The sequence below is a fragment of the Legionella pneumophila subsp. pneumophila str. Philadelphia 1 genome (genome assembly GCF_000008485.1).
Taxonomy (GTDB): Bacteria; Pseudomonadota; Gammaproteobacteria; order Legionellales; family Legionellaceae; genus Legionella; species Legionella pneumophila.
Map to the genome: position 1 here is coordinate 1,417,402 of NC_002942.5, position 115,343 is coordinate 1,532,744.

Below are 115,343 nucleotides of genomic sequence, written 5' to 3' on the forward strand. Positions count from 1 at the left end.
TAAGACGGACAAAATCATTAAAACTTGGTATTGCCTGTAGTATTTTATCCGTTGCTTTGGTTGGCTGAATAGATACCTCTTGATTCCCTCGAAAGCCCATAAATCTGTCTTTCTTTATTACATCGTTTGCCCAATGCCTAGCTAAGCCGTGACACATACCACTCTTTAAACCCATGCCTGGAAGCATTGCCTGACTGCAATGGAGAACAATCCGACCACCTAGTTCACGACATTTTTCTTGATGCCGATAGGCCTGCAAATTTGTACCATGCTGAACTATGGTTTTCTGTAACTCCTTCGTTCTCGCAGCAGTTGTAGTGCATCCAATCGATAAATATTTTAACGCACGAGCTAAGGGCTCCTGTCCATCAATTATGGCTATCATTCGTTGCTTTTCAATTTCTCCTTCCAATTGAAGCAAGGATACGTCTTGTAACAAGTTTGGAGTAACCACTGGATTTGGAATATGAGATACTTTTAATTTCATCAACAAAATCAATTGGTTAAATTGTTGAGAATATTTATCTTTATAATATGAGGATTCCAATTCTTGCTCAATTAGATACAGGATTGATGGATTATCTTGTTCTAAAAGACCGTGAATTTTTTTAAGAAAAGGGTCTTTGCTATCAGCCTCGTGTAAAAATTGTAAAAACTCTTTCTTTAGATTTTGATAATTCTTTTCAAAATCCCCGTTTATACAACTCTCTATGAGTTTTAAATCACTCTCAATTTTTTGAATCATTTCATGCCGACGTTTATCTTTGTCTGGTGCCATCTCTGAATTTATTTTTTTCAATGAAGTAGATAATTGTTCGAGTTGCTCTTTCATGGTTTTTACTGCTAACTCAAATGTGCGTGGTTGATGAGCTTTATATTGAACATTTAAGAGTTTGTCAGAGTATTTATCAACAATCTCTTTCTGCTCAGGATTTAGTTTTACCAAGTCAGCTTCAATGACAGCCGCTAATGCATTTAGGATTTGAGGCATTTTAATTAAAATATAATCTATATATGTATATTATGGACTATATGCGTTAATTTTGACAGATTAAGGCTTACAGCAAGTTACCTCAAAAGAAATATTACTGAAAATAGGAAATTTTAGATTCATTGCCTAGTATTACCGAAAAAGAAAAATAAGAAGGGACAATTTTTATGGGGAAGTTATCAATCTGAGTTATGGTAAAAAGTTGTGTACGGTATTAATTGAACAAAAGAAAGGGTGGTGTAGTTATTATTAACTGATGAGAGTTATGATTTGATTATAGAGTTTATTTTGGTTTTGTTTTGATGGGCAAGTAAACTCTCACAATTAAGCCTGTACCAATTTTAGGTGAGTCAAGCACGACTCTTCCACCGTGAAGTTCGCAAATTTGCTGTACGATAGCCAAACCCAGACCGCTACCAGGGCTTTTGTTTCCTAATACTCTAAAAAATCTTTCAAAAACACGTTTTTGTAATTCAGGCGGGATTCCTGGGCCATTGTCACATACTTCGAGTATGATTTCGTTATTATGTTTTAATAATCGAACAATGACTCTTCCATTTTCCATGGAATATCGAATGGAATTATCAACCAGATTGCGTATTAATATTCCCAAAGCGGTTGGATTTCCATAAATTTTAGGCATTTTCTCATCAGTTTCAAATTCCAGTTCAATTTGTTTTTCAACTGCAGACGGAGCTAACATAGCTAATATTTCACGAGTTAATTTACTTAGATTGACTTCATCTTGCTCATGTAGTTCTGTTGCTTCTGGTACAAGTTTACTCATGGTTAGTAACTGCTGCACTATATGTGTACTTCGATTAACACTGGCAATTAATTTTTGTAAAGCCTGATTTTTTTCTTCTATATCATTGGAGTTCAAAGCCACTTGAGCTTGGGCTTTAAGTGCTGCAAGAGGTGTTCTCAACTCATGTGCTGCATCGGCAGCAAATCGTTTTTCACGCTCAAACCCTTCCTTGAGTCGAAAAAATAATTTATTTAATTCATCAATTACAGGTTTAATTTCTTCGGGAACTTCTTGTAAATCAACAGGTTCCAGGTGACTTGGTGCGCGGTTAGCAACCTCTTCTGCTACTCTATCCAGACTGTCTAGTCCTCTTCCAATAATGATCCATATCAATAGTCCTGATAATGGAAAAGTAAGCAACATAATATAGAGATCATCTTGGGCAATTCTGTGACCCAGCTCATTTCTGGTATCATAACGCTCTGCCAGTACAGTACGAATTCCTGCTTTGTCATTATAAGTTGTGAATACTCGCCAATCCTGGTTAGAAATTCTTTTATCGCTGAAGCCGTCTGTCTCTGCTGTTAATGGTATTTTAGGGGCAGTAGGTGAATGTAATAATAATTTACCTCCATTGGTCCATACCTGAAAATTAAATTTATCCAAATAATTTTCTTGAGGCTCATCATTTAAATATCTTTTTTGATAATAAGTATTAATTTTTTGGGGAATAGATTCCAGGGCATTTTGAATTTTTGCAAGAGGCCTTTGATGAAGATCATCCCCTAATAAGGCTTGATAGGATAGCGCGGAAATAGCCATCAATGTATCAAGGTGGTCTTGAATGTCTTTTTGATCAAGATAATAGTTACCAATAGCAGTTAATGTTGTAGTAATAGTAATTGCAAGAAGCAGATTAATTAATAAAAATTTTCGAATGGACGATTTCACGATAGAAGTACACTGTCATTTTTTTCAGCCATATATCCTACACCACGTATAGTGCGGATAAAGTTTGCGTTAAGTTTTTTACGTAAATTATGTATATGAACTTCGAGAGCATTACTGTCCACGTCTTCTTCCCAGCCATAAATACTCTGCATTAATTGTTCTCGAGATAAAACCTGGCCACTGTTTTCAAGTAATTTCTGCAATAGAGCAAATTCTCTTCTTGGAACATTGACGAGTACATCATCCACGAAGACAGAATGAGCAGCAGGATCGAGAGTAATATTTTTATATTGCAACACGGAATCAGCTCTGCCCTGAGAGCGCCTTACCAATGCTCTAATCCTTGCACTTAATTCGTTTAAATCAAAAGGCTTAATATGATAATCGTCAGCACCGCTATCTAAGCCTTTTACCCGATCTTCTATTGATTCTCGAGCTGTAAGAATAATCACAGGTGTGCTATTTCCATCATGTCTGATGTTTTGCAATAATGATAAACCGGATAATTTAGGTAATCCCAAGTCAAGAATAATTAATTCAAAAGACTCTGATTTGAGAGCCGCCCGAGCAGCTTCGCCATCTTTTAGCCAGTCAACAACATAACCAAATTGTGTCAGTCCGGCTTTTACTGCATCGCCAAGCAGTTCATCGTCTTCAACAAGTAATAATCTCATCGGTGCTCCTACTTTTTCTCTTATTACATGCTATATTTTTCTGCAGATACAGAGATATCACTATTGTTTTTCAAAGCTTTTTTCATCTGTGTGTTTTGTTAAATAAAAAGCTTGAATCAACACAAAAAGTAAAGTAAACCCAACACCACCAAATAATTTAAAATTAACCCATACATCAGTGTCATAATGATAGGCAACATATAAATTTAATGCCCCCATTACTATAAAAAATAATGTCCATGCTAAATTAAGTCGATACCAAATTTTTGTTGTTAAATTGATGTTTGCTTCCATCATTTTTTGTATTAGTGGCTTAGATCCTATATAACTTGAACCATAAAAGACAAGAGCAGATAACCAGTAGATTCCTGTAGGCTTCCATTTGATAAACCAAGGGTTTTGAAAGAATAACGTCGCTCCTCCCAAGACCATAATGATAGCCAGACTAAACAAATGCATTTTTTCATAATGCTGAAACTTTAATCTGTAAAACGCAACTTGAGTTAATGAAGCTACCATAGCAACAGCAGTAGCGGTATAAATGCCAAAAAATTTATAGACTATAAAAAATAAAACGATAGGAAAAAAATCGAATAGTAATTTCATATATTGTTTAATTTATCAATTAATTAATATCATTATAACACAAGTTTTAGAACTCACCTGCAAGCTTCATACCGTATTAACAAAATAATTTGCACAATTTACATACTTATCACAGATTTTTTATTTAATAATCTTTAAGCTTTTAGCGGCATGCAGTAGTCTTGGTGTTCCCTCAAAAGCATGCTTCTGTTTCAAACAGATGCATTAATCTATCTAGTTTATATCATGATAATGCACATAATCTAGCCAATTAATATTTTTTGTCCCAAGCGAAGGAGCATTGATTTTTTAAGTCCTGGATTTAAACTGATAATAGTATTCACTTTTGTTTGGTGCTTTTTGGCAATAACGCTCAAACTATCCCCTGATTTTACTATATACACAACAGGTTGCTTGACTCTTTTCCATATGATCAGCCGCTGGCCTTTACGTAATGGCGCGTTATTTGCCAATTTATTCCAGTTTTGTATCTCTTTAGCTGCAACCCCATAAGTTTTTTGAATTTTCTGATAACTATCATTATTTTGTACGATATGAATAATACGGACATTTTTCATAGGTGCCAGCTGTTTAGTAGCAGGTTTTTTTTCTTGTGGAGGTATTTTAGCTGCTACCGGGGAATTTTTGCTGCTCGGAATGAGTAGGGATTGATTAAGTTGAACTTTATTGCTGGTTAATTGGTTGAGTTGTTTTATCAAATTGACTGTTGTGTGATATCTCTTTGCAATAGCATCCAAGCTGTCACCTCTTTTTACTTGATGTTTAGTCCAGTTTACGCGCTTATCTTCGGGTATATTCGATAGATTCAAGTTAAATCTTTCGACTTTTTCAGCAGGTATTAGTAATTTAAATGGCTTATAAGGTGCAGTTGTCCATCGATTATAACCGGGATTTAGTTTAATCAACTCCTTATAACTGATGCCGGCGAGTTTAGCGGCATGATTTAAATCAATTTGACTACCAATATTGACCTCTTCAAAATAAGGAAGATAGGGAATATTGGGAAGTGATATTTTATACCGTTTTGGATTGTTAATAATTTCTGCCAGAGCTAATAAACGCGGGATATATACCTTGGTTTCTCTGGGAACTGGCAGATTCCAGAATTGCACCTTGCGCCCGTTACGTGCGGTTGATTTGAGCGCCCGTGAAATTGTTCCTTCTCCAGAGTCATAAGCGGCAATAGCTAAAATCCAGTTACCACTAAAATATTTATTTAGATAGACGAGGTAATTTAATGCGGCATCAGTTGAAGGGCCAATGCTACGTCTTCCATCAAACCACCAGTCTTGCTTTAATCCAAGATCGCTTCCAGTTCGAGGCATGAGTTGCCATATACCAGCAGCGCCTGCTCCTGAATAGGCAAAAGGATCATATGCACTTTCTATCATGGGGAGTAGCGCCAATTCTCCGGGCAGTTTTCTTTTCTTTATCTCACCTAATACGTGGTAAATGTAAGGTTCAGATTGGCTACTTACTTTGTTGATATAACTAGGATGAGAAATTAGCCATCTGATTTGTTCTTGCACTTCTGGGCGAGTTACTTCATGGCTTAAGCTAAATTCACTACGTAATACATCCCATACATCTGGAGCTGTGCCAGAAATTGCCGGGTTAGAAATACCAATAAAAATAAGGATGAATGATAAAAATCTTTTTATAATCAATAAATTACAATTCAATGGTCTTACCTGTTATTATAATTGGCTAATCAGTTTACTAAAAATTAATGAAGGATTAAACCCTTTTTGGTTTAATTGGGAGCAAATGGGTTTTTATTTAATCTTTTTGTTATATTATTTGAATGAGTTTTTTTGATTTCTCAATACTTTAAAAACGTCCAGAGAATCTGAAGAATTCGCACCATGCGAGAGAGCATATTGTTTTACTTGCTCTTTATCAGTGCGTAAAAAAGGATTAATTGATAATTCCAAGTCTATATTAGACGGGAGAGTACAAGATGATGGTTGTTTCAGAATTTGTTGCATGTAATTGATGACTGATGAATTGCAGGGCTCAACGGTATGTGCAAATTTTAAATTCTGGAAGGTGTATTCATGAGCACAAAAAACTTTAGTATTTCGCGGGAGTTTTTTAAATAAGAGCAGGGATTCATGCAATTCCTCTATAGTTCCATCAAACACTCTACCGCAACCAGCAGAAAATAGAGTATCTCCACAAAATAACCATCCTTGTTGTGGTTCATAATAACTGATATGGGTAGAAGTATGCCCTGGATTAAATAAAATATGAAAGTGAAGAGAGCCCACTTGAACAGATTGACCTTGTTTAATTGGGTGGGTTACATTATTGATTCGTTCATCTATGGGGCCATAGACCTTACAAGATGGCCATTGCTTGATTAGCGAGTCAACACCTCCTATATGATCATAGTGGTGGTGGGTTAATAATATCGTTCTTAGTGTCAGCTGGTTGGATTGGGCAAAGCGTATTATTGGTGCTGCTTCTCCTGGATCAACACAATCTAATACCCCAGCTATTTTATCAATAAAGGTCCAGATATAATTATCTGAAAAAGCCGAAATAGGCAGGATAGTCATAATTTATAACTCGTGACATAATTTTGAACCTGATTCAATCATATAAGAAGATGAGCCAGGGTTAAAATAAGTTGTTAATGTCTCTAAAACTAACTTGATTTCTGAAGGGAAAGTATAGGGAGGATTAATTATCCAAAGACCACAACCAGTCATTCCTTCATTAATGAGTGGATTCAAATGAAGCTCAATCCTTACCGATTTGGAACTAATTTCTCTCATTTTCCTCAAGAATTGTTCAGTCCATGCTTTATTGACAACAGGATACCAAACACAATATAAGCCGGTAGAAAATTTTGAGTAAGCATTTTTTATAGCGTATGGAATTTCTTTGTATTCTTCTTTTCTTTCATATGAGGGATCAATAAAAATTAACCCACGTTTTTCCGGTGGCGGCAAAAGGGCATTTAATTTTGAAACTCCATCCGTGTGGTTAACATAAACTTTTTTATTAAAATGAGGAAGTTTTAATAAGAAATTATATTCTGTTGGGTGTAATTCACATAAGTATAATCGGTCTTGAGAGCGCAGTTGATTGATTGCGAAATAGGGGGAACCAGGATAATAACTCAATGTTGAATTAAGATTTATTTGCTTGATTACACTAATATATTCAAGAAAAAGAGAGGGGAGATTCTCTCTATCGAGCCATACTGGATTAATTCCTTCCTTATATTCTTCTGTTTTTAAAGACTGCTTGTCTTTTAAATCATATATCCCTCGACCTGAATGGGTTTCAAGATAGAATAAGGGTTTATCTTTGTGGGTTAGATAAGCCAATAGTCGAGTTAGGGTGATGTGCTTGATGACATCAGCAAAATTTCCGGCATGATAGCCATGTTGATAACTGAGCATGAAAGAGGGCTTCAAAAGATATTTTCCAAATTATATCAAAATAATGGTTTATGCTGTAGCCGCATATTAGACTTCTTGCATAAGCGGTCTCTTTTATTTTACTCCCGCATCGTAAGCGTTTCTTCAACACTTATGTACTGCATGTAAACTCCGTATGCGCCATGTCCTGAAGCAAAATAATCAGGTTATGCAAGAGGCCTATTTTGCTTCCAGTTACTTTATTTCATAATTTATGCACTATACTTTTTTTGAGGGGAGTAAATTGGGAGACTAAGATGGGTTTACATGAAGAGTTTGAGGATCAATCATTTTCAGATTACAACTATGACGAAGAAATTGATGATCATATAGATGATTTAAATCAAAAAAAGAAAATCAGGCGTATGCTTGAGGATAGGCTTGAACGTAAGCGTCTAAAAGAAGAGTTCAAAGACGATTTTGATGAGCTAAGTGGTGAATTTGATTGGGATGAACTGGATAAATAACTTCATTCTCTTAATCTTGCTGCTGACATCATAGTATTTTCAAGCAAAGTGACAATAGTCATTGGGCCAACTCCCCCTGGAACAGGTGTGATCCAGGCTACTTTTTCGACTGCCTTCTTAAAATCAATATCACCCCTGATACTGCCATCGGGCAAACGATGCATTCCTACATCAATCACTACTTGATGCTCTCTGAGCCAGTCAGTGGCAATGACGTCCATCTTTCCAGTGGCTACTATTAGAAAATCAGCAATCTCAACAAACTTCTGTAATTGTTGGGTAAACTTGTGGCATATTGTTACGGTAGCACCAGCTAATAGTAACTCCAGACTCATTGGCCTTCCAACAATATTGGATGCCCCAATCACTACAGCATGTTTTCTTTTTACATTGAGCTCATAGTGATGTAATAAATTCATAATCCCCAAGGGAGTGCATGGTCTTAAAAACGGGTTTCGTTGAGCAAGTCGGCCTAAATTATAAGGATGAAATCCATCCACGTCTTTCTCGGGTTTTATGTATTCTATTATAGTTCTTTCGTTAATATGTTTGGGCAAAGGTAATTGGATTAAAATACCATCAATTTTATCCGATTGATTTAACTCATTGATCAGTTCAATTAATTTTTCCTGAGTTGTTTCGGCAGGCAAATCGTAAGAATGAGAGGTGATCCCTACTTCTTCACAAGCTTTTCTTTTATTACTGACATAAATCACTGATGCAGGGTCATTGCCAATTAAAACAACAGCAAGTCCAGGCGCCCTTTGCCCTTGCTCCACATGGTATAGTACTCTTTGCTTTAGTTCAGCTCTGCGAAGGGCAGAGATTTCTCTTCCATCGATTAGTGATGCAGGCATTTTCTTCTCGCAATTTTTATGGAGTACATTATGAATTACGGGTTATTCTAATGCAATATGATTCATATGCAACAAGGAAAATACACTTATTCTTGCAGTTTTCTTAAATAATTTTGCGCCAGTTGATAAGCTTGCGATAAATTGTGATGCACTTCAGGATGCATGTTCTGATCCTGAGCTTCCATTTCATTTTTGCAATCCAGAAGAAAATCTTGTAACAATTTGCATTTTTCCTTTTTGCTGATATCCATTAGAAATATTTCGATCACTTCATTTTCTCTATTCATCGCTATTCCAAATTTAATTTTACTAATCCTTAATATAATTATAGTTGAAGGTCTATTGAAGTTATGAATTTTCCTGGTTGGATTTTAAAAGGCCACAATTGATTTGCCTTGTTAAATTAGTTGAAATATGTGATGTAATTTTATACATCATCTTATGATTTTTAGGGAATAATTTCGTGTTTTCTTGAATAGACTAAAGGATAATGATACTTTTTACTTAGGTAATTAAATCATCAACATCTTGTATCACAGGTGCATGGAGCTCTGATTGAAAAAAACTGTTCTGCATGCGGCTATATTCTCATTGACTATGCCAATATCTCTTTATGCGCTTGGCTTAGGTGAAATGAAGGTACAGTCCTCATTGGATCAGCCTTTTTCAGCCGAAATCGAATTAATAGATGTAGGAGCAGATCCTCTTGCCAGTATCAAGGTGAGTCTGGCTGATCCGGAGCAATTTGAACAAATTGGACTTGAGCGAACTGCGGTCTTGTCTTTGTTACGGTTTCAGGTTGAGAGAAACCCAAAAGGTACTCCTGTTGTAAAAGTATCGTCTACAGAAAGAATGACAGAACCGTATATGGAAATTGTCGTCGATCTAACCTGGCCAAAAGGTCAATTATACAAGGCCTATACAGTATTATTAGACCCGCCAGGATATCAATTGGGAATTACCACCGCTCAAAGCAGGCCAGTTTATTACAAGAAGAAATCCGCAAGTTACAGTAATGAGCCTGGTGTTATTGAAAAGACTGTGATTACTACAGTGGAGCATGGCCCTGCATCAAGAAGTGACAGAAAAAAGAAAACGACTTATGGCCCAACTGTAACGAATGAAAACGTTTGGCAAATTGCTCAAAGATATAAAACTTCAAAATTGATTTTGCCTCAGGTTGTATTAGCAATAGTTGGCGCGAATCCCGAAGCATTTAAGGATGGAAATTTAAACGGTTTAAAAGTTGGCGTTCGGCTAGTTATTCCATCAACTGAAGAAATTGCAAAAGTACCTTCTGATTTGGCTATTGAAGAGGTGATGGCTCACGACAAAGCCTGGAATGAACATACATCTATTAATCATGTATTAGCTCCGCCATACATCAATAGTTCAATAGTGGATGTGACTCCAAAACAGACTAAAGCTTCTTCAATCCCGGTAATTCCAAAGTTTACTATTGGAGAAAACTCTAACATTCCGACACTTCAACAATTAGTCCCCGATAGCACTTCAGTTTCGATAGATACATCTACCCAACAGCAACCTGTACAAAACAACAATATAGTACAGACAACAGAACAAAATGAAAAAATTAAGGCAGAAATTTCAATTACAACAGCAGCAGTTGAATCAGTTCGGGAAGCAAATGCATTATTGATGGAACAATTACGAATTCTGCAAGAGCAAAATAAAAAATTGCAGGAAAAGCTGGATAAGCGTGAGAAAGAAATAGAGTTAATGCGTACGCAGGTTCAAACCATGTTGAAGGAGCGTAAAGCCATCGCGTCTCAAGTCAGTTCACTTCCCAATAATGAACAAGGGATGAACCTTTGGCCGTATATCATTTTATTGATATTTGCTGCAGGAGGAGCAGGATTTGTTTATTGGTACCTCAGACAACGCCAACACAGAGAGGATATTTCTCCTTACAAAACAGATTCTGATTCAAGTCCGAAGCCATTTATGCCTTTAGTTGAGCCATCGAAATACGAACCAGATACCCAGGCTGATGATAAGGAAACTTCCGTCCAGGAAAAAGTATCTGACAGTGAAAAAGAAACTGGAGTTGGTGTTTCTAAAGCGGATTGGACTGAGTATCAACCTAAAGAAATGGATAAAATCGAAAAAGCTGATGCAGTAGAATCTGAAACAGTTGAGGATGTGACATATCTTGGAAGTACAGAACAGTTAAGAGCAAAAGAATATACAGAATTAGAATCAGAAGTTCAGACTAAACCAGAGGCCCAGGCTGAGCCAGAAGTTCAGGCTGGAGAAAATCAAATTATGTTTGAGCCCGTTATGGAACCTGAGCAATTCGATGTTAACAGGGATGATGAGGTTGATAATTCTCAGTTAAGTGAAGATAAAACTCAGCAAACTGAAGGCCATCAAAGTTCTGAGATGATAGAGTTTGAGTCGGGTTTACATGAATTAATCAAAGATAAGCCCAAAACTAAAATAACAGAATCAACAGATGAAGGAGATGATAATGGAATAGATTTCATTCCTTTAACTATAAATGAGGCTGACAAAACATTAAAGCATGAACAAGAAATCGAGAAGTCAGACAAAAAGGAAGATAAAAAATCAGAAAAATTTTCTACAAAGGAAAATAAGTTAGATTTAGATAATTCAGACTTTGATATGAAAAACCTCGAATCCGAACCTGAAATAAGCCAGGAGGAAAAAGAAGCCCACATTTCAGAAATAACTGAATTTGACCAGAAATCTACTCAGGAAGAAAAAACAGAAAAAGGTATTTCTACATCTCAATCTGTTGATAAGGCGACATTCACCAAGTCATCCGGTGAAAACAATGAAACCTCCAGTCCATTAAAGAGTAAGAAGGCATTAGATACTTTGTTAGATTTGGCAAAAACCTATATTAGTATGGGCGATATAGAAACAGCAAGAAGTTCTCTTGAGGAAGTGATCGAGCATGGAAGTGCCAATCAAAAAGAGCAAGCCAGGCAGTTACTGGAACAATTAAAGTAACAAATAACACAAAAATTACGACCACCCAATCTCTTAATATTCGTCTTTGCTATTTAAAAGACAGGCTTATTAGTCATCAAATAAAATACTCCAATAAGGCTTAAGAATGCCGGCCAACCCAGAATAAACCAATAAAGAAAATATCGGTGATATTTCTCTGGTAAAGTAGTGTTATTTTTTACGGTCTCTATGGCTAGATCCCTCATTTTGATTTGCAGGCAGACGACAGGAAACCAACAACATGCCGCAACGACATATCCAAGAATTGATCCCAGTATCCATAAAGAAGTCCAAGAAAATCCAGCAAGGTAAATCATGGCAAACCCTGTGAGTGGTTGTAATATTCCAGATGTACCAGTGAATATCCAATCAGCAAAAACCACATATTTTGAAATGGCAGCAATAACAATCGGATTTTTTGTTCTATGGCCATAAATCATCACACTTGCTGTTCCTATACCTGTACCAAAAAGTATCGTTGAACTCAGCACGTGGATAAACTTTAAATAGAAATAGAGCATTATTTATCAGACTCCAAACCCAGACCTATTAAAATAGCTATTAACAAAGGAATGTTCTTGGCTATGGGAGCAAATGGATCTAACCAAAGGTAAGGCAGTTTGATGGTAATAATCACTGTATATACCAAAATGGTAATCAGTTGCAATATACTGGTCAATTTAAATCGATAATTAAACAACATGGCTATACCTAAAAGGCCATCCCATAAAGCTGAAGCATAAAATAAGAATAACTGCCATAAGGATGAAAAACCTATTTGAGCAAACAAAGTTAATGAGTCACTTTTAGGGTAAAAAAACAAACAACATAAGGCTGTCCAAATCCAGACAAAGGATATTCCGAGTCTTAGGGGAAGTTTAAGAAAGTATAATTGCGCATGCCAATGGTCTTGGACTGAACTCGGTTGACTATAGAGACCTTCTTCATAGTCTCTTGGAGTAAAGTTAACATAATTAGCAAATCGCTGTGTTTCTTCCTGAGTAGTAATGTTATCACTGGCAAGCATTTTATACGAAACAGTATTTATAGTTGAATAGGGGAGCAAATCGCCAAGTCGGGTCAATAGTCGAATAAATGTCAATGGAATATGTATTATTCTGGTTTTGGTGAACCCAAGCCAGGAACGCAGTTTTATTATTATTTCTTCTAGCGTGATTATTTTTTTGCTTACGGCATGCAAAATAATAGTTTCGGTTACAGGCGTACTCACCAATCGTACTATTGCTTGAGATAGGTCATTTAGAGAGATAGGTTGAAATTTTTGTGTCCCTTGCCCAGGTATAGCGGTAAAAAAAGGTGTTCCAGCAATCCCTCTGAATAGAGAAGACCCTCCATAAGAGCCTTTTCCATACACATAAGAGGGCCTTACTATAACTGACGGGATAGAGAGTGTCAGTAAGTAATCATCTATCGCTTTTTTACTCGTAGCATAACTCACATCAACTTTATCAATTCCCAAAGCAGATATTTGAATAATTTTTTTTACCCCAGAGTTTATACACGCATCAAAAAGTGCTTTTGGAGTTTCATAATGGACATTCCATATGATTCTCTCATCAGGATGGTATAAAATCCCTACACAATTAATAACCACATCAATCCCCTGCAATCTTTTTGACCAGATTTCAGGTTTTGTGTCATTGATAAAATCACAAAAGATAACTTGTGCCCCAGGAAAAATCCTTTGCGTGTGTTTGGTATTCCGTACACAACAAATGATTTCATGTCCAGCAATCAGCAGATCGGTAACAAACTGTGAAGCGATAAACCCAGATGCGCCTGTTACCAGAATTTTCATAAGGATCTCTTATTTTTGATTACAATTATAATAGAAATACTATAACGAATTTAACTCCTACTATTCAAATTTCCTCACCAGGATTAATTTTAATCAACACCAGTTTGGCATATTTAGGTTAAATGAAATAGTATGAGTTCATGCAAAATGATAAAACCCATACAGGCAAAGAGTTAATACTCTAAAAATTATAGACAAAACAAAGAGGGTGTTATAAATTGACCTTTTTATCAGGAAAATTGAATGCGTATTGCCTTAGTGGTTGAATACGATGGTAGCCAATATCACGGCTGGCAGGCTCAAACGGGTTTGCATACTATTCAACAAGCTGTTGAATTTGCATTATCAAAAGTTGCAGACAGTTCTATTTCTGTTGTCTGCGCAGGTAGAACAGATACTGGGGTCCATGCGACCAATCAGGTGATTCATTTTGATTGTGAGAAAGATCGCAGCATACGAGCCTGGATACATGGTGCTAATACCTTTTTACCTAAAGACATCTGCGTCAAATGGGGCAAGGAAATGCCAGAAAATTTTCATGCTCGTTATTCTGCTGTGAGTCGACGGTATCGCTATGTCATTTATAATGGAGCTATACGGCCTGGGTTATTACGCGGTAATGTGACATGGCAATATCGGCAACTGGATCATCGTTTGATGCAACAGGGTGGACAATGTCTTCTGGGGGAAAATGATTTTACTTCATTCCGCTCCGTCGAATGTCAATCTAATACACCAATGCGTAATATTCATCAATTGCAAGTTACAAGACATGGTGATTTGGTTGTTCTTGATATTACAGCGAATGCCTTTTTACATCATATGGTAAGAAATATAGCTGGTGTATTGATTGCTGTTGGCTCGGGAAAACACCCTGTTGGTTGGGTTAAAGATGTTTTAAATGCAAAGGATAGAAAATTAGGCGCTGAAACTGCACCGTCATATGGCCTATATTTAGTCCAGGTGACTTATCCCAAAGAATTTGGATTGTTGCAAAATAATCCTGGCCCTTTGTTTCTTTGGGAGAAATAATTGAATCCATCTCGTATAAGAATCAAAATGTGCGGAATGACACGTTCAGAAGATATTCAATACGCCATTGATTTAGGGGTGGACGCCATTGGCTTAATATTTTATCCCAAAAGTGTGCGTAATGTCTCACTGGAAAAAGCCAGAATAATAGTCAATAATATACCTCCATTTGTTGATATTGTTGCAGTTTTGGTAAACCCAGAACAATCTTTTGTTCAACTGATTATTAATGAAATTCCTGTGCAGTTATTGCAATTTCATGGTGAGGAATCTTCAGAGTTTTGCAGACAATTTAATAAGCCGTTTATCAAAGCAATTCATCCTAAGACAGCAATCCAAATCCAAAGTGCTGTTGATGAGTTTTTTGATGCGAGCGCTATATTGTTGGATACACCATCAGACAAGGAACGAGGAGGAACGGGATTAACTTTTGACTGGAATATAATTCCTGAAAATTTATCCAAGCCTTACATATTGGCAGGTGGTTTGAATGAATCTAACATTTTAGAGGCAATTACCATGTGTCATCCTTATGCAGTGGATGTGTGCAGTGGTATAGAAGCTTCACCCGGAGTAAAAGATCATTTAAAAATGAGCCGATTTATAAAGGCAATATGGGGATAGTATGATTAAAAAAGAGCTTCCAGATGAGTTTGGCCATTTTGGCCCATATGGCGGTATGTTTGTAGCCGATACATTAGTTCATGCTTTAAAACAATTAGAGCATGCCTATACCAAATATCGTAACGATCAGGATTTTCTGTCTGAGTTACACACAGAATTAAAAGATTATGTGGGGCGGCCCAATCCTCTATACCATGCCGTACACTTAAGCAAAAAGATAGGCGGTGCACAAATTTATCTCAAGCGTGAAGATTTAAATCATACCGGTGCTCATAAAATCAATAATACCATTGGACAAGCCTTACTCGCCAAACGTATGGGGAAAACTCGAGTGATCGCGGAAACAGGCGCGGGTCAACATGGCGTTGCAACTGCTACAGTTGCCGCTAAATTTGGGTTTCAATGCGTTGTGTACATGGGGTCAGAAGACATTAAGCGTCAATCCAGTAATGTTTATAGAATGAAATTGTTAGGTGCTGAAGTGGTGCCTGTCACTTCAGGATCAAAGACGTTGAAAGATGCTTTAAATGAAGCATTGAGAGATTGGGTGAGTCATGTCGACGACACGTTTTATATTATTGGTACTGTTGCAGGTCCCCATCCTTATCCTCAAATGGTAAGAGATTTTCAAGCGATTATTGGTGTTGAAGCTCGAGCTCAACATATGGAAAAAACAGGCCATTTGCCAGATGCTTTGGTAGCTTGTGTCGGAGGTGGATCCAATGCAATAGGCTTGTTTTATCCCTTTTTGAATGATCAGTCTGTCATGATTTATGGGGTTGAAGCAGGAGGGAAAGGCATAGAAACCGGTGAGCATTCGGCATCTCTGATTGCTGGAAAACCTGGTGTGTTACACGGTAATAGAACCTATTTATTGTGTGATGAGTATGGACAGGTGAAAGACACTCACTCAGTATCAGCCGGTCTGGATTATCCTGGAGTTGGGCCTGAACATGCTTATTTAAAAGATACTGGACGGGTCATTTATAAAGCAATAAATGATTCCGAGGCCATGGATGCGTTTCGCCTGTTAACTCATACGGAAGGAATTATTCCAGCATTAGAATCTAGCCACGCGGTAGCCTATGCCATACAATTGGCTAAAACCATGTCAAAAGAACAAAGCATCATAGTCAATCTATCTGGTCGTGGTGATAAAGATATGCATACAGTAGCTGCTATTGACGGTATAACAATTTAATTTTGATAAATTATTCAGGTACAACATGAACCGTATTGATAAGACTCTGGAAAAATTAAAAGCCAATAGAAAAAAAATGTTAAGTCCTTATATTACTGCAGGCGATCCATATCCTGAGTTAACAGTAAGTTTAATGCATCAATTGGTTAAATCAGGGGCAGATGTATTGGAGCTGGGAATACCCTTTTCTGACCCTATGGCAGAAGGTCCTGTTATCCAAAGAGCAATGGAACGAGCTTTGGCGCATTCAATTCATTGTGATGACGTATTGAATATGGTTAGGCAATTTCGCAAAACGGATACCGAAACGCCTGTGATTCTTATGGGATATTTAAATCCTATAGAACAATATGGCTATGATCTTTTTGCCCAGCAGGCAGTGGAGGCTGGGGTTGATGGAACAATATTAGTTGATTTGCCTCCTGAGGAAGCTGATGGAGTATCGCGAGTTTGGCAAAAACATGGTTTGTACAGTATTTATTTATGTTCGCCAACCACCTCAGCTGAAAGAATGAACTATATAAATCAGCATGCCAATGGTTATCTGTATTATGTTTCATTGAAGGGAGTGACAGGTTCTGACGCGCTTAAGTTGCCAGAATTAAAAGCTCAATATCTACAACGAAAGGCACAATCAAAATTACCGCTTATGGTTGGGTTTGGAATAAAAACTCCGGAAATGGCTGCACAAGTTGCTGAATTTGCTGATGGGGTCATTGTTGGGGCGGCACTGATAAATGAAATCATTGAAGCCTATGAGGCCAAGAAAGATCCGCTGCAAGCAAGCGGGGCTCTATTGAGTTCCATGAGGCAAGCTATCGATAATATTGGAAGTATGGTATGACAGAACAAACTGAAAAAAGAGCTCACTTTATTAGACAACTCATTATAGATGATTTGGCAAATGGAAAACATCAGGGAATCGTTACTCGTTTCCCTCCTGAACCAAATGGATATCTCCATGTTGGACATGCCAAATCTATTTGTCTTAATTTTGGTTTGGCAGAAGAGTTTAAGGGAAAATGCTTTTTACGTTTTGATGACACCAATCCAATTAAAGAAGAAGAAGAATATGTAAACGCGATCATTGATGATGTTCGTTGGTTGGGATTTGAATGGTGTGCCATGACGCATTCTTCGGATTACTATCATGAGCTGTATGAATTAGCCATTTATCTTATTAAGAAAGATATGGCTTATGTCGATAGCTTGAGTATGGAAGAAATTCGTGCTTTTCGCGGCACTCTACAAGAACCAGGGCGCGAAAGCCCTTATAGAAACAGAACAATTGAAGAGAATCTGGATTTGTTCGCTCGGATGAAAGCTGGTGAGTTTCCTGATGGAACTCATGTTTTGAGAGCAAAAATAGATATGAAATCAGGTAATTTAAATATGCGTGATCCGGTTTTATATCGTATACGCCACGCCCGGCACCAGCGTACAGGAGATGAATGGTGTATTTATCCCATGTATGATTATGCTCATCCTATTTCTGATGCCCTGGAAAAAATAACACATTCTTTATGTACGTTGGAATTCCAGGATCATAGACCTTTGTATGATTGGCTGGTTGATAATTTACCTTTGCCTGCCAAACCAGTACAAACCGAATTTGCCAGATTAAATTTATCCCATACTGTTACGAGCAAGAGAAAATTACGTGAATTGGTTGAAAAAAAAATCGTTACAGGATGGGATGACCCACGATTGCCCACATTACGCGGTATGCGCAAAAGGGGATACCCACCTGCTGCAATTCGGCAATTCTGTGAAATAATTGGCATATCAAGAAGTGATTCAGTGATTGATATGAGTTTACTTGAGGAATGTGTACGCGCTGAATTTAATAAAACTGCAAAACGGGCTCTCTGTGTTATGGATCCCTTAAAAGTTGTTATTGTAAATTATCCGGAAAATAAAGTAGAACAGCTTCAAGCAGCTTTCTACCCTCAAAATCCTGAGTCAGCGAGTAGGAATTTACCCTTTTCCCGTGAAATTTATATTGAAAAGTCTGATTTTATGGAAAATCCGCCTAATAAATATTTCCGGTTATCTCCTGGAGCTGAAGTACGCTTACGTCATGCCTATGTTATAAAGTGCCAGGAAGTTATCCGTAATGACCAAGGCGAAATAACAGAATTGCATTGCACTTATGATGAAAATACTCTTGGCAAAAATCCGGAGGATCGCAAGGTGAAGGGTGTCATTCATTGGGTGTCTTCATCACATGCCTATCCTGTCACTATTTATCAATACGACAGGTTATTTACAGATCCTAATCCTGCACGGGAAGAGGATTATTTTCAGTTTCTGAACCATAACTCTTTACAAACCCTCCAGGGATTTTGTGAACCGGCAATGGCTGAGCAGGCAGAAGGAGATGTGTTTCAATTTGAGCGTTTAGGTTATTATTGCGTCAATTCAGTGGCTGAGGGCTGTGTTCAAGCCTTTCATCGGGTAGTGGATTTGAAGGACACTTGGGGTAAAGTGAGTTGAGAGGCAGACATGTTACATTTATATAATTCTTTGACCAGAAAAAAAGAACCATTTGTTTCCTTAAAGCCCGGAACGATAGGTATGTATGTATGCGGAATTACTGTGTATGACCACTGCCACTTAGGGCATGCCCGTTCAATGGTTGCCTTTGATGTAATGGTTCGTTATCTGCGCTCACAAGGATTCGATGTAACTTATGTACGCAATATAACTGACATAGATGATAAAATCATCGCAAGAGCCTCGGAGAGAGGTGTATCTATTGATGAATTGACCGCACAATATATTGATGCAATGAATAATGATACTCATGCATTAAATATTTTGCCACCTGACCATGAGCCAAGGGCAACCGGGCACATTGAAACTATCATTCGCTTGATTCAACGTTTGCTTGAAAAAGGTAACGCGTATGTCAGTGAGAATGGCGATGTGTGCTATGAAGTAGATACCTTTCCCGAATATGGGAAATTATCGCATAAAGATATTGAAGGCTTGGTTTCGGGTTCTCGCGTAGAGATTGTAAAAGAGAAACGTTCACCGCTTGATTTTGTGCTATGGAAAAAAGCAAAACCGGGTGAACCCAGTTGGCCTTCACCGTGGGGGGAAGGGCGGCCTGGATGGCACATTGAGTGTTCAGCTATGGCTATGCATGAATTAGGTGAACAATTTGATATTCATGGAGGTGGATTGGATTTGCAATTCCCACATCATGAAAATGAAATTGCTCAAAGTGAAGCGGCTACGGGTAAACCTTTTGCTAATTATTGGCTGCATGTCGGAATGTTGCAGGTTAATGGCGAAAAAATGGCAAAATCAATAGGGAACTTTTACACTATTGCCGATGTTTTAAAAGAGCATCATCCGGAAGTCATCCGCTATTTTCTATTAAGTAGTCATTATCGCAGTCCTTTGAATTATTCAGAAGAAAATTTGTTAAATGCCAAAAAAGCCCTTATCAGGCTTTATCAAGCGGTTAAAGATGTTCCGCCACAAACCGAAGATAGTAAACTGGATGAGTATTGGCAAGTGCAATTTAATCAGGCAATGAATGATGATTTCAATACTCCTGTTGCATTATCGGTTCTTTTCCAATTGGCTCATGAGGTAAACAAAAGTAATTCACCTGCATTGGCTCATACCCTGAAAAACCTTGCTGGTATTCTTGGATTTTTACAAAAAGATCCCGAATCATTCTTGCAATCCGGTTTGGCAGAGGAAGAAAAATTGGTTATAGAACAACTCATTGCCGAGCGTCTTCAGGCGCGAGCGGAACGCAATTGGGCAAAGGCAGATCAGATTAGAGCTGATTTATTGAGCAAAGGCATAGAGCTGGAAGATGGTGCAACAGGAACAACATGGCGGAGGATTGCTGAATAATTGTTCCTTCTATGCGCTTCTCTTGAATCAGAATGGACTTCTATCTCATACTTAATATAGACTGCGATTACCTTTTCAGAAATTTTAAATCAGGTATATTGGCTACATTAATTGCTGTTTATTGACTGGATTGTTCATTAAGATAAATTCGAAATTACATTTGAATTGGTAATGAATATAAAAACATATCTAAGAAAAAATAATTTAACCTTACGATTTGTTGGATGGTTCTTTTTAATAAACTCATTCATATTTTGGCTTGTTGGCTTGGGGTATTTAAAGTCCATTTTATTAAATGCCTCCCTGTTTAAAAATTATATCGCTGATTATTCAAGCCTATCAGGAAAAATTCTCATTCTGGTTTTCTCAGTTTTAAATTATTTTACTTATATGATGTTTTTAGCTTTTGTCCCTGCAATACCAATCATAATAATGGCATTTTTTTTACCTTATAAACGAATAATTTGGATTATCAGTGTTGTTGCGGCTGCCACAAGTCTTATTTTTTTATTTGTTGATAGTCAAGTTTTTTCAATGTTTAAGTTTCATCTTAATAAAACAATATTATCGTTTATTTTTAATTCAGATTGGAGTGTCATTTTCACTTTTTCCAGATATGAACTGATTTTGTCTTTTTTTATGATTGTCTTTATACTCTTTCTGGAGTCTATTGTTGCCTGGTTGGTATGGAAAAAAATAGTTTTAAAAGAACGTTTGAAAATTGGTAAAACTATTTCATTATTTTGGCTTGGTGGGGCATTAATAAGTTATTTTATATTGCTCTTATCGATAGCTCAAAATAATAATTTATTTGCTCAGCAAATACCTAATTTGCCCCTTTATAATCAACTCATTGCTTATACTATCCCTGATAAAAACGCGGATGATATATTACGCCGCTACAGTGAGCACCATTTTACACAGCCTCTTTTCCCCAATTATCCATTGCATTATCCCTTACATCCCATGCAATGTAAGATGCCTGAAAAACCTTATAACATTATCCTTATAATGGTAGATTCACTTCGCTATGATTCCCTAAGGGCAAAATATATGCCGAATACGGCACAATTTGCAAAAAGAAGTTGGCAATTTTCTCAGCATATGAGTGCTGGAAATGCCACACAACCAGGATTGTTTTCTTTATTTTATTCGATTCCCAGTAATTACTCGACGGCAGTCCTGGAGCAAAAAAAATCACCAGTTTTAATTGATTTATTATTACAACATGGTTTTCAGACAAAAATTATTTGGTCTGGCTCTATGGCTCCACTGCCATTAGATCAGACTATTTATAAAAAAATTGCCAATCTCAATACCAATGGAGCGCCAATAGACGATACCGGAGACAAGGACAGATATTCCACCAAGGAAGCTATCCAATTTTTAACAGATCCTAAAACAAATAACCCATTCTTTCTTCACATTTTTTACAATGCGCCACATGACTATTGTAGATATCAAAGTTTTCCGCAGTTATACAAACCCGCAATAGAAGAATGTGTACGAATTGGAATGACAAATCATGTTGATCCAGTACCTTACTACAATCGTTATTTGAATGCAGTCACATTTATTGACCAGGAAATTTCGAAAGTATTAGGGGTTATCGAAAAAAAAGGTTATTTAAAAAACAGCATCATTATAATTACCTCTGATCATGGCCAAGAATTTAATGATAATCGTCAAAATTATTGGGGACATACCAGTAATTTTACCCCTATTCAACTACACGTTCCCTTGATTATTCATTGGCCAGGGGAGTTAGCTCGTCGTTTTAATTATCTCACCAGCAGCTATGATATTGTACCTACAATATTACAGCGTTTATTTGCTTGCAAAAATCCTGTTTCTGACTACAGCATCGGGTATAACTTGCTAATTGAGGGCAATCGAGCCTCATTTCTATTGGTAGGAAGTTATATTAATATGGGAATTTTTGAAGCAGATCGAGCCACAGCATTAGAAACCTCCGGAAGAATTACAATTACTGGTATGAAGGCAGAGCCTCTTGACGATGCGGTACCCAGAGTGGATGTTATTACCCAGGCATTGGATTTGATGCGCAAGTATTATGGGAAATAAAAGATTGTCTTTAAAAATAAATTGGCAATTAACCTTTTTATTCTCAATTTAGGCCATACAGCGGATATCTTTAAATTTCTAGGCAAAAATATGGCTATAATTATATATAATTTGCTTGGGAATTAAGTAATGGCAAACCAAACACGTGAAAATTTAATTAATAAGGCAAAGAACGGGTCCGAATCTATCGCTTTAATTTATTCTCCAATAGAACTTCATGAATATATTGTTGAAATTATTTCTAAAGATTCAGATCACTTTATCCATAAAGGAAAGGAAATATGTCATTTTAATTCGATTGATGAAGCGGTGTCTCGTGCTACCGAATTAGGGGCAAAAGAGTTTTTTCTTTGTGCAGATAATACATATGATGAATGTGGTTCTGCAAATTCTGTGCAACACTTTGATTATATACCTATTTATTCTAAATTTAAGCGCACTTGAGTTTGGCGCATCAATCTTGGTTGCGAGCTTTTTGCATTTCTTTTTCGGTTCAAACTCTATAAGCCGACGAATGACACTGGCTTTTCCTACTCTAAATTTTGTAGCCACCTCTTGGATGGTCAATTTTTTTTCTGCTCTTATTTTTAATACATGTTTGCAAAAAAACAAGGAATTCATAATTAATTATTATTAATAATCAATTGGTTATATGTTGGTTATAAAACATTAGGCAAACGCTCAATGAACCTCAAATACTATGTTATCTCTCAATACATAAAAACATGCTCTGGCTAACTTATTAGCCACTGTTTTAATCTGAGATTCCTTATACCTCGATTCAAATGGTGAGTGGCTCAGCGTACATTTAGAGCAACCGCTTTATATCAAAAAGCCTACCTTTCATAGTCTTTTGTCGCATTTACGACGATTTTCATCATTTTACTTTAATCATTGGTTCATAAAATAAAAACCAAATGATCATAAAGTGATCAATTTAGATAAGAATTGATATTGGAATTTTTTGAGGTTGTTTTGATTATGAAATCTATTGAATATTTTAGAAATGAATTAAATGAATTATTTAAGAGCAAAAAAAATGGTTATAAATTTAAACAAGAAGAAAAATCTCCGGAACAAAATACAGAGTCTGATGAGTATGTATTGTCTTTTGACACGCTTCCTGAGGAAGGGATAGATAGAGATAATAACACTTTTTATTATACGACCTCTGTAGATGAAATATGTTATGAAATTAAAACATCCTCAGGATGTTTACGTACGGGAAGCTTTCACTCCAATAATCACAATAATCTTGAGGAGCGGATTTTTCTTAATGCAGCTGAAAAAGGGTTTGTCGAAAATTTAGAAGTCTTAAAAAATCTAGCAACGATAGAAAGACTCATAAAAGAATTAGAAAAAAAAGGGACCGAACATGAAATTAAGAAATATAGCTCTGAGTTAAATGATGAAATTAGTTTATATAATGATAACTTACGAAAAATAAGCAACATATTCCCTGATATTGATAAGAAAATTCTAAAAAAATTAGAAATAAACAATAGCATTCTGCCTTTGCCTTGTCCATTTGATACACGAGCAGTACAAGTTGCTAGTCATGTTCCAAATCAAGAAGGCACTTATCGTCGTTCTCAGAGCTCTAACGAGTATCATCATACTAATAAGAGAGGTAATGTAATAACTTATAAAAATTTTAATGAGTTGAAAAATAATGACCCCAATTTAGGGGAGATTTTTTTAGGAACTGATAATAATTCATTATATGTGAAGTGTAAATTTAAAAAGTCAGAACCTGCTAAATTATTACCTATCAGTTTATATTCAGAGACAAAGAATAATATTATTAACAAATTGAATAGTAACAGAAAATTAACTAACAACGAATTATTAGCAATTATTTCTGCCATTCAAAGTAAAGATACTTTAATTTTAAAAAATCAATTAAACAAATTTGGCTGTAATGTGGAAGGTGTAATTGCAGGGAATGGAGAAGCTTATAACATAGGGGGAAATGCTACACGAGTAGATAAGATTATTGAATATCAAAGTAACGGTATTTCTTATAAAAGAGGAAATCAATTAACCCTTAAATTAAAAGATAGGGTATTGGAACATAAAACAAATGTGGTAGAAACCCTGGTTCGGCATTTAAAAGACGAAAATTTTAAGTGTCTAAAGGTTGATAGCAACCAACTTAAAGCCAAATATCCTTGTTTAATTGTTACCTTTAAATATGATGAGTATAGGAGTAAACCCGAAAATATCCCTGAAGGATACTCTGAGTTTGTTACCCATATGATGATTGCTCAGATTAATTTAAAATTAAAAGAAAAAAATCTGTCCCCATTGATAGATAGGCGACAAAGTTTTGGGTTTCTCACCCCGACATTAACCGATGTTCATACGGGTGTTAGATTATCACTTGGCCTTACACCAAATAAACAGTGGATAGAATGTGTTGAAGAAGGAATAAAACAGACAGATAAGTCCTTAGCAAAATTTACGTTGAAAGACAAAGATGATTTACTCAATCTATTTAGAGCTGGAGAGTTTTGTGGGGATGGGCATAAATACCTTTATGACTTATATAAAACAGGAGAAAAAACACAAGAAGAAGTAAACAAGTTTCTACAAGAATCAAAAGTGAAATCAGAATGTAAGGACATTTATTTTTCAACAAAAGACATAACGCGTATTGATAAAGATAAATTAAAAAAAGGCGTATTGAAAAGATTTTATTACTTTGATAGTAAAAATGGAGCAATTACTCTTTATGATAACCAGCACCAACATGGATCTTCTTTAAAAGTTAATGCAGATGTTATTCATTATTTTCTTTTAAAAAATTTTTCCTCTAAAGATTTGATAAAATTGACTGAAGTACAGGAGTGTTGGTTAAAGGAAGCAATTGATGATGCACAGAGGAATAATCCGTTTCAATATATTGACCGAAAATATCTATCTTTATATAGAAAGATCACTCGTCTTTACGCGCAAATACTTGGTGTTGAACAGAATCGTGGAGAAGAAAAGGATCTAGCTAAGTTAACGAGGGACTTGATTAATCTTCAAAATGGGGTTGTCACTTCATTATTGAAAACTATGCCCTTGATTACGGATGATACCAGTGATGATGAGCATGCCAATAAATATGCACAAAAAAATTTTTACTCACCAGCAGGTATGAGCGCTCTATTTGCGCCGCTTTATGCAGCAGCAAAAGTGTTTAGTTATAATAATGAGATGCCAATTTCTTATGGCAGTGACCCTTATGCATACTTTGAGTTATTATTATCTTGGAATAAAACCTTAGACGAGTCACAATTTGTGCGTTCTGAAGTTGTTAAAGAAAAACTTGAAAATCGCGCTTTTAAGATGCTATTAGAGAATTTTGCAAATGAGTCAAATAAAACTGGCTTGGTCAAAATGGGAAGATCTGAAGTAACGATCTGTTTTAAAAATATTTATACTGAAATTTATAGCAATCAAATTGAAAGAAAAAAACTTGATGTAGATTCAATTATTAATTCAAATTTAACAGCAATTAAAAATGCTTTGGAAATAAATACTGAAAACGATAGGGGGGCAATCCAATTTAATGAGGAAAAGCTTAGGTTAATATTAAAACAAGGAATAAATATTATCCAACAATCTTTTCCAAAGTATATGGAGCATGTAAATAGCCTGGAAAACAATCCTACAGTGTATTTTGCTGATAACAATCCTTGTGTTAACAAAGATCATCTGGAGGTAAGAACTGCCATAGAAGTTTTAAAAGATCTTTGCACTAAAGATCTTTGCCCAAAAGTGTTCGTCCTGGACACAACTTCTGCAACTGAAGCCCAAATAGAAGATTTTTTAAATGTGTTTAATCAACAAGATAAAATTCCAATTCTTGTGACTGCTGCAAGTATGGTTAAACACAGTGAATTTGGATTAGATTTATGGCAGGGAGGAATCAACAAAGCCTATTTGTCAGAAAAATCGGAGAAAAATGAAAATTCGCAAAATGAGTTTGCACGCTTTATAACGGAACTCAAAAATGTTACCAAAGGAACCGAACCAGGCTTTACACGATTCGCAAGACGACATGTTCGAGAAGCAATGAATAATATAAATGAGGCGATAAAAGATTCACAAGATAATAGTGAACCTCAAGATGCAACATGTAAAGATGATGTGCAAAACATACCAACTAACCCTATTTCTGAAGAAAGCAATAGGAAAGAAGAAGGACAGATAATTAATAGAGAGCTTGATGAATATGTGCCCCTACTTACAAAGAAAGGATTCTTTGCGGTACAAATTGAAAAGGTGCCAGAAAAAAATGTTAATCAAAATAATAAACAAAAATCTCTTGAGGAAGGAGAGCCGCCTTGCTGCACAATAATTTAACCTCAGCTCGACATATTTTTATAATGTGTAGTAGTTCAAACTTGATCTGACAGTTACCGGTTTTTCAAGTAGTTGTGTCAGATTAAGTTGAAACTCATTCAGTTAATGACAAAATTATCTTAATTTCACTAGCTGACAGCCTACAAGGGCGTTGTCTTTTGCGATTCGGTAATGGAAGTAAATAAGGCGACATTTCTTTAAACCATGCCTTGCAAAAATCATCAATATCACAGAATATTTCTACTGTCGCTGCTAACATCTTGTTTCCTTTCATAATTCAGAGGTGAGTTTTAAAGAAACAAAATGTATATAGTACCGATAATTTTTTCAATAATTCAATGACATAGACTTATTCTTATATCGAGGTGAGGTTAGTTAATGATTTATGGATGCTCGCTAAAGAAAGTGGACATTTGGGCAATCTAACCAATTCAGCTTGGATACCCCTGGCGCCCAAATTACGACTGATACGCAAATCAAGAGTTAGTTTAATCAGCTCTGAATTTAACTTCCCTGGAAATAAATGAGGCTTTTTGCTTTCATCATTTAATCCATCGATACCAGCCTTTAGATAGCGTCTGTACCACTTTCTCAGGTTAGGACGAGAAATACCACATTTACGGCAAACATATCCTGCATCTATAGTCTCAAGATATAGATTTACCTAAGTTAACCTAGCTTTAATTTGCTGTTTCATAAGGTGGGTAAATCTATCAATTAATTGAAACGATGTCTATGAATCACACAATTAAACATATTTTGTATAAGGTCACTGGTAATTACTAGGGTCTGTTGACAATTCACTCCTCCAGCCTACGTGACGCGGCTTGTCCGCGGCATCCAGACGATCTGATTAGCGGCAAATATCTTCGTATAGATCACGCCATTCTGAATTTAACTGTTCAATGGTGTTTATTTTCCATTGTCGAGGCCAGTTTTTGAAACGTTTTTCACGCCGTGCAGCCTCGATGTAGCTCTGATGGATTTCGTAATAAACTAGAATATGCACATTGTAAGTAGCAGTAAACGCCGGAACCACTTTCTGCTTGTGCTGCCAAACGCGTTTAATCAAATCAACCGTTGAACCGACGTATAATGTCCCATTACGCTTGCTCGCCATGATATAGACGTAAAATGACCTCATCCTGCTTCCTTGTTGATATTGGACTCACAGGAATGATAACACTGGATGGTGTGATTACATAGGCAGCCACATACAAGAGCAAGCGATTGCAATCATGGAGGCATAATTTCGTTTCAATTTGTCATATCGCGTGGCAATGGCGCGAAAATGTTTAAGACATGCAAACATGTTTTCCACCAGATGCCGATATTTGTACAAATACCAATCAATATCCTTATTACCGGTTTTGGAGTTACTTTTCCGTGGGATGTTTGGTATAGAACCCTTTTCCCTGATTTGTTCCCGAATGTCTTCACTATCATATCCTTTGTCAGCAATAACATAATCAGATTTGGGCAATTGTTCAATTAGCTCTGGCGCGGCTTTTGCATCATGTACCTTGCCCCCGGTTAGTTGAAATTCAATAGGTAACCCAAAGGCATCAACAGCCATATGAATTTTTGTTGTGTTACCTCCTCTGGACTTACCAATGGCTTCGCTTTCTGTACTACACGCGCCTGTGCTGTGTTGGTGAGCACGAACAATACTCCCGTCGATGAATTCCCATTCAAGATCGGGAGCGTGCACAAGTGCTTTAAAAATTTGCATTAATTTATCTTTGAATGACCAACGATTAAATTGTTGATAAATTGAATTCCAGCATCCAAATGCTGCTGGTAGGTCTCGCCAAGGGCAACCAACACGCATGTGATATAACATTCCCTCAACGATCATTCGCAGATTTGGCTTGTCATAAATCTTGTGCTGTAGCATGATTCCCTTCAGCTTTGACCATAGCTCATCACTAAGCATCAGTCTTGGCATTGCAAACTCATTTTATATCTGGGGTGAGAACCAGTATATTATGAGTTTGCTTCTACTTATCAATAGATTAACTGATTATTCAAACTCGGTGTTACCTTTACCATCGCCTGGATGCCGCGGACAAGCCGCGGCACGTAGGGTGGAGGAGTGAATTGTCAACAGGCCCTAGCAACTAGTTGGCTAATAACTTTTTCGCAGGACCGGTGTATCATCTTGTGGTTTAGATGATTCTAATTGATTTTTTGCATTTCTTTGCATTTCTTTGAAGAAAGATTCATAACCAGCGCAATCTTCTGACTGCACTAACCTGCCTTTACTGGCTTTAGCTAACTTCTCGCATTGGCTTATTACACTAGACAAATTCGTTGTAGCTACCTTTTGATAATAATTATCAATATCCAAGTTATTTATAACGTTTTCTACTACTTCACCAAACTCCTTTGCTCTGGGATCACCTGCTAAACCCGCATGATTATCCTCGCTTTGTTCGCCTAAATCATTTATGGATCGGATAAGTGTAGATTTATTCTTTGTATAAATAGGAGGGGTAGGATGAAAGAAACTAAAGCTTGTTGGGTTAACTGCCCTTTCGTGATCAATTGAAGTAAAAATTAGTTTATCTTGCTTATCTCTGACCACCATATTAGCAAGTTTTGTATCAGATTGTTTACCAAAAATATGATCAGTTATCAGTGTATCTCCTAATCCAATGACTTCTTTTTTCCTTAACTCGTCTATTCGTCCATTACGAACAAATTCCTCAACATCTTGAGTATGATCAAATTTTCGAGACAAGGTGTGGTATTGGAAGCCATTTTTTATTGGTGTTTGCATAATTAAACACTCAGGTTGATCTTCTCGAATTTTATGAAGGGCATTTGATACCATTAGTTCTTTTACTAAATCCCTACGAGAATGAGCTCCTTTTTTAACATAGATATTCCCAGTCTCTATATGCTGGACATAAGATGATGAGAGAGTTCCATGAATTGGCCTACCTATTTCTTTAAATTCGGATGAATTTTTAACAAGATCCTCGCAGTCTTTAATTTCTTCTTTAGATTTTATTTCGTGTTCTCTTTTTGTTTCATTCAGCAACACGTAAGATACGTATCCAGCCACAGCGGTAGCGGCGCCTCGTAATAATTTACTATACATTCGTTTATATCCTAAAATTGCAATCTGTATCACGCATTCGTGCATGACTGGGGCCTTTTGGAATAGCCATAGTAAGCTAGAGAGCCTAAGACTACAACCATCTAGCTTATTATATTGATCAGGGTAGATTTACTATTTATTTTTTCAAATCAAATTTTGACACAGTGTCTGCCGCCTCTTTCTGGATTTCCTTGAAATATTGCCGATAGGCGTTACAATTATTTTTACCTCCAAAAAACGTACTGTTTTGAGATAAAGAGCTGCATTTTTTATACACCGAATCTATATCGGCATTTGCAACTTTTTCATAAGCTGATTTAATTTTTTCTTGTTTTATTACTTTCGTGGCCACCTCTCCAAATTCTTTTGCTCGTTTATCACCAGCAAGACCCGAACGGTTATCATCACTAGGCTCGTATAGATCGGCAATACCGCTAACTAATTCATGAGCAGAAGTTGGATATCTCCTTTGTCCCGAATTAAATAAACTAAACGTGGGTAAATTAGCTCGCTCATGATCAATATTAGAAAAAACTAAGGTATCACCTTCATCTTTCACAAGCATATTCGCCAGTTTAGTATCTGACTGTTTGCCTAAAATATTATCCGCTATTAACGTATCTTCAAGACCAATCACCTTTTTCTCTAATAATTCATTTGTTCTTCCTGCTCGAACAAATTGCTCAACATCTTGTGTGTTTTCTTGTTTGCGAGATAAGATACTGACTGAACCATTATTAGTTTCTACTAGTTTACATTTTGGATGATTTGGATTGACCTTATTTAGAAAACTTGCCATCATAAATTCTTTTTCAGTTTCGGTTTGATTTTTTGTCTGTTTTTGAACGTACTCAAATCCTGTTTCTAGCTCTTTAACTATAGAAAGTTTATGTGATCCATGTTCTGGTGCTCCAGTAATTTCAAGTTCATCTTGAGCTTTAACAATATTATTAATTTCTTCTCTATTAATAATAGGAGACATCAGTTTAAAATATCGTGCAATGTAATCAATTTTTTGTTTCATAAGAACACCTCAAATTTTATATTTTATATTTAACCAATGATCAGTTGGCTTAATAAATAAACATTTTAAATTAAAAGAATTAAGGCTTTATTTGGAAGTTGTCGTATTTGTGCCAAAGACGTTAGACGAAGTTATTTTGGGCTTATTTAAGCCGCTAATGCATAGAATTGTTCAGAACGAATCATTCTTTTTGATAAAATATGTTGGTTTTTTCTCAACATATGATGCAGTGCAAGAAGCGGTTTCCCACTATTCTGATCGAGTAAGTCAGTCTTTGACAGCCATTTCCATATAAAGCGGAGCTTGTTGTCTTATCAGTTTTTTAGACAAGATATAATCTTGAAATGAGCACATATTTTTCAATTTCACTTCGAATAGCCTCAGAGAGGCTTGAGCCGTGTGCGGGGAAACTCGCATGCACGGTTCTTAGGAGAGTGGTGGCCGGTAACGGCCACTGCTTATCCGACCAACTCGCTGACAGATGATTGCTAATTTGAAAAATTACTTTTTGTGCTATTTTTATAAAATATTGTACAAAGAGAAATTAATATGAACAAAATACTGCTTTTTGTCTTTGGAAGTATAGGTTTGTCATTGAATATAGAGATTTCTGCTGCTAAAGGCATTGTGTGCAAAGACTACGATGGCAATCCAATGACAGTCAAACCAAAGACAATCACTATATTTAACAACTCTGAAGTTACGATTTATCCTGTTTTGGCAACCAGCAAAAATGCAGTAAATGAATGGATTCAAGGCTGTTTTCGTACCACAGAATCTTATCCAACAAACTATGTTTATAAACTGTATGTGAACGAGGGGACAGGAATAGTTCCAGGTTCCTCAGTAAAAATTACCTTGCCATTATATAGTCAATTAGCAAATGATCGTTACATCACTTGGTGGAATGGAGGGCGTATCGTTTTAGCTGATAAAAACGAAAGATTGAGAAATGAAAACGATCAGGCATTATCGACCCCTGAAGACGTTAGCTGTGATGGGACAAATACCGAGTGTAAATTAAGCGTATATTCTAGCGACGTTCAGTTTCCAGAAAATATATACGCGCAGTTATCAGAATATACTTTCGGCGACTCTATTATTCCACCCAAGCAGTCAACAAGAATATTAAAGCCAGAAAATGTAGGCTATAACATTTCCTACGTAGACCATGTTTATATGCCTGTTGCAATAGGGCCTAAAAATAATCCTTATATTGGATATAGCGGTTCAGTAATGTCCTTGCCTACATTTAGAAGCCATCTTAATTCGTTTCTAGAGACGAATTTAGGACATGGTTGGCCTGTTTATAATCTCAATGAATTAAAATTACCAGGAGGTTATAATGTTTTTGCACAAAGATCTGGCACATTACCTCCTGGGGACAATGTACCTGTCAAGCCAAATGATGGTTTTCCACCGGTATTAACAGTGTTAGCTTGTATTCAAGGGGATTGTACCGAGGAACAAAAGGCATCACTCCATTTTGGTGAGTCAGTTCAACGTATGCAGAATTTATGGGGTTCTTGTGTCAATTGGGATGAAGAAGACATCAGCAAATATATAACCCAAAAAGTGGACTGTCCACAAGACTTAAAAGGAAAGCTTAGTGCTGTACAGCAATTTTTTAAAAAAAACCATCAACAATATTTGCAGCTGTATGAACATGGGAAGTGCAATTTAACCCCCGGCATAGATCCTGTGCCATTTAATTACTGGGAAGCGATTAAGCACATATATGGTTGGGTTCCTTTTAACGAAGGGTGTGGTGCTGGCGCTAATCCATTGGCAGAGACAAATATCCCAGGATGGGATCATGCTGGGATTCAATCCATGTACATTCATGATTTACAGTATAACTACCAAAATAAACCAATACCTGAGTTATTATTCAATCCTTATGTCCAATTAATCCATGATAAAAATTATCTTTCCATGGATGCTTATGGGTTTTCTGTCGATGATGCTGTTGGCTTTATGAGTGAGCTAGGAGATGGATTGATTTTTACTGTTGGTGGGACTAAAGGTCTTGAAAATCAACAAGAGTTTAATTATGCCGATGGTTTTTCTGTGGCCATTGGTGTGCCATTATCTTTATTAGACCAAGTAAATACTCCTATGATTAAAAAGTATGGTGTATGTGTGTTCAATCAAGATGCCAATGACTTGAATTGCCAGGAAGTAAAGCAAAACGTTATTATGCCTACTAATAGCCAAATAGCGGGATTTAGAGTAGGTACGGTAGCTTCATATCCTATCAAGGTATTTTTCACTGATTTGAATGATAACCTGTATACCTTTGTCGTCAATACGAAGTTTGCCCCATGCTCTGCAGAAATGGATCCATCTCAATGTCCAACGAATAAGGCAGAAATTATCGATACAAAATCTTGTATTGTTACCAAGAGCAATGGAGAAAAGCATCCCAAGTCGAATAATTGGTGTCAAAATGCTAATCCAAACCAACAAAGAGAAAAGCAATTGACTAAGAATTTCATCAGTTTCCCACCGCCGGTAGATTATATGGAGTAGGTGCTGAATTATAATGCGACTTTAGAACTTTTTCTTAGGCTAATTACTTTGTTTAATTAAGCTGATAAATTAAATGATTAATATCTTGAAGATGTGGTGTGACTGTTTAAAAATTGCTAAAGTATGGGTAATTTAGTTTTGAGAGGTTACTCTTAAAATTTCTGCAAGTGACGTATCGCCACATAATACTCTTTTAAAACCATCTTCACGGATGCTTGGAGTGGTGGGTCGTAAATAATTTTCCATCGTTTGAATATTTTCATTACGATGAATCATTCCTCTCAGGGTTTCATCTACGATAATTAATTCATAAATTCCTGTTCTTCCCTTATAACCCAAGTGGTTGCAATAGTCGCATCCCTTGGGTTCAAAGACCTGAGATACATCAGCATCAGGTTTAAGGCCCATTAACTCCTTTTCTTCCTGTCTTAATTCATGGGGTGTTTTGCAATGAGAGCATAATTTCCTTACCAAACGTTGTGCAATGAGGCCGACTATACTGGATGACAATAAAAAAGACTCAACTCCCATATCATGCAGGCGAGTTAATGCTCCCAATGCGGTATTGGTATGAAGGGTTGATAGTACCAAATGCCCTGTTAAGCTGGCTTGAACAGCAATTTCAGCCGTTTCCAAATCACGGATTTCTCCTATCATGACAACATCCGGATCTTGACGTAATATAGCCCTTAATCCTTTGGCAAAAGTCATTTGAACTTTAGTATTAACCTGCGTTTGTCCTACACCAGGCAGGTCATATTCAATGGGATCTTCAATGGTTAAAATATTACGAGTCACCTGATTTAGTTCGGTGAGCATAGCATAGAGAGATGTTGTCTTGCCTGAACCTGTTGGGCCAGTGACTAAAATAATGCCATGAGGTTCAGCAATCATTTGTCGTACTGTTTTTAATGTATGTTCAGGCATACCCAAAAGATTTAAATCCAGTTGAGCAGCTTGTTTATCCAATATCCTTAAAACCACTCGCTCTCCATGGTTTGAGGGTAAAGTTGAGACCCTGACATCAATATTGTGTCCTCCTATACGCAATGAAATTCGACCATCTTGAGGAATTCTCTTTTCGGCGATATCCAATTTGGCCATCACCTTAACTCTGGAAATGACCAAAGGAGCGATAGCTCGTTGAATTTCAAGGACCTCTTGCAGAACACCATCAATTCGATTGCGCACCAATACTCTGTCTTCATAAGTTTCAATGTGTATATCAGATGCTTTTTGTTTAATCGCTTGGGTAAACAGAGCGTTTAGTAAGCGGATAATTGGGGCATCGTCTTGGTTTTCCAATAAGTCTTCACTGACTGGAAGTTGACTGGCCAACATGGATAAATCCATATCTTCTTCCATGCCTTCTGCGGCATCCAGTATTGAAGATTTAGATTGGTAAATATTGGCTAAATGTTGCTGAAAAGTGGATTCATCGACTTGTTTTAGATCAAGTTCGCATTGCAATAATCTTTTTATCTCAGCGAAAGCCTGCAGTGGTGTGTTAGGTAAATGATAGACAATAGCCAGATTTTCTTGTATTTCTCCCACAACAATTCCATTGCTTTTGGCAAAACTGTAAGGAATTTTAAGTGATTTTTCTTCATTTTCCATGATTTATTTGGTCATTTTTGATGAGTATTGGGGAGGAGTACTAAAAGGTACTGGTAGATTGCCTTGAGTTAATGGGGGCAACACTGTTTCATCATCTGTTTGTTCAAAAGCCTCTTGGGAGCGAATCCAATCCAGCTGATATTGACGGACATAATTGTATTTTTCGCCTGTGACATGCAAGTTATCTCTTTCGTTGCGTAATATGATAGGTTTAATAAATACCATGAGTACTCGCTTGTCTCTGTTACGAATATTACGTTGAAACAATCTGCCTATTCCAGGGATATCTCCTAAAATGGGTAATTTATTATTGTCATTTCCAATACTGTCCTGAATCAACCCCCCAAGTACTACAATATCACCACTTTCTACATGAACTGAAGTTACAATACTGCTTATATTAAAAGTGGGGGTTGTTGTGTTGTCTGTTGTAGCAGTTGCAGGATCCAAAGTATCATTCCCTTGATCAATCTGTAGTTGAATTCCTTGTCCGCGAGTAATTTGCGGCCTTACATAAAGGTGCAACGCAACGTTAACCCTGTCAAATGTTGTGAAAGGACTTGCTGTGGTAGTGCCTCCTGCATTATTGGGGTAGCTGGTTGTTGCTATTGAGACCTGTTTACCTATGAGTATTTTTGCTTGACGATTATCAAGGACTACTACGGAGGGAGTTGATAAAATATTTGCTCTTTGCTCTCTTGCCAAGGCATAAATTTGAGCCTGGAAATCGTCAATCCTGGTTTTACTGTTTATAATGGCAAAGCCTGGTCTGAAGTCCTTGGGATTGCCTGTTTGTTGATTTGATCCCCACTCTATTCCCAGATTGTTAACGTCCTTTTCATCCACTTCAGCAACGAGGGCCTCGATTAATAGTTGAGCAGGTTTTATATCTAGCTGAGAAATGACTGTTTTTAGAATACGAATAATTGAAGCAGGTGCATTAAGAATAATAGAGTTAGTGTTCGGTTCTCCTATTATCTGTACAGTAGGCTTGGTAGAGCCTTCATTTTGAGTACTTGCTGATGTCGTGTTTGCTGTCGCTCCTGAGGCATTCATAGGGGCAGAACTGGTCGAAGTGGAGCTTAATGAAGAGCTTTGCCCATCGGCAGAGGTATTGGCAAGACTGGAGGCAGGGTTGGTGCTGTCTAATGCGGGTCTTGTAATGGTTCCAATGGTTGTTCCTACATTTCCACTAAAATTGGCTTGGGCTATACCTGCCAGTATAGGGACTAAATCTTCAGCTCTTAAATAATTCAGGTAAACAACTTGTGTATTTGAATTGACTCCTGTTGAGCTGTCTTTATCCAGTTTCAATATGAGCATTCGCAAACGAATTCTATCCGTTTTGCTCCCACTGACTAAAATTGAGTTGGAACGGTCATCTGCAGCAATGGTAATTTGTGTTCTGCTGCCGATACCAGGTTGAGTTTTAACCAGGTCTTTTAAAGTGTTTGCAACATCCATAGCCAAAGCATGATGTAAACGAACCATGTCTATGCCGTTTGCACTTGAGCTATCTACTTGTTTGATAATTTCCGCAAGGCTTTTAATATTGTTTGCTCGACCAGACAGAATCAACATATTAGAAGGAGCATAGGCAGATACGCTGCTCCATTGGGGCATTAGTGGCCTTAGAACAGGTACCAGTTGTTCAGAAGGAACATAATGAACCGGTATTACGGCGACCATCATATCGTCACCTCGTGGAGGACTCTTCATTCCACTGAGTAAATCAGGTGACTGTGTTTTTGCATCAATATTGGGAATAATTTTGATAATTTCTCCATTAGGTATTGCGGCATAACCTGATACCTGCAGTACTGAGAGAAAGACTTGATATAGCTCGCGGCTGGATAACGGCGTTGATGAAACAATCGATACTTTTCCTTGTACTCTGGGATCAATAACAAAATTTTTACCTGTAATTCGAGAGACTTCTGCGATTACGGCTCTAATATCAGCGTTACGTAAATTCCATAATTTACTGCCTGGAGGAGCCGTTTGCGCTTGTTCCATATTTTTAGGCAGTTGGCTTACCTCAAGTGAAGAGGTTTGATTTTTGCTAATTTTATTAAACTGTTTTTCTGTTTTTTGAGATAACTTTTCTTTGAGTGCTCTTGCAGTTTGGTAATCATCAATTGGACCAATCTGCACAAGGTAAAGATGTTTGTCAGCCAGGTTTTTAATTTCAACTTTTTGATCGACTAATTTGGCAAGTTCATTTTGGCGTATTTTAGCGTCTTTTTCGAGATTATAGGCACCAGCTTGAAGATAAAAAAATGTATTGCCATCTTTGGTTACGGTTGAAATATTGACATCATTAGCACGTACTAATGAACAACAAACGAAGGCTAAAAGTATAATTACTATCGAGCGCATTTAAAAACCGTAAAATAATGGATAATGACATAATAACTAAATTTGACTGCTTACCATAGCTTTTTTAATAACTTAGAGCAGGAAATTTAAGTGGTTTTTACTGCTATGGTTTCACTCGTGTCATTTATGCGTTTTAATATACAGTCAGCAATTTTTTAGCCGGAAGGAATATATGGATAATGCGATAATAAAATGGGGAATTTTAGGTACAAGTTTTATCTCTGAAGTGATGGCTAATGCAATTCAGGAATCAAAAACCAGTGAGCTTGTTGCTATTGGGAGTCGAACAAGCAAGATAGCCAAACGATTTTCTGAAAAATTCGCTATTCCAAAATTTTATGACAATTATCAATCATTAATTCTCGATAGTGATATAGATGTGGTTTATATAGGGTTACCTAATCATCTGCATAAAGAATGGATTATTCGTTGTGCGCAGGCAGGAAAAAATATTTTGTGTGAAAAACCTTTTGTTGTTGGTATAGAAGAAATCCATGAGGTTATTTCAGTAATTGAGAGAACAAATGTTTTTTGTATGGAAGCTCTAATGTACCGATATCATCCCTTTATAAAAAAATTACAAGAGATCATTCAAAGCAACACAATAGGTAAGATAAAGTTATATAATGCGACATATACAGCAAACATTGCAGAAATAGCCAATCCTGTTGCGGGAGGAAGTATACGTAATCTCGGATGTTACCCAATTTCCTTAGTGAGGCTGCTTGCTAACGCAGAGCCAATCGAAATCCGTGGTATTGGAAGAATGAATTCCAGGAATAACACGGATAGTCAAGCCAGCGTTCTTTTAAAATTTGAAGACGATTCAATTGCAGCAGTTTCCACTGCCGATGATATTGAAATGCATTGGCAATTCGAGGTTTATGGAACAAAAGGCCATTTAAAAGTAGAAACGAATCCCTGGTTGCCTGGCTCTGAGGGTAACAAAATTTATATCTCTCTCAATACTCAATCAACACCCAGAGAAATAAGCGTGAAAGCAGAAAAGTCACTTTATACCTATCAAATAGATTTTATCAATGAGCAAGTATTGAAAGGGGATTCCAGACAATTTAGCAAGACGTCTTTATTAGATAGCATGGGAAATACAATCGTTCTGGAAACCTGGCTAAAACAAATACTCTCTTCAAAACCAAGCCTTGAATTATCCAGATTAAAAGACAGGCTGCCTCATGCATAAGCAAAAAGGTTCTGGTGATACTAGTCAAATTTTCCGAGAAGAGAGTAATCTGTTTTTCCTTCGCGCCAGATACCATCCCAATTGACAGGTGGATTAACTGCTAATACCTTGCAGCGTTCGATGTAAACGGAAGCTAATTGATCGTCAGAGTAGGCTGGAGTAAGTTTTGCAAACGCGCTTATACTTTCTTTCCAGGAACCTTTTTGATAGAGAGAAAATGCTTTTTGAAATTCCTTTTTATGTCGCTCAAGATTTTCAAGATTTTGGGCTGTAATCAGTTCATATATCTCAATACTTTCACGCTTACCCCTTACAGCCACTTCATCTAACAAACGGAAAGGAAATTTTTCAGATACTTGAGTGTAAGTGGCGTGACTGACAATGATTTGAGTATGATAATTTTTATTAATTGATTCCAGGCGACTTGCCAGATTGACTGAGTCGCCCAAGGCTGTATAACTTAGCCTATCCTCTGAACCAACATTACCCACAACAGCATCTCCGGTGTGAATGCCAATTCTGATTTTAAATTCGGGAAATCCAAGATGTTTATTCTTTTGATTTAACAGGCTAAGGCGATCAATCATGATTTTGGCAGCCAGGCATGCATGCAATGAATGATTGGTATCTTTTGAAGGTGCATTCCATAATGCCATGATAGCATCGCCAATGTATTTATCCAAAGTCCCTTCATGTTGTATTACTATCTCGGTCATGGACTGGAAATAATCGGATAAATAGGTCATTAATTTTTGTGGTGAGGTGGATTCTGAAATACTTGTAAAATCTTTTATATCTGAAAATAAAATAGTAATTGTTTGGCTTTGCCCTCCAACTTGAGCAATCTTTCCGCTACGCATTAATTTTTTTACCAAAGATCCGGGAACATAGCGTTGGAATGAAGCTAAGCTTGATCTCAGAGATGATAGTGTTTTATCCATATAACTGACTTCTTTAATCCTGGTCTTCAGAAGTGGCCTGGGTTTGAGGTTAAGCATGGTAATTTCTTTAGCTTCTTCAGTCAGTTGAATAATAGGATTTGATATTCTTTGTGAAACGATACGAACTAATAATGTCCCAATCAGCAAGACCAGTATAGTTAACAAAATATAGCGCATGCTTAAGTCTTTCAGTGGTTCTATCACATCTGTTTCAGGAACAATAATAATAATATGCCATAGTGCTTTTTCATTTGTACTGGATATAGGTTGGTATGCTAAATAATATTTTTGATTATCATGAGTATACGATTTGATGATGGGTTCAAAATCATTGAAATCGAGTTTCTTAAGTGGAATATTCAGCTTTTTTATCCATTCCGGGGTTAATTTCTTTCCACGGATGTCTTTTTTATTTTGAGGGGTTCTGAAAGCAATGATATTGGACTCATTATTAATCACATAAATCATAGTGTTTTTAGTTAATTCCAGTTCTCGGATAAAATGTTGTAAACCATCAATAGTCAGGTCAAGAGCAATCACTCCTTTTATTTGCTTATTTTTATTATATATTGGTGAAGCCCCGGTAATTCCAGGGATAAGGAAGTCACTTTTATCAAATACATAAAATGTATATACGTTTGTCCATATCGGTTTCCCTGCTTTTATAGCTTGTTGATACCACGGGCGAACTCTGGGATCATAATGGCGTGTCAGCAATTTTTTTCCAATTATTTCTCCTTGTTCGTTTAATTGATAACGAACGTTGACTGGAGGTGATACGGAATTAATCACATGGGTTAACCCAATTATTCCCTTTTGCTCTCTATCTACTCCTATAAAATCACCAGTTGTTGAACCATAGTAAACCATAAATATTTCAGGATTATATCGAATTGATTCAAAAAGAAATTTATCAAATTGTTTTGAATCATCAGGGTTAATGATGCCATTATTTATGGCATTTGTTATTTTAATTAAATCTTGATTTAAAGGATTTAAATAGATCTCAAACCTCTCTTTGACGAGTAATGATGTTTGCTCAATTGAATCTTTAGCGCTACTGTTAAGAACACTATTGAAAGCAATATAATTAATACCAATAATAGTGAACCCTACCAGGCTTAACAAAAGCACAAATAAGGTAATGATGCTGACACGTATACTGATTTTAAAATTACTATCCATATTTTTTCCTTCTAATTGAAGGAAGTACACAGGTTCTAAGCGAAATGCGATTAAGAACTTATTTTAAATAAGCATAGTCTTCTTTAGGCAGAAATACACGCAAACTTTATATTTTCTTACCAGGATCAAAGATCATGGTTTTTTCAGCAGGGCTCCATTCGTTGAAGTTTTAGAAGGGCAAGAAAACTCAAAATACTTACCAAACTTAATAAGAACATAAAAGTTTCTACTTGCTGAATTCCTATCATGCTGGTAATAAAACTAAAGAAAGCGGAGCAGTTAAATTGACAAAATAAAGTGATAGCTAATGCAAGAGCCATTTGCTGAGGAAAAGGGCGAACAGCTGATGCTGTTGCTGATGCAACAATGAAACCTGTACCAAAATAATAAATCACCATAGGCACTATAAAAGTCAAATATATATTTTCAGCAGAAAAGACAAATAACCACATCAAGAATGCTGCGAAAATAAAGAAACGTACTCCTAATTTTGTTAATTGGATACTATGATAATATTTTGCTATTAAGCCACAACAAGCGGTACCTAATAAATGCATAATTGCCATAGTAGTCTTGATTGTACCATACTGAGCGCTGGTAAAATTTTCTCCTTTAATAAGAATAAAAGAGGCGCTGGTATTAAACGCCGATTCTCCAGCCATCATCAAGGCAGAAATAAGGAGGTAAGAAACAAAAAGGGGATGGTTGAAGACCACCATAATACTATGACCTAGGCGAGGGAATTTTACATAATGGGGTTTGGTTTCTTTTAAACCTCGACATAAAGGTAATAAAAGCAGGCCATAGGCAGCAATGATAAGAGAGGCGATTTGCCAATTCCAATAACTGTTTATCAAACCTCCAAAAAATGGAAGAAAGCAAATAAACAGCCCAGCCAGAGTAAATAACCACGCAAAGTATTTTGTGGCATTTTGTTCATTATGGGTATCGTTAATCATTGCTCTACCCATTAGAAGGGTAGCGCCTACGCTAATTCCCTGGAGAAATCGGCATACTAAAAAGGGAAGGATGGAGTGGTTTAGAGCAATCAGAAAATTGCTCAGAATAAATAACAACAGTCCTCCAATGAAGATTGGTTTTCTTCCATAACGTTCGGAAAGAAGACCCCATAAAATCATACTGAGGGCTTTTCCCAAAAGAAAAAGACTGATAGTTAGTTGAACTGTATTGGGAGTTACCGAGAAGTAATCAACTAATGATGGCAAGGCTGGAGTAAGGAAATGTATATCCATGTTTCCAAGAAACCAGGTTAATAACACTATAAGAAGAGCATTTTTTTTCATGATTTCACGTTAAAATAAGAATTGGAAAAATCTGTCATCTGCCTGACATTTAGCCGATCATACCCGTAAACAAAAATCGCGAATAAACTATAAATTCCGGCAATTATCATAAAAATTGCAGGATATGGTAGATAAAATGCAAAAAGACCACCCAATAACAATCCAATTAGATTTCCCAGTTTTGCAAATGAATTGGCTAATCCCAAGGCATAACCTGGTAACAAATTACGATCACTGCACAAAGCAAATAACGCAGGCAATAAGGCTGCAAGTACGATCCCCCACAAAATACGTATAAGAGCAAACAGATAGAAATTATCTACATTGGCTTGAATGATCATGAGGATGGCTCCGAATACACTATAGCGTATTAAATATTGGTTAACCAAAGAAGGTTGACTTCGACAGTAGTCAAACTGTTTGCCACACCATACTGAACTACATAGCATCCCCATTGCCGGTAAAGAATAAAGAAATCCAATTAGTACCAGATTATTTGAACAATACTTATTGAGATACAGGGTAAACCCTGGATCAGGTAAAAACTTGGCAATTTGGGTTAGCATGATTAATACGCAAAGAAAGAAGAAAACACTTTTTGATGTGTAAGAATGATTTAATGTTTGTGATCTTTTCTTTATCTGTTGCTTTGGTGGGGAGGGTAATTTGTAGTGCATCACTACAGTAGTGCCCAGGCATATCAATGTTGCCAAACCAAATAATCCTTGATAGTTAGTGAAGCTTAAAGCTAATCCTCCGAGAAATCCGGCTGTAGAAGTGGCAATTGCCTTGGAGGATTGCAAGCGAGATAACTGTGTGCTTTTGCTTTGCCATTCAGTAATGCTTAGGGCATAGGTTTGCATTGCAACAAGAAAACCTGCAAAAGCTCCTTGCAGTAATCGGATGATTAAAATCCAGAATACAGAATTAACAAAAATCATACTGGCCTGGGTCAACACCAAGGCCCAGGATGCTCTCATTAACATGGGTTTATAGCCATATCGATCAGCTGCCAAGCCCCAGATTGGGGTTAATAGAATGTTAGCCAGCATCGGTAGAACTAGACTCAGCGTGTTATAAATCACTACCGATGGTACTGGTGTGTTGCTTTGGTGCGCGATCAATAGTGGCAGAAAAGGATTCGTCATTTCCAAGGCCAATATCATCAAAAACTGACCTGAGAGCATCATTTTTTGAACTAGTTTATTCATTATCTTGGCTCAATGGGTTGTCAAGACTAAAAAATACCAGGTTATCCTGATTTTGATTGAGTCTCATGCTCAGCAAACTTTTATGTTGCCAGGGAAGAGAGAATAAATGTTGTTGGAATTTTTGGTATATCAATGGATTAATTTCCTTTTTGAAATTTTGTAATAATTGATTTGCAATTTGTTTTAGCAGGATCCAAAGGTTTTTTTTAGTCAAGTTATAGTTATCATGTAAACAATTAATGCAAAAAGTTAAGTTACTCAGTAAATTTCCATAAATGAAGGTATTAAAGAGATCACTCAATTCGTGGCATGAAATGGTAGAGTCTGGATGAAGATTAGGTTTGGGTGTTGTCTCATATAGCGAATTAAAACAGACCCTGATGCCGCCAAGATCTCGAATAACTAATCCAACAGGCCGATGAGACTGAAAAATGACTAAAGTGTTTTGTTGTTGGGCTTCCAACGCAACGCCATAGCTTAATAATAAATGAAGCTGGCATTCGAGAATACATCGACTGTATTCAATAAAATATAGTTCAGGCTCCATGCCACTTGCTTCAATAATTTCAACGAATAAAGCACGTTGACTGACTGGAGAAATAGCATAGAGTGCTGCTACAGGTACTAATGTTTGTGACGCATCGATCAATTCCAGTGGATTTTCACGTACTATCATAGCCAAATGCTTTTTATTTTGTGGGGAAATGGATGGGTGTGTGGTGTTAATCCCCGCTAAATCCCTGGCTAGAAATAGTGGCTTTTCAAAACTTTGATACTGAGTCAGTAATTGCCTAAGCCAACTGGAAAGAGGAGACGAATTGCTTACTGAGGCAGGAGATACAGTGCGTAAAGCAGAAGTAGTATGGATTGCTGTAGCTAATTTTAAGTGTGGACCTTTGTTATCTAAAGGCATCATCGTTCGGAATGACATGGATGGTTTGGTTTTTTGAACAGCCTCTGTTATTAATAATTGCTTTGAATTGATTAATACAGAGGCCAGTGTTTGTAATTTGTTATTCCATTGCCAGGGATGAACTGGAAGAGGCAAATACTGATCAGGATCTAATTGTTGTTTTTGGACAGAATAATTCCACAATTGATATTCTTTAGCAAAATGTTGGGCAAACAACAAAGAATAGCTAGTCGCATCAATTGAAGTAAACGCTACGGAGCGATGAATTGCCAGCCAGGGAATATCTACCTGCGCGTTAAACTCAGGGGAGTATCGAATCACTTCTTCAGGAATAAACCCCATTTTTGCGCGGAAATTAGGATGATACGGGTGCCCTATGCAACCCCATTGCTCTAAAAAAGTCAGAATTTGTTGTTTATTATGTTGCTCTGATAACCATGACCATAAACTGGAGTGGTTTTTCGCCTGTTGCTTCAGCGATTGTTGCCAGCAATGATAATAAGCGAGGGCTAACGCCTGATTGTTGATGCTTTCATCGAGTTCCTTTTTTAGAAGAGGCCATCGATCAAATGTTTTTTCCGGTTTTTGCTTTTTCTGTTGATGATAAAGTAAATCAAGATAATCATGTATATGAAGGCTGGTTATTTCCTTGTCTATTAATCCTTCACGAAGTGCTGCATGTTGCAATCGATCTAAACATTGCTGGTGCGCAATCGATATGAAATGTTCCATTTCTGATTGTGAAACAAGAAGATCTTTTTCAAGTAATAAACTATGTAATGAGTTATTTATTTTATAAGAATTATTTAAAACTGCTGCCATGATTATTTCCGTGAATAAGTAAGAAACGACAACACTATAAATGATAATGATTATCATTTGCAATAATGTATTGTGATTTATTTGCTTAAATAATAGAGAGATAGTTTTTTATTTTTGATTGAGTACCTGAATTTAAAAATTCAGTATGGTTTGTAATGCCAAATTATTCATTTTTGTATTACGGCCATTTACAAAATGATTGATACCCGAGGCTATGGCATTATTTCTATAACTATAGTCTCTGGAATACTGAAATTGAATACCAAGATAAGGAAAAGGGGTTGCGGACAATCCCAGTCCCAGTCTTTGTTTCGGTATTCCGAGTGCCAGAGCTTGAAAAGTGTAGTCATAAAAACCAATGATTTTAAAAGAAAATTTTTTAATATTAACATCATAACTATTTTGTATACTCAATGCCTTTGGTGAAGCTCCTCGATTATTATAACTCATGTCTTCTAATGCAAAGGGGGTGATTGCAGTAACATAGGTAAGATAAGTGCTTGTTTTTTTATATTTTAAATTAAAATAGGTTGCAAATCCTGGAACCCTTGTTTTTAATGATTGTGATAAAAGCCCGCCAAAACCTTTGTTGTATTGAAATAATTGACTTTCTGCCAGAGAGTATAAATAACTGACTCCTGCATCCATTGATTGATTATGTACTCCTGTATTCAGATTGTAATAAAGCGGAAGTGATGATGTACTTATGCGAGAATAGGGTTTAAAAAAAGAAGCGTTAGCATAATACAAGGAATCGTATCCAATAATAGCGGCCACTTCGTTGGTTTGTCCCAAGGCTTTTGTAAGTGGTTTATAAATTAAATCACTTTTATAATTTCCAAATGCGAGCCATTTTTTTCCAAATGCAAAGAAAATATTTGAAGACTCTATTTGGAGTTCGTCATAAAATTGCTCAAAATAAAATTGAGGAGCCACTGGGGTAGGCAAGGTGTTATAAATTAGCAAGCCTTTCATTTTGTTCCAATCAGTCACCTGTAATTCAGATCCCATTTTGATATTGGACAGCTGCTGATTCAGTAAATATTTTTCACTTTGTATTGCTGAGTTGGCGGCATTAAAAAACAGATGTCCATCGTAAGTCAATTTTTCATTTTTAAATAAAGAGTCTCCAGCGTCTGCGAAAGCTAACCCGGCAACATTCAACATTAATATTCCTAAAATAATTCTTGTCCTAATGTAATTTCTTATATACAGCATTTGGTTTTATTTTAAATAAAAATGATAATCATTATCATTTAAAATAAAGTAATATGGAACTTTTTTTAATAAAGATTTGCTGGGAATATTGCGTTATTCATATTGTTATTTGATTTTTAAATGTCTTGCCAAATAGTCTACATTCTTTGACTTGTTCAAGGTATGCTGAGTATGCTTTATGGATACTATTGTAAATCAGCGGCAAACAGATAATCGGTCATTTAAAATTCAAGTAACTAAAGTATAAATTAAAATACAATTTATTATTTCTTTATAGCTAAATGGTAGATCGTATCTAATCATGGCATGACTCATTATTCTAAAAATAAATTCAGTTGTTGTGTGCTATTGGTGAATTCAAATTATGGGAATTTGGGAAGATAAATTATGGTGATTTATGAAGTAAACCTAACGATTGATCCGGAGATATTTGTACAATTTCAAGCATGGCTCAAAAAACATGTTGCGGAAATAATTCAATTTCCGGGCTTTATGCAAGCCTGCATTCTAAAGCAGGAAAAAGAAACAAAATCAGCTAAGGAAAAATTGACTGTTCAATACCAGCTGGACAATGGAGATAGTTTGTCAAGGTACTTGTCTGAGCTGGCACCTCAGATGCGTGAGGATGGTATTCATTTGTTTCAAACTAAATTTTCTGCTGACAGACGCATCTTTGAAGTGCAGGAAATTATATCAAAGTAATTGTTGTTCATGTTTACTGGTATTAACGACTCGTTTCTTGCAACTATAAAGTACTAAGCGTTAATACCAGCTATATATTTTATCCGCGTCCCTCATTCACTCCTGCAGGAAGACCTGTGATGCCTCCTGGGCAGAACCTGATAGTATAGCTAGTAGAGTTAGGTTGTCCTGAAAGGTTATTAGTACAAGTAAATCCACTGGTTTTGTCGTCAAAAGGATAAATATAAGCAGAAGGGTAAGCTTGTTTCATCCATTGTATCATTGGCTGTACAAAAGAGTTCCATTGGGCATTGGTTTGTGGTTGCAAGGCACCAGGCTGAGTACAACTTTCGGTATTAGGATTTGCTCCAATCACTACATTGTTGGTTTGAACAGGATTCCACCAGTCTGCGCACCCACAACATTGGGCAATGTCTGTAGCGGAAGAAGAGGGATAAGCATTATAGCAGGTATTGTATCTTGGACCAGTAAATCCTGTAGGAACAGAGCAAAGCATCAAATTCGATAAGACAGCGCCGGAGGGATAAAAAGGCGTTGTAGAAGTAGGGAGGAGTTGATTGCATTTAAAATAACTTTGTACGGCAGCTGGGACATTACTTGAACCGCAGACTTGATCGGCTGACCAATATCCTAAAAAATTGCCACAAACCTGATTGAAATTACTGTCTAATCCGCATAATGTCATCAAAGGGCAACCTGGATTTGCAGAGGTGATGGAACAGCTTTGACCACCACCAGTTACCCAGTAAAATCCATTCCCCGGCACTTGATCAATGACTGGTACAGTGGCTGTATTCCAGTTACAAGCTCCAAATCCATTATCGGCCGTATCGTTACCGGGCACTCCGCAATTGTAATTATTCGGGGTAGCAATAATAGTAGTGAGTCCTTGTTTATAATAAATGGGTTGCATGGAAATCGGGATGTGAAAACCATTGATGACTTCCACATCATAACTGTCGGAGGTGGTTAAATTCATCGTGATTTCAGCCTGAGTGGCAGGTTGTGTGAAACCAATGCCTGGCGCGCAAGAGGTGGTACCGCCAGCATTACCACAAGCCGCTTGTTGACAGGTTGTACCATTGCACAAAGTGCTTGCCGAAATATTTCCACTCCATTGAATATTGGGGTCAGCATTGGTAACAGGGATAGTCACACTGTTAGTGTTAACGCCAGGAAGCGCTGCTAATAAATATATACCATTTATTGGGGTTGGATTGTTCCAAAAGCATTTGTTCGTACTGGTATTACAGCTTGTGCCATTTGGGCATGGTGTTGTTGGGCAATTGGGTGAACTACCTAATTGGCTTCCATTCAGCGAAAACCACACATCAAAATCGCACTCATTGATTAAAGTCACAGTTCTTTCTGTCGGTAATGCAGCAAGTACTGTCCCGGAAGTGATGGCAGTCGCTGGTGCTTGAGGATTTCCTCCAACAGAGTAGGGAACTGTTGCGGTCAGAGCATAAGTCCGTGGGGGATTATTTGCAGCAGGCGCTGTGAACGTAGCAGTCATTTGACAGGCCGCGTTGGTCAATGTTTGCGGGGTGCAGCTGGAGCTGGTGATGTTTATAGTCCCGTTACAATTATTAACACCTTCCAGGCAGGTTATTGTGCCATTATTTGTAATATCCACAGTTCCACTGGCGGTGAATAAAAACTGGACTGTATACTGGTTGCCAGCAATCATCAATGGAGGTAGATAGTTTGGCGGTACTAAAGTGCCTACAAGCGGAGCTGCTGGATTGACTACTTGCGTGAATGTTTGTGCCGTTACCGGGCTTCCCGATGGGCCTGTATAAGACAGACTGGCAATGACTTGTTGAATCGACGGATTCCCGGCAGTTACTGTGTACGTTCCATCGACTTCACAAACCCCTCCGTTGGGAGTCAATGTGTTATTGCACGTCGTAGTATAATTCGGTGTCCCTAATGATTGCGAGACATTAACTGATAAATTGGTAGCTGAAATAGCCCCGTTATTGGTAAACGTAAATTTGTAACTGGAAACTGAGCCTGTCGCTAATTGAGAGGGAAAACCATCCATGACAAAGCTAACGATCGGACTCAAGGACTGTCCTGTACTCAAGGTGCTTGTTTGAGGTAAAGGAACTCTATCCTTGCTATATCCTGCAATAGTCAACTGAAGTGTTTTAAGGCCGATTACAAGTGGGTTTAACGCCACAACGACTTCACAGGATTCTCCTGAATTTAATAACCGACCGGAACATTGATCATTAAAGTTGAATTCTGTGTTGGGGCTTGCCGATCGTTCTATAATCAAGGCCTTGGCCAATCGAAAAGGCAATTGATTGGTAAAGGTATAAGTCACAGTATAAGTCTGACCAACGCTGCTTTGAGCAGGAAATACTCCACTGACTCGCCAGCTGATAGGATCTTTTCCAGCATAACCCATCAAGGTGAATAACAGAAGGATTGTGGTGATTATGATGCGAGTTGAGTATTTCATGTTGGTCTTTTCACCCATTATTTTTATGAAGATTAAATCAGTTCTATTTGACAAGTTACCGTTGGGAAGCCACAAATAACTTATGGTTTCTCAATGTTTGGAATTTTAGCCTATGCCTCACTTTTGGTTATCCATGAAATAAATAGGTAAAGCCTAAAGTTCCAGCGTTGCTTGTCAAATTTTTCGAGGACAATGTCTCTCTATTCCAGCTATCAGTGCCATAACCTGACCGTACTTTGCCCAAATCAGAATACTCATACCCTAAAGATAATAACCATTGTGGTCTTATCTCCCAATCCAGACCAGCGCCCAGCTGGTAAGCAAACACAGTGGTCGTATGATTGGCAAAATTGGGGCTTATGCGCGGTGTGACATCAGGCAAGGCGCTTTCGTAATATTGGCTTGCTCGATTGGAGCTCACTCCAACTCCTCCTTGCACAAATGGCATTAAGTTTTTCCAACTGATGACATTGGCTTTTGCGGAAGCTAAGACCAAATCAGATTTTACTTTCCATTGATAATTGTAATTGGTGAATTCGGGCAAGCTGTACTGAATCACTTGTCCATTAATGTCCATATTAAAGAAATGGGAATAGTATACTCCAACAGAGATTGCGGGGAGAATTATATTTGTAAATCGATATCCCCCACCAATGCCTAATAGCAGGGAGGAATCGGAACTATTGGTATAAATATCCTGATCAAAAGGACTGGGAAAGCCACTGTCGTTATTTACTGTAAACTGATCATCTGGTGTTGTTTCTTGTGCTCCAACTTTAGCAGTTACATACCAGCTTCTTTTCCCATCAATTGTTTCTTTAGTCACAGAATGAGTTGGAAGAGGGCGAGAAGTTTCCTTAACAAGTATTTGTGATTTTGTCTGAGTAGTCGGTGTCTGCTTTGGTGATGAATTATGTTTTATTGGAGTAATATTGGAATTTTGTGAAAGTTTTATGCTGAGTTGATGCAGTTCTTGCGTATTGATAGGCCCCACACGAACCGAGAAAGCATTGCCTGAATGACTAATTATTACAGGGTATTGTGTTCTCGCTTGAATTTTTCTTGCCAATTGCTGAGCATTATTTTTTTGGCTAAAAGCGCCTAACTGAAGAAAATAAATTCTTTTCAGATTTTTCCCAGTAACTCGTGCAGCATTTTGTGTTCCATAAATGATCTGAGATGAAAATGCAACGCTAATACAATCTAAATTCAATGTAATAATAAACAGAAGTACCACATATCGTATTAAGTTAATCCTGAACAAAATAAAATCCATGTTATGAAATGTGATGAGCAACGATGCTACTATAATTTCTTTTCGTGATGCAAGATGATCTCAAATATTATTTCTGGGCAGGGCCTGATTTGATTGCAGTGGCTATTTTATTGCTTGAAGTGACAAATGAGAGACAAAAATCGGGAGTAGGGCTTGATTGCTCACTTCAAGTCTTCTCTATCAGGGGGCATATGATGGAAATGGTGGCTATGGGTGGACTCGAACCACCGACCTCAGCATTATGAGTGCCGCGCTCTAACCGGCTGAGCTACATAGCCACAAGAGGTCGTGATTTTGTCTTTTTCATGTGTTTATGTCAAGACTGTTTCCTGAGTTTTTTATAATTAATTTATATTAAATTGAATTTGCATTATTTTTTCAAAGCAGAATAGCGTATTTAAAAAGAAGTTTGTTGATATATTGAAAAGTGATATTCCCACACTCAAGAGATTGCTTTGGAGGATAGGCGGAATAGTTGATAGCCAGCATTATCAAAAGCAGGATAATTTATCAAAATTTAAGCCCATCTCTCAGAGATGGGCTTAAAGAAAGAAGATGCGTTATTTCATTATTTGGATAAAAAATTTAAATGATCAACAGGTAGAGTGCTCCTGCTCCTCTCAGCACCTGGACTAATAGCTGTTTCCCTTTCTCGTGTGCAACAGCTTGTAAAGATTTAATGTCTTTGACCGGTGTTTTATTAGCAGAAATGATAATATCTCCTGGCCTTAAGCCAGCTCGCCAGCCCGCACTGGTTTCCGAAGCACCTACTACCTGAACTCCAACAACATTACCATGAGGTGGTGACTCTTGTTCAAAATTACGCAAGGCTAATCCGTAGAGAAATGGATTATTGGATTGTAATTTTTGTTCATGTTTTTTGATGTCTGTGACTTCTACATCTAATGTAAGCGGCTTATTATCTCGCAAGATTTTAATTTTAGCAGTAGAGCCAGCTCGCAACAGACTAATCGTTGTTTTTACCTGTGTTGCCTGCGTTATTTTGGTGTCATTAATTTGTACAATGACATCGCCTGATTTTAGGCCAGCCAATTGAGCAGGTGAATTTTGATTGACCTGTGATACTAAAGCCCCTTGAAAATCTTCGGCATATCCCATTGATTGGGCAAGTTCTGGTGTTAAATGTTGAACAAATATACCCATTAAACCACGATGAATAGAGCCAAATTTAATGATTTGTTGCGCTACATCTTTTGCCATATTAATTGGGATCGCAAAGCCGATACCTACATTTCCTCCATAGGGTGAAATAATGGCTGTATTAATGCCAATTAATTCGCCTTTTGCATTGACCAAAGCCCCTCCTGAATTACCAGGATTGATAGCTGCGTCAGTTTGAATAAAGTTTTCAACACCTTCAATATTTAAATCGCTGCGTTTTAAGGCACTCACTATTCCAAACGTAGCAGATTGACTATTTCCAAAGCTGTTTAATCCAAAGGGGTTTCCAATAGCAACAACATAATCTCCGACTTCCAGCTTATCGGAATCACCAATTACCAGGGATTTCAAATTTTTAGCATCAATTTTTAAAACAGCCAAGTCCGTTTCGCTATCACCTCCAATCAGGCGAGCTTTTAATCTCCTGCCATCTTGAAGAGTTACAGTAATTAAATTGGCGTTACGAATAACATGGTCATTCGTTATAATAATGCCATTTTTAGGGTCAATGATAACTCCAGACCCTATACTTTCAAATTTTCTGCCTTTTTCAGGTATTCTGGAAGGCTGTTTACTGTTTTCCCCGTCATCATCGTCTGCATTTCCGGATGCCATATTATTAGGCAAGTACCCTTGAACAGCCACGTTAACAATAGCCGGCATAGCATTTTTCAGAACAGGAGCCAAGCTGGGCATGTTTGTAAGATCTTGTGCTGCATCGGCTACCGGGATGAAAAATACAAGCAGACTTGCTATGAATAATTTTATACGTGTAATCATATTATTAATCCTGATTTTACTCATTAATCCAGATGAAAGTACCTATTCTACCTGTTTGTGATTCTCTGCGATAGGAATAGAATTCATTTTTTAACTCAAAAGTACACAAATTTGACTGAAATACTGATTTTACCCCTTCCAAATTAAGTACTATTTCTGCAATTTGAGGTAAATCAGCTAACCATTTGCTATGAACAGGCTCAAACGCATTCCTGGTTAAGGAGTATTTATTGGTAAAAGACAAGTAAACTTCTTCACCCACTTCATAACATTTATTACAGATAGCAGGGCCTATCCAGGCAATTATATCTGTCCTATTGCTATTTAGCTTCTTTAGTGTATTTTCAATAATACCATTATACAGCCCTTTCCATCCAGCATGAATGGCGGCAATTTCAGTTCCCTGTCGATTGCATAGCAATATGGGTAGGCAATCTGCTGTCATAATGACTAAAGGGAGTTTAGGTAAACGAGTAATTGCAGCATCAGCATCTCTGGTTTTTTCAGTTTCTACCGTGATGCATTTTGTGCTATGTGTTTGTTCCAGCCAGATTGGTTCTGCAGGCAGATCAATAAGTTCAATGAGCTGTTGTCTGTTTTTGAATACATGCTGTTGGTTATCACCAACATGCAACCCAAGGTTGTTGCTCGCATAGGGTCCGTCACTGAAACCATACAAACGGGTAGTACTCAAAGCGGTAATATTTTTAGGAGCCGGCCAATTGGCAAATCTATTTTTCATCGTGTTGATCCAGAGTGTTTAACAAGAGTTCGAAATCATCGGGTAATAATGCATTCAGTGTTATTTCTGTATTTTTTACAGGATGACAAAATGAAATGGAACAGGCATGGAGTGCTTGTCTTTTAAATTGTTTTAAAACTGAGAGTATTGCCTCATCAGCATTAGGAGGAAACTTCATTCTTCCTCCATACAGTTGATCTCCTACAACTGGGTGGTTAATATAGTTCATATGCACTCTTATCTGATGAGTGCGTCCTGTCATTAAGCTAACATTCAGTAAGGTAAAGTCTTTATAATGCTTATTGATATTATAATGGGTAACAGCTTGACGCCCGAAGTCAGTTACAGCCATCTTTAGTCTATTTTTGGGATGCCTGCCAAAACCCGTATCTATTGTTCCACCAGAAATGACATAACCATGAACTAATGTCAGATAGTGGCGCTTAATTTCGCGATTTTGCATTTGCCTGATGAGAGAAGTATGGCTAATCAGGTTTTTAGCCACTATCAGCAGACCAGTGGTATCTTTATCCAATCTGTGAATAATTCCAGCACGAGGAAGTAGTTGCAACTCGGGACAATGATGAAGCAGCGCATTAACGAGTGTATGTTCCTTATTTCCCGCACCCGGATGTACAACAAGACCGGCTGGCTTGTTAACAACAATTACTTCACTGTCTTCATAGATTATCTGAATTGGAATGTTCTCAGGTTTACAATAGTTAAAATCTGTATTAACTATTGTATGGTCAACATTAATCGTAATTAAATCACCGCCCAGCGCTTTATCTTTGGGTTTGCAAGGCAGATTATTAAGGGTAACAGCACCTGTTTTAATCCAGTTACAGATAAGAGAGCGTGAATACTCAGGGAGCAGCCTGGCAAGCACGCTGTCTACTCGTTGGTTATGTAATTCGCGAGGTACTGATAATTGTTGCTGGATATGCTCAATCATTAGGCTGGCTGCATCTCCTTTTCAAGCAGCCTTCCTCGCAATGAATTAGGTAGTGCGTCACTAATTTGGACATCTATAAATTGTCCAATTAAATGAGGTGGTCCATCAAAATTAACTACACGGTTACATTCAGTACGACCAGATAATTGCTGTGAACTTTTCTTGGAAAATCCGGTAACCAGAATTTTTTGCTTGCTGCCTATCATTGATTCACTGTAACGAGCTGCATTCATTAATAATCTGTTTTGTAAAATCTGTAAACGTTGCTTTTTGATCTCCATAGGCGTGTCATCAGGTAAATTTGCTGCAGGAGTTCCTGGTCTTGGGCTGTATATAAAGCTGAAAGAGGTATCAAAACCGATTTCATGCACAAGATCCATAGTGTCCTGGAAATCTTTGTCTGTCTCTCCGGGAAAGCCTACAATAATGTCAGTAGATAAGCGAATGTCTGGTCGAATTTTCCTTAATTTACGAATTTTGGATTTAAATTCCAAAGCAGTGTACCCTCGTTTCATTAACGATAAAATGCGATCGGATCCGCTTTGTACCGGAAGGTGTAAATGATTGGCAAGCTCTGGAACCTCAGCGTAGGCATTAATCAAATTTTCAGAAAATGCCAAGGGATGTGATGTTGTGAAACGTATTCTTCCTATTCCATCGATAGCGGCAATATAATGAATTAACAGGGCAAGATCGGCTATATCCCCATTGTCCATAATACCTCTGTAATCGTTCACATTTTGGCCTAGTAAATTAATCTCTCTGACGCCTTGACTGGCTAATTGATAACACTCAGCCAATACATCATCAAATGGTCTGCTGATTTCTTCGCCACGGGTGTAGGGCACCACACAGAAGCTGCAATATTTACTACAGCCTTCCATTATAGATACAAAAGCTGTAGGGCCTTCTGCTCTTGGTGCGGGTAAATGATCAAATTTCTCTATTTCTGGAAAGCTGATATCAACAACAGATTTATTTTTCTCAAGCCTTTCATTGAGCAGGGCAGGGAGCCTGTGTAATGTCTGTGGCCCAAATACGATATCAACAAACGGTGCTCTTTTTATGATGTCTGAGCCTTCCTGGCTCGCTACGCATCCTCCCACTCCAATGAGCACATGAGGGTTTTTGGCTTTATATTCTCGCCATTGACCCAGTTGAGAAAAAACTTTTTCCTGTGCTTTTTCTCGAATTGAGCATGTGTTTAATAAAATAACATCGGCATCCTCGACTTGATCAGTTTTGACCAAACCATGGGAAGCGTAAAGTACTTCTGCCATTTTAGAAGAATCGTATTCATTCATTTGGCAGCCATTTGTTTTAATATATAATTTTTTAACCATTTTGATTCTACAAATTGAAATTGCGGTATTATTTCATTAATTAACACTTTGGCAATAGGTTTCTTTGATTTTCGGTAATATTAGTAACGCAACTAACATGCCTATTGGAAGGATTGACAAAGCAGTGTAGTAAGCTTCCAATGGATAAACTCTCACAGTCCCCATCATTTGACCTTGCCACATTTTATCCAGAATATAACCAATTAAAGGTTGTGCTAACGCTATTCCAACCATATTCATCATATTCATGAAACTAAGCCCTGTTGCCACATATTTTTTATTACATAATTCTTTGGCTACTGAGAAAGCTGGCAAAAAGCCTGCGGAAAAGATACCAAATGCAAACAGCAGGATTTCCATAGTAATTGAAGAAGTGATGGGAGCAAAAATAAAGAGCAAAGAACAAATCATTGCCCCTACACATCCAATATACATAGGCGGCTTACGTAATCCAATACGGTTTGAAAACAGACCCCATAAAGGACTGGCTATTGCCCAACCCACAAAGACCAATGAGATAAAATTAGCTGCTGTAGATTTTGCTATTAGCATTTTATTCATCAGAAAAGGAACCCCCCAAAGCCCGCAAAACACGGGTGTTGCCATGTACATTAACCCGCCATAGGTAGCTACTAGCCAAAGTTGCTTATTTTTTATCAATGTGAATAAACTTGGGATTAAACGTTCTTCCTCGACAGGATGTTGATGGATAGCAGGAGAAAAATTCTTGGGAGTATCTCTGGCAATCAAGATGAGCAAAGTTGCCAAAAGAAGTCCAACACTACCCATTATAATCATGCTTTCCCGCCAGCCAAAATTATCAATTAGAAGAGCCAAAGGCGTTTCTCCACCTATTGCACCCATCATGCCTATGGTAACCATCAAGCCAGTCAATAATGCGAATTTTTGTGCTGGAAACCAGTTGGCTGCCAATTTCATGGTGCCAACAGCAGCAAATGCGGAACCAAATCCAATCATCAGCCTTGCGATACAGGCCATGAAGAAATTATCTGTCATGCCAAAGGCTATAGTGCTCACGGCACAAACCACTGTGGCAAGAGTTAATAAACGTTGTGGGCCAAAATAATCCATTAGAACACCACCAGGAAGCTGCATGGCGGCATAAGAATAGAAATAAATGCCCGATAGAATCCCTAAAGTATGACTTGTTACCGAGAAATCTCTCATGAGTTCATTACTCATTACGCTTGGGGATACTTGCAATAAGCATTCATAAAAATAGAATAAGCAACCCAAGCCCCACACCATCCAGGGCATAATTAAGCTGACACTTGCTTTATTGAGCGATTCGGATTGTACATTGTAATGAGCCATTATTTAAAAATTCTCCAAATTTATCCAATCATTAGATTCTATGAAAGTTATTAGTCAAAAAAGAGGATATAGATGGTATTTCCATATATTCTAATCTTTGATTAAAAATGTACTTATTTTATTCACACAGCGAATTTATACGTTAACACACCTCATAGTAAAATTCACTAAATAAAATATTATCAGGTTGACCACTATTTGTCTATTGGGAGTGAGTTTTTGATTGTGTTTTCAATATATTATTGTAGATTATCGGGATTCTCTTGAGCATCTGGCGCATCAAGGATTACACGTGTTCCTCTCATTCCTCCCCCTGGGAGGTCGATAAATTCCTCATTTAACCAACGCGCATCTTCAATAAACATGCGAACACAGCCGTGGCTGGCCCTATATCCTGGAACTTCATAACTTCCATGCAAAGCATAACCTCTAAAAAAGTGCATGCAATAAGGCATCAGTGCACCACCATGTTCGCCATTTGCCCTTCTTGGGAAAACAGTTGAAACACAATCAATATCTTGCTTGCGGATAATGCGAAATGAACCTGTTGGTGTAGAACAACCACCTATTACTTTACATTTTCCAACACCTGATGATATTGGTCCCCACCAAAGCAATTCCCCGTCTTCATCATAAGCTCCCCATGCCAATTTTTTTTGACTGACATAAATTGTTTTTTCACCACTTGGTTCAATATATCTTGGAAAAGGCGAGACGTCATAGATGGTTAAACGCTCTATATTTTTGGGAACAGCAATAATCATCCCGGGTTTGAGCCTGATATTCATTCGGTTAATGCGTCTGACAATATCTTGCTCTTCGATGTTAGGGAAAAGCCTATCCCAAGTGTCCCCGCTTTTTATTTTCATGCAAAAATATTCTGGCAAGTTGCAGAGAGTTTCTCCATATCGCATTTGCGCCTGTGCCGATTGCATGCCAAGTAAGAGACAAATTACAAATGCCAGTGATGATTTAAATGTATTCATAATGAAATTAATTTATTCATCCTAACTGTTTTGGCGGCAAATAATGGAAAAACTTTATATTCCAATTCGATAAATCTATACAAATTTGCCAAAATTATAATCCTATTCTTGATTACCAAAATGTACAAAAATTTCGATAACTACAAGACTTCCAGACAATTCCTCATATCTTATTGATATTTAGAAGCCTTAAACTATTTGCATTGGGAAAATAAAAATAGATGGACTGGGTTTAATAATTGCCAAATCAAGAAAACTCTTATTTTGGTTGCTATAAAGCTGTAAAAAGCAAATGCTGAATCATGGGAGCTCATTGCAAATATTAAAGTTCATTACCAGCATTAGAGTTAATCGCTTGCCAGGCTTGATGCACTTCAGCTAATAACATATTGGACTGAGCTAATAAATCTTCATCATTTTTTAAATTGGCTTTAAGTAGTATTTGTTGAACATAATCATATAACTGGAGTAAATTTTCGGCAATTTCGCCACCTTTATCATGATTGAGACTCATTTTTAAACCTTCAATGATGCTAATGGCTTTGCCAATATGTTCTCCTTTTTCTTTAATTTGGTTACGCTGTATATTACCCTGAGCAGTAGCAATGTGAGATCGGGCTCCTTGAAGTAATAAATCTATAAGTTCATGAGGGGAGGCTGTTTCTATGCGGGTTTGTAGCTCTATGGCTTTGTATTGGCTGGAAATTTGTGAATATAGGTTTTTCATTCTCATTACCTCCTATTATTTCAATTTTAATTGGGGTAAATTGGCTAATTGCTGGGATAGAAAAACACTAGTGCTTTGTAATTGGCTGAGTAGAGTGTCCAGAGCAGTGAATTGTTTTAAATAGCGAGTTTCAATTGATTTGCGCCTGATATCAATTTCGTTTTGTATTTTATTCAATTGCTTGACTTGATTATTGAGTTGATCTTTTCTCTGCTCCAAATCGCCTTTAATTTCAATGTAAGCATCCAGCAAGGAACTTAATTGGACTGCAATACCGTCTGTAACAGTTATTTGTCCACGGGAGCCGGCAGACCCCGAAAATACATTAATCGACAGACCACTCAAATCAGCACTTCCTGTCAATGTAATGCCATCGGATGATATAGCAGATAAGCCTCCTATTGTTCCAGACATGCTGACTCCAGGAGTAAATTCAGTCAACACCACATCATAGGTACCTGATTTGACAGTTGAATTAATGGATTTGACGTTTATGCCAGTATCATTAGCCTTGGCTGTTTTTGCAAACAATGCTCCTATTTCTTTATAGTGATTATCGAGTGCAGTTTTAAACTTGTCTTGTTTGATTTCCAGTAAACCTTGTTTATTGGTGATGATTCCCAAATCGGCTAATGAGCGGATTGGTCCTTCCTGGTTAGCCAAAGGGGTAGTTGCCCACTTGTTTAAATTGAGTTTTAAATTGCGAAATTGAGGGTCGCCCTGAAATACTCCTCCTTGTTTGGTTTCATTATTATAACCAGTTAAGTTGGTTAAAAAAGTCATGGTGTCATTGTATTGTTTTATGAACTCGTTGATTAAGCCTGTGAGCTGATCTTTATTATCATCAACAGTTAAGGTGACAATTTTCCCAATCTCTGCTTTCTTTAGATCAATGGTGACACCAGTTATTGCCTCATTCAATTGATTAGAACTTTGAACCAAAGTTAATCCGTTAATTTTAACAGTACTGTTTTGTGCTGCTACTGTTTCAGTTAATGAATTCACTCCCATAGTAGGATCATAATTCAATGAGGCAACTCCACCACTAATTTTCATGGCATAATTTTCGCCGGTTTTTGACGAAGTGATAGTTAGCCTGGAGCCCTGGCTATCTTGAACTATGCTGGCTGTTATTCCTGAATTAGTATTATTAATGGCATCTCGTACCGCAACAAGGCTATCGTTGCCAGGCGTAATGGTTATGTTGACTGACGTAGCGGAAGGATTCGGTGTAAAAGTGGTTTTATCACTGTTATAGGTTCCAAAATCTATGGTTATTGTTCCGCTTCCAGTATTAGTCATGTAAGAGCTTGCCAGACTGTGTTGTTGCGCCAGTTTTTGTATTTCAATTTGATAAGTATTTTTAGTCGCGCCAGTCCCCAGAGTAGCGGAAAAGTAATTCGGATCACTAATGGTTGATTTCATAGTGTAGAATTGGCTAAGACTGGAGAGCTTGGCTAAGGAAGTTTGCAAGTTAGTTAAATAGCTTTTTAATTGACCAAGCGCCGACAACTCTGTATTGACACTGTTTAACTGTTTATCATGACGCACTTGCGATGGAGTTATTTCTGCCGTGACTATCGCATCGACCAAGTTTTTTACATCAAGTCCTGACCCTACGCCTGGTGAAGAGAGTTCCATAGAGTATCCCTTTTCTATGTTGTTATTGTTCTAGTCAAATTTTTAATAAATATTTCAAATTATTAAACGTGCTTGTCTATAGAACCACTAATAATATCATCAAGCAAGCTTAGTAATTGCAAATACTCATCAGAAGGCATTTTACGTAATACTTTATCGGATATTTTCTCTGTTATTATAGTTTGAAGCAAACCTGTTGCTTTATCCAGCGCCTGTTTTGTTTCGGCATCCAAAGCGGAATCATAAACCATATTTTTAATTTCTGGCTTAGAGACTTCCTCAACTATTTTTATTTGATCTGTTTGGGCTGCCTTATTAACTGAAGATACAGGTTCAATACTCATTTTTCTTACTCCTTTTTATACCCATCAACCGAGGTATAAAGAAATCGAAGTGCAGTTGTTGCTGCACTTCGATTGCGACATCCTATCGACCTAACAAAGATAATACAGATTGCGGTAGGCTATTAGCTTGTGCCAACATCGCTGTACCTGCTTGTTGCAGAATTTGGTTTTTGGTCAAACTAGCCATTTCAGCAGCGTAATCAGCATCTTGAATACGACTTCTAGCAGCTGATAAGTTGTCTGATACGTTTTGCAGGTTGGCTATCGTTGATTCAAAGCGATTTTGCAGAGCACCCATATTAGCCCGATTAGAGTTTACGCTATTGAGTGCTGCATCAATTCTCTTAATCGCTGTTTGAGCGCCAGACGCTGTGCTCACATCCAGTGAATCTATCCCTACTGTGTCTTTAGAGATATTGGCACTTAAACCAATGTTAGCAACAGTACCACCAATCGCGATAGTATCAACGGCGCTGATTGATAAAGTACCGCGTAGCGCGCCATCAAATGCGCCACCAGTTACAGTTAAACCGTCAGTACCTGCAGTAAAACCTGTACCGCTTTCTGTTACCGTAATGTTTCTGCCATCAGCAGCAGTGAGTGTCATATTACCACCGTTAAGTGATGCAACAACTCCAGTTTGGTTACTGACGCCATTGATGGCATCTCTAAGATCAGAGTTGGTTAATGCCGTTGCTACGTTAAGGTTAGTGTATATTGCAACACCATTAATCGTTAAGTTGTAGGTATCACCTGCAGTTCCACCTATTGCGCCAACTGCTTGTGTGCCGCTGGTAGACGCTGTAACCGATAGTCCTCCTATCCCGGCATCGTTGATAGCCGCTGCTTTGGCATAGGCTGACGTAGCATCTTGTCCGTTTAGTGCCCCGGTAAAATTGGCAGAAGAGTTAATACTGGTTGCTGCTCCTCCTCCAATTGCGATAGTAATATCTGCCGCTGCTGCACCTGCTACTTCTGTTCCTGTTGCCGTGGCAATACCACCAAGAGAAGAAGCTTTTGTGCTGCCGATACTGAAATTGATGGTTTGGTTTGAATTCGCCCCAACCTGGAAGCTTGCGCCAGAGAAAGAACCATCGAGAATTCTTTGACCATTGAATTCAGTATTTTGAGCAATACGCTCCAATTCACTTTTTAATTGTGAAATTTCACTTTGAATTGAAGACCGGTCAGATGAGTTATTGGTTGAGTTAGCAGCTTGAACGGAAAGCTCACGCATGCGTTGTAAAATATTGGTTGTTTCCTGCATTGCTCCTTCAGCAACCTGAGCCAGGGAAATACCATCGTTGGCATTTCTAACGGCTTGGTTCATCCCGCGAATTTGTGCAGTCATTCGTTGAGAAATGGCGAGTCCTGCTGCATCATCTTTGGCACTGTTAATCCTTAATCCCGATGATAAACGCTGGATCGATGTTTGCATCATGTTGCCCGAAACACCCAAATTACGTTGGGCTGTGAGCGACGCCACATTAGTGTTGATTACTTGAGCCATAATTTTAGTCTCCTCAGACCTGAATCCCTGGTATGGGACATTTGTAATTCAGTAAATTCGATTTATTGTTGTGAATTTACTGTACCCGATTTAGTTATCGGAAATAGTGAAAAAAACTTTAGTTCCGAAAGCGCTTTTTTGAAAAGTTGCAAAAAATTATTGAATAAAATTAGTATGTTAAATAAATAGAAAGATCGATTGTAATATAATCAATACGTCTGAAATTCTTCAGATGGACTTGGATATTTTTAATGAGTAATTGGGGTTTTCAGGGTGATTTGGTTCTGGTTATCAAGTCGATTTGGTAAAATATCTTATTCCTTTATGTGAAATTCAAGTCCAATATAGACATGTCAGATTATTTTTTTCTGTGTATAATAATCCGATTTGATAATATCTGGGTTCTAATTTATGAGCTGGCTTAAAAAACTGTTACCATCAAGAATAAGGACAGAAACCTCTCAAAAGAAGGGGGTTCCGGAAGGTTTATGGGTTAAATGTTCTGGTTGTAATGAAGTGCTTTACAGTACTGAACTGGCAAAAAATTTTATGGTTTGCCCATCTTGTAATTTTCATCATCGCATTTCCGCACGCTTGAGAATCGCTCAATTTCTAGATGAGTCAGGGCAAGAAGAAGTGGCTGCTGGGCTGGAGCCACAGGACAGATTAAAATTCAGGGACTCCAAAAAATACAAGGATAGAATTTCTCAAGCGCAAAAAGCGACAGGAGAGAAAGAGGCATTAATTGTTGTTAAAGGGTTTTTAATGCAGCAACCAGTGGTTGTTAGTGCCTTTGAGTTTAATTTTATGGGCGGCTCCATGGGAGCGACGGTTGGAGAAAAATTTGTAAGGGCAGTGAATGTTGCTGCAACAGAAAAGCGACCATACATTTGTTTTACTGCCAGCGGCGGTGCTCGCATGCAGGAGGGATTATTTTCTTTAATGCAAATGGCTAAAACATCAGCAGCTTTAGCAAAATTTGCTGAAACCGGGTTGCCTTTTATTGTTGTGTTAACCGATCCAACGATGGGTGGAGTATCAGCTAGTTTTGGCAGTCTTGGTGATATAATTATTGCTGAACCCAATGCTTTAATTGGTTTTGCTGGGCCAAGAGTGATTGAGCAAACTGTTAGACAAACTTTGCCAGAAGGCTTTCAACGAAGTGAGTTTTTACTGGAGCATGGACATATTGATATGATAGTTGAACGTAAACATCTTCGAGCAACTATATCCGAATTGGTTTCCAAATTGACTCATAAAGGAGCGGAGAGTTTTTTTGCACGCGCCATGGAGTGAATGGGATTTAAATCACTGGTTGACTCATTTGGAAACCAGAAATACCCAGGAAATACAGCTTGGTTTGACCAGAGTTTTGACTGTAGCGCAGAAATTAAATTTGCAGCGACCAAATTGCAAGGTAATAACAGTTGCAGGAACAAACGGAAAAGGTTCTACAGTCACAGCACTTGAAACCATCTATCACCAGTCAGGTTTTAGAGTTGGTACCTATACGTCACCCCATCTTCTTGTGTTTAATGAACGTATTCGAATTAATTTAACACCGATTCAAGATAAAGATTTATGTAAGGCTTTTTCTGTGATTGAAGAAGCACGTTACCCTACCAATTTAACCTATTTTGAAATGGCAACACTTGCTGCCTTATGGTATTTCAAACAGCATGACCTGGATCTGATAATTCTTGAAGTAGGCTTGGGAGGACGGTTGGATGCTACAAACATTGTTGATACTGATTTAGCGATCATTACTACTATCGACTTTGATCATCAGAGTTTTCTTGGTGACACACTTGAGTTGATAGGGTATGAGAAAGCCGGAATACTACGAAAAAATAAACCTTTTATCTATGCGGATCTCTCACCACCAAAAAGTATCGTTGAGTTTGCGGTACAACTTGGAGCATCATCTTATTTATACGGTAAAGACTATTTTTATCAGGAAGAAGCAGACCATTGGGGGGTTACTTGTCAAGGTAAGCTATTTGAGCAATTGACCAGGCCAAAAATTCAACTTCGTTCTGCGGCAGCAGCTGTAATGGCTTGTTATTTGATGCAAAATGATTTGCCTGTATCCTATAAGAATCTAAAGAAAGCGATGGAGCTCATTTATATCCCGGGACGGTTGCAATTACAAAAAGGAAAGACTGATATTTTGTACGATGTATCTCATAATCTGCAGTCAGTTCGATTACTTGCTGATACAGTAAAAAAAATCAATGTAAAAGGGCAAATTCATGCTGTTTTCTCCGCTTTAAAGGATAAAGATCTTTATGGATTGATTATGCCTTTAAGGGATTGTGTTAATCGATGGTATCCTGCACAATTACATAATAAGCGCGCTGCAAGTCAAGAGGAATTGCTTTCTGTATTCAGGGAAGCAGAAATTTTTCTAGATGTTTGTTATAATGACCCATTTACAGCTTTTGAAATGGCATTAAAGCAAGCATCAGATGACGATTTAATTATTGTTTATGGTTCATTTTTTACGGTTAGTCATGTAATGGCTGCCCAACATAATCTTTTGGAGCAGAAGGAGAATCAATGAAACTGATAATGGATGAGAAAGTTAAACATCGCTTGATAGGTTTGGCCGTTATTATTTCATTGGGGGCAATTTTTGCTCCTGCACTAATAAAAAAATCAAGCCAAAGCCCTGAAAGTAACTTTAGTGTCAATGTGAAATTACCACCAAAACCATTACCTCCTGACGTAGTGATTACTGATGAAAAAGAGGTATTTAAAACTATAAAAGTGGCTAAGACAGAAATACCCCCAATACCAGTTGAAAAAAAATCAATTAACCTGGCAAAAGCAGAACCCATCAGCACAGAAGAAGACAATCTCATCAGAACATCTAAAGTCGCCACACTTGAAGCGGAAAGAGAGAACTCAATTAAATCAGAGCCAATTAAATTGGCAGTAAATAAAGCAGCGAATGCGACAGCAAAGAAAGTAATGACCCTGACTGCAGCAAAACCACCGGTGAAAGCATCTCCAGTTGTTACGGCAAAGGTTAGTACTAGCAAAAAGGTTAGCCAAATTGTTGCTGCGAGAAAACCAGCAGTTAAACAAGATATTTATGCTGTTCAGCTGGCTTCATTTACACAAATAGCTAATGCTCAAGCTTTAGTTAATCGATTGCGCAGCAAGGGCTACAAGGCGAATTATCTTAAGTCTAATAGCAGAAATGGAATAGTTTATAAAGTAGTTGTTGGCCATTCACCCGTTAAAAAAGATGTAATAAAATTAAAAACTCAATTAGCTAGTGCCATGCAATTAAATGGTTTTGTTGTGAATACTGGAGTTAGTTAGTTATGCAACTACAATGGGTTGATATAGCAATTGTTGCAATTATCGCTTTGTCCGTATTGACCGGATTGTTTCGTGGTTTTGTAAAGGAACTTGTTGCATTATGTGTGTGGGTATTAGCTATTTGGCTAGGTTTTAATTATTCACAAAGCCTGGATCCCTGGTTAAGTTCTTATATCGAGGAACAGTCAGTACGAACAGCTATTGGATTTATTATTATTCTTTTTGCCACCCTTTTTGTTGGGGGGGTAGTGAATGCAATACTCAGCTTTATCTTAAAACGAGCTGGTTTAAGCGGAACTGATCGAACTTTAGGAATGGGTTTTGGCTTTTTACGTGGCGTTTTTATCGTTGCCCTGATTATGGTTGCTGTTAAAATGACCTCTTTGCCTTATCAGGAATATTCACAAAAGTCCAAACTTTATGCACGATTCGATCCTGTTGTAGCTTTGCTATATAGCCATTTGCCTGAATTTATAAAGCAGGTCAAGGCTGTTGATAAAACAGAAAATATTATTGATACAGTTCCTGCTTCTTAATGTAATCGTACACCAAATCAGGCAAATTATTCTTTACATCTTTATGTTGTTTTAATTGTTCTCTAATTTTTGTTGAGGATATATCATAGTGTCCAGCATTGTATAAGCAGATACTACCAGCATGATGATTTAGCAGTATATTTTTATCATCATTTCTATATTGGTTAAGTAGAGTTTGCACTGATTTTGGCACAGGCTGTTGGAAGAACTCTTCTCTATTGATAACAAGTAAATTGGCTAAGGATATTATTTTTTCCCATTGGTACCATTGTGGTAGATTTAATAATCCATCGTATCCAATAATTAGAGTTAATGATGAGTCGGTGTATTCCTGTCTGAAACTTTGCAAAGTGTATACCATATAAGAAGGGGTATCTCGATCCAGTTCTCGAGTATCTATTTTAAAATCAGGGTAAGGTTTGAGTGCTAACTTTAGCATTTCTACTCTTTGCTCACTGCTGGCAAAGGACGGAGGTTTGATTGCGGGGCTTTTACAAGGTAAAAAATAATAGGAATCAAAGCCAAAGTTAGCTTGAATTGCCAAGCTGGTCTTGATATGACCATTATGCACTGGGTCAAATGTTCCACCAAATATTGCTATGCTATGCATGCATCACCTAGTAATTGCCCTAAACATAAGGAAAGAGAAATGTTCTCCAGAGCATTCCATACTTGATTGTTTGAGTTGGATTTGATTTTATCATCAATAGATTGGCAATAGTGATGAAGTTGTTGTAAAAGTAAAGGGTTTAATCTTTTAATAGCGGATTGATAAAGATTAACTCTTTGAGTCCAAATTTTTAATTGATTAGATGCCATTTTGATATCCATCTTTTGTTGCATTAGAAATAATAATTGTAATAGCGTTCTTATTTCTTGGGTAAGCATCCATAATACCAATGTGACTTCTGTTTTATTATTGGCAGCTTGTCTTAAAATATGAATTGCTCTGTCGCTATGACCAAGTAGGCATGAATCAATCAGTTCAAAAAGGGAAAAATCACATTGATCCGATAAATGTTCCAAGGCCAGGTAAGGAGTAATGAGAGTGCCGGGTGTATTGCTCAAAGTAATTTTTTCAATTACCTGAGCGGTAGCTAGCATATTTCCTTTAGTATATTGATAAATTAATTCAGGAACATATGGATCAAAAGAGATAGTATTTAATTTTAATTGCTCATTAATCCATCTCTTCATTGCTTCTGAGCTTAATGGTTGTGCAATGATAATCAGCGCTTGTTCATCATGTGTTAACCATTGAAGTTGCTTGGCGGTAAGGTTAGGGGCTCTGATAATAATATAACTATGAGAGTTGGCTGATTTGAGATATTCACTAAGAATTTTTTTTCCCGTTGTATCTATCGTTTTTTTATCAAAGAAAATGGTTAAAATAACTGTTTGATAAAAAAGAGAGTAATTATTTGTTTCTTCCAGAACGACATGCCATTCTTCAGGGGACTGAATAGAGAGGATTTTCTCATCACATTCAGATGATTTTTTAAGCATTGATTTTATGTTATTGAGTGCTTCGTCAATAAGATAATGATCTTGTCCAATTAGTACATTAAGATGATGTATTTTTTTTTGTAAAAGCTGAGTAAGAGCTTGTTGATTTATTTGCATATCATGGTCGGTTTAAACGATTAATGATTTGAATAGCGGCATCACGCCTCATTTCGCTGACTAAAAGAGCTTGTTCTTCATTTGACCCTAATATCCTGTCATTATTCACGGTGAGTTGACGGCTCACATTAACTTTTCTGGGGGTTTTAATAATTTGCCCTTTGGGAGTCTGCAACATAAATTCAATGGTTAAGATTAATTGATATTGTCTTGGATTGGTACTTGCACCAATACTAACAATTTGCTGCTGTAAACTGGAACTGTTAATAATTAACCAGTATTTCGCGAGAGATGGGTCAGAATTGACATCAATTTTATAGCCTTCCAGCTGGGACTTGAGTATAGAAACCAGTTCTTTATTTCCATCCCTGGAAATAATAGAAACATTATCAAGCCACTCAGGGATATCAATTGCTCCACGCAAATGAAAACCACAACCAGTTAGCAGCCAAATCAGTATAAGAGATGCTAAGTACTTGTGGATCTGAGTCATTCTTCTTTTCCCTCTCTTATTTGCACTTTATAGGTAATTCCACCCATAACTTGAGAAATTGTGTAAAATATTTAGAGATTGCTGGGACGAATCACACATGTTTATCCAATGACCAAGTTGATTAGTTGCCTATGTGGGACAATAATTGCTTTTTTAATGGTGTGGTTTACCACAAAGTTGTGGGCATGTTCCTTAGCTGCAGCAATTAATTCCTCTTCAGTCGCATCAGTGCTTGCAGTAAATTGAGCTCTGAGCTTTCCATTAACTTGTACAACATAATCTACTTCATCAGTTTTTAGAGCACTTTTATCCACCTTTGGCCACGGCGCATCAATTATTGCTTTATCAAAACCTAATTGCTGCCAAAGGCAATGACAAATATGCGGGGTAATTGGAGCGAGTAGCCTCAGCAATATACTGATGCTTGAGTGTATAAAAAATTTATCATTTTCAGTTTCAATGGAGTAATCAGATATTTCATTAAATAATTTCATACAGCCAGAAACAACCGTGTTAAATTGATTTCGGTCATAGTCATGGGTTGCCTGAGCAAGTATTTGATGCACAATATGACGGGATTTTTTTAATCGAGACTCCGCTTCCTTCCAGTCGACATGACCATTTCCACTCAAAATACTATCGTTAATGTCAATGAGCATGTCTCTATGCTGATGTGAAAAAGCCCAAACTCGTTTCAAAAAGCGATGTGCTCCTTCGACTCCAGAATCTGACCATTCCAGTGATTGCTCGGGAGGGGATGCAAACATGACAAATAAGCGAGCGGTATCAGCTCCGTAGGTATTGATAAGATGGTTTGGATCAACCACATTACCTAATGATTTTGACATTTTATGCCCGTCTTTTAAAACCATACCTTGAGTTAATAAAGCCTTAAAGGGTTCATCCGAATTAACTAATCCTTCATCGCGCATCAATTTATGAAAAAATCGAGCGTACAGCAGATGCATCACTGCATGTTCAATTCCACCGATGTATTGGTCTACTGGTGTCCAATATTTGGCTCGGTCATCAAGCATGGCATTTTCCTGACCTTTGCAAGCAAAGCGAGCATAGTACCATGAAGATTCGACAAAGGTATCAAATGTATCTGTTTCTCGAGTTGCATCTTGACCGCATTTTGGACATGTTACATTAACAAACTCTTTGCATTGTGTAAGTGGAGAGCCGGTACCGGTAAAATCAACATTCTCTGGCAGAACAACAGGTAATTCTTCGTCAGGGACTGGAACAATACCGCATTGTTCGCAGATAATCATGGGGATAGGGGTTCCCCAGTATCTTTGCCTGGAAACGCCCCAATCTCTTAAACGGTAATTAATGGTAGCTTTGCCAGCGTCATTTTCTTCCAGAAAGTTTGTGATGACTTGAATGGCTTTACTAGAGAGTAGATTATCAAACTGATTTGAATTAATCAGAATTCCTTCTTCAGTATAAGCTGATTGATTAAAGTCATGCTCAATGTCTATAGGCTTGATTACCTGTTTGACAGGTAATTGGTATTTTTGCGCAAACTCCCAATCGCGCTGATCATGTGCAGGAACTGCCATGACTGCACCAGAACCATATTGCATTAAAACAAAATTAGCAACCCATATGGGTAACTCCTTACCCGTTATAGGGTGGATTGCAGTCATTCCAGTGTCAATCCCTCGTTTTTCCATAGTTGCCAGTTCTGCTTCAGCTATCTTAATTCCTTGACAACTATCGAGGAATTCTTGAACCTTTTTATTGTTGGAAGCCGCTTCTTTTGCTAATGGATGATCTGTTGCCACAGCAAGATAGGTTGCTCCCATCAATGTATCTGGGCGAGTAGTGTAAATTTTCAATCGTTTGGGATAATTGTTTACATTGAAGTAAATTTCTGTGCCTATGGATTTGCCAATCCAATTGCGCTGCATTTGTTTTACTTGTGCAGGCCATTCATCCAGGCTATCTAAAGAGCTTAAAAGCTCATCAGCATAGGAGGTAATTTTAATAAACCACTGAGAAATTTCCTTGCGCTCAACCAAAGCACCTGAACGCCAGCCGCGACCGTCAACTACCTGTTCATTAGCTAATACTGTTTGATCAACAGGATCCCAGTTAACAACAGCGTTTTTCTTGTAAACTAAGCCCTTTTCAAATAAACGAATAAAAAACCATTGCTCCCAGCGATAATATTCAGGATCACAGGTAGTAATTTCTCTTTTCCAGTCATAGGCATTTCCCAAGCGTAAAAACTGCTCTTTCATTGCAGCAATATTTTTCCTGGTCCATTCTGCAGGAGGAATTTTATTCTTGATGGCTGCATTTTCGGCTGGTAGGCCAAAAGCATCCCATCCTATAGGTTGCAGGACATTTTTTCCCAATGCCCGCTGATATCGGGCTATGACATCACCGAGAGTATAGTTTCTCACATGCCCCATATGCAATGTGCCACTGGGATAGGGAAACATGGATAAGCAATAAAACTTTTCTTTGTTTAAATCTTCAGTAACATTAAATGATTGCTTCTTATGCCAATATTGTTGTGCTTGTTCTTCAACTTCTTGGGGGTTATAGGTATTATCCATAGGCCAATAAATTTAATAACACGGAACTGCTAAGGATAACCCCTCTTGCCTTTGCCAGCAATAGATTATTTTTCTGTAAATCGTTTAATATTAAAAAACAAAACAAAAAGAACAAATATGAAACAAAAAACAAAAGTAGGATAGTCACTCCAAATTATCCAGGGAGTGATGCCATTTGCAGGAAAAATATCTGTTTGGAGCATTCCTGAATTAAAAGCTGGTAGCCCTTCGACAATAGTTCCTTGGTGGTTAATTACTGAGGAGAGTCCATCATTATTCACCAGAATTTGGTATCGTCCTGTAAGCAAAGAGAGCATTTGAGCCATTTGTAATTGCTGGTAGCTTGCCAGGGAATGGCCAAACCAGCCATTATCACTGATAGAGACTATCCATTGAGCTGCAGGCATTTGTGATCTCAAGATATTTGGGTAAGCAATTTCATAGCAAATTAGACTGGCAATGGGATGATTAGCTATGTTAATTAATGGCTGATTCGATCTGCCGGGAACAACATTAGGTTCTGGAAGATTTAACCAACGATTGATGGGGATAAAGGGTTTTGGTATATATTCTCCAAATGGTACCAATTGGCGTTTCACATAGGCTCCTGTAGCTTCCCCCAAGCTAATGATGGAATTGTAAAAATTGGTTTCATCATTATCTGTAGGTTGCAAGATTCCCAAAATTAAACTGCTTTTGGCTTTTAATGCTTTTTCATGCAGTTTCTGTAGGTAATCTTCAACATAACTTGCTGGTAGGGGTATGGCTGATTCGGGTAAAACAATTAAATTTTTTCCTAACAGTTTATCTGTTTTGTTTTCATAGTATTTTAATAAATCCCAAAAGAGAGTTTCGTCCCACTTGTCTCTCATTGAGAGATTAGGCTGGATTGCACCGACAGAAATAGGTTCTTTCTTGATTTCTGTCCAATGGATATTTTTCCCCAGTGATGGTGCAATAAGAATCAAGATAAAAACGCTAAGGTAGTAATATCGTTTAATCGTATTGTCTTTAATTATCAGAACCAGTAGGGTACCCAAAAAAGAACATATTAATCCAAGCCCATAAACACCAACTACTGGTGCAATATATCTCAATGGTGTATCGATTTGGGTTATACCTGCTAATAGCCAGGGGAACCCAGTAAAAAGCTTGGAACGGATAAGCTCAGCTATACACCAAAGAGTGCTAAACAAAAGCATGCATGTTAATAAATTACACTTGGTTGAAAGGAGTTTAAAGGAATAACCGACTATTCCAGGAAACAGAGAAAGATACATGATAAACAATAAGGTGATAACGCCAGCAAGAAAGTAATCAAGTTGTCCATAGTCGTGGATGCTGATAATCACCCATGATACTCCGAAGCCAAAGTATCCTAACCCGTATAGGAAACCAAGGGAAAATCCCTGCTTAACCGTGCATTGAAGAAATTCAGAAAATAAAATGGCCAGACTCAAAATAGTTAATCCTGGCAGATGGAAAGGTGCAAACCCCAAGGGGGCTAATAAACCTGCTAAAAATACAACAACGAACTTCGAATATTGGTTTAGTGTTGATGTGTTTATTATTGTCGAATGTATCAAAGCGGCCTGCTTCATGTCACAACTAGACTAAATTAAAGTGGTCAAGATAAATGAGTAAGACTAATTGGTCAAGTGATATCAAGAATTGCTGTATTGATCATGTTTTGGATCTATCTAATCTCTGATAATTTGTGTAGGATTATCAAGTTTTACAAAGGAGAAGGATTGTATGTACAACGTAATGATTACTGGTGCTGGGAAAATAGGCAGTCTAATTGCTTGTCTACTCGCCGATAGTGGGTCTTATCAGGTTCATTTGGCCGATCTGGAATTTAATGGCTCTGATGTGACAAGATTATTAACTGCGCTGCCTGAGATTAAAACGGTTGCATTGGATGTTAAAGATGAACAATCCACTCAGGCCTATTTGCAAAAGCACAATATTATCGCAGTGATTTCGAGTCTTCCCTATTTTTTAAATACTCATGTTGCCAAAGCCGCCAAAGCTGCCAAAGCTCATTATTTTGATTTAACGGAAGATACTTCTGTAACGGAGGCAGTAAAAGCTATTGCTCAAAATGCCGAGACAGCTTTTGTTCCTCAATGTGGATTAGCACCTGGCTTTATCAGTATTGCGGCTAATAGTTTGATGCAGGAATTTGAGAAATGTCATCATGCCAGACTAAGAGTTGGAGCATTGCCACAGCGTGCTAATAATGCGCTTCATTATTCATTAACCTGGTCTACTGATGGGGTTATTAATGAATATGGTAATCCTTGCTATGGTATTGAAGGTGGTAAAGATGTGGTTATGGCTCCGCTGGAAGGATTGGAGTCAATTCAGATTGATGGTTGTGAATATGAAGCGTTCAACACGTCCGGTGGTTTGGGAAGCTTGGCTGAACTTTATGCTGGAAAAATACAATCGATGAATTACAAAACCATGCGTTATCCAGGTCATTGTAAAAAAATGCGCTTTTTAATGAATGACTTACGATTAAATGAAGATCGAGGGACGTTAAAAAGAATACTGGAAAATGCAATTCCAAAAACATATCAGGATATCGTGATAGTTTATGTTACTGTTGAGGGTATTAAGCAGGGCGAACTAACCGAAAAAAGTTATGTCAAGAAAATTTACCCTGAAGTAATTCGAGGTTTGGAGTGGTCAGCTATTCAAGTCAGTACAGCTTCGGGCGTATGCGCTGTTGTTGATTTGGTATTGGGACAGGGAAATGAATATAAAGGGCTTATTTTGCAAGAAAAATTTAAATTGTCCCACGTGCTGGAAAATCGCTTCGGCAAATATTATGCCTAGGAGAGTCTTATGGATTTATTGCAACGCTTAAATATTAAATCAGTAAACCCCGGAGCCTTTAGTGGACATGGTTGGCATAGTGTCAACCATGCCCATACTCTGGAATCCTTCAATCCCAGTACTGGGAATAAAATTGCTGAAATAGCAACTTGCACTATGGATGATTATGAGCAGGTTATGCAGCGAGCAGAGCAAGCAGCGCAAGCCTGGCGAAAAGTGCCAGCTCCAAAGCGGGGTGAAATCATCAGGCAAATAGGGCAAGTACTAAGAGAAAATAAAGATAGCTTGGGAAGTCTGGTATCGCTGGAAATGGGTAAATCCAAACAGGAAGGTGATGGCGAAGTTCAGGAAATGATTGATATCGCTGATTTTGCTGTAGGGCAATCGCGCATGTTGTATGGTAATTCCATGCACTCAGAACGCCCAAATCACCGAATGTATGAGCAATGGCATCCATACGGAATTGTTGGGGTGATTTCAGCATTTAACTTTCCTGTTGCTGTATGGTCATGGAATGCATTTTTATCTGCTATTTGTGGCAACGTTACTATATGGAAGCCATCGGCAAAAACACCTCTCTGTGCAGTGGCAGTACAACATATTTGCAATCAGGTATTGAAAGAAAATAATTGTCCTGAAATATTTGGCTTGATCATTCCCAATTCTCACGATGTGGTTGAAGCCATGGTTGATGATAAACGAATACAGTTAATATCCTTTACAGGCTCTACTGCAGTTGGAAAGCAAGTAGCAGCAAAAGTCGCTGCCAGACTGGGTAAAAGCATTCTGGAGTTGGGAGGTAATAACGGCATCATCCTCGATGAGTCTGCTGATTTGAACCTGGCTATTCCTGCCATAGTATTCGGTGCTGTAGGTACTGCTGGCCAACGTTGTACTACTACGAGACGCCTGTTTGTTCATGAATCAAAATACCAGGATGTTATCAAAAGGCTAAGACATGCTTATGAGCAGATAACTATTGGTGACCCACTCGATACACGAAATTTAATGGGTCCTTTGATTGACCTGCAAGCTGTTGAACAGTTTAAAAAAGCAATAAATAGAATTAAAGCGGCAGGAGGTCAAATTGTTTATGGTGGGGAAATATTAAAACAAGCTGGCTCCTTTGTGCAGCCTACTTTAGTTTGTGATGTAAAAAACGATTGGGATATTGTGCAGGAAGAGACTTTTGCTCCTATTCTATATGTTATGTCCTATCGGACACTGGATGAGGCTATTGCTTTACATAATGGCGTTCCTCAAGGGCTTTCTTCAGCCTTATTCACCCAAAACTTAAAAAATGCAGAGCGCTTTCTCAGTGCTTGTGGAAGTGATTGTGGTATTGCCAATATTAATATTGGCACTTCAGGGGCTGAAATTGGAGGTGCTTTCGGAGGCGAAAAAGAAACTGGTGGTGGACGTGAATCAGGTTCGGATAGCTGGAAAGCTTATATGAGGAGGCAAACCAATACAATTAATTGGGGAGATGAATTGCCCTTGGCTCAGGGTATTCGTTTTAATTTAAGTTAAGATGTAGAAAGGGGCGAGATCAACAGATTATTGCTCCTTTTAGCCAATGGTAAGTGCCTGTTACCTGTAAATCTGACTCATAGAGGCATCAATCGATTATTAACAAGAGGATAATAACAATGCAGGAGCCTTTTTTCATTAAAAAAGTTGCAGTTTTAGGGGCTGGCGTCATGGGTGCTCAAATTGCAGCACACTGCGTTAATGCCGGAATAGAGACTTTACTGTTTGATTTAGCTGGCAAAGAAGGGCCTAAAAACAGCTTGGTCGATAAAGCTATTGCCAATTTAGGTAAACTAAAACCAACTCCTCTTGCAACTCCCCAAACCAATGAGTTATTACAAGCAAAAAATTATGCGGAAAATTTGGAAGAGTTATCTTCTTGTGATTTAGTCATAGAGGCGATAGCGGAACGTGTAGATTGGAAAGAGGACTTATACAAGCGAATTTCGCCTTATTTATCTGATAAAACAATTTTAGTTAGTAATACATCAGGGCTAAGTATCAATAAGCTATGTGAGGTATTACCTGCGCAGCATAGATCCAATTTTTGTGGAGTCCATTTTTTTAATCCACCGCGTTACATGCATTTGGCAGAACTAATTCCTGCCAATACTACATCATCTGATTTGCTCGATTATTTGGAAACATGGTTAACCGAGTATTTGGGCAAAGGAGTTGTGAGAGCGAAAGACACTCCCAATTTTATCGCAAATCGAATAGGAGTCTTTTCACTATTAACTACCTTGCATCATACTTTAGCCATGAATATGGGAATTGATGAAGTGGATGCCTTGACTGGTCCATTATTAGGAAGACCGAAATCTGCAACTTTTCGTACCATGGATGTGGTTGGTTTGGATACTATGCAACACGTTATTAATACCATGCAGTCTCAATTAACTGGTGATCCATGGCATAAAATGTTTATTCTGCCGGACTGGTTGAATGGTTTAATTAAGGAAGGTCATTTAGGGCAAAAATCTGGCCAAGGAATTTACCGAAAAGCAGGTAAAGTAATAGAAGTTTATGATATTCAAACCGGTCAATATAGACCCTCTCGAGCAGAAGTGAGTGATGAACTGAAAGCGATAATGGATATTAAAGATCCTGAAGCTCGAATGAAGAATTTAATGGCATCAAATAATAAGCAAGCTCAATTTTTGTCGGCTTGCTTTAGAGATTTATTCCATTACTGTGCGTATCATTTGGAAGAAATTGCTGATAATGCAAGAGATGTTGATCTGGCAATTCGCTGGGGATTTGGATGGTCGCAAGGACCATTTGAAACTTGGCAGCTTTCTGATTTACACAGTGTGACTCGACAAATCGATGAATCAATACAGGATAATACGGCATTATCAAGCGCAAAACTACCTGAGTGGTTATATGAAATAAAGGAATTTTACACACGAGAAGGCGCTTATTCGCCTGGTAAAAACAATTATCACGCCAGAAGTCAGTTACCTGTTTACCATAAACAATTCTTCCATGACAGGGTATTAAAGGAGTCACATCATCCTGTTCATGTTATTTATGAAAATGAGGGTGTTTGTTTGTGGTACTTAAAAGATGATGTGGCTGTGATTAGTTTTAAAAGCAAAGCCAATACAATTGGTCAATCAGTTCTCGATGGCATAGAGACTGCTTTGGATATCGCAGAAAGGGATTACCAGGGATTAATTATTTATCAACAAGATGCATCCAATTTTAGTTCAGGAGCTGATCTACGTGGCGTCTCCAAATTATTAACAGATGGAACAATACAAGCTCTTGAGCATATGGTAGAGCAATTTCAACGGGTAGCAATGCGGTTAAAATATAGTTCAATTCCAACTGTAGCTGCTTTAAGAGGTCGAGCATTAGGAGGTGGTTGTGAATTAATGATGCATTGTGATTCTATTGTTGCTGCTTTTGAATCTTATCCCGGTTTAGTTGAGGCTGGAGTAGGAGTTATACCTGCTGGTGGTGGTTGCAAAGAGCTCGCTATGCGTTCAGCACATCATGCCCAACAAGCTGATTTATTAACTTTTATATTGCCAGTTTTTCAGCAAATAGCAACTGCAAAAGTAGCTGCAAGTGCGGTGGAAGCCAGAAATATGGGATATCTGCGTGCGGCTGATTCTATTCTAATGCATGCTGATGAGGTTTTATATGCCTCTTTAGAAAAAATCAAAGCCATGCGAGCTGCTAATTATCTTCCTCCTATGAAAAAACAACGATTTAAAGTGGCAGGTATAGAGGGGCATGCCCGATTACAATCCGGTTTAGTGAATTGGTTGGAAGGTGGATTTATATCACAGCATGATTATTTTCTGGCGAATGAATTGGCGAAAGTGTTGTGTGGTGGGGATGTCAATCATGGAACCTTGGTTGATGAACAATGGATGCTAAAGTTGGAAAGAGAAGCATTCATAAAACTAGCCAATACATCATTAACCCAAGCCAGAATCAGTCATCTGTTAGAGACTGGTAAACCACTGCGCAACTAAGCAAGGAGAATTAGGATGACTGACGTATATGTAGTTGACGTATTACGTACACCAGTAGGTAAAGCACCAAGAGGTGTTTTTAAAAACACATTACCTGATGATTTATTGGCTCATACTATTAAATGTTTAATACATAGACATCAAAACATTGATTGGCAAGAGATAGCTGACGTAGTAATAGGTTGTGCAATGCCAGAAGCGGAACAAGGTATGAATGTAGCCAGAATCGCTTCTTTATTGGCTGATCTTCCACAATCTGTTCCAGCAATGACTATTAATCGTTTTTGCTCATCTGGTATACAAAGTATAGTTACTGCAGCAGATACAATCCGTAATCAGGAGGCTCATTTAGCACTAGGTGGCGGTGTCGAAAGTATGTCCATGGTACCTATGGGTGGAAATAAATACACGGCGAATCCATCCATTTTTAATGATGAGCACGTTGCTATAGCTTATGGCATGGGGATTACAGCAGAAAACGTTGCAAAGCGTTGGGAAATTACTCGAGAACAACAGGATGAATTCGCCATAGAAAGCCATAAAAAAGCAATTGCTGCGCAGGAAAGACTCGATTTCAACGCTGAAATAAGTCCAATCGAAATATCTATAAGATACCCTGATCTGAAAACTTCAAAGGTTGAAATAAAGAAAAAATTGATAAATAAGGACGAAGGCCCTAGAGCAGACACATCTTACGAAGCGATTTCTAAATTAAAACCGGTATTCGCTTTAAACGGGACAGTGACTGCAGGAAATAGTTCTCAGACGAGTGACGGAGCCGGAGTGGCATTACTAGCCAGTGAGAAGGCTTTAAAACAGTATGATTTAAAACCTTTAGGCCGTTTAATGAGCTATGCCGTTGCGGGAGTACCGCCTGAAATCATGGGAATCGGACCAGTAAAGGCAATTCCTATGGCGCTAAAGCGCGCTGGAATTACTTTAGATCAATTGGATTGGATTGAATTGAATGAAGCTTTTGCTGCCCAAGCTTTGGCGGTTATTAAAGACCTTGACCTACCCAGAGAGAAAGTTAACCCTTTAGGTGGGGCTATTGCTTTGGGGCATCCTTTAGGAGCAACGGGCACCATAAGAACAGCTACATTACTACATGGATTGAGAAGAACAAAAGGGCGCTACGGTATGGTAACCATGTGTATTGGAACCGGAATGGGAGCTGCTGCGATATTTGAATCGCTATAAATATATCATTTTAATTCAATCTATAATGTTAGCGGGCACTAAGTTTTGCTTGGCGCCCCGAACTGGTTACTATCATCAGATTTGAACTACTACATATAGTTCAATTTTTTAATAGCCTTACTATCCCACTTTCTTCTTTTATATTTCCTTGCTCCGTCAACCAACCTAGATTCTGCATAACTTTTAATGTGCGATACCCTGTTTTTTTAGTTGAATAGTTTTGCGCATGTACTATAAGTTTTTCTAAAGTTGCGTGTTCAAAATCTACATTACTGCGAGCAAAAAAACTATATAGACCTAAATAAGATTGTCTATCTTTATTTAGCTGTAACAAATAAGCTTGTTTAAAAGCAGTTATTGCTTGTTCTTGAGTTACATATATTTGTTGAGGAAACCAATCTTTTTTAAGTTTGGTTAAAGGGACTGCCAGTATTTTCGGATTAGGCTGTAAAGGTGGTTTGGCATAGAGCATGGATTCATTTTGAAAGTCATGATGTGTAATCGTATGTGTAATTAAAGAGGCAATCAATTTACCTCCTTCATCGCTAGGTTCAATTTGAGCTTTATATAATTTGCTATTTCGATAATCAAAACTACTGGCAAGATCAATAATGGCCAAAGAGTTGTCACCAAGTTCATTGAAAACGTTTCGATATACTTTTGCCATTAGTTTATGGAGCAGGTTTAACGCCTGTTGTTCATGTTTAGAATTTAAACCAAATATAGAATAATACATTATTTGTAAATAGGATAAAAAACCATGAGAAACCGTTCCGTGATGAAAAAGTTTATCCATTAAAAAATAAATTAGATAAGGGTCGTTTTCTACATATGGTGTGTATTGCAATACTATACTTAATTTTGCATTAGGTTGAACTTTTCTAATTTCTTTCACAACTTGAATATAGTTCTTTATTATGTGATTTATCAATTGCTCAATAGCTTTTGGTCTCTCTTCTGGAGCCATAAAAATTAGCTTGCTTAACTGAATGCGAAAATCATTACCCAAAACACTCAAAACTATATGTTCAACATCCTGTTCATTTTCTAACGCCTTAAGTGGTTCAAAATATTTGTGGGTATGTTGGGATGAAGTAACGGCACAGTCTTTATATTCTCCATATAATATTGAGTCAGTTGTAAATCCATCAACAGCGAAATTAAGAATTTCCATTTTTGGTAATTGACGTCTTAAGTGATCAGTTACAGTAGCTTTATTTGGCACCCAATTAAAATTATCAAGAGTGGAGTCTCCTAATAAAATTAATTTTGGCATAACTTATTACCTCCACTATAATAAATAAATGTGCTGGATTCTTTTTGGAGAAATTATGAAGTATTCTAACAAAATAATTTTTTAGATCTCCCTTGATTATAAAACAACCAAGTAGTAAACAACATATAAACAATAATGATTATCATTATTATTTATATGCGCATCGTACTTTCAGTTCCAGTTTCTATTTGATGTTCTGAATCGATGTTTTCTTCCTCATCAATAGTAGAGCTCATCGATGGTTCTTGTCTGGGACTTGTAGTTAATTCCGTTTTATCAGTAGATGTAACTTCTTCCACCAATTCATCAATTTCATCCCTAGTCTTGGGTGCGAATTTCTGGCTACGTGCTACCGATTGGTTACAACAATCATAAAATTTCTGTTTTAGTGCTTCATCATCACTTTTTGATACAAATTTTAGGACGGCATTATGTGCTTTTTCACTTAATACAACAACTTTTCCAGGATTTTCTTTTAATTGTGATTCAAATTCTTCTATCATTTTTTGAGGCGATTTTTGAAATTCTACTGTAATGGTATTTTCATCAATTTTTGATTTTATTTTACTATTAACCAATCCAGCTAACGCAGTATTAGAATAACTACCTTCCTTTTCAGCTACTTTTTTACTACCTACAGAAACAGTAATCTCATCAGTGCTTTCAGGCTTTTGTTTAAATAAATTTGCTATAAGTTTAAATGGCTTGGCTATCGTTTCAGCAATAACTTCCACACCTTTTTGTATTGCTGCTAAAGGAGCTAATACTATCATTGCTGGTAGGGCCATAAGGGTTAATCCAACTTTTAATCCAGTAGAATTGCGACTATAGACGAGGTTTAAAGTATTTAAAATATCATTAAAACCTTGTTTGGGGTTCAGCAAAGAGCCAATGATAATGCCTGGTGTTTTGGCTAAACCAACCAGTACACCAAGAGCCAGGCCGGCATTTTGTTTTGCTTTTGAGGCTTCAGGATCCATGTATATTGACATGGCATATCCTAATGCTCTGTCTAATGGACTTGCAGTAACTAATGGTGTAAAAATGTTACTTTTTTTCCCTTCATTAATGGTTTTACTTGTTAGTTTGGCATTTTCTAATACCTGCTGTGGTGTTCCAAAAAAACCTAAGGCACGTGTTCCCATTATTGAATGCAATAATGGATCATGTTGTGCTCCCGCAGATAATACTTCTATCGAAGTAAGTGAGCAGTTATTGGTATGTAAATTGAATTCTTTTTTTTCTGGACCAGCTACAAGCTCATGCATTTTTTTTAACATAGCTTCTGGATGTAACCCCCTTTTGCCATTTACAGCTAAAGGTAAAGACACTTGATGATGAGGTGGTAAACCAATTACCATATAAGCACTGGAATTTTCACTGTAAAATTGAGAAAATTCCTGTATTTTTATTAACTCTTCTTGTGCCTTTTTTGCTTCTTTACTTAGAGATTCTTCTTGTTCTGGCAACTGTTCCTTTTCTTTTACAAGCTCGGGACGAGTTGAATTTATTTTACTTACGAGTGCTTTTACAGAGGATTCTGATATAACTTGGCATGGAGAGTCAATTTTGGTTTTCCACATTTTTACAGAAGAATTAAGAGTTTCTTCAAGTTCAGATGATAATTTTACTCCTGATTCTTTATGATTTCTTAATTGTTCTTGAAGATCGGTTAACTTTTGGATTTCTGGAGCAGGTTTGGATATATCTTTCTTGGCAGAATTAACCTCTTCAACATCAATTCCTTCTTCCCATAGAGCCTCTTCCAGTCCTTCTTCATCATCTTTATATTGCTCACATAATTCTTCGTATTTTTTAATTAAATTAAGATTTCTCTCATTTTTTTTCTCTTGTTTGCTAGCAAGCTCATTTTTTAATTCATCAATATGATCGATCAAATTTTCAATGGACTTGGGTGACAATGTACCATTTTCCAGTTCTAATTCTTCTTTTAAAAAAGGTAAGACAGACATCAGTTCGTCAATTTCAGCTGTATAAGGAATGGGTCCAGATGTATTACCCTCCAGCTTATGAAGTAAACTATCCATTTTTTCAAGTTGAGAGTTTACTTCTTCCATTTTTTTACGTACTTGATTTAACTTGTATTCAAAATCGTAATAAACATCTTCGACTTTATTTTTAACTTGTGTTGAGTCTACCTCTTTTTTAGCTTCAGAGAGTTCAGTTTCTAATTCCAATTTCCGTTCTGTCAGGCGGTTTGTTAAATATTCTCGCATTGCTTCTAAGTTTGTTGGATCTACTCCATTGTCTTTGGTTTCATCAAGCAATTTTTCGACATTAATGCCTAAGTTTTTAAACATTAGCTCCATTGAAGGGCTCATTTTTGTATGAGGCATTTCATCAATTTTGCTTTGTAACAGTTTTACTACATTTAGTTTTTCTTCAATTGTATGAATTTTATGATCACGTGTAATCTTTTCTAGTTCACTGGTAGGGATATCCCTTTGATGTATAATTGACGTAGGAGCATAGTCCATTTTTCTGGAGCCTAATTTACCCCTATGCACCCTTTGTTCAGGCTGTAGATATTCTTTCCATTTTTCGTCGTATTCAAAATGCTTTCCCTCTCTTTCCCAAACCATGTCATCTTCTGTATTCTGTAATCTTCCCGGCCACCAACTCCAATCTATGTCAAAATAAATTTGTTCATAAGCCTTCTCGTGGGTAGTTACAAGGTTCCCATTTGAATCATATTGGGCTTTCCGCGTAACTTGCGTTTTTAACTCTACAGGTATAAGTCGTTTTGCGGTCTTCAGATACTCTTCATAGGTTTTATCTTCATTACCCTTTACTTTCTTAAATTGATCATATGTTTGTGAATAACAATATTTTTCTATCCATTGCTTTGTCTTATCAGTCACAGGTAATTTCATATTAATGGAAGCATGACCTACATCCCCACCAAAAAATTGCTGATCAGCAAAATTCATCATTCCATTACTCGGTCGATCATTAGTTCCCCATGTTTGGACTGTAATACCAAAGAGAGAATCATTTGCTTCTAAAACTTCATCTTTCGAACGGGACATCTTCTGTCCTCCTTTGGGTAAAAACAAACACTTAGATTATTATTTTTACTATTAGATCTTATAATTATTATAGTGCATAAAAATTAATCTTATATTAAGAGTTTTTGGTATGAGTTTTTGGGTGAGTAAATAAAATTATTTGCGCTTTTATTTGTATTTGGGTCGTTATGTTTTAACTTAAATTAATAGCTTTGAGTCTAATTAAGTTTGATATTTATTAAGATGTGCTTAGATTTATCAGGAGGATCGAGATAAGGAATTATGTCGAAATAGTGTATGTTCGATGGCTCTGACATTATTAGTTTTTTCTATAGTTTTAAGAAAATCTGTGTCTTATATATTTTTCATTGCTATAAAATATGTTTTAGCTTGATCGATGAAATAAATATAAAATTAAGATATTTTGTTTTGGATTATGTGTCTGGTTTGTTTTATATCTTAAATTGATCAATTACTTGCTTTGTTGCTTCTTTATTCTACGCTTAAATTAAAAGGGAATAAAATGGAGCAAGTATGAGAAGTTTTTTGTTAGCTCTATTATTGGCGATTAACACCGTTGTTTTGGCCGATGAGTTAGTTGGTTTTGCAGCATTTGAAAATGGCGACTACACCACAGCCTATCCACATTTAATGCAGGCAGCCAAAGAAGGTAATGAGGAAGCCATGTATTTATTGGGGCGCATGTATCAATACGGATATGGTGTGACAACTAATTACGAAGAAGCCAGAAATTGGTATCAAAAGGCAGCTGATAAAAATAATGCATTGGCTCAATTAAGTTTGGGATTTATGTACGATACAGGTAAGGGGGTATCTCAGGATTTTACTGAGGCCTTCAAATGGTATATGAAGGCAGCAGAGCAAGGAAATCCGATAGCACAAAGAAATATCGGATTAATGTATGCCACAGGGGATGGCGTAGCTGCCAGTGATGATAAAGCATTCAACTGGTTTAAAAAGGCGGCAGAACAAGGCTATAGCAAGGCACAAGTGAATTTGGGTTATCAATACATGATGGGTAAAGGAACTCCAAAAGATGTAAAAAAAGCATTTGAATGGTATCAAAAAGCGGCAGAGCAGGGGGATGAAAAGGGCGAATACAGTCTAGGTCTATTGTATACAGGCCAGGAAGGTGGGATTGGTGCGGATGATAAAGCCGCTTTTTACTGGTTTTCACAAGCAGCCAATCATGGACATGTCAACGCACAAACCTATTTAGCTTACTACTATCTTAAAGGGTATGGTGTAGATGCTGATCCTGTGAAAGCAGCTTATTGGTATCAATCTGCAGCAGAAAAGGGGCAACCTGAAGCACAGGCACAATTAGGACAATTGTTATTGACTGGTACAGGTGTTGATAAAGATTACCAACAGGCAGCTTACTGGTTTGGTAAGTCAGCACATCAGGGAAATCCTATTGGACAAGCCAAGTTGGGGTACATGTATTTAGCAGGATTAGGAGTCAACAAGAGCTTGGTTAAAGCTTACGCCTGGTTAAAAATTGCTGCTGAAAATAAAAATGAGGAAGCGGCAAAGCAACTTAAATCTTTGGAAGCCAAGTTGACCGAACCTGAAAAATTGGAAGCAGAGAAAATGATCAAGGATTTGGGCCCATTAGAAAGCAAAGAGAATTATGAGGACTAAAGTTAAAAACTGAATCCAGAAGATTATAGTTGTAACTTGATAATTTGTTGTGTGTTTAAAATACTGGTTTAAATGAGCTAGTTCAATTGATGAGTAGTCTGTAGTATTTTCTTTATAGTACTAAAAGAAACAACAACCTTATGTTTTATTAATAAATTTTGAATGGCGGATTTTAGTTTTTTGCATTAATTTCACAAACTTATCAGCTTTAACAGGTAGGCCATAAAGGAAACCTTGTACTTCATCACAGCCATGTTGATGCATAAAAAACGCTTTATCAATCGTGTCAACTCCTTCTGCCAATACTTTGAGTTCCAGGCTATGGGCCATGGCAATAATTGCTTCAACTATGGAGGCATCATTTGGGTTAGTGGTGCAGTTTTGAATAAATGAACGATCAATTTTAAGTTTATCGAAGGGGAAAGTCTTTAAATAACTTAAATTTGAGTAACCGGTACCAAAGTCATCAATTGCCATTTTAATGCCCAACTGGGAAATTTTTATTAACGTTGAATCAATGGGCGTTGATTTTTGTATCATAGTACTTTCGGTGAATTCAATTTCCAAATACTGAGGATCTAGTCTGGATTCTTTTAATACAGATTCTGCAATCTCGATAAAATTGCTATTTTTTAACTGTCTCCATGAGACATTAACGGAAATACTAATATGCGGTAACCCCATAAGTTGCCAGGTTTTATTTTGAACACAGGCATTTCTTAACACCCACTCGCCAACTTGGTTAATCAACCCGGTTTCTTCAGCAATAGGAATAAATTCATCCGGAGAGAGGAGTCCTATTGCAGGATGCCCCCAACGTATCAGGGCTTCGGCACCTACTAATTCACCGCTACGTAAATTATAAATGGGCTGGTAAAGAATAAAAAATTCATTATTTTTAATTGCATTGTGTATCTGTGTTTGTATCTCAAGGCGTTTGAGCGATTGTTGATTGATCGAATTATTATAAAATTGGAAATTATTGCGCCCTTCCTTTTTAGCCAGGTACATTGCGGTATCGGAATTTTTGAGTAAGGTGCTTGCATCAATGCCATCTTTAGGGAAAAGGCTAATTCCTATACTTGTCGTCACTATGACTTCCTGGGTAGGCAATTTGATAGGTTGCGCTACAGCTTTTAAAATGTTTTGCGCTATTAGAATAACATCTTTAGGTTCAGTGGTCATCAATAACAAAACAAACTCATCACCGCCAAATCGAGCAACTGTATCGCTATGACGTATGCATCCTTTAAGACGCCTGGAAAATTCATACAATAATATATCACCGGCATCATGGCCCAGGCTGTCATTAATTAACTTAAAATTATCAATATCCAGAAATAATACCGATAATGAGGTGTTTAATCGTTTACAGTAATTAATCGCGTGATCCAGGCGATCGTATAGAGCTGTACGATTGGGTAAACCAGTTAGAGAATCATGATTGGCTTGATAAGCTAATCTGGTTCTTAATGTCTCATCTCTAAAACTCCAAACACGCCCTATAATTTTATTGTCTAACCAATGTGGTTGTGAGTATCTCTCAAAGATTTTACCGTCTTTGAAATGCAATTCATCAAAGCTTTCCTGCTTTGGATTATTGTATAGTTCTTTAATTTGTTTTAAAAATTCTTCCGGATTTTTAAGCTGATTCAATACATATTGAATTGTTTCTGTGTCATTATGACTGTCAATAAACCCTGGAGCAATTCCCCACATCTTGAGAAATTGCTGATTGCAGAATTCAATATTACCTTTGAGATCAACAACTAAAATACCATCCGCTGTTGACTCTAAAGTTGATTTGGTTAAAGCCAAGATTTTTTCCAATTCTTTGGTTCTGTCCGCTACTTTTTTTTCTAAAATATCTTTGGTTGAATTCAAATTAGAGATTTTAAAGCGCATTTTTAAGGTATTAATCAAAATCCTGTTTGAGTAATATGAAATAAACAACATAATCCCCAAATAAATAATGCCGCAAAACCCCAACAATAAATAAACTTGTCCTTTTGAAAATAACCATATAGTGAAAGGAACAAAAGCAGTGACCAGAAATAAAAAATAGGATAATCGCACAGGTGAATAGAGCGAATTGGCTGCTGCTGTAACTCCTGTAATAAGAAAAACGACAAAGATTTGATGCAATGTACTTGAGGCTGGAATCATAATTGAACTGGCAAATCCCCATGCCAAGCCAGAACTTACAACACCCAAGTTAAAAAGGAACAACCATTTTTCGGTTGAAAATAATGTTGGTTGTTTATTGTAATAGAAGAGCAGCATGCTTTTATAAAGATCTGAAAAAACATAAGTAAAAATCATCCAAATAATAAGCAGCTCATGATTTGTAACAGACCATAATGCAATAGGTAGTATAGTTACTGTTAAAGCTTCACCTGATATAGCCATACCAACTTGATCAAAAAGCAGTTTGACCTGCTCCTTCTTAATTTTTGATTTCAACTCAGTGGAAGCAGTATGGTTTTTCTTGTTTCTGTTTTTAATAATATTAATCATAACAAGTAGTTAGTAAAAGGGTATGTTAAAAAGCGAAGCGAGCATTAATGTTGATGGTTTTCCTCGTAAACAGTTAGAAAATAAAACTAAGTGCATCGTGAAATCCAAATGAATTTGATGATATCTATTAGTATAGTAAACAATCAGATTGTATTAAAATATATCGATTAGTGGGGGATGAAATCTCAGCAAGAATTGCATTTTCCAGAAACTAAAAGCACTCATTCCTGGTAAAAATAAAAATCGGATGACAACCCATTAACTAAAAGTTGGATTCTGGCGTATTCATATTGTTTGGAACATTTGAGCTTAAGTCAAAAATTATTAATACTCTCTCTAATGACGCTTGTTAATAACTTACCCTTTCTGTCACGACTACGTTTTAATAAAGAATACACAACTAAACTAAATTCATCATTCTTTGCATAGGCAACGCTGAGATAATATTGACTTTCAACGGTTATTTGGTCACTGGGAATATTGAATTTTTTTAATAACTCGTTGATCTCTTTCAGATCAGTGATACCATTTTCCCCACGAGCAGTTATTAATTCATTTGCCTGGGCGTCACTTAATCCATCTCCTAATGACATCAATATTTGCTTTGGGGCAGTATTAATGTTGATGCTCGTTGATTCAGGCAAGGCTGTGATAAAAGGTTCAAGGGCAATATAAGCGGGTGCACTTACATCTTTTATCAATCGAAATTCAGATTTACTTTTTATAAGTTGATGGCTGGGATAGTAAGGAGGTTTCTGGGAGAGATAATAAGAGGTATAAATATCTTCTCCTCGGCCAAGATCATAAGCAAGCAACCAATGCTTTACTCCCAAGGCTATATTAGCACGTTCTTGGCCGGTTGCCTTTGAGTAGGCGTGGCTTATCAGGTGCATTAAAGTGGGAATAGATTTTTTCTCAATCAGGTTATTGAGGTTAAATCGTGCTTGTAAATCAAAAATTCCACCACTTAATTGAACTTGATTATATATGGATTCCATATTTTTAGGGTATTGGGCTACCATCCCTAACTGGTTGGTTTTTGTAAAGTGGTTGTTCTTATCAAGTAATTCATTGAGTGCCCAGAAAGTAACTGCCTGAGAAGCAAGATATAGTTTATCCTGAGCAATCACTAGTCTTGTTCTGTAAATGTCCTGTTGTAATCGTGTGCTCATGGCAGTGGCAACTATAGCAACCAATGTCATAATAAATAGAGCCGTTAAAAGAGCGCTTCCTTGCATTTTAGAACTGGCAATGGATTTTGAAGGTGGGCTACTCATAAACATAGAGTGCTCCGGGTATGATAAAAAGCATGTTCATATCTCCCCAGTCCTTTAAAGTGAGATTCATTTGGATTGCTTTGGGAAGAGGTTCTCTTTGCTGATTTTGATTGACTGCCTGTTCTCGCCACTCGGAGAGAAGCTGTAAATTTTGATTTAAATAGTTGAAATGACATTCAGACAAATTATCCAGAAGTACTTTGTCTTTATAGATATTTCTGTCAATAGGATCTAAAGTATTCCATGTGCGGCGCAGTAATTTGCTATCCTGGCAAACAAGTGCGACGCGTTCCAAGGTGCTGCGTTTCTCAGTACTGTTGGGGTTTACTACTCCATCCCTGGTTAGTTCAAGGTATTGGGGTTGACCAACAAATATTGGAAACAGGCGCATTTCATTACCTCTTATAGCACGTTCCACTGTTTGGGAAGTATCTTGTTGAATGATACTTATTGCCAGCTGAAGTGCATTTAAGCGTTCAGCCTGCGCGTTAACTCGGGTTCGAGTATTGAATGCGTAGTATAAGGTTGAGGAGGTAATAGTTGCTAATATAGCAAAAACAGTAAGAGCAATTAATATCTCAATCAGTGTAAATCCTTTATTTTTAATCATGGCAAGTACCTGAATGCAATGAGTTCTTCTCGAAAGGGACCTGCTTGTTTGGAACTGACTGAAATGGTTATCTGTTGCATTCGTTTTATAGGGGTCGGGCTAATTTTAGCTCTCCAGTACCACTTTTGTCCCAGCATGGTGGTTGCTTGCGTTGATTCTTGGCTTTGAGAAGTGCGCAGCAGATTTAATTGGATCATCGCTATCCCTTGCATTGCTACCCAATGACTAATTGTTTTTTCTTTAATTCTATGCGTGTTGTCTATATTTTGAGCAGTTGCTTTTAAAAGCGCTGTTAAAGCAATTGCAATGACAGTAAGAGCCAATAAGACTTCTATCAAAGTAAATCCGGAGACTAGTTTAGTTTTCGGCATCATTGAGATTTTGCCATGGTAAAATCCAAATCACCATTATGGCTGCCTGTAAGTTTGGCTATCCATTTTTCCTTATCTGTGCCAAATTCTATAGTAAAAGGGGTCATGTCACCAGATGGTGCTATTATGATTGCAGGGTTCCCCCGGCTATGTTTTAGATTTGTTTTAAGGCTAATCACAACGTTTTTGGGAAAATAGTAGAGTTTAAAAATTCCTTTGTTCGATATGGGATTCCATCCCGCCTGGTCCTGAAACTTAAGAATTTGGTAACTGCTATTATCTATTTTTAACCCAAGGGTACTGCTTTCTAAAATGGCTTGTTGTTGAGCCAGGCTTAGGGTATTTGCCAATTGTTCAGCTGAAAATTGTATACGTCTGCTTTCTCCGAAATCACCAAAAGCGATTAAGGCAAACCCCAAGGTTATACCTATAATCACTATGACAATAAGAATTTCTATCAGGGTAAAACCCTTATGAGTGGTCATCCCAGTTACCAATCTCCGCATTAATCCCTGTTCCGCCAGGTTGTCCTGCTGCTCCATAAGTAAAGACATCAACGTCAGTATGTTGTCCTGGGTTTAAATAAAGATATTCTCTGCCCCATGGATCTTTTGGCAATGATTTCAGATATTGTTTCCAATTCGTTGGAACAGGATTGCTTGTTGGTTTTTCTACCAGAGCCATTAAACCTTGATCAGTTGTAGGGTATGAACCATTATCAAGTTTGTATAAATCGAGTGCATTTTGAATGGCTAAAACATCTTGTTTCGCTTTGACTTTACGGGCTTCATCCGGACGCCCCATGATCTTGGGGACAACTATAGATGCCAATATACCTAAAATCACGACAACAACCATAATTTCGATCAAAGAAAAGCCTTTTTGTCGATTCATTTGTGTACCTCTTGTAACTAAATGTTAAATTATAACACAAATATTGATGCCTATGAATAGACTTAAATTTTTAAAGGGCGCGGATAACCCTTCCTCTGCTTAATCAGGCAACTAATTGTTCCATTGAAAAAATAGGTAATAAGGTCGCAAGTACAATAAACAAAACAACAGCACCCATTAATAGAATAACCATAGGTTCTAATAAAGTTAAGGATGTTTCAATCAGTCGGTTTACTTCATTATCTAAATGAGACGCTGAGCGTTCCATCATGTCTGAAAGTTGGCCGCTTTTCTCACCACTGGCTATGAGATGGATAGCCATAGGGCTAATGAATTTTGTTTCTTTGAGGGCTTCACTGATTCCACTTCCTTCACGGACTCGTAGAGTAGCGAAATCAAAAGCCTGTCTCATCACGATATTGGTTACCAAACTTGAAGAAACACGCATGGTTTCAAGTACACTGACTCCTGCTGCAAATAGAATTCCAAACGTGTGAATATATCGTGCGACATTAATTGTTTTAACCAAATAAGACACGATAGGTAGTTTAAGCATGAATTGATGCCATGCTGTTTTAATTTTTATATTACTGAGGCTTTTTTTAAATCCAATCAGAGCCACAATTATTGTCACTAGACTATACAAACCATAAGATTTGATAAATTGGCTCAAGTTAATAAGCAATTTCGTCATTGGTGGTAGTGTTTGGCCACTTTCGGTAAACACATCAATAATTTTAGGGACGACAAAAGTAAGTAAAAAACTGATAATGGCAGTAGAAACAATGATCATGAGCAATGGGTAAATCAAGGCTTGTTGCACTTTCTGTCGAGTTTGTTGTTGTTTTTCAGTATAATCAGCTAATTTTTCTAAAACGACATCAAGACGCCCTGTCTGCTCGCCTGAGCCAACTGTTGCCCGGTATAGTTCTGGAAAGGCATTGGGATATTGAGCCATTGCCTGAGCAAGACCATACCCTTCCAATACTTTAGAGCGAACTCCGATAATAAGCTCTCTGACTTTGTCTTTTTCTGTTTGTTCGCTGACCCCGCGCAATGATTCTTCAACAGGAATACCGGCAGCCAGAAGTGTTGCCAGCTGTCTCGTGAGTAATGCCAAATCAGCCGCAGAAACTTTACTTTTGCTGCTGGCAGCACGTTGCTGGGTTAATGTTTGGACTTGAGTAGGGATTAGTCCTTGTTCTCGCAATAATTGACGTGCATGGCGTTCAGAATCAGCTTCTATTACACCTTTGCTAATGCTGCCATTCACTTTTAGCGCTTGATATTGGTAGGCGCCCATATTATTTTTGTTAAAATTAAAACTATAGAGTGTAATCTATTGGGATTAATAAGTCACTTAAGGTAAACTATACGCGGACTATCCTGGAGACAAAAGATGACAAAAAATGTAGTGCTTGATGCAATCAAAGAACATGACGCCAAATTTGTGGATTTAAGATTTACAGATATCCGTGGAAAAGAGCAACACATTACCATACCTGTTTCAGCAGTTGATGATGATTTTCTTGAGAATGGAAAAATGATCGATGGCTCATCTTTTAAAGGTTGGCAGAAAATTCATCAATCAGATTTGGCTTTAGTGCCAGATTTAACTTCAATTAAGCCGGATCCATTTTTTCAGGACAACACTTTATTTATACGATGTAATGTAGTTGATCCACAGACTATGATGGGTTATGACAGATGCCCACGTTCAATCGCACAACGCGCAGAAAATTATTTACAATCTACAGGGATTGCAGATGGTGTAAATTTTGGCCCTGAGCCTGAGTTTTTTCTCTTCGACAATGTGCAATGGGAAACTACTATCAGCGGTTCATTTTATAAAATAGATTCAGACGAGGCACATTGGAACTCCGGTAAGGAAATGGAAGGCGGAAATATTGGCCATAGACCTCCGTTGAAAGGCGGTTATTTCCCTGTTCCTCCAGTCGATTCATCTCATGATATTCGTTCAGCAATTTGTATCACATTGGAATCTTTAGGAATGGTTGTGGAAGCACATCATCATGAAGTAGCTACAGCTAACCAGTGTGAAGTAGCTACCCGTTTTAATACACTCACCAAAAAGGCAGACGAACTACAAATTCTGAAATACGTGATACATAATGTTGCCCATAACTATGGGAAAACCGCTACTTTTATGCCAAAACCTTTGGTAGGAGATAATGGAAGCGGGATGCACTGTCATCAATCACTTTATAAAGATGGGTATAATCTGTTTTCCGGTGATCAGTATTCGGGGCTTTCTGAAACAGCTTTATATTACATAGGTGGAATAATCAAGCATGCCAGAGCTTTAAACGCTTTTACCAATCCGTCAACCAATAGCTATAAGAGATTAGTTCCCGGGTTTGAAGCGCCTGTATTACTGGCTTACTCAGCAAGAAATCGCTCCGCCGCTATCCGTATCCCACACGTTAGCAATCCAAAGGCACGACGTATAGAAGTACGTTTCCCTGATCCAACAGCTAATCCTTATCTTGCTTTCTCAGCAATGATGATGGCAGGCATAGATGGCATTCAGAAAAAAATCTACCCTGGGCAGCCAATGGATAAAGATCTTTATGATTTACCGCCTGAAGAGCTTGTTGATGTACCCACTGTTTGCTCTTCATTAGAGATGGCTATGGACCATTTGCGGGCAGATCATGAATTTTTGTTACAGGGAGATGTGTTCAGCAGAGACTTTATTAATAATTATATTCAAATGAAAGAAGAGGAAATTACTAAAATCAGGAGCTTGACTCATCCTTATGAATTTGAGTTATATTATAGTCTCTAAGGGTCTATATTCATGAATAAACTGCCACTATTCGTCTTTTTGATGATGGTAATTTGCCTTTCCAGCGCGCAAATTTACAAATGGACGGATAGTCAGGGTGTTGTTCATTTTAGCGACAAACCTCATCAGGGTGCTGAGAAAATAAAAATTCCTGAAGCTCAAACTTATACACCACCTGCAAATGAAACAGGTGGTTCTTCTGAGCAAGAACAAAAGAGTGTCAAACAGGAAGATCAGGAAAAATATACCAAATTAGAAATTATTCAACCGCAAAATGAAGCAACAATTCGTAATAATCAAGGTTATGTTGTTGTTGCAGTCCAAATAGAACCTGATTTGTCTCCAGGGGATAATGTGCAGCTTATTTTTGATGGGGCGCCTTTAGGAGAGCCACAGCCCAATTTGATTTTTCAATTGAATGGTATCTATCGAGGATCTCATACAATTGCTGTTCAGGTTCTTAATGATAAAGGGGATGTGCTTAAAGTCAGCGACAGTATTACAATTTTCATGCACAATCCTCGCGTCGGCATGGGCAAGGGCAGAAAGAAAAATATCAATTCTAATAAATAGAGCAGGTTATGTATGTTAACTTTGTTATCGCCAGCTAAGAAACTATTATCTATATCAAAACATTACTCTAAAGAAACCAGTAATCCTTTATTGCTCGATAAAGCGCTACAATTGGTTAAAATAATGAAGTTAAAATCTGTGGAACAAATTGCTGATTTAATGGATTTATCAAAACAACTCGCTGAATTAAACTATGAGAGATATCAAAATTTTGATCTTAAAAACAACCCAATGAATCACTCTTATCCCGCTTTGTTTTTATTTCAGGGAGATGTGTACCAAGGATTGAATGCTAATTCATGGAAAGATGAAGAGATCGAATATGCTCAATCTCATTTAGGAATTTTGTCAGGGCTATATGGGTTTTTAAGGCCTTTAGACAGGATTCAACCTTACAGATTAGAGATGGGAGTTAATTTAGAAAATCCGGCAGGTAAGAATCTCTATGCATTTTGGAGCAAAATTGTTACTAATATTTTAAACCAAATACTGGCAGAGCAGAGTAATCCTGTGCTTATTAACCTGGCTTCGACTGAGTATTTTAAAGTCGTGGATGAGAAAAAATTGAGTTATCCTCTTGTGACTATCAATTTTTATGAACAGAAAAATAGTGAATTAAAAATGATAGGTATCCTTGCTAAAAAAGCAAGAGGAATGATGGCAAAGTATATAATGCAGAATAGAATAGACTCCATAGAACAAATTAAAGAGTTTTCTGAGTCGGGTTATTTATTTAATAAAGAAATTTCCAGTCCAAATAGTTTGAATTTTATTCGAATCCATTAAATTATTTAAAAGGTATTTGATGTGGAATTTGTCCAGTCGGGTGCATGCCCTGAATCATTTCCCCAAGCAAGGTATAGAGTGTTATGTTAAGAGAGATGATGAATTAGGTTGCGGCATAAGTGGTACAAAGATAAGGAAATACAGCAGTTTAATCCCGTTTCTAAAAATCAAGGGAATTCGACATCTCATTATTATTGCGGGTGCTCAATCTAATAATTTATTGGCTGCTCTGCAGGTGGCCAGAGAATGTCAATTGAAAGTGACAGCCTTCCTAGTAAAACCCAAACATTTAAAAATCCAGGGTAATTTTAAATTAAGCCTTCTTTTTCTTCATGAGAATGAAATTATCTGGATAAATCGAGAAGAATGGTATCGAGTCAATGAATTCGCTGAGCAGTATCTTGAGGGGCTCAGAGAAACTGCTTATATTTTATCTGAAGGTGCCAGTGTTAAGGAGTCCATGAAGGGGGCAATGTCTCTAGCCAGTGATATCAAGGAAAATGAAAAGATTTTGGGATTTGCTTTTGATCATATCTTTGTTGATGCAGGTACAGGTTTTTCAGCAATCGCGCTAATTAAAGGTTTTTATGAATTACAGCATAAAGGATTTATTCATGTGTTATTGTTAGCAGATAGTGAGGAGGTTTTTAAGAAAAAACTTATGCATTGGGCAGGAGTAAACCCTGATAATTATGCTTGCTTTTACCCAACTACTGCGAAATCGTTTGGATCTGTAAATCAAACAATTAAACAAGAAATTAAACGATTGGCTTATGAAGAAGGCATTTTAGCTGATCCGATTTACTCTGCAAAATTATTTTATGAGGCCAGAAGGTACATAGAAAAATACGAATTAAAAGGGAAGGTATTGATTGTACATTCTGGTGGTATATTAACCATGCCTGGCTTTGCTTTTTGAATAGGCCTGCTTCTTGGCAAAGACGTAATTTCTGAATTATCACGTTTTCCTGACTGCAAAATTAAGTTCATCAAGGATATTCAGTATATTTCAGTACATAATGCGATTTTTTTCCTGAATATCCCTGTCTCGATTATCTACTATACTTATTAATTATAAAAATAAAAACCGTTCTTTTTAAGAAAAGTTATCTTATATGGGAGACGAGTATCATGAAAGCAAGAAGGGATCAACAACTCTCTAAATTGCGAATGAGATTTTTTTCAGCGCTCAATCACACATCTGAAATTGACTTACAAGTGCTTTTTAATGATTTGAAATCAATTCTCACACTGGATAGTATTGAGCATCTCAAAGAAGGCTCTGTAGCGTATGCAATCATTCAAGAACTCTTGAAACAGGATGATGCTCAAAATAAGATTCAATCTTTTTTACATGGAGCGATCAAGAATGTTATTCATCCGGGTGTCATCAAAGGGCTGACCCCTGATGAAATTAACTGGAATGTTGCCAAAGCATACCCGAAATATTATGAGCATGAGGAATTTCCTGATGTGACTTTTGGCGGCTTTAAAGTACGTGATAGTAATGAATTTAAATTTAAGACGAATATACAAACTTCGATATGGTTTAGTATCAAGCCCGATCTTTTCATGCCTTCTAAACAACAGGAGGCTTTAAAAAGAAGAAGGGAACAATACCCTGGTTGCGAAATTAGATTAATTTATTCCAGTTCATTGCTAAATGCAGAAGCAAACCGCCAGATGAAGGCATTTGCCAGGAAACAAAATATTTCATTAATTGATATCGATAGTGTTAAAACCGATTCACCATTATATCCATTACTAAAAGCTGAACTTGCACATCTTGGAAAAGGAGGAAATCCTGCTGCTGCCTCCGATCTGTGTCGCTGGATCCCTGAGTTATTCAATGAAGGGTTTTATGTGGATATTGATCTCCCTGTTGATAGTTCAAAAATAGTAGAAGGACATCAAATTACAGGAGGAGTTCCAATCATGCTCAATATGGGCTCCATTATCAGTGAACCCATAGCTCCACATCATAGAAGGCAAGAAGCTGTTTGTATGAATACGGACATTATTGCTTATTCCAATGATAAAAGAACTCAAAAAATGATGGATACGGTCGCCCGATATTTGAAAAATATATACGATGATCCATATACAGCATTAAAAGACACACCTCTTGCGCAAACGGCTTTTTTTAATAAGTGCCAAGAGGAAAGGAAAAGTATATTTGATTTAAGAAAAGGATTACAAGATGCATTTCGCTCCGATTCATTATTGCAATTATACGACTTTTTAGGGGCAGACAAATTTAAGGAAGTATTTAAATTAAAGGAAGCTCAAAGCAAATACATTAATGAGCATATAAGTGAATTTAGCGAGAAGGATCTGTTGTTAAATTTGATTTCTGATAAACCTTCCGAGATTAGTCAGCATACACTTGATTTTGTCAAGGCTAAAGCAATGTACATAGATATTGCCAAAGAGCACTATTCTGCATTCTACAAACCATTAGTCGAGGAGATTTCAGGGCCAGGTGCCATTTATAATGCTTTAGGAGGAGCGGGCAGCTTCACTACCACTCATAGGCGGTTAACAGGACCTATGTTGCCAACAACCCCACCACGTGTTTTACAGGTATTTTGTGATGCACATGACAAGGGTCCTTTTGTTTCAGATAATATTGCGCGTTGGCAAACCAATGTTCGAGATCTGGGCGTGTTGAATCGAGAGGGTTTGAGTTGGTTGCCTTCAGTAGGGTAGCTTAATTTCAACACACAAATTTTGAATATTGTCTCAAGCATTAGCAATATGAATAATCACCAATAGATAAAAGACTTTATTGGTGATTAGTTTTTTTGCTGGTTTCCTCTTTTTTAGCGCTATCCCCTTGAAATTTAATAGATCAACCCTATATGAGAAGTTAATTATTCGAACACAACTATTAACGGGGAGATTGTTTAATGGTTAGCAAGCAGCAAACTATGGGATTTCAAACAGAGGTAAAGCAAATGCTTCATTTGGTTGTGCATTCGCTTTATAGCAACAAAGAGATTTTTCTTAGAGAATTAATTTCTAATGCTTCTGATGCCTTGGACAAGTTACGATTTTTAGCTTTATCAAACGGGTCATTGTTTGAAAATGATTCTGATTTGAAAATTAGCATTCAGATTAATGAAAAGCTTCAAACCATTACCATCAGCGATAATGGGATTGGTCTGAGTTGGGAAGAGGCAGTAGAAAATTTGGGGACAATTGCAAAATCCGGAACAAAAGAATTTATTAGCCAATTAACTGGTGAACAAGCAAAGGATTCTCAACTAATAGGACAATTTGGAGTGGGTTTTTATTCCGCGTTTATCGTTGCTGATAAAGTAACAGTTAAAAGTCGCCGCGCTGGGTTACAACCTGAGGATGGAATTGTATGGGAGTCTAAGGGTGATGGTGAATTTACTATAGGATATGAAAAAAAATCGACCCGCGGTACAGAAATTACCTTGCACTTAAAACCTGAAAACGACGAGTTTTTAAGTGATTGGCGTATTCGCGGTATTATTAGTAAATACTCTGATCATATTTGTTGGCCTATTGTGATGAAAAAGCTTTCAGAGGAAGGCAAAGAATCAAAAGAATTTGAAACAGTAAACAAGGCGACGGCACTTTGGACACTACAGAAATCTGAAATTAGCGAAGAAGACTATAAGCAACTGTATAAACATATTTCTCATGATTACATGGATCCATTAACCTGGTCTCATAACCATGTTGAAGGAAAACACGAGTATATTACTTTGCTTTACATACCAGCCCATGCCCCATTTGATTTATGGCAGCATGAAGCCAAACATGGACTAAAGCTTTATGTAAAGCGTGTATTTATTATGGATGAAGCGACACAATTTTTACCCCGATATTTACGATTTGTAAAAGGGATTGTGGATGCCAGTGATTTACCGCTTAATATTTCTCGAGAAATATTACAGGATAACAAGCAGGTAGAATCTATTCGAGCTGCATGCACCAAACGTGTTTTGTCTATGCTTGAAAAAATGGCTACCAATGATAAAGAAACCTATCAGAAGTTTTGGAATGAATTTGGACTTGTGCTAAAAGAAGGACCTATTGAGGATTTCGCTAATAAGGAAGCGATTGCCAAGTTGCTTCGTTTTTCTACTACAGCAAGCGGTAGTGAGAAACAAGAAGTATCGCTGGAGGAATATGTTAGTCGCATGAAAGAAGGGCAGGATAAAATTTATTATATTACCGCATCGAGTTACAATGCTGCTAAAAATAGCCCTCATTTGGAAATATTCAGGAAAAAGGGAATTGAGGTATTATTGCTCAGTGATAAAGTCGATGAATGGCTTGTAGGTTATATGAATGAGTTTGCAGGCAAAAAACTACAGTCAATTTCAAAAGGCAAGGTTGAATTGGGAGATGATGAAACTTCCGAACAAATTAAAGAACAGGAAAAAACCCTGGAGCCATTGATTAAGCATATTAAATCAGTTCTAAATGAGCGAGTTAAAGATGTATTGCTGACTAATCGTCTTACTGATTCCCCTGCATGTGTTGTTGCTGATGAGCAAGACATGGGATTGGAAATGCAAAGAATTTTACAAGCTGCGGGTCAACAGGTTCCAGTGAGCAAGCCTATTTTTGAAATTAATCCGGATCATGCCCTGATTAAGCGGTTGCATGATATTCAGGATGATAACCAATTTGAATTATGGGTTACTATGCTGTTTGAACAAGCTGTGTTGGCAGAAGGAGGGCAATTGGATAATCCCGCTGATTTTGTGAATCGGGTTAACAGACTTCTGGTTTCCTCCTAGAATTCTATAGGGTTGGCAATCAATCCCGGATTACAACAAGTCATTATCCGGGATGAGCTGAACATAAAATAAAAAGGCTCAAAAATGAGCCTTTTTATTTTTAAATTTCCCTTACTCTTCAGTTAAGCGAAAATATTTGGTACCGAAATATCTTTGTAATTTCTTTCTGATCGTACCGCGACTAATACCCAACATCTTGGCTGCTTGTAATTGATTTCCACGACGTTTTTCCATTACAGCTTGTAATAGAGGTGGCTCAACTTCTGACAGGATCATATCATAGAGATCATTAATTGATTTGGATTTATTTTCAGCAAGAAAGCGGGTAACCAAACTGTAAACTAAATCCTGTAAACCTTGTTCTTGTTTAGTGGATTGAGTTGTAGCTTGTGTATCAATGACATTCATCTTAACTTCCTTATTATTTAATTAAATCATACAGTCCAATTGCTTACACATGTAAATGAAAGCAAAATTAATTGTACATGAAGGCTAAATGATAATCTAGATTTTCATATCAAAACTATGCATTTTTTTCAGGCAATTCTGCCACTACAAGATCAAAGAGAGAACAGTCAGCCTGGCTGGAAGACAGAGATTCCTTTAACTTTGCCAGTTGATTAATCATCGACTTGGCTTGGTTGGGATCATTATGAAAATTGGAAATATATCTAGATAATTCAATTGCATTGCAATCGTATTGCAAAAATTCAGGTACCATCATTTTATTGGCTAACAGATTACATAAGCCCAAAAATTTAACTTTAATAAAATACATGGCAGCAACATAAGTAAGAAAGGACGATTTGTAAATAATGCACATTGGTTTTTCCAATAAGGCACATTCTAATGAGGCAGTTCCAGAAGCTACTATGACAAAGTCAGCAGCAGACATGCATTCTATTGCCTGTCCCTGGATAAAAGTAACAGTAAGATTCTGGTTGCTGAAATAAGCTTTTACTTTATCAGGATTGATAGTTCCAGCGATAGGGACTACAAATCGAAGTTTGGGGTTGTCTAGGGTCAGCAATTTTGCTGTATTCACCAATATCGGTATATGGCGTTCAATTTCAGAATGGCGACTCCCAGGCAGTAAGGCAATAATTGGCTCATTTAAAGGTAATCCCAAGGAAGTTCTGCCCGAGTGTTTATCCTTGGCAGCAGCTATCTTTTTTACTAAAGGATGTCCTACAAAACTGACAGGAACACCTGCATTTTCATAGATAGTCTTTTCAAATGGGAAGATGACAGCCATTTTATCGATGCAATCTTTAATAAGATGGATACGTTTGCCTTTCCATGCCCATATTTGAGGGCTGATGTAATAAATGATTTTGATTCCCAGTTTTTTCTTTGCATACTTGGCCAATCTCAAATTGAAAGCAGGGTAATCTACCAAAATCAGCAAATCAGGTTTTTGTGTACTCAGATGCTGTTTGATATCCTGAAAGGCTTTACGGAATATTTTCAGGAAAGGAATTATTTCAGTCAAACCGGTTACGGCATAACGCGTTAAATCTGAAATTAAATGAACCCCAGCGGCTCTTAAGTGTTTACCGCCAATGCCACTAATTTCCAGGTCTGGATAAACTGCTTTTAATTGCTTTACCAGCTCGGCAGCATGGTGGTCACCAGATTCTTCGCCTGCCACTATGACAACACGACTAGCATTCGGCATAGCGTTCTACAAGGTTATTATTAATTAAAGCGGTGATTTGTTCAGCTGTTTTCAAAGCATCCCTTCCTTCTTCACCTGTAACAAGCGGCACGCTATCATTTTCTATGCAATTTAAGAAAGCTCTGATTTCCTCCAGTAACGCATCTCCTTTTTCAAACTCCCTTTGATCTCTGGTGATATCAGGTATTCCAGGGAACATTTCTCCCGTGCCTTTTTTAAATACGGCAAGCTGTTTGTTTTGGTAATCAATTGAAATATAAGAATTCTCCTGAAAGATTCTTGTTTTTCGTTCCGTTTTGAAACTGATTCTGCTGGCTGTTACATTTGCTACGCAGTGGTTAGCAAAGCTTATGCGTGCATTAGCTATATCAATTGCTTTTGTTAATACCGGTGCTCCTTGAGCCGTTATGGATTTAATAGGGCTCTGAACTATATTTTGAATAATATCTATGTCGTGAATCATCAAATCAAGTATCACGTTTACATCAGTTCCACGGGGGTTAAAAGGTGCGAGTCTCTGCGATTCTATAAATAATGGTAATTCCAGATATTCATCCAGGGCAAGGCGAGCAGAATTGAAGCGTTCTAAATGGCCTACTTGTAACTTCACCTGATGTTGTTTTGCAAGTCGAATCAGTTCCTCAGCCTGGGACACTGTTTCAGTAATCGGTTTTTCAATCAGAACATGTATCCCATGTTGTATACAGAATTTTGCAATTTCAAAATGCTTGTTGGTAGTCGCTGCGATACTGACAGCGTCTACTTTGCCAAACAGGTCATGGTAATTGATGTATGCCGGAACATTTAACTCACTGGATACCACTTCGCAGACTGTAGAGTTTACATCACAAACTGCAACTAACTCTGCATTAGGAATTAGTTGATATTTTTGGGCATGAAACCTGCCAAGATAACCCACACCAATAACTGCACAACGAATTTTATTCATCTCATCATCAATTGATAATTATTTGTACTTATGATCGCATTTCCTTAGTGATAAATCAATTGTATTTCCTATGTTATCATGCCAGTTAAATAGTAATTGAGGCATTTAAAACTCCAATCAAACTCCTGAGATTGGTTCAAATCAAAGAAGTCGATTCTTGTCTTGCACTTGCATTCAATAGCTATTATCTTACGCCTAATTTTTCGCAGGGAGCAGTTAAATGAATACTGTGCTAAAAATATTGATGGCTGGGGTCGATGAAGTGGGGAGAGGACCACTTGCGGGTGCCGTTGTAACCGCAGCCGTTATTTTAAAAAAACCAATAGATGGGCTTACCGACTCAAAAAAATTAAGCCCAAAGCAAAGAAATTTATTAGCAATTAGAATAAAGGAAGAAGCGTTAGCTTTTGCCTATGGGCGAGCAGAAGTTGAGGAAATAGATCAATTAAATATTCATCATGCTACTCTATTAGCTATGCGAAGGGCAGTTGAAGCTTTACCCATTCAGCCAGATAATGTCTTTGTCGATGGAGCTTTTACTCCTCAATTGAACATACCATGCAAGGCTATTGTCCAAGGAGATAGCTTGATACCTGAAATTAGTGCGGCATCCATCCTCGCCAAGGTATTGCGTGATGAAGAAATGGTAGCTCTTGATAAAATATATCCAGGATATGGTTTTGCAGAACATAAAGGTTATGCAACCCCTGTTCATAAAGAAGCGCTAATGCGTTTGGGTCCTTGTAAAATACATAGAAGAAGTTACTCCCCTGTTGCGGATTTGATTTCAAAGTAAAACTCTGAGTGGTATTAATTTGGAAAATACCGTTCAAATAAAAATACATAAGAAATAGCTTTTAAAATGTCATAATATGATTTATGCAAATCAGAGCATAAAAAAATAAATCAATTCAAGCTATTAAATAATATTCGGTGCGAGCTTATCGACATTAAAATTCCAAAGCTTGCCAGGAAAGTTACCATAGCTGTTCCACCATAACTGACGAGTGGAAGAGGTATACCTACAACCGGAATAATCCCCATGACCATACCAATATTGACAAATGCAGAAAGGAAAAAGGTCATGGCCAGACTGGCTGAAAGCAGGCGCGTGTAAGTGGTTTGTGCATTATTGGCAATATTTAAACTGCGTAGCGAAATTAAGACTATCAGCGCGACAATAGCAAATCCGCCGGCAAAGCCAAATTCTTCGCCACTTACCGCAAAAATAAAATCAGTAGCATGTTCTGGCAAGAAATTGAGGTGTGATTGACTACCCTTTAACCATCCTTTGCCCATTAGGCCGCCTGAGCCAATGGCAATTTTGGATTGAATAATGTGATAGCCAGCACCAAGTGGATCTTGTTCAGGATCAATCAGGGTATACACTCTTTGTTTCTGGTAGTCATGCATCAGATTCCACACAACAGGAATTGCTGAGCACATCAGTAATGCAATTAATAATATGATTTTAAAACGTATTCCTGCCAAAAATACGACACATAAACCTGCAACAGTAACCATAATTGCAGTACCTAGATCAGGTTGTTTTGCAATAAGAAGAGCCGGAATAAAAATAATCAGGGAAGCAATACCAATTGAGCGTATGCTGCTTGGATGAGATTGTCGGTCGAAAAACCAGGCGGCCATCATAGGTACAGCCAGTTTCATAATCTCGGAAGGTTGAAAACGAAATAACCCCAGTTCTAACCAGCGCTGAGCCCCTTTACCAATTTTACCCATTAGCATGACTGCGATTAACAAGCTTAACCCAACCCCGTAAATCCATGGGGTCCAGATTTTATATTTATGTGGCGGAATAAATCCAAGTACAAACATGATTAGAAAAGCGAAGAGCAGCCTCATGGATTGGCGCATGATCATGCCCATATTGGCATTTGAAGCGCTATAAAGTATCAAGAGTCCGAAGGCAATAAGAGTAAGTATTAATCCAAGTAATGGAAAATCAAGATGAAGGGACTTTGCTGTAAAACGATATACGGGCTTAGTCGTTTGTCTACTCATGGTGTTTTCTTAATAGGATAAAGTTGATAATAAGTGTCAAGTACCTTACGTGCTACAGTGGAAGCGATAGTATCATTTTCAACTACCACCGCAATGGCAATTTCCGGTTTTTCTACTGGAGTAAATGCAATAAATAAAGAATTATCCCTCAAATGCTCAGGTATGTCTTCGTACTTTGCCTTTTCATATTGTCTTCCGCTGTATACTTGTGCTGTACCTGTTTTTCCTGCTACCGGGTAAGGAGGATTTCTGCCAAAACGGTAACCTGTTCCTTCATTGCTGGTTAGTACGCTATGCATCGCATCAATCACAACATCCCAGTTTGCTTCATCTCTCAGGGAAACTGGGTATTCTTCAAAAGGCTTGTATTCTTCCATTTCATTGGTATCGCTGTTTACTGTTTTTATCAGTAGGTGAGGTCTGAATCGTTGTCCATGCTGGCTTAGGGAAGCTGTGGCATTAGCCATTTGCAAAGGGGTTGCCAGCATAAATCCTTGTCCTATTGCAGAAATGAGAGTATCTCCAGGATACCAGGATACTCCTTTAGTTTGTCTTTTCCAGCGAGCGCTAGGTATTACTCCATTTGCTTCTTCATGAAGGTCAACGTGTGTTAGTTGTCCCAAGCCAAATTTTACAAGCATGTCCTCAATGTTAGAGATTCCCATTTTATTACCTAGTTGGTAAAAAAAAGTGTCACAAGAGACGGTAATGGCTCGTTTGAAATTAATGACCCCGTGGCCTGTTTTTTTCCAATCACGGTAAACATGGCTGGAAGTAGGGAGTTTGTACTTACCGGGGTCATATATTTCAGTGGTCGTGGTAATGAAGCCTTTATCCAAACCAGCCAGTCCAACAAACGGTTTGATTGTTGATGCAGGGGGGTAAACGCCTCGAACTGCTCGATTAAAAAGAGGGCGCTGGAGGGCATTGGATAACACTTTATAATCCGCTTTACTGACTCCACTGACGAAAATATTGGGATCAAAACTTGGAGAACTCACCATCGCAAGTACTTCGCCATTCCGAGAGTTTATGACTACTACCGCACCTCGTTTATCCTTCAATGCATTATAAGCTGCTTCCTGAAGTCTGGCGTCTATGCTTAAATACAGTTTCGCTCCTGAATGAGGATTGACTTTATTTATTATTCTTAAAGTGCGGCCACTAACATCAGTTTCTACCATTTGATAACCCACTTTACCATGGAGAATATCTTCATAGTATTTTTCAATACCGGCCTTGCCAATAAAGTTGGTAGCACGATAATTAGTGGAGTCCACTTGTTTTAGTTCCTGAATATTAATACGACCAACATACCCCAAGGCGTGGGCAGTAATCTCTCCAAGAGGGTAATGACGCATCAATCTCGCTTTAATGCTTACTCCCGGGAAATGATACTGATTGCTGGCAAAGGTAGCTACTTCTTCCTGGCTTAATTTTAATTTGATAGGAATGGGAACAAAAGAACGATTTTGTAATCTGGTCTTATTGAAGCTATCAATATCTTCGTCTGTAATTGAAGGAATTAACTCTCGAAGTTTAGTCAAAGTCTGTTTCATGTCTTTAACACGTTCGGGAGTGATTTCCAGCACATACACTGGTATGTTTTCAGCGAGTAATACTCCATTTCTATCCAAAATAACCCCTCTTGGAGGAGCAATAGGTATTACGCTCATTTGATTTTTTAAAGACAAGGTCTGATACCGTTTAAATTCGGATATTTGCAGGAAGGCCAATCTTAAAATCAGTATTAAAGATAAAATAATCAGAATCGCAATTAACAGATTAAGTCTAAATCGTTGATGTTGGGATTCAGCACGATAGTTTTTAAATGATTGATTCCGATACATCGCAGAAAATGTTGTATGACAAAACAAAAGTAGGAATAGTACCTGAAATTACAGATTTTTACCAATTATAAAATATTTATAAAGCTTGTGGTTTTTCATTTTTTGAGATTAGAGTCAAATTTTTCTATGTAATATAGAAAGAGTGTTGCAAAAGACTATGCACACCCTATTTATGATAAGGATGGTTGTTAATGATAGACCATGCTCTATAGAGGGACTCCAGCAAAATAATGCGAACCAGAGGATGAGGAAGGGTTAATTTGGATAATGACCAGCGTTCATCGCAAAGAGTCAGTATTTCATTGGATAATCCTTCTGGGCCGCCAATTATAAAACAAAGGTGACTTGAAATTTGTTGTAATTGCGTCAACCTAAGTGCTAATTCCTCGCTGCTAAAGGATTTTCCCAGCATGTCCAAGGCAATAAGGCGAGCATTGGCAGGAAGGGCATCTTTAGTCAAAGCACTTTCTTTTTCTAGTATTCTTGCTAAATCCGAGGATTTATTACGACGCAGCAAAGGGATTTCGATGAGTTTTATCTGGATGCCATCATGAAACCTCTTTGCGTATTCGTTAACTCCTGAGTTAACCCAGTCGGGCATTTTATTGCCAAGAGTGATAATGGTAATTTTTAGCATAGATAATGTCAGGAGTTACCAGGGTGTTCTTCCCATAATCCTTCAAGGTTATAAAAATGTCGGAATTCTGGTTGCATGACATGCAATATGATGTCTCCAAAATCAATTAAAGCCCAATCACCATGTTCTATTCCAGTAGAACTCAAGCAAGGCAGACCAGCAACCTTCATATCTTCCAGAACTTTTTGAGCTATCGATTTGACATGTCTGGATGAACGGCCTGATGTGACGACCATAAAATCAGTGATTGTTGTTTGTTTATGCACATCAATGATCTTAATATCTATCGCTTGAATGTCTTCAAGAGATTTTAACAGTTTTTCGAGCGTAGGATTTTTTTCAAGCATAACTAAGATATATTCCGTCAAAAGGGTTGAATAATATCAACAATTGATTTGTATAAAAAGGGTTTTAGTTTTCAAGTCTGGAAAACTAAAACGTAAAAATCTAATTATTGTTTTTCGCATATCTGAATATGAGTCAATAAAAATTTAATTACAGCAAACAATACCAGGCAGCCTAACGTAGCAATGAATAATATACTGAGTTGTTGGGTGAATGCTGTAGCGTAGAGCGTTTTTAAAACGATTATATTTGTCTCTCCAGTAGGAATGGCAGTCAGATCGGCTAATTTTCCTGAAAGGAATCCTCCTATTCCTAATGAAACGAAAAAGATACCCATCATGGTGCTTACCTTGTTTTTGTCAGCAAGTACAGTTATTGCTGACAACCCTACTGGTGAAAGCAGTAATTCAGCCAAAGAAATCATCAGGTAGGCAGGGATGATAAGAAGAGGTGAAATCAAAATGGATTTATCAACTACAGTACTTACAAAGGCAATAATTGAGTAGGCGAGTGTCATGAATACCATAGCAAGTACAAATTTTTTCCCGGTACTTAAGCCTCTTTCAATCATTGTAAGACTACGGTGCTTTTTGGCAAGAAAATAACCAATTATTAACATACCAATACTTTGCACTGTGATGTAGTATGGTGGGGGAAAATCGATACCTAAAAAGCTTGGCTCGACTACTCGCGCAATAAATAATGTTAAGGACATGAACATCTGAAAATAAAATGCCCAGAAAATAACAGAGATGATGCACAATAACCCGATAACTAATGTTTGCCTGGACTGATTTGCACTTTCACGATTTACTGAATATAAAATGTAACTGGCTGAAAAAAGAACCACAAGTCCAAACATGATATTCGCCAGCTGAGGTGAACTTAAAATATAAAATGACAATGACCACAGCAAAACCAATAACACAAAAGCTGAAATGATTTTACCTGGTTGTAAAACAAAAGGATTATAATCCTTAATTTTGTACTGATGTATTCCAAATAAAAACACTACAAATGCGATGATTAGTCCGATTGATGCACTGGTGAAGGAAGCAGACCAGCCAAAATACTCATTAAACTTGCTTGGTAGTGTTGTTCCGAGGATTATTCCTGTCGTGATGCCCATGTAAAAAATAGTAAAACCACTTTCTCTTTTTGTTGATCCTACTGGATATTCATTACCTAGTAATGAAGAAATATTAGGTTTTAATAAACCTGTTCCTACAGCTACTCCTGCAAGTGAAGAGGTTAATGCCAGCGAATTATCAATCAATGACAACATGCAATAACTTAAAAACAGAACAATAGCACCCAGCAATATAGCGCGTTTTTGGCCTATTAATTTATCAGCAATCCAGCCTCCTACTAATGGTGAGAGGTAGGTGAGTGCTGTGAACGATCCTACTAAAGAATAGATTTCTTTGTCCGGCCATTTAAAGTGTAAGGCCAAATAAAGTGCTAATAAGGATTGAACTGCGTAAAAACCATAACGTTCCCACATTTCGGTTGTAAAGTAGATGCGGAGAGATTTTGGGTGTTTTTCCATATTATTTAAGTAACTACGATTAAATTAATTTATTAAATAAAAATTATATCATATAAAAAACAGTATGAATATTGATTGGTCATTTTATCTGGTTTTTCTCAACTCATTAGATTATCTCATTCCCGGAGGTAGTTGACTGGTGTATGATGCTAAAAAATTTTTTAATCGCTATTTGATGGGAAATAATAACTGAAGTTTTCATAGCAATAAGGAGTATTCTTGATGAACAAGGACAAGAATAAACGTGTTATTTCTGCCCCTAGAGGTACCGAAATTCAAGCTAAAAATTGGTTAACTGAGGCGGCATTAAGGATGATTTGCAATAATTTGGATCCCAATGTTGCAGAGGATCCCGATTCTTTGATTGTTTATGGTGGATTGGGCAAGGCAGCCAGAAACTGGGAATGTTTTGATGAAATTGTTCATGTATTGAAATTATTAAATAATGATCAGACTTTACTCATTCAGTCCGGAAAACCTGTCGGTGTATTTACTACCCATGAAGAGGCTCCCAGAATACTAATTGCCAATTCTAATTTGGTACCGCGCTGGGCTACTTGGGAGCATTTTAACGAACTGGATAAGAAAGGCCTGATGATGTATGGCCAGATGACCGCCGGCAGCTGGATTTATATTGGTTCTCAAGGCATTGTGCAAGGAACTTATGAGACATTTGTTGCGGCAGCTAAAAAACATTATCAGGGTGATTTGTCCGGGCGTTGGATTTTAACAGCGGGTTTAGGGGGAATGGGGGGAGCTCAACCCTTGGCTGGAACTATGGCTGGTGCCAGCGTTCTTGCTGTAGAATGTGACAGACAAAGGATTGAGAAACGTTTACAGACAAAGTATCTGGATCGGTACACTGATAATTTAAGTGAAGCATTAGACTGGATTAATGAATCCTGTCGCCGTAAAAAGCCAGTTTCAGTAGCTGTTTTGGGAAATGCTGCTGAAATATTTCCTCAACTGGTTAAGTTGGGAGTGCAGCCTTCTCTGGTTACCGATCAAACCAGCGCTCATGATCCGCTCAATGGCTATTTGCCATTAGGATGGACATTAGAACAAGCTGTTGAAATGAGAAAAAAATCACCAGAAGAGGTTGTTGATGCAGCCAAGAAATCGATGGCTGTTCAAGTGCATGCAATGCTTGAATTTCATAATAGAGGCATTCCTGTATTTGATTATGGCAATAACATCAGACAAATGGCATTTGAAGCGGGAGAAAAAAACGCTTTTTCCTTTGAGGGATTTGTACCTGCTTATATCAGGCCATTATTTTGCGAAGGAATTGGACCATTTCGATGGGTTGCATTGTCAGGTGATCCAGAAGATATTTATGCAACGGATGAGCGAGTAAAGCAGTTAATTCCTGACGCTCCTCATTTGCATCATTGGTTAGATATGGCCAGGGAAAAAATTTCATTTCAGGGATTACCAGCAAGGATATGTTGGGTAGGGTTAAAGGATAGAGCACGCCTTGCCCTGGCTTTCAATGAAATGGTTAAAAATAAACAAGTTAAAGCGCCTATTGTGATTGGCCGTGACCATTTGGATTCTGGTTCTGTGGCTAGCCCCAATCGTGAAACAGAAGGTATGCTGGATGGCAGTGATGCTGTTTCTGATTGGCCTTTGCTTAATGCGCTGTTAAATTGTGCCAGTGGGGCTACTTGGGTAAGTATTCACCACGGAGGAGGGGTTGGTATGGGCTTTTCGCAACATGCTGGCGTTGTGATTGTTGCTGATGGGACAGAAAAGGCAGCTAAACGATTAGCCCGTGTGTTACACAATGATCCTGCGACAGGGGTAATGAGGCATGCTGATGCAGGTTATCAAATTGCCAAGCAATGTGCCAAAGAGAACTCGCTTTGGCTACCCATGGAATCTTAAAAGGAGCAGGTTTATGTCAGAACAGTTTATATTGCAGCCTGGTCAGTTATCGCTACTTTCTATTAAACAAATTTTAGATGAGGAACTATCTTGCGTTCTTGCTGAGAATTCCTTTGAATTAATTAGAGCCTCTCACCAAACGGTTAAAAAAGTAATTGATGAAAAGAAAACTGTATACGGAATCAATACAGGTTTTGGTTCTCTGGCAAACCAGACCATTTCTTCAGATTGTTTGAAAGAGTTGCAGCGTAATATTGTGCTTTCTCATGCTTGTGGAACGGGTAAATTATTGCCGGATGACGTGGTTGCCTTGATTTTGCTTTTGAAAATTAATAATTTGTCTCAAGGGTATTCCGGAGTTAGGCTGGAATTAATTAATGCCTTGATTGCTTTGTTTAATCATAAAGTATATCCATGCATTCCCTCTAAAGGTTCGGTAGGTGCGTCCGGAGATTTAGTCCCGCTTGCACATTTGTCTTTACCTTTGTTAGGAGAAGGCGAAGTAAGACATCAAGGTCAGGTGATCAGTGCTGAGGAAGGACTAAAACTGGCCGGATTGAAACCGCTTGAATTGGAAGCTAAAGAAGGATTAGCACTGCTTAATGGCTTACAGGTATCTACCGCTTTAGCTTTGTCAGCTCTGTTTATTAGTGAGACATTGTTTGAAACTGCGATTATTTCCGGCAGTTTATCAGTAGATGCTGCCAGTGGGAGTGATGTCCCCTTTGATGACAGAATACACCAAATTCGAGGACATCAAGCTCAAATTTCTGCTGCCAGTATGTACAGAAATTTATTGGCAGGTAGTCAAATTCGAGAGTCACACAGGCATTGTAATCGTGTTCAGGACCCTTATTCTTTAAGATGTCAGCCACAAATCATGGGTGCAATTCTTCATCAGATGCAGTTTGTTGGACAAACTCTCCAAGTAGAGGCCAATGCAATTTCCGATAATCCTCTCGTTTTTGCAGAGCAGGGGGATATTTTGTCTGGGGGAAATTTTCATGGTGAAATCATCGCAATGGCTGCTGACAATTTGGCATTGGCATTATCCGAGATAGGAGGTAGTGCAGAACGCCGAATTGCTTTATTAATTGATAAAAATTTTAGTGGATTACCCGCGTTCCTGGTTAGAGAAAGCGGCTTAAATTCAGGTTTTATGATTGCACATGTAACTGCCGCTTCTTGTGCCAGCGATAACAAAGCGCTTGCTCATCCACACTCCGTTGATAGTTTGCCTACCTCGGCAAATCAGGAAGATCATGTTTCTATGGCAACTAGTGCAGCACGTCGACTGCATGAAATGATCGATAATACTTCAACAATTCTTGCTATTGAGTTATTGGCAGCTTGTCAAGGGCTGGAGTTTCATAAACCTCTAAAGACATCACCGCAATTGGATAAAATTTATCAAAGCGTAAGAAGCGTGGTTAAAGAGTATGATAAAGATCGCTATTTTGCACCTGATATAGAAAAAATTAAAAAGAAGATTTTGGATAAAGAATTCTCATTGCTCACACTCACGAACGAATAGCAGGAAAAATACAATGGAATTGATGGCAGAATATCTAACTTTGCATCAACAACACAAAAACAATCCTTATCCTTCTTTGTCTGAAAGAAAAAAATTGCTGATTGCAATAAAAAAAATCTTGCAGACAGAAGCTTACACTTTGGCAGAAGCAATAAATAAGGACTTTACTCATCGCTCTGTTGAGGAAACCTTATTTTTAGAAGTTTTTCCAACGATAAAAGCCATTAATTTTTGTTTAAAAAATATGAAGAAATGGATGAGAAAGAGACGCAGAAATGTGTCTTGGTTGTTTATTCCTGCAAAAGCCTATGTTATACCGCAACCCCTTGGGGTGGTTGGTATCATGGTTCCCTGGAATTATCCTGTTTATCTGGCTTTAGTCCCTGCTATTTATGCCTTGGCAGCTGGAAACAGGGTGATGATAAAAATGTCTGAGTTATCTCCGCATATTGGCGATACTTTACTAAAATTGATGCACGCGGCTGGATTAAACCATTCTATCAGAGTCATTAACGGTGATATTGAGCTATCAAAGCAGTTTGCTTCGCTTCCTTTTGGCCATCTTATGTTCACTGGCTCAACTAATGTAGGAAAAATGGTGATGAAGGCTGCCAGTGATAACCTGATTCCAGTGACACTGGAGCTAGGCGGCAAATCTCCGGCAATATTATCTCCCACCATGAACCCAGCTTATTTTAAGCGCTTGTTTATGGGCAAATTATTCAATGCTGCTCAAACTTGTATCGCACCTGATTATTTATTGATTCCTAAAGGATGGGAAGACAGAGTCGAAAGAGAATTTAGGAAGTTTATTAATGCCTTTTACCCGGATTTGATGAGTAATGAGCAGTATTCCAGTATTATTTCAGAGAGACATAAAAAGCGATTACTCGATCTGGTCGAAGATGCGCGAAGCAAAGGGGCTCGTGTAGTTGAGTTTGGTCATTCAATTCCGAATTGCTCAAAGTTACCTGTATTTCTATTATTTGATATAACAAATGATATGCTTGTTATGAAGGAAGAAATTTTTGGTCCTATACTGCCTGTATTGACTTATAACTCAATAAATGATGCAGTCGATTACATTAACTCATCTCCCAACCCACTTGCCTTGTATTATTTTGGAGAAGACAAGAGTGAAATAAAAATCATACAAACAAAAACATTATCTGGTGCTTTGACTATCAATGAAACCTTAATGCATATTGCAATTGATGATTTACCATTTGGTGGTGTTGGTCATAGTGGCATGGGGCATTATCATGGAAAGGAAGGATTTGATACCTTTTCAAAATTAAAACCGGTGTTAGTGCAACGATTTATATCTACAGTTAGCTGGCTATATCCACCCTATGGTGCTTTAATGCGTATGTTTTTAGCTTGGGTTGGTGGTATCAAGTTGAAGGAGAAATCATGAGTAAAGTCATTTTTATTACAGGTGGCAGTAGAGGAATCGGTAGAGAAATCGCTTTAAAATTTGCTGCAAAGGACAAAGCAAATATCGTTATTGCAGCCAAAACAGCAGAACCTCATCCTAAACTGGAAGGAACTATTTATTCTGTTGCAAACGAAATTGAAGAACTGGGAGGAAAGGCTCTGCCTTTAATGGTTGATGTCAGAGATGAGCAACAGATCCAAAATGCGATCACTAAAACCATAGAAACTTTTGGAAGATTGGATGTATTAGTCAATAACGCGAGCGCAATCAATTTGACTGATACATTAAATACTCCAATGAGGCGTTATGATCTCATGCAGAGCGTTAATGTCAGGGCAACGTTTGCATGTTCTCAAGCAGCCATTCCATATCTTTTAAAAAGCGAGAATCCGCATATTCTGACTTTGTCCCCACCTTTAAATATGGATAAAACCTGGTTTGCACCACATCTGGCTTATACCATCAGTAAATACGGTATGAGCATGTGCACATTAGGCCTCGCTGAGGAATTTAAAGAGGCGGGAATTGCTGTTAATTCTTTATGGCCGAAAACTACTATAGCTACTGATGCCATAAGAGTTCATTTTCCCAGTGAGCTGTATATGGCAAGCAGAAAGCCACTCATTATGGCTGATGCTGCTTATTGGATTATCAATCAACCATCAAAATCAATCACTGGAAATTTTTTTATTGATGAAGACGTATTAAAAAATAGTGGTGTCACTGATTTTTCTTGCTATGCTATGAATCCTAAAGCTCAACTTTGTCCTGATTTATTTTTATGAAGGTAGAAATCTATACTGATGGTGCATGTAAGGGAAATCCAGGACCTGGCGGCTGGGGCGTATTACTCCGATATAATGGTAGAGAAAAAACTCTTCATGGAGGAGAGGCGCAAACTACCAATAATCGCATGGAATTAATGGCAGCAATTAAGGGCCTGGAAGCATTAAAACGTCCTTGCGAGGTGGATTTGTATACCGACTCCCAATATTTGCAGCAAGGAATGAAGGAATGGATCAAAACATGGAAAAGAAATGGTTGGCGTAACTCCAAGAAAGAGTTGGTTAAAAATGCTGAATTATGGAAATCATTAGATAATCTGGCTTCTATTCATAATATTCATTGGCATTGGGTTAAAGGGCACTCCGGCCATTTGGAAAATGATTTGGTTGATGCTTTGGCAAATTTGGGTATTGAGGAATTATCATAGAGTTATGAGACAAGTTATATTAGATACCGAAACGACTGGTATTGGACCTGAACAGGGACATAGAGTAATTGAAATAGGTTGTATTGAGCTTATCGATAGAAAATTAACCGGCAAGCACTTCCACATATACCTTAATCCACAGCGTGAGGTGGATGAAGGGGCATTTAGAGTTCACGGTATAAGTACTGAGTTTTTGCAAGATAAACCTTTATTCCAGGATATTGTGACTGAATTTATACAATTTGTGGAAGGTTCAGAATTAATTATTCACAATGCTCCATTTGATGTTGGATTTCTTAATTCTGAATTAAAACATGTGAAATGGAATAAGACATTAGAAGATTATTGCCGGATTCTTGATACTTTGATTTTAGCCAGAGAAAAACATCCTGGACAGCGTAATAGTTTGGATGCTTTGTGTAAGCGTTATGAAATAGATCATTTTAATCGTGAACTGCACGGTGCTTTGCTTGATGCCGAAATATTAGCTTATGTGTATTTGGCAATGACAGGTGGCCAAAGCAGTTTATTTACTGAGGTTGAATCCAGTTTGAGTCAATCAAAAATAAAAACTCAAGAGATAAAGTCATTAAGTTTAAAAAAGCCAGTAATAATGAAGGCTAATGAAGAGGAATTAATGCAACATCAAAGCTTCGTTGAATTTATATCTAAAAAATCCGGTATCAATCATTGGGAAGAGGTATAGCTCTCATGATTATATAAATTATAAATAATTATTCTGTTACACTTATTATTCGGTTTCGCGTCTGCCAATACTAAACCTTATACAATAACAAAATTCTTCAGGCATCTTATTCCTGGTCGCTATCCTCAAAATAAGCAACCAAAGTGTTTGGTTATAGGCAGAGGC

The 115,343-nt window shown here is 37.5% G+C and carries 92 protein-coding genes, 1 tRNA gene and 2 pseudogenes (1 of these 95 running past the window's edge); 36 read left to right on the top strand and 59 right to left on the bottom strand.

Annotated features, from left to right (window positions below):
• From lem8 to LPG_RS06490, 7 genes are all read right to left on the bottom strand, one after another.
• Positions 1 to 991, bottom strand: the 5' portion of a protein-coding gene (gene lem8 / locus LPG_RS06460; RefSeq protein WP_010947021.1) for a Dot/Icm T4SS effector Lem8. 596 nt of this gene lie to the left of the window's left edge; the window shows 991 of its 1,587 coding nt (coding positions 1–991); its start codon is at positions 989 to 991; its stop codon lies off the left edge, out of view.
• Positions 992 to 1,274: 283 nt separating this feature from the next.
• On the bottom strand, positions 1,275 to 2,690 hold the full coding sequence (locus LPG_RS06465; protein WP_010947022.1) for an ATP-binding protein: 1,416 nt from the start codon (positions 2,688 to 2,690) through the stop codon (positions 1,275 to 1,277).
• Positions 2,687 to 3,364: a response regulator gene (locus LPG_RS06470; RefSeq protein WP_010947023.1), complete on the bottom strand. Its 678-nt coding sequence runs from the start codon at positions 3,362 to 3,364 to the stop codon at positions 2,687 to 2,689. The genes LPG_RS06465 and LPG_RS06470 overlap by 4 nt, the downstream gene beginning before the upstream one ends.
• Positions 3,365 to 3,424: 60 nt before the next feature.
• Entirely contained in the window at positions 3,425 to 3,970 is a 546-nt protein-coding gene (locus LPG_RS06475) for a septation protein A (RefSeq protein ID WP_010947024.1), read from the bottom strand.
• A gap of 242 nt (positions 3,971 to 4,212) precedes the next feature.
• Positions 4,213 to 5,652: a lytic transglycosylase gene (locus LPG_RS06480; RefSeq protein ID WP_010947025.1), complete on the bottom strand. Its 1,440-nt coding sequence runs from the start codon at positions 5,650 to 5,652 to the stop codon at positions 4,213 to 4,215.
• Positions 5,653 to 5,766: 114 nt separating this feature from the next.
• Entirely contained in the window at positions 5,767 to 6,531 is a 765-nt protein-coding gene (gene gloB / locus LPG_RS06485; RefSeq protein ID WP_010947026.1) for a hydroxyacylglutathione hydrolase, read from the bottom strand.
• Positions 6,532 to 6,534: 3 nt separating this feature from the next.
• Positions 6,535 to 7,383, bottom strand: a complete 849-nt coding sequence (locus LPG_RS06490) for a 23S rRNA (adenine(2030)-N(6))-methyltransferase RlmJ (protein ID WP_015444565.1) — start codon at positions 7,381 to 7,383, stop codon at positions 6,535 to 6,537.
• 275 nt (positions 7,384 to 7,658) lie between these two features.
• Between LPG_RS06490 and LPG_RS06495 the strand changes: the two genes are divergently transcribed.
• Complete coding sequence (locus LPG_RS06495) at positions 7,659 to 7,868, top strand: hypothetical protein (RefSeq protein WP_011213609.1); 210 nt, start codon at positions 7,659 to 7,661, stop codon at positions 7,866 to 7,868.
• Between the two features lie 2 nt (positions 7,869 to 7,870).
• On the opposite strand, the gene folD is transcribed toward LPG_RS06495, so the two are convergent.
• Both folD and LPG_RS06505 read right to left on the bottom strand, forming a co-directional pair.
• Positions 7,871 to 8,725 carry a bifunctional methylenetetrahydrofolate dehydrogenase/methenyltetrahydrofolate cyclohydrolase FolD gene (gene folD / locus LPG_RS06500; protein WP_010947028.1) on the bottom strand — a complete coding sequence of 285 codons (855 nt, stop codon included), beginning with the start codon at positions 8,723 to 8,725 and terminating at the stop codon, positions 7,871 to 7,873.
• Between the two features lie 86 nt (positions 8,726 to 8,811).
• On the bottom strand, positions 8,812 to 9,012 hold the full coding sequence (locus LPG_RS06505; protein ID WP_010947029.1) for a hypothetical protein: 201 nt from the start codon (positions 9,010 to 9,012) through the stop codon (positions 8,812 to 8,814).
• A 268-nt stretch (positions 9,013 to 9,280) separates the two neighbouring features.
• Here LPG_RS06505 and LPG_RS06510 point away from each other — a divergent pair, with 268 nt between their 5' ends.
• Complete coding sequence (locus tag LPG_RS06510; RefSeq protein WP_010947030.1) at positions 9,281 to 11,722, top strand: FimV/HubP family polar landmark protein; 2,442 nt, start codon at positions 9,281 to 9,283, stop codon at positions 11,720 to 11,722.
• A 53-nt stretch (positions 11,723 to 11,775) separates the two neighbouring features.
• Here the strand turns inward: LPG_RS06510 and LPG_RS06515 are convergent, their stop codons facing one another.
• Both LPG_RS06515 and LPG_RS06520 read right to left on the bottom strand, forming a co-directional pair.
• A complete protein-coding gene (locus LPG_RS06515; protein WP_010947031.1) occupies positions 11,776 to 12,243 on the bottom strand; it encodes a DUF2269 family protein in 468 nt (155 codons plus the stop codon).
• Positions 12,243 to 13,541, bottom strand: coding sequence for an NAD(P)H-binding protein (locus tag LPG_RS06520; protein ID WP_010947032.1), 1,299 nt, complete (start codon positions 13,539 to 13,541; stop codon positions 12,243 to 12,245). Before LPG_RS06520 ends, LPG_RS06515 begins: the two co-directional genes overlap by 1 nt.
• 243 nt (positions 13,542 to 13,784) lie before the next feature.
• Here LPG_RS06520 and truA point away from each other — a divergent pair, with 243 nt between their 5' ends.
• The 9 genes from truA to legC1 all read left to right on the top strand — a co-directional run bounded on the left by truA (position 13,785) and on the right by legC1 (position 26,715).
• Positions 13,785 to 14,573, top strand: coding sequence for a tRNA pseudouridine(38-40) synthase TruA (gene truA / locus LPG_RS06525; protein WP_010947033.1), 789 nt, complete (start codon positions 13,785 to 13,787; stop codon positions 14,571 to 14,573).
• Positions 14,574 to 15,197, top strand: coding sequence for a phosphoribosylanthranilate isomerase (locus LPG_RS06530; RefSeq protein WP_010947034.1), 624 nt, complete (start codon positions 14,574 to 14,576; stop codon positions 15,195 to 15,197). It begins immediately after the preceding gene.
• Between the two features lies 1 nt (position 15,198).
• Positions 15,199 to 16,398: a tryptophan synthase subunit beta gene (trpB, locus tag LPG_RS06535; RefSeq protein ID WP_010947035.1), complete on the top strand. Its 1,200-nt coding sequence runs from the start codon at positions 15,199 to 15,201 to the stop codon at positions 16,396 to 16,398.
• A 25-nt stretch (positions 16,399 to 16,423) separates the two neighbouring features.
• A complete protein-coding gene (gene trpA / locus LPG_RS06540) occupies positions 16,424 to 17,242 on the top strand; it encodes a tryptophan synthase subunit alpha (RefSeq protein ID WP_010947036.1) in 819 nt (272 codons plus the stop codon).
• Entirely contained in the window at positions 17,239 to 18,894 is a 1,656-nt protein-coding gene (locus LPG_RS06545) for a glutamine--tRNA ligase/YqeY domain fusion protein (RefSeq protein ID WP_010947037.1), read from the top strand. The genes trpA and LPG_RS06545 overlap by 4 nt, the downstream gene beginning before the upstream one ends.
• A gap of 9 nt (positions 18,895 to 18,903) precedes the next feature.
• On the top strand, positions 18,904 to 20,274 hold the full coding sequence (gene cysS / locus LPG_RS06550) for a cysteine--tRNA ligase (RefSeq protein WP_010947038.1): 1,371 nt from the start codon (positions 18,904 to 18,906) through the stop codon (positions 20,272 to 20,274).
• 171 nt (positions 20,275 to 20,445) lie between these two features.
• Entirely contained in the window at positions 20,446 to 22,359 is a 1,914-nt protein-coding gene (locus tag LPG_RS06555) for a DUF3413 domain-containing protein (RefSeq protein ID WP_015444561.1), read from the top strand.
• Between the two features lie 129 nt (positions 22,360 to 22,488).
• Complete coding sequence (locus LPG_RS06560; protein WP_010947040.1) at positions 22,489 to 22,803, top strand: DUF6482 family protein; 315 nt, start codon at positions 22,489 to 22,491, stop codon at positions 22,801 to 22,803.
• A 504-nt stretch (positions 22,804 to 23,307) separates the two neighbouring features.
• Complete coding sequence (gene legC1, locus LPG_RS06565) at positions 23,308 to 26,715, top strand: Dot/Icm T4SS effector LegC1 (RefSeq protein ID WP_010947043.1); 3,408 nt, start codon at positions 23,308 to 23,310, stop codon at positions 26,713 to 26,715.
• A 103-nt stretch (positions 26,716 to 26,818) separates the two neighbouring features.
• Here the strand turns inward: legC1 and LPG_RS06570 are convergent.
• The 6 genes and pseudogenes from LPG_RS06570 to ravW all read right to left on the bottom strand — a co-directional run.
• Positions 26,819 to 26,974 (bottom strand): annotated as a pseudogene (locus LPG_RS06570) (IS982 family transposase); the annotation flags it as partial.
• 96 nt (positions 26,975 to 27,070) lie between these two features.
• Positions 27,071 to 27,367 (bottom strand): annotated as a pseudogene (locus tag LPG_RS15475) (helix-turn-helix domain-containing protein); the annotation flags it as partial.
• A gap of 201 nt (positions 27,368 to 27,568) precedes the next feature.
• On the bottom strand, positions 27,569 to 27,859 hold the full coding sequence (locus LPG_RS06580; RefSeq protein ID WP_010947045.1) for a GIY-YIG nuclease family protein: 291 nt from the start codon (positions 27,857 to 27,859) through the stop codon (positions 27,569 to 27,571).
• 54 nt (positions 27,860 to 27,913) lie between these two features.
• Positions 27,914 to 28,663, bottom strand: a complete 750-nt coding sequence (locus LPG_RS06585; protein WP_010947046.1) for an IS5 family transposase — start codon at positions 28,661 to 28,663, stop codon at positions 27,914 to 27,916.
• 180 nt (positions 28,664 to 28,843) lie between these two features.
• Complete coding sequence (ravT, locus tag LPG_RS06590) at positions 28,844 to 29,866, bottom strand: Dot/Icm T4SS effector RavT (RefSeq protein WP_010947047.1); 1,023 nt, start codon at positions 29,864 to 29,866, stop codon at positions 28,844 to 28,846.
• Positions 29,867 to 29,957: 91 nt separating this feature from the next.
• Positions 29,958 to 30,845, bottom strand: a complete 888-nt coding sequence (gene ravW / locus LPG_RS06595) for a Dot/Icm T4SS effector RavW (protein WP_010947048.1) — start codon at positions 30,843 to 30,845, stop codon at positions 29,958 to 29,960.
• Between the two features lie 549 nt (positions 30,846 to 31,394).
• Between ravW and LPG_RS06600 the strand changes: the two genes are divergently transcribed.
• Positions 31,395 to 33,377, top strand: a complete 1,983-nt coding sequence (locus tag LPG_RS06600; RefSeq protein WP_010947049.1) for a hypothetical protein — start codon at positions 31,395 to 31,397, stop codon at positions 33,375 to 33,377.
• A gap of 132 nt (positions 33,378 to 33,509) precedes the next feature.
• On the opposite strand, the gene lspE is transcribed toward LPG_RS06600, so the two are convergent.
• Together lspE and lspD are read right to left on the bottom strand one after the other, a co-directional pair.
• Positions 33,510 to 34,994: a GspE family T2SS ATPase variant LspE gene (gene lspE / locus LPG_RS06605; RefSeq protein ID WP_010947050.1), complete on the bottom strand. Its 1,485-nt coding sequence runs from the start codon at positions 34,992 to 34,994 to the stop codon at positions 33,510 to 33,512.
• A 3-nt stretch (positions 34,995 to 34,997) separates the two neighbouring features.
• Positions 34,998 to 37,373, bottom strand: a complete 2,376-nt coding sequence (gene lspD / locus LPG_RS06610; protein WP_010947051.1) for a GspD family T2SS secretin variant LspD — start codon at positions 37,371 to 37,373, stop codon at positions 34,998 to 35,000.
• A gap of 172 nt (positions 37,374 to 37,545) precedes the next feature.
• Between lspD and LPG_RS06615 the strand changes: the two genes are divergently transcribed.
• On the top strand, positions 37,546 to 38,574 hold the full coding sequence (locus tag LPG_RS06615) for a Gfo/Idh/MocA family protein (RefSeq protein ID WP_015444554.1): 1,029 nt from the start codon (positions 37,546 to 37,548) through the stop codon (positions 38,572 to 38,574).
• 20 nt (positions 38,575 to 38,594) lie between these two features.
• Here LPG_RS06615 and LPG_RS06620 read toward each other — a convergent pair whose 3' ends face one another.
• The 5 genes from LPG_RS06620 to lbtU all read right to left on the bottom strand — a co-directional run bounded on the left by LPG_RS06620 (position 38,595) and on the right by lbtU (position 46,168).
• The gene (locus LPG_RS06620) at positions 38,595 to 40,700 is read right to left on the bottom strand and encodes an adenylate/guanylate cyclase domain-containing protein (protein ID WP_015444553.1); all 2,106 of its coding nucleotides are present in this window, start codon (positions 40,698 to 40,700) and stop codon (positions 38,595 to 38,597) included.
• A 143-nt stretch (positions 40,701 to 40,843) separates the two neighbouring features.
• Positions 40,844 to 42,004 (bottom strand): legiobactin import MFS transporter LbtC, encoded by a 1,161-nt coding sequence (lbtC, locus tag LPG_RS06625; protein WP_010947054.1) that lies wholly within the window; start codon positions 42,002 to 42,004, stop codon positions 40,844 to 40,846.
• A complete protein-coding gene (gene lbtB, locus LPG_RS06630) occupies positions 42,001 to 43,215 on the bottom strand; it encodes a legiobactin export MFS transporter LbtB (RefSeq protein ID WP_010947055.1) in 1,215 nt (404 codons plus the stop codon). The genes lbtC and lbtB overlap by 4 nt, the downstream gene beginning before the upstream one ends.
• A complete protein-coding gene (lbtA, locus tag LPG_RS06635; protein ID WP_015444551.1) occupies positions 43,208 to 44,950 on the bottom strand; it encodes a siderophore legiobactin biosynthesis protein LbtA in 1,743 nt (580 codons plus the stop codon). The genes lbtB and lbtA overlap by 8 nt, the downstream gene beginning before the upstream one ends.
• Positions 44,951 to 45,082: 132 nt before the next feature.
• The gene (gene lbtU / locus LPG_RS06640; RefSeq protein ID WP_010947057.1) at positions 45,083 to 46,168 is read right to left on the bottom strand and encodes a siderophore legiobactin import outer membrane protein LbtU; all 1,086 of its coding nucleotides are present in this window, start codon (positions 46,166 to 46,168) and stop codon (positions 45,083 to 45,085) included.
• Positions 46,169 to 46,555: 387 nt separating this feature from the next.
• Here lbtU and LPG_RS06645 point away from each other — a divergent pair, with 387 nt between their 5' ends.
• The gene (locus LPG_RS06645; RefSeq protein ID WP_010947058.1) at positions 46,556 to 46,870 is read left to right on the top strand and encodes a DUF4286 family protein; all 315 of its coding nucleotides are present in this window, start codon (positions 46,556 to 46,558) and stop codon (positions 46,868 to 46,870) included.
• A 79-nt stretch (positions 46,871 to 46,949) separates the two neighbouring features.
• Here the strand turns inward: LPG_RS06645 and legT are convergent, their stop codons facing one another.
• The 13 genes from legT to LPG_RS06715 form a co-directional block, all read right to left on the bottom strand.
• A complete protein-coding gene (legT, locus tag LPG_RS06650; RefSeq protein ID WP_010947059.1) occupies positions 46,950 to 49,415 on the bottom strand; it encodes a Dot/Icm T4SS effector LegT in 2,466 nt (821 codons plus the stop codon).
• A gap of 52 nt (positions 49,416 to 49,467) precedes the next feature.
• Positions 49,468 to 50,616: an SPOR domain-containing protein gene (locus LPG_RS06655; protein ID WP_015444548.1), complete on the bottom strand. Its 1,149-nt coding sequence runs from the start codon at positions 50,614 to 50,616 to the stop codon at positions 49,468 to 49,470.
• Positions 50,617 to 50,817: 201 nt separating this feature from the next.
• Positions 50,818 to 50,894: transfer RNA gene (locus LPG_RS06665), tRNA-Met, on the bottom strand.
• A gap of 307 nt (positions 50,895 to 51,201) precedes the next feature.
• Positions 51,202 to 52,578, bottom strand: a complete 1,377-nt coding sequence (locus tag LPG_RS06670) for a Do family serine endopeptidase (protein ID WP_015444546.1) — start codon at positions 52,576 to 52,578, stop codon at positions 51,202 to 51,204.
• Between the two features lie 16 nt (positions 52,579 to 52,594).
• Entirely contained in the window at positions 52,595 to 53,320 is a 726-nt protein-coding gene (gene pgeF / locus LPG_RS06675) for a peptidoglycan editing factor PgeF (protein WP_010947062.1), read from the bottom strand.
• Entirely contained in the window at positions 53,310 to 54,275 is a 966-nt protein-coding gene (gene rluD, locus LPG_RS06680; RefSeq protein WP_010947063.1) for a 23S rRNA pseudouridine(1911/1915/1917) synthase RluD, read from the bottom strand. Before rluD ends, pgeF begins: the two co-directional genes overlap by 11 nt.
• Positions 54,275 to 55,618, bottom strand: coding sequence for a tRNA (N6-isopentenyl adenosine(37)-C2)-methylthiotransferase MiaB (gene miaB / locus LPG_RS06685; protein WP_010947064.1), 1,344 nt, complete (start codon positions 55,616 to 55,618; stop codon positions 54,275 to 54,277). The genes rluD and miaB overlap by 1 nt, the downstream gene beginning before the upstream one ends.
• Positions 55,619 to 55,654: 36 nt before the next feature.
• A complete protein-coding gene (locus LPG_RS06690; RefSeq protein ID WP_010947065.1) occupies positions 55,655 to 56,953 on the bottom strand; it encodes an MFS transporter in 1,299 nt (432 codons plus the stop codon).
• Positions 56,954 to 57,192: 239 nt separating this feature from the next.
• Complete coding sequence (locus LPG_RS06695) at positions 57,193 to 57,939, bottom strand: L,D-transpeptidase (RefSeq protein ID WP_010947066.1); 747 nt, start codon at positions 57,937 to 57,939, stop codon at positions 57,193 to 57,195.
• 322 nt (positions 57,940 to 58,261) lie between these two features.
• Positions 58,262 to 58,672, bottom strand: a complete 411-nt coding sequence (gene fliS, locus LPG_RS06700; RefSeq protein WP_010947067.1) for a flagellar export chaperone FliS — start codon at positions 58,670 to 58,672, stop codon at positions 58,262 to 58,264.
• 9 nt (positions 58,673 to 58,681) lie between these two features.
• Positions 58,682 to 60,307 carry a flagellar filament capping protein FliD gene (gene fliD, locus LPG_RS06705; protein ID WP_010947068.1) on the bottom strand — a complete coding sequence of 542 codons (1,626 nt, stop codon included), beginning with the start codon at positions 60,305 to 60,307 and terminating at the stop codon, positions 58,682 to 58,684.
• A 62-nt stretch (positions 60,308 to 60,369) separates the two neighbouring features.
• Positions 60,370 to 60,651 (bottom strand): hypothetical protein, encoded by a 282-nt coding sequence (locus tag LPG_RS06710; RefSeq protein WP_010947069.1) that lies wholly within the window; start codon positions 60,649 to 60,651, stop codon positions 60,370 to 60,372.
• 82 nt (positions 60,652 to 60,733) lie between these two features.
• Complete coding sequence (locus LPG_RS06715; RefSeq protein ID WP_010947070.1) at positions 60,734 to 62,161, bottom strand: flagellin; 1,428 nt, start codon at positions 62,159 to 62,161, stop codon at positions 60,734 to 60,736.
• Between the two features lie 411 nt (positions 62,162 to 62,572).
• On the opposite strand from LPG_RS06715, the gene accD reads away from it, so the two are divergent.
• From accD to LPG_RS06735, 4 genes are read left to right on the top strand one after another with little or no spacing between them, the layout of a single operon-like run.
• On the top strand, positions 62,573 to 63,457 hold the full coding sequence (gene accD / locus LPG_RS06720; protein ID WP_010947071.1) for an acetyl-CoA carboxylase, carboxyltransferase subunit beta: 885 nt from the start codon (positions 62,573 to 62,575) through the stop codon (positions 63,455 to 63,457).
• Entirely contained in the window at positions 63,438 to 64,724 is a 1,287-nt protein-coding gene (gene folC / locus LPG_RS06725; protein ID WP_010947072.1) for a bifunctional tetrahydrofolate synthase/dihydrofolate synthase, read from the top strand. The genes accD and folC overlap by 20 nt, the downstream gene beginning before the upstream one ends.
• Positions 64,721 to 65,491: an SPOR domain-containing protein gene (locus LPG_RS06730; RefSeq protein ID WP_010947073.1), complete on the top strand. Its 771-nt coding sequence runs from the start codon at positions 64,721 to 64,723 to the stop codon at positions 65,489 to 65,491. The genes folC and LPG_RS06730 overlap by 4 nt, the downstream gene beginning before the upstream one ends.
• Positions 65,492 to 65,493: 2 nt before the next feature.
• Complete coding sequence (locus LPG_RS06735) at positions 65,494 to 66,027, top strand: CvpA family protein (protein ID WP_010947074.1); 534 nt, start codon at positions 65,494 to 65,496, stop codon at positions 66,025 to 66,027.
• Here LPG_RS06735 and nadD read toward each other — a convergent pair.
• From nadD to lnt, 5 genes are all read right to left on the bottom strand, one after another.
• Entirely contained in the window at positions 66,002 to 66,637 is a 636-nt protein-coding gene (nadD, locus tag LPG_RS06740; protein ID WP_010947075.1) for a nicotinate-nucleotide adenylyltransferase, read from the bottom strand. The two genes, LPG_RS06735 and nadD, sit on opposite strands and share 26 nt — an antisense overlap.
• Complete coding sequence (gene holA / locus LPG_RS06745; protein ID WP_010947076.1) at positions 66,625 to 67,650, bottom strand: DNA polymerase III subunit delta; 1,026 nt, start codon at positions 67,648 to 67,650, stop codon at positions 66,625 to 66,627. Before holA ends, nadD begins: the two co-directional genes overlap by 13 nt.
• Before the next feature lies 1 nt (position 67,651).
• Positions 67,652 to 68,143 carry an LPS assembly lipoprotein LptE gene (gene lptE, locus LPG_RS06750; RefSeq protein WP_010947077.1) on the bottom strand — a complete coding sequence of 164 codons (492 nt, stop codon included), beginning with the start codon at positions 68,141 to 68,143 and terminating at the stop codon, positions 67,652 to 67,654.
• A 101-nt stretch (positions 68,144 to 68,244) separates the two neighbouring features.
• Positions 68,245 to 70,716 carry a leucine--tRNA ligase gene (gene leuS, locus LPG_RS06755; RefSeq protein ID WP_010947078.1) on the bottom strand — a complete coding sequence of 824 codons (2,472 nt, stop codon included), beginning with the start codon at positions 70,714 to 70,716 and terminating at the stop codon, positions 68,245 to 68,247.
• A 65-nt stretch (positions 70,717 to 70,781) separates the two neighbouring features.
• Positions 70,782 to 72,317: an apolipoprotein N-acyltransferase gene (lnt, locus tag LPG_RS06760; RefSeq protein ID WP_010947079.1), complete on the bottom strand. Its 1,536-nt coding sequence runs from the start codon at positions 72,315 to 72,317 to the stop codon at positions 70,782 to 70,784.
• A 154-nt stretch (positions 72,318 to 72,471) separates the two neighbouring features.
• On the opposite strand from lnt, the gene LPG_RS06765 reads away from it, so the two are divergent.
• The 4 genes from LPG_RS06765 to LPG_RS06780 all read left to right on the top strand — a co-directional run bounded on the left by LPG_RS06765 (position 72,472) and on the right by LPG_RS06780 (position 78,779).
• On the top strand, positions 72,472 to 73,560 hold the full coding sequence (locus LPG_RS06765) for a saccharopine dehydrogenase family protein (RefSeq protein WP_011213649.1): 1,089 nt from the start codon (positions 72,472 to 72,474) through the stop codon (positions 73,558 to 73,560).
• Between the two features lie 9 nt (positions 73,561 to 73,569).
• On the top strand, positions 73,570 to 75,090 hold the full coding sequence (locus tag LPG_RS06770; RefSeq protein WP_010947081.1) for an L-piperidine-6-carboxylate dehydrogenase: 1,521 nt from the start codon (positions 73,570 to 73,572) through the stop codon (positions 75,088 to 75,090).
• 119 nt (positions 75,091 to 75,209) lie between these two features.
• Positions 75,210 to 77,579 carry a 3-hydroxyacyl-CoA dehydrogenase/enoyl-CoA hydratase family protein gene (locus tag LPG_RS06775; RefSeq protein WP_010947082.1) on the top strand — a complete coding sequence of 790 codons (2,370 nt, stop codon included), beginning with the start codon at positions 75,210 to 75,212 and terminating at the stop codon, positions 77,577 to 77,579.
• 15 nt (positions 77,580 to 77,594) lie between these two features.
• A complete protein-coding gene (locus LPG_RS06780; protein ID WP_010947083.1) occupies positions 77,595 to 78,779 on the top strand; it encodes an acetyl-CoA C-acyltransferase in 1,185 nt (394 codons plus the stop codon).
• A gap of 100 nt (positions 78,780 to 78,879) precedes the next feature.
• On the opposite strand, the gene LPG_RS06785 is transcribed toward LPG_RS06780, so the two are convergent.
• Entirely contained in the window at positions 78,880 to 80,055 is a 1,176-nt protein-coding gene (locus LPG_RS06785) for an SGNH/GDSL hydrolase family protein (RefSeq protein ID WP_010947084.1), read from the bottom strand.
• 152 nt (positions 80,056 to 80,207) lie between these two features.
• Complete coding sequence (gene sidG / locus LPG_RS06790; RefSeq protein ID WP_010947085.1) at positions 80,208 to 83,132, bottom strand: Dot/Icm T4SS effector SidG; 2,925 nt, start codon at positions 83,130 to 83,132, stop codon at positions 80,208 to 80,210.
• A 486-nt stretch (positions 83,133 to 83,618) separates the two neighbouring features.
• Here sidG and LPG_RS06795 point away from each other — a divergent pair, with 486 nt between their 5' ends.
• Positions 83,619 to 84,749: a tetratricopeptide repeat protein gene (locus LPG_RS06795; RefSeq protein WP_010947086.1), complete on the top strand. Its 1,131-nt coding sequence runs from the start codon at positions 83,619 to 83,621 to the stop codon at positions 84,747 to 84,749.
• 138 nt (positions 84,750 to 84,887) lie between these two features.
• Here LPG_RS06795 and LPG_RS06800 read toward each other — a convergent pair whose 3' ends face one another.
• The 7 genes from LPG_RS06800 to lspF all read right to left on the bottom strand — a co-directional run bounded on the left by LPG_RS06800 (position 84,888) and on the right by lspF (position 91,721).
• Positions 84,888 to 87,266: a sensor domain-containing protein gene (locus LPG_RS06800; protein ID WP_010947087.1), complete on the bottom strand. Its 2,379-nt coding sequence runs from the start codon at positions 87,264 to 87,266 to the stop codon at positions 84,888 to 84,890.
• 314 nt (positions 87,267 to 87,580) lie between these two features.
• Positions 87,581 to 88,549, bottom strand: coding sequence for a GspK family T2SS minor pseudopilin variant LspK (gene lspK, locus LPG_RS06805; RefSeq protein WP_010947088.1), 969 nt, complete (start codon positions 88,547 to 88,549; stop codon positions 87,581 to 87,583).
• Complete coding sequence (gene lspJ / locus LPG_RS06810; RefSeq protein WP_010947089.1) at positions 88,536 to 89,153, bottom strand: GspJ family T2SS minor pseudopilin variant LspJ; 618 nt, start codon at positions 89,151 to 89,153, stop codon at positions 88,536 to 88,538. Before lspJ ends, lspK begins: the two co-directional genes overlap by 14 nt.
• On the bottom strand, positions 89,150 to 89,527 hold the full coding sequence (gene lspI / locus LPG_RS06815) for a GspI family T2SS minor pseudopilin variant LspI (RefSeq protein WP_010947090.1): 378 nt from the start codon (positions 89,525 to 89,527) through the stop codon (positions 89,150 to 89,152). Before lspI ends, lspJ begins: the two co-directional genes overlap by 4 nt.
• Complete coding sequence (gene lspH / locus LPG_RS06820; protein WP_025862367.1) at positions 89,524 to 90,009, bottom strand: GspH family T2SS minor pseudopilin variant LspH; 486 nt, start codon at positions 90,007 to 90,009, stop codon at positions 89,524 to 89,526. Before lspH ends, lspI begins: the two co-directional genes overlap by 4 nt.
• The gene (gene lspG / locus LPG_RS06825) at positions 89,996 to 90,418 is read right to left on the bottom strand and encodes a GspG family T2SS major pseudopilin variant LspG (protein WP_010947092.1); all 423 of its coding nucleotides are present in this window, start codon (positions 90,416 to 90,418) and stop codon (positions 89,996 to 89,998) included. The genes lspH and lspG overlap by 14 nt, the downstream gene beginning before the upstream one ends.
• A gap of 103 nt (positions 90,419 to 90,521) precedes the next feature.
• Positions 90,522 to 91,721 carry a GspF family T2SS innner membrane protein variant LspF gene (lspF, locus tag LPG_RS06830; RefSeq protein ID WP_010947093.1) on the bottom strand — a complete coding sequence of 400 codons (1,200 nt, stop codon included), beginning with the start codon at positions 91,719 to 91,721 and terminating at the stop codon, positions 90,522 to 90,524.
• Positions 91,722 to 91,817: 96 nt separating this feature from the next.
• On the opposite strand from lspF, the gene glnA reads away from it, so the two are divergent.
• The 6 genes from glnA to htpG all read left to right on the top strand — a co-directional run bounded on the left by glnA (position 91,818) and on the right by htpG (position 99,367).
• A complete protein-coding gene (gene glnA / locus LPG_RS06835; RefSeq protein WP_010947094.1) occupies positions 91,818 to 93,227 on the top strand; it encodes a type I glutamate--ammonia ligase in 1,410 nt (469 codons plus the stop codon).
• A gap of 12 nt (positions 93,228 to 93,239) precedes the next feature.
• Positions 93,240 to 93,800 (top strand): DUF4124 domain-containing protein, encoded by a 561-nt coding sequence (locus LPG_RS06840; protein ID WP_010947095.1) that lies wholly within the window; start codon positions 93,240 to 93,242, stop codon positions 93,798 to 93,800.
• A gap of 12 nt (positions 93,801 to 93,812) precedes the next feature.
• Positions 93,813 to 94,586: a peroxide stress protein YaaA gene (yaaA, locus tag LPG_RS06845; RefSeq protein WP_010947096.1), complete on the top strand. Its 774-nt coding sequence runs from the start codon at positions 93,813 to 93,815 to the stop codon at positions 94,584 to 94,586.
• A 19-nt stretch (positions 94,587 to 94,605) separates the two neighbouring features.
• Positions 94,606 to 95,505 (top strand): pyridoxal-phosphate dependent enzyme, encoded by a 900-nt coding sequence (locus LPG_RS06850; protein WP_015444538.1) that lies wholly within the window; start codon positions 94,606 to 94,608, stop codon positions 95,503 to 95,505.
• A gap of 212 nt (positions 95,506 to 95,717) precedes the next feature.
• Entirely contained in the window at positions 95,718 to 97,295 is a 1,578-nt protein-coding gene (locus LPG_RS06855; RefSeq protein WP_010947098.1) for a glycosyltransferase family 88 protein, read from the top strand.
• Between the two features lie 200 nt (positions 97,296 to 97,495).
• Complete coding sequence (htpG, locus tag LPG_RS06860) at positions 97,496 to 99,367, top strand: molecular chaperone HtpG (protein WP_010947099.1); 1,872 nt, start codon at positions 97,496 to 97,498, stop codon at positions 99,365 to 99,367.
• A 111-nt stretch (positions 99,368 to 99,478) separates the two neighbouring features.
• On the opposite strand, the gene LPG_RS06865 is transcribed toward htpG, so the two are convergent.
• The 3 genes from LPG_RS06865 to LPG_RS06875 form a co-directional block, all read right to left on the bottom strand.
• A complete protein-coding gene (locus LPG_RS06865; RefSeq protein ID WP_010947100.1) occupies positions 99,479 to 99,775 on the bottom strand; it encodes a helix-turn-helix domain-containing protein in 297 nt (98 codons plus the stop codon).
• A gap of 115 nt (positions 99,776 to 99,890) precedes the next feature.
• Entirely contained in the window at positions 99,891 to 101,045 is a 1,155-nt protein-coding gene (gene lpxB, locus LPG_RS06870; RefSeq protein WP_010947101.1) for a lipid-A-disaccharide synthase, read from the bottom strand.
• Positions 101,032 to 101,994 carry a Gfo/Idh/MocA family protein gene (locus tag LPG_RS06875; protein WP_010947102.1) on the bottom strand — a complete coding sequence of 321 codons (963 nt, stop codon included), beginning with the start codon at positions 101,992 to 101,994 and terminating at the stop codon, positions 101,032 to 101,034. Before LPG_RS06875 ends, lpxB begins: the two co-directional genes overlap by 14 nt.
• 220 nt (positions 101,995 to 102,214) lie before the next feature.
• Here LPG_RS06875 and rnhB point away from each other — a divergent pair, with 220 nt between their 5' ends.
• A complete protein-coding gene (gene rnhB / locus LPG_RS06880; protein WP_010947103.1) occupies positions 102,215 to 102,790 on the top strand; it encodes a ribonuclease HII in 576 nt (191 codons plus the stop codon).
• Between the two features lie 110 nt (positions 102,791 to 102,900).
• Here the strand turns inward: rnhB and rodA are convergent, their stop codons facing one another.
• The 5 genes from rodA to LPG_RS06905 all read right to left on the bottom strand — a co-directional run bounded on the left by rodA (position 102,901) and on the right by LPG_RS06905 (position 108,400).
• A complete protein-coding gene (gene rodA / locus LPG_RS06885; protein WP_010947104.1) occupies positions 102,901 to 104,019 on the bottom strand; it encodes a rod shape-determining protein RodA in 1,119 nt (372 codons plus the stop codon).
• The gene (gene mrdA, locus LPG_RS06890; RefSeq protein ID WP_015444536.1) at positions 104,016 to 105,869 is read right to left on the bottom strand and encodes a penicillin-binding protein 2; all 1,854 of its coding nucleotides are present in this window, start codon (positions 105,867 to 105,869) and stop codon (positions 104,016 to 104,018) included. Before mrdA ends, rodA begins: the two co-directional genes overlap by 4 nt.
• A 166-nt stretch (positions 105,870 to 106,035) precedes the next feature.
• Entirely contained in the window at positions 106,036 to 106,506 is a 471-nt protein-coding gene (gene rlmH, locus LPG_RS06895; RefSeq protein WP_010947106.1) for a 23S rRNA (pseudouridine(1915)-N(3))-methyltransferase RlmH, read from the bottom strand.
• 8 nt (positions 106,507 to 106,514) lie between these two features.
• Positions 106,515 to 106,853 carry a ribosome silencing factor gene (rsfS, locus tag LPG_RS06900; protein WP_010947107.1) on the bottom strand — a complete coding sequence of 113 codons (339 nt, stop codon included), beginning with the start codon at positions 106,851 to 106,853 and terminating at the stop codon, positions 106,515 to 106,517.
• 104 nt (positions 106,854 to 106,957) lie between these two features.
• Positions 106,958 to 108,400: a peptide MFS transporter gene (locus LPG_RS06905; RefSeq protein WP_010947108.1), complete on the bottom strand. Its 1,443-nt coding sequence runs from the start codon at positions 108,398 to 108,400 to the stop codon at positions 106,958 to 106,960.
• Between the two features lie 222 nt (positions 108,401 to 108,622).
• On the opposite strand from LPG_RS06905, the gene hutU reads away from it, so the two are divergent.
• Genes hutU through dnaQ form a run of 6 tightly spaced genes read left to right on the top strand, consistent with a single transcriptional unit; the run spans position 108,623 to position 115,178 of the window.
• Positions 108,623 to 110,287 carry a urocanate hydratase gene (gene hutU, locus LPG_RS06910; protein ID WP_015444534.1) on the top strand — a complete coding sequence of 555 codons (1,665 nt, stop codon included), beginning with the start codon at positions 108,623 to 108,625 and terminating at the stop codon, positions 110,285 to 110,287.
• A gap of 13 nt (positions 110,288 to 110,300) precedes the next feature.
• Entirely contained in the window at positions 110,301 to 111,821 is a 1,521-nt protein-coding gene (gene hutH / locus LPG_RS06915; RefSeq protein ID WP_015444533.1) for a histidine ammonia-lyase, read from the top strand.
• Positions 111,822 to 111,834: 13 nt separating this feature from the next.
• Positions 111,835 to 113,238 carry a coniferyl aldehyde dehydrogenase gene (locus tag LPG_RS06920; protein WP_010947111.1) on the top strand — a complete coding sequence of 468 codons (1,404 nt, stop codon included), beginning with the start codon at positions 111,835 to 111,837 and terminating at the stop codon, positions 113,236 to 113,238.
• A complete protein-coding gene (locus LPG_RS06925) occupies positions 113,235 to 114,044 on the top strand; it encodes an SDR family oxidoreductase (RefSeq protein WP_010947112.1) in 810 nt (269 codons plus the stop codon). The genes LPG_RS06920 and LPG_RS06925 overlap by 4 nt, the downstream gene beginning before the upstream one ends.
• A complete protein-coding gene (rnhA, locus tag LPG_RS06930; protein ID WP_010947113.1) occupies positions 114,041 to 114,472 on the top strand; it encodes a ribonuclease HI in 432 nt (143 codons plus the stop codon). Before LPG_RS06925 ends, rnhA begins: the two co-directional genes overlap by 4 nt.
• Before the next feature lie 4 nt (positions 114,473 to 114,476).
• Positions 114,477 to 115,178 (top strand): DNA polymerase III subunit epsilon, encoded by a 702-nt coding sequence (dnaQ, locus tag LPG_RS06935; RefSeq protein WP_015444532.1) that lies wholly within the window; start codon positions 114,477 to 114,479, stop codon positions 115,176 to 115,178.
• The last annotated feature ends 165 nt before the right edge of the window (positions 115,179 to 115,343 follow it).

Excerpts from the sequence above, each read along its gene's own strand:
- LPG_RS06765 (WP_011213649.1), top strand. The coding sequence starts at position 72,472 with ATGTACAACGTAATGATTACTGGTGCTGGGAAAATAGGCAGTCTAATT.
- LPG_RS06800 (WP_010947087.1), bottom strand. The coding sequence starts at position 87,266 with ATGATTAATATTATTAAAAACAGAAACAAGAAAAACCATACTGCTTCC.
- pgeF (WP_010947062.1), bottom strand. The coding sequence starts at position 53,320 with ATGAAAAATAGATTTGCCAATTGGCCGGCTCCTAAAAATATTACCGCT.
- dnaQ (WP_015444532.1), top strand. The coding sequence starts at position 114,477 with ATGAGACAAGTTATATTAGATACCGAAACGACTGGTATTGGACCTGAA.
- accD (WP_010947071.1), top strand. The coding sequence starts at position 62,573 with ATGAGCTGGCTTAAAAAACTGTTACCATCAAGAATAAGGACAGAAACC.
- LPG_RS06775 (WP_010947082.1), top strand. The coding sequence starts at position 75,210 with ATGCAGGAGCCTTTTTTCATTAAAAAAGTTGCAGTTTTAGGGGCTGGC.
- LPG_RS06855 (WP_010947098.1), top strand. The coding sequence starts at position 95,718 with ATGAAAGCAAGAAGGGATCAACAACTCTCTAAATTGCGAATGAGATTT.
- LPG_RS06785 (WP_010947084.1), bottom strand. The coding sequence starts at position 80,055 with ATGCCAAAATTAATTTTATTAGGAGACTCCACTCTTGATAATTTTAAT.
- LPG_RS06695 (WP_010947066.1), bottom strand. The coding sequence starts at position 57,939 with ATGAATACATTTAAATCATCACTGGCATTTGTAATTTGTCTCTTACTT.
- leuS (WP_010947078.1), bottom strand. The coding sequence starts at position 70,716 with ATGGATAATACCTATAACCCCCAAGAAGTTGAAGAACAAGCACAACAA.
- mrdA (WP_015444536.1), bottom strand. The coding sequence starts at position 105,869 with ATGTATCGGAATCAATCATTTAAAAACTATCGTGCTGAATCCCAACAT.
- ravT (WP_010947047.1), bottom strand. The coding sequence starts at position 29,866 with ATGCACGAATGCGTGATACAGATTGCAATTTTAGGATATAAACGAATG.
- glnA (WP_010947094.1), top strand. The coding sequence starts at position 91,818 with ATGACAAAAAATGTAGTGCTTGATGCAATCAAAGAACATGACGCCAAA.
- miaB (WP_010947064.1), bottom strand. The coding sequence starts at position 55,618 with ATGGTTAAAAAATTATATATTAAAACAAATGGCTGCCAAATGAATGAA.
- nadD (WP_010947075.1), bottom strand. The coding sequence starts at position 66,637 with ATGCATAGCATAGCAATATTTGGTGGAACATTTGACCCAGTGCATAAT.
- hutH (WP_015444533.1), top strand. The coding sequence starts at position 110,301 with ATGTCAGAACAGTTTATATTGCAGCCTGGTCAGTTATCGCTACTTTCT.
- lspG (WP_010947092.1), bottom strand. The coding sequence starts at position 90,418 with ATGAATCGACAAAAAGGCTTTTCTTTGATCGAAATTATGGTTGTTGTC.
- LPG_RS06925 (WP_010947112.1), top strand. The coding sequence starts at position 113,235 with ATGAGTAAAGTCATTTTTATTACAGGTGGCAGTAGAGGAATCGGTAGA.
- LPG_RS06645 (WP_010947058.1), top strand. The coding sequence starts at position 46,556 with ATGGTGATTTATGAAGTAAACCTAACGATTGATCCGGAGATATTTGTA.
- fliD (WP_010947068.1), bottom strand. The coding sequence starts at position 60,307 with ATGGAACTCTCTTCACCAGGCGTAGGGTCAGGACTTGATGTAAAAAAC.
- lspD (WP_010947051.1), bottom strand. The coding sequence starts at position 37,373 with ATGCGCTCGATAGTAATTATACTTTTAGCCTTCGTTTGTTGTTCATTA.
- holA (WP_010947076.1), bottom strand. The coding sequence starts at position 67,650 with ATGCAAATAAATCAACAAGCTCTTACTCAGCTTTTACAAAAAAAAATA.
- LPG_RS06545 (WP_010947037.1), top strand. The coding sequence starts at position 17,239 with ATGACAGAACAAACTGAAAAAAGAGCTCACTTTATTAGACAACTCATT.
- LPG_RS06920 (WP_010947111.1), top strand. The coding sequence starts at position 111,835 with ATGGAATTGATGGCAGAATATCTAACTTTGCATCAACAACACAAAAAC.
- LPG_RS06520 (WP_010947032.1), bottom strand. The coding sequence starts at position 13,541 with ATGAAAATTCTGGTAACAGGCGCATCTGGGTTTATCGCTTCACAGTTT.
- hutU (WP_015444534.1), top strand. The coding sequence starts at position 108,623 with ATGAACAAGGACAAGAATAAACGTGTTATTTCTGCCCCTAGAGGTACC.
- LPG_RS06690 (WP_010947065.1), bottom strand. The coding sequence starts at position 56,953 with ATGGCTCATTACAATGTACAATCCGAATCGCTCAATAAAGCAAGTGTC.
- lspE (WP_010947050.1), bottom strand. The coding sequence starts at position 34,994 with ATGGAAAATGAAGAAAAATCACTTAAAATTCCTTACAGTTTTGCCAAA.
- lspI (WP_010947090.1), bottom strand. The coding sequence starts at position 89,527 with ATGATGCCGAAAACTAAACTAGTCTCCGGATTTACTTTGATAGAAGTC.
- LPG_RS06580 (WP_010947045.1), bottom strand. The coding sequence starts at position 27,859 with ATGAGGTCATTTTACGTCTATATCATGGCGAGCAAGCGTAATGGGACA.
- truA (WP_010947033.1), top strand. The coding sequence starts at position 13,785 with ATGCGTATTGCCTTAGTGGTTGAATACGATGGTAGCCAATATCACGGC.
- LPG_RS06600 (WP_010947049.1), top strand. The coding sequence starts at position 31,395 with ATGAACAAAATACTGCTTTTTGTCTTTGGAAGTATAGGTTTGTCATTG.
- rnhB (WP_010947103.1), top strand. The coding sequence starts at position 102,215 with ATGAATACTGTGCTAAAAATATTGATGGCTGGGGTCGATGAAGTGGGG.
- LPG_RS06490 (WP_015444565.1), bottom strand. The coding sequence starts at position 7,383 with ATGCTCAGTTATCAACATGGCTATCATGCCGGAAATTTTGCTGATGTC.
- LPG_RS06850 (WP_015444538.1), top strand. The coding sequence starts at position 94,606 with ATGTGGAATTTGTCCAGTCGGGTGCATGCCCTGAATCATTTCCCCAAG.
- lptE (WP_010947077.1), bottom strand. The coding sequence starts at position 68,143 with ATGACTCAGATCCACAAGTACTTAGCATCTCTTATACTGATTTGGCTG.
- yaaA (WP_010947096.1), top strand. The coding sequence starts at position 93,813 with ATGTTAACTTTGTTATCGCCAGCTAAGAAACTATTATCTATATCAAAA.
- lbtB (WP_010947055.1), bottom strand. The coding sequence starts at position 43,215 with ATGAATAAACTAGTTCAAAAAATGATGCTCTCAGGTCAGTTTTTGATG.
- ravW (WP_010947048.1), bottom strand. The coding sequence starts at position 30,845 with ATGAAACAAAAAATTGATTACATTGCACGATATTTTAAACTGATGTCT.
- trpB (WP_010947035.1), top strand. The coding sequence starts at position 15,199 with ATGATTAAAAAAGAGCTTCCAGATGAGTTTGGCCATTTTGGCCCATAT.
- lbtC (WP_010947054.1), bottom strand. The coding sequence starts at position 42,004 with ATGAAAAAAAATGCTCTTCTTATAGTGTTATTAACCTGGTTTCTTGGA.
- LPG_RS06515 (WP_010947031.1), bottom strand. The coding sequence starts at position 12,243 with ATGCTCTATTTCTATTTAAAGTTTATCCACGTGCTGAGTTCAACGATA.
- LPG_RS06655 (WP_015444548.1), bottom strand. The coding sequence starts at position 50,616 with ATGGATTTTATTTTGTTCAGGATTAACTTAATACGATATGTGGTACTT.
- LPG_RS06905 (WP_010947108.1), bottom strand. The coding sequence starts at position 108,400 with ATGGAAAAACACCCAAAATCTCTCCGCATCTACTTTACAACCGAAATG.
- LPG_RS06780 (WP_010947083.1), top strand. The coding sequence starts at position 77,595 with ATGACTGACGTATATGTAGTTGACGTATTACGTACACCAGTAGGTAAA.
- LPG_RS06620 (WP_015444553.1), bottom strand. The coding sequence starts at position 40,700 with ATGGATAGTAATTTTAAAATCAGTATACGTGTCAGCATCATTACCTTA.
- LPG_RS06770 (WP_010947081.1), top strand. The coding sequence starts at position 73,570 with ATGGATTTATTGCAACGCTTAAATATTAAATCAGTAAACCCCGGAGCC.
- LPG_RS06735 (WP_010947074.1), top strand. The coding sequence starts at position 65,494 with ATGCAACTACAATGGGTTGATATAGCAATTGTTGCAATTATCGCTTTG.
- rnhA (WP_010947113.1), top strand. The coding sequence starts at position 114,041 with ATGAAGGTAGAAATCTATACTGATGGTGCATGTAAGGGAAATCCAGGA.
- gloB (WP_010947026.1), bottom strand. The coding sequence starts at position 6,531 with ATGACTATCCTGCCTATTTCGGCTTTTTCAGATAATTATATCTGGACC.
- LPG_RS06475 (WP_010947024.1), bottom strand. The coding sequence starts at position 3,970 with ATGAAATTACTATTCGATTTTTTTCCTATCGTTTTATTTTTTATAGTC.
- LPG_RS06730 (WP_010947073.1), top strand. The coding sequence starts at position 64,721 with ATGAAACTGATAATGGATGAGAAAGTTAAACATCGCTTGATAGGTTTG.
- LPG_RS06470 (WP_010947023.1), bottom strand. The coding sequence starts at position 3,364 with ATGAGATTATTACTTGTTGAAGACGATGAACTGCTTGGCGATGCAGTA.
- LPG_RS06615 (WP_015444554.1), top strand. The coding sequence starts at position 37,546 with ATGGATAATGCGATAATAAAATGGGGAATTTTAGGTACAAGTTTTATC.
- LPG_RS06715 (WP_010947070.1), bottom strand. The coding sequence starts at position 62,161 with ATGGCTCAAGTAATCAACACTAATGTGGCGTCGCTCACAGCCCAACGT.
- lspF (WP_010947093.1), bottom strand. The coding sequence starts at position 91,721 with ATGGGCGCCTACCAATATCAAGCGCTAAAAGTGAATGGCAGCATTAGC.
- LPG_RS06795 (WP_010947086.1), top strand. The coding sequence starts at position 83,619 with ATGAGAAGTTTTTTGTTAGCTCTATTATTGGCGATTAACACCGTTGTT.
- lbtA (WP_015444551.1), bottom strand. The coding sequence starts at position 44,950 with ATGGCAGCAGTTTTAAATAATTCTTATAAAATAAATAACTCATTACAT.
- lnt (WP_010947079.1), bottom strand. The coding sequence starts at position 72,317 with ATGAAGCAGGCCGCTTTGATACATTCGACAATAATAAACACATCAACA.
- LPG_RS06875 (WP_010947102.1), bottom strand. The coding sequence starts at position 101,994 with ATGAATAAAATTCGTTGTGCAGTTATTGGTGTGGGTTATCTTGGCAGG.
- LPG_RS06560 (WP_010947040.1), top strand. The coding sequence starts at position 22,489 with ATGGCAAACCAAACACGTGAAAATTTAATTAATAAGGCAAAGAACGGG.
- lspH (WP_025862367.1), bottom strand. The coding sequence starts at position 90,009 with ATGACCACTCATAAGGGTTTTACCCTGATAGAAATTCTTATTGTCATA.
- trpA (WP_010947036.1), top strand. The coding sequence starts at position 16,424 with ATGAACCGTATTGATAAGACTCTGGAAAAATTAAAAGCCAATAGAAAA.
- LPG_RS06555 (WP_015444561.1), top strand. The coding sequence starts at position 20,446 with ATGAATATAAAAACATATCTAAGAAAAAATAATTTAACCTTACGATTT.
- rodA (WP_010947104.1), bottom strand. The coding sequence starts at position 104,019 with ATGAGTAGACAAACGACTAAGCCCGTATATCGTTTTACAGCAAAGTCC.
- fliS (WP_010947067.1), bottom strand. The coding sequence starts at position 58,672 with ATGAGAATGAAAAACCTATATTCACAAATTTCCAGCCAATACAAAGCC.
- lspK (WP_010947088.1), bottom strand. The coding sequence starts at position 88,549 with ATGTTTATGAGTAGCCCACCTTCAAAATCCATTGCCAGTTCTAAAATG.
- rluD (WP_010947063.1), bottom strand. The coding sequence starts at position 54,275 with ATGATTGAGCATATCCAGCAACAATTATCAGTACCTCGCGAATTACAT.
- htpG (WP_010947099.1), top strand. The coding sequence starts at position 97,496 with ATGGTTAGCAAGCAGCAAACTATGGGATTTCAAACAGAGGTAAAGCAA.
- lpxB (WP_010947101.1), bottom strand. The coding sequence starts at position 101,045 with ATGCCGAATGCTAGTCGTGTTGTCATAGTGGCAGGCGAAGAATCTGGT.
- LPG_RS06505 (WP_010947029.1), bottom strand. The coding sequence starts at position 9,012 with ATGAATAGAGAAAATGAAGTGATCGAAATATTTCTAATGGATATCAGC.
- rlmH (WP_010947106.1), bottom strand. The coding sequence starts at position 106,506 with ATGCTAAAAATTACCATTATCACTCTTGGCAATAAAATGCCCGACTGG.
- LPG_RS06710 (WP_010947069.1), bottom strand. The coding sequence starts at position 60,651 with ATGAGTATTGAACCTGTATCTTCAGTTAATAAGGCAGCCCAAACAGAT.
- LPG_RS06865 (WP_010947100.1), bottom strand. The coding sequence starts at position 99,775 with ATGAATGTCATTGATACACAAGCTACAACTCAATCCACTAAACAAGAA.
- lspJ (WP_010947089.1), bottom strand. The coding sequence starts at position 89,153 with ATGATTAAAAATAAAGGATTTACACTGATTGAGATATTAATTGCTCTT.
- folD (WP_010947028.1), bottom strand. The coding sequence starts at position 8,725 with ATGCCTGCATCACTAATCGATGGAAGAGAAATCTCTGCCCTTCGCAGA.
- LPG_RS06585 (WP_010947046.1), bottom strand. The coding sequence starts at position 28,663 with ATGCCAAGACTGATGCTTAGTGATGAGCTATGGTCAAAGCTGAAGGGA.
- LPG_RS06840 (WP_010947095.1), top strand. The coding sequence starts at position 93,240 with ATGAATAAACTGCCACTATTCGTCTTTTTGATGATGGTAATTTGCCTT.
- rsfS (WP_010947107.1), bottom strand. The coding sequence starts at position 106,853 with ATGCTTGAAAAAAATCCTACGCTCGAAAAACTGTTAAAATCTCTTGAA.
- cysS (WP_010947038.1), top strand. The coding sequence starts at position 18,904 with ATGTTACATTTATATAATTCTTTGACCAGAAAAAAAGAACCATTTGTT.
- LPG_RS06495 (WP_011213609.1), top strand. The coding sequence starts at position 7,659 with ATGGGTTTACATGAAGAGTTTGAGGATCAATCATTTTCAGATTACAAC.
- lbtU (WP_010947057.1), bottom strand. The coding sequence starts at position 46,168 with ATGCTGTATATAAGAAATTACATTAGGACAAGAATTATTTTAGGAATA.
- LPG_RS06670 (WP_015444546.1), bottom strand. The coding sequence starts at position 52,578 with ATGATTACACGTATAAAATTATTCATAGCAAGTCTGCTTGTATTTTTC.